The organism is Flavobacterium sp. W1B (assembly GCF_047344965.1).
Taxonomy (GTDB): domain Bacteria; phylum Bacteroidota; class Bacteroidia; order Flavobacteriales; family Flavobacteriaceae; genus Flavobacterium.
Map to the genome: position 1 here is coordinate 1,211,103 of NZ_CP178845.1, position 115,343 is coordinate 1,326,445.

Consider the following 115,343-nt stretch of genomic DNA (forward strand, 5'->3'; position numbering starts at 1 on the left):
ATGAAAAAGATTGGTTTAATAGACGCTATTATCCCAAGATACAGAAGCACGTATTTTAATCATGTTTTCGCTGGAGGATATTCTTCTGGTTATTACAGCTACATTTGGTCTGGAGTTTTAGATACGGATGCTTTTGAAGCGTTTAAAACCACCACTTTGTTCAATCCTGAAAAAGCAAAATTATTCCGTAAGAATATTTTGGAAAAAGGTGGGACTGAAGATCCGATGGTTTTGTACAAACGTTTCCGCGGTGCTGAGCCAAGTATTGAGCCTTTGTTGAGAAAACGAGGATTGGACAAAAAAGAAGCGCCAATTAAAAAATTGAGAGGTTAATAAAAGCCTTTTGAATCAAAAAAGCCTACAACAGAAATATTCTTGTTGTAGGCTTTTTTTTATTTAATGCTAAAATGTTATCCGTGATATACGCGCGAAGCGATAATTTTATCTTCTCTTACGTCTAATACTTCGGCTACAAGGATGTTTTCTTCTCCTTCTACGGATCTGACGTATTCCATGAAAACACGGTCTCCATTTGCGGTTAGCGAAGTGACTTTGTAATTTAAGCTTGGCAATCTATTAAATGCATCCTGCCACCATTCGCGCATTGCTTGTTTTCCGATTACAAAACCATTAGTTTCTGGTTTTATAATTTTTAATTTCGGACTAAAATGTTGTGCATCATCGTCATAAAGAGAGAGTAATTGTTCTAAATTATGCGTGTTAAAAGCTTCAAACCATTTGAAAGCAATAGATTGTAATTTTTCAGGGGTCATATATAGTTGTGTTTGTCTTTAAAAAAAAATCCCATTTCGTTTGTCACGAAAGGGATTTTAATTTTAATGATTTCAATGAATTTATTTTAAATTCTTCAAATTGATGATTTCTTGTTCTGTAAGTAATCTCCAATTTCCTCTTGGTAAATTTTTCTTGGTCAAACCAGCAAATGAAACGCGGTCAATTCTTAAAACATCATATTTAAAGTGTTCAAAAATTGAACGAACCACTTTTACATTTGAAGATCTTAATTTAAGTCCAATCTCACTTTTTGCTTCTCCTTCAATATAGCTCACATCTTCAACAAAAACGCGGTGTCCGTCAAGAACAAGCCCCTTATTTATTTTTTCTAAATCTTCAAATTTTAGATTTTTGTCTAAAGAAACTTGGTAGATTTTAGATGATTTTTGACTCGGTAATGAGAATTTACGAATCATATCAGTATCATTCGTAAACAATAATAGACCAGTGGTGTTCTTGTCCATTCTTCCTACTGCAGCAATTTTTGAAGTTGTAGATCCTTTTACCAATTCTAATACATTACGAAATTCTTGACCTTCGTCAAGGGCTGTTGTAAAGTTTTTAGGTTTGTTTAATAGGATGTATACTTTTTTCTCAGGAGTTAACATCACTCCATCAAAATTTACAGTATCTCCAGGTTTTACCATATATCCCATTTCGGTAACCGGAATTCCGTTTACTTTTACGTTACCGGATTGAATGTAAATATCCGCATCACGACGGGAACAAGCGCCAGAATTGGCGATATATTTATTCAAACGAATTTCGTCTTTTACTTTAGGTCTTTTAGGCGCCTGATTTGGTTTTTTCTCCACTTTATCAGTAACGACTTCGGCTACTTTAGTATTTATTTTTGCTTTTTTAGGTCCTTGAGCCCTTTTTTGCATCGCAGGTTTTGGCTTATTTGAGCTAGGTCTAGAACTTGTTGGTCTAGCGCCACTTCTTTTATTATTGCCTTCCTTATTATTCATAATATTCCATAATTTGTGCAAAGATAGTATTTTCTTGTTGAGAATCGATAAATGCAAAATATAAAACGCTAACTGTCTATTTGATAGGTTTGTTGGTCAAATGGGAGAATGGGTTTAAGTGTGGTTTAACTTCACTGAATGTTTGATTTTTTAATGATAGAATTTAGAACGCTAAATTTATACTTTAAAGAAGACAAAGTAAGTTCAAAATCATTGCTATAATTGAATTTAAATTCGAAATAAAAAAAAGCCCCAATTAAAATTGGAGCTTTTAAGTTATTTTGATTGGGTGTTTTATCGTACTATAAGTTTTCGGGTAGCCGATGCGTTTTGTTCGTTAATCTTTATGATGTAAACACCAGGAGAAAGATTCGAAACATTCAGTTCCCTAGAGCTGATCATTGTTTGGAGTACTTTTTTTCCTAAAAGATCAAAAATAATTATTTCTTTTTCTAAATCATTTTTGGTCGAAATATAAACTTTGCCATTACTCACAGGATTGGGGTACAAGTTCAGACCTTCGATAACTGAAGTTTCTTGTGGTTTTGGTACTTGTTTAAGGTCTTGTGCGCTGAGGCTCAAGGAAAAGAAAAGTACCATTAAGATTGCACTATAAAAGTAATTTTTTTTCATCAGCAGAATTTTGATTAGTAAAGGTATGAAAAAATATTCAAATAGTATGCCAAAAAAAAGAGGCTGTTGATTTAACAACAGCCTCTTTTAATACATTTTTATGTTTCTTATAGACCTGCAGTCCATCCAGCAGCCCATGTAGGAGCAGCTGCACCATTACCGGCACCAGTATTGTTACCAGTTGTAAAGTAGGTAGTGTTTGTTCCTGTGTAATCAGAAGTTATGAATCCAACTCCAGAATTAGCAAATTGAATAGGATTGAATTTGATGTTTCCATCAGTTACATTCTTGTTTGCTGCAGCATCAGTAGATAAGATTTTAATTCCTTTACCTGAGAAAGCACCATCAATGTAGATGTTAGAAGCAGTCCATTTTCCAGCACCCTCTTTTAGGTAGATTGCATTTTCAGTGTTTGCTAAAGTTCCCATTACAATCGAAATGTTTTTTAAAGTAGCGTTTGTTGTAGGAGTAGCATATCCGTTAGTACCATTGTTTGATCCTTCGATACCGGCTTTAGCTGTATTTTTGATATACCAATTTTCACCTGTTCCAGCCCATCCGTCAGCAAAGTCAATAGAATCATCATCACTGTCAGTTGATACTAAATATTTACCGTTTACTGTTCCTCCGAAGAATTCGATACCGTCATCTCCATTGTGATTAGCTTGTACATATTCTAAAGTTGTTCCAGCACCTACACCAAACAATGATAAACCATTAAATTCTTTTGAAGAAGTATAAGCATATCCAGTGTATTCTATTCTTAAGTATCTAATTACTCCAGAGTTGTCATTTAAATCTGAACCACCATAAGTTAAGTCAGAAACTTCAGCTGAGGCAGTACCTCCAGCAGTTGCAGAAGTATTTATCGGAGCTTTTCCGCAAATTACTAAACCTCCCCAGTCACTTTTAGCAGGACTAGCTTTAGCAGAAGTCATCACTACAGGGTTTGTAGCTGTACCATTGATGAAGATTTGTGCGCCTTGAGAAACAGCAATGTATCTAACAGTACTATCAGTGTTTTCAGTTGCTTTGATTACTGTTCCTGCAGGAATAGTTAATTTAGCTCCGTTTTGTACTATAAACGCTCCTGTCAAATAATATACTTTTGAAGGGTCTAATGTAGCTTCTTTTCCACTTTCTAAAACTCCTTTTAAATTAGCAGGATCTAGAGAAACTTCATTTGGATTCGTTTCAGTATCACTACCGTTATCACATGAAGTGAAAGCTAATGTTACTACTAATGACAGCATTGATAAAAATACTTTTTTCATTTTAATTGTTTTAATTTGATTAGTTTTTTTGTTTTATAACTATGAAGCAAACTTATAGCCGATTTTTTGAAGTTTGATTTTTTAAAGTTTATGAGTTTGTTAAATAAACGTAAACTATTTTAGAAACTGTAAGTCATTGATAACTTGAAGTTAACACCCTTTTTGTAGGATTGCACCAATACGTTTTGTTTGTCTTGGAATCTTTCAATTGTAGGGTCTAAAATATTCTTTGCAGAAAAGCCAATACCGATGTTTTTAGTAAGCTTAGATTTTAATATTACATCTAGAGTACCAACAGCTTTGTCTACTAAATCACCACGTTCGCTAGTTCCAAGTGCGTAGATTCTATCTGAGAAGTAACTGTAAGTCAATGTGGCTAAAATGTTTTTCTCTTTTGAGAATTCTTTGAAATAGCTGACATCCCCATTTAATAATAGATCAGAAGCCCCAGTTAATTTACCTTCCGTTTTAGAGAAGAAAACGGTTAGGTCTGTTTCATCTTCTACTTTTTTACCGTTAAAATCTTGCTTGTTGTACATGTAAGAAGCATTAAAACCAGCGCTTAGGTTTTCTTTGTTTTCAGATTCTTTTTCAAATATGTTTTTTCTGATTTCAAATTCCGCACCTAATGCTACTGCTTTGTCTCCCGTATTTACATAGGAAATATCATTGGTTGCCGATGCAATTGTGATTTCATTGATTGGATTTTGGATTAATTTACCAAATGCCGTCAACGAAATAATCTCGTTTGATTTTGGGAAATATTCCCATTTTATATCTGCATTGTAGTTTGATGAAGAATATAATTTTGGATTACCAATAATTACTTCGGTTACATCTTCAAACTGAAAAGGAGCTCTTTCTTTAAACTGAGGTAGTGTATAAGATTTGCTGGCGGCAAATTTCAAGTTTTGCTTATCAGTTAATTCATATTTGATGCTGGTTGTAGGTAGGATCTCAACCTTATCAAATTTATTTGATCCTTTACTGATGTTTGTAAACCAGTCAATATTTTGAATAATGTATTCCCCTCTTGTCCCCACTACAACAGTAAGTTTAGGCGTGAATTTATATTCTAATCCAATAAATCCTGTTTGAATATTTTGTTCTCCATTATAAGTTTGAGGTTTTAAGCCTCCATTAAATGTCTTGATTGAAAACAAATTGTTGCTGAAATTAGCTTGATTAAAGTAGCCGTCAATATTGTTTTTATCTACTATAGGCTGTGTGATGGCTGTGTTGATATCGAAGTTGAATTGTCTTGCTTCGAAATCTACTTTTTTAGTGTAGCCGCTATATCCTAAAGTGAATTTTCCTTTATAACCATCTTCGCTTTCGTTGAATTTGTAATCAACGGCAAAGTTTGCAGCTAATTGATTGTCTTTTAGGTTTTGATAAAATCTGTGGTTTTCCGAATCATTATTATCAGAGACCTGCTTAATGTTAGGGTCTGATTGACCGTTTAAAGGGATTAAAGTATTTTGCATTCTGTCTGGAATGCTATTTTTTAAGGAGTTATATGAAACACCCCATTTTATTTTTGTTCGTTCACTTAAAGTGTGGTTTCCTAATAACTGATTGATGTACATAGTAGTTTGGTCAAAGTTTGATCTTCTGATAAAACCACCTCCATTAGATGCAATGTCATATCGGTCAATTATTCCGTCATATTCACTGTGGTCTTGTGAAGATGAATTGACAAATAAGGAGTTGTACTGTAATGAGTTCGAAGAGTTAATTTTGTAATTAACATTACCCATTAATGTAGTATTAGTGTTGTAAGTGAATGATTGAAAAGCTAAGTTTCTTCTTGGGATACCATCTGTTCCAATAGATCCATTTGAGATTCCGTTTTTATAATTATATTCATTGTCAAAGGAAGCCGTTCCAAAAAAACCTATTTTACCATTTTCGCCAACTTGGAAAGAATCTCCACCTCTTATGAAATAGGCATTGTTAAGTGGCGTTGCTGTTTTTGTGTTCCAATTTGTTTTGAAATTGTATCCAGAAAAGGGATTGCTTGGGTAGTTCGTGTTAGAAAAACCAAATTTAGGTGTTCCGTCTTGTATGCGGAATTTGCTTTGTCCGATTGCTAGGGTATTTATTCCTAGATCTAAACCAAATTCCAGCATTCCTTTTCCATTATAAGATTTAGAAACGATATCGATGTTTGCTCCTCCAAAGTCTCCAAAGTTTCTAAAGTTATACGTTTTGTCAATTCCAATTGATTCAACAATATCGGTATTAAATATGCCTAATTTGATGTTCTTTTTTGATGGATCATTTGATGGCAATGGTAAGCCATTCATGGTGGTCGAATTGTAGCGGTCGCCTAAACCTCTTACAAAAATGTTTCCGGAACCTTCTTGTTTTGTAATTCCAGTAGTTTTAGTAACGGCAGTTGCTACGTCACTTACTCCTTTACGGGACAATTCCTGTGCTCCAATAGACTGCTTGATTTCTACCGCATTTTTTTGGTCTAGTAATAAGGCAGATTCTTTCTGTCGGTTTACTTTTGTTTTTATGACAACCGCATCTAAGTTGTAACTTGCAGAAACTAAAGTTTCATTGATGACGGTCGTTTCACCTTCTTTTACGTTTACTAAGACTTCAACAGTTTCATAACCTACTAGGCTAAACTGAACAACATATTTTCCGGGAGCAATTGTTAAAGAGTACTTTCCTTCTGCATCAGTATTAGTGCTTATGGTTGTGCCTTTTATTATCACATTTGCTGCTGGTAATCCTCTTTCATTTAGGTCTCTATCAGTCAAAATTCCGGTAATTGTACCTTGGCTTTTAGCAAAAGCCAAAGTTGTAATTAATAGGGCAATAAATGCTAATCTAAGTTTCATTTTGTTTTGTTTTTATTTTTAATGCAAAGTAATGTGGCCTTTGTAAAGTTCACGTTAATGCTTTGTTACGATTGTGTTTCTCTAATATTATTAAAATGTTATGATGTCAAATTAAAGCAAGCGTTATTTTTTGGCCTTTGTTTTATTGTTACATTTACAACGCAATTAGAAATCATCGACCGCTGTAATACGGGAATATTTGATGGTAAGAAATATAATTTTGCATTGTATGAAAAAGAAAAGCACAAAGATTTTATTAGTAGATGACGAACCGGATATCTTAGAAATTGTAGGGTACAATCTCTCTCAAGAAGGATATCAAATTGTCACCGCCGCAAATGGGAAAGAGGCAATAATAAAAGCCAAAAAAGAATTACCGGATCTTATTATTATGGATGTGATGATGCCCGAAATGGATGGAATGGAAGCTTGTGAGAGCATCCGAAAAATCCCGGAATTAAGCAATGTGATTATTACTTTCCTTACCGCAAGAAGCGAAGACTATTCTCAAGTTGCCGGCTTTGATGTAGGAGCCGATGATTATATTACAAAACCAATTAAACCTAAATTATTGGTAAGTAAAGTAAAAGGATTGTTGCGCCGATTGAAGGAAAAGGAAGAAAACAGCGAAACACTTAATGTGGGCGGAATCGAAATAAATAGAGAAGAATATAAAATAATAAAGGATGACGTTGAAATATCTTTACCCAGAAAAGAGTTTGAATTATTCTATTTATTAGCTTCAAAACCGGGGAAAGTTTTTAAGAGAGATGAGATTTTGGATAAGGTTTGGGGCAATGAAGTAGTCGTTGGAGGAAGAACAATTGATGTTCACATTAGAAAACTTCGTGAAAAAATTGGAGAAGATCTTTTTAAAACTATAAAAGGAGTTGGGTATAAATTTGAAGTTTAATTTATACTATATTATAAGTAGCAATAAATTTAAATTTGTCGCCTAGTGTTTTGCTCTCGATTAATAAATAGTGTGTATACTACATGAAAATCAGTTTTAAGAAAACCTATAAGTTTGCCATAAAATCAGCTATATATATCAGTCTTTTCGCTACAGGATTTGGATTGTTATTGGTGAGTTCATTCTTTAAATCCAGCTTTCAGAGTCTACTGCTTTTTGGAGCTGTTTTTCTTTTTAGTGTTTATATTTTTTCCTTCATTGTTTTACAATACCGTGTAGAACGTTTTATCTATAGGCGAGTAAAAAAGATTTACGACGAAGTTTCCTTACTTGAATCTAGTAGTTTAATAAATCAGCCGATAACCACAGATATGGAAACATTGTCTAGGGAAGTAAAGAAATTTGCTACAGATAAAAAACTGGAAATCGAAATGCTGCAGATTCGGGAAGAATACCGAAGAGAATTTCTAGGGAATGTTTCCCATGAGCTAAAAACCCCTTTATTTACAGTTCAAGGTTATATCTCTACGCTTATTGATGGTGCGATGGAAGATAAAAACATTCGAAAAAAATATTTAAAACGTGCCGAAAAAGGTGTGGAGCGATTGATTTATATCGTAGAGGATTTGGATATGATAACCAAACTCGAAGCAGGCGATTTGAATTTGGAGTTTTCTGAATTTGATATTGTCGAGTTGATTCAGAATGTTTTTGATCTATTGGAAATGAAAGCCGAAAAAAGAAACATCAAATTGGGTTTCGAAAATGCCAATATTCAACCTTATCGGGTAAAAGGGGACAAGGATAGAATTCAACAGGTTGTCGAGAATTTGATTGTGAATTCAATTAAATATGGAAAAGAGAATGGAGTTACCGAAGTGACGGTGGTTAATTTGACCAAGAAAAAAATATTGATTCGTATAAGTGATGATGGAGAAGGAATTGAAAAGCAAAATATCCCGAGACTTTTTGAACGTTTTTATCGCGTTGATAAAAGTGGTTCCCGTACCGAAGGCGGTTCAGGATTAGGATTGGCAATTGTAAAGCATATTATAGAGGCGCACAAAGAAAAGATTTATGTAGAGAGTGAGTTTGGCATAGGTTCCGAGTTTTCTTTTACGTTACAAAAGGCGTTACGAAAAAAGAATGACAAATTCTGATTTTTTTTGATTGTTAAAAGAGTCTGTAGAACCAGAGAAAAAACCCACAGTTGTTATTCAACTGTGGGTTTTTTGTGATATTCTGAGAAATATTTGAGATAAAAGTATTATAAAAGTGTTTTTTTGAGTTATAGCAGTTACATTAAGTTATCGTAAACGTAACCTTATCTTAATATTAGACAGAAACATTAACATTAATTTTGCCGTTTTATAACACAACATTAATTTATTTTTAACATGAAGAAGATTTTAATTGCGGTTTTTATACTGAGTGTTTCGGTTGTAAATGCACAAGAAGCAGGTAAAGATGAAATTACAAAAGCTGTCGTTCGTATTTTGGATTCTATTAACAAAGCGAAGCTAGTTGAGGAAAAAGCAAAACCCAAAAAAGAGTCCTGGTACGATAATATTGGGATCAGAGGTTATGCTCAGGTAAGATATAATGGATTGTTGTCTACTAATGATAAAGTGTCATGCGACCAATGTGATAAGTCTTGGGGAACAACTTCAACGGAGGTGGGTGCTAAATCCAATAATGGGCTTTTTCTCAGAAGGGCACGCATCGTGTTTTCGGGTCAGATACATCCCAATGTCTATTTCTATATTCAGCCGGATTTTGCTAGTTCGCCGAGTACAGGAGTAAATAATTTTGTTCAATTAAGGGATGCTTATTTTGATTTGTCTTTTGATAAGGAAAGAGAATTTCGTGTAAGAGTAGGGCAAAGTAAAGTGCCTTTTGGATTCGAAAATATTCAGTCAAGCCAAAATAGACTGTCATTAGATCGTAATGATGCTTTGAATAGTGGTGTTTTGAATGAAAGAGATTTAGGGATATTTTTCTACTGGGCACCTTCAAAAATTAGAGAACGTTTTGCTATGTTGGTTAAAGACGGATATAAGGGTACCGGTGATTATGGTGTGTTTGCTTTTGGAGCCTACAACGGACAAACTGCAAATAAAATTGAGGCAAATAGAAACTTACATCTGGTTACAAGACTAAGCTATCCTTTTGTTGTAGGTGATCAGATTATTGAACCGGGGATTCAGGCTTATACCGGGAAGTGGGCTTTTGGTAATGAAATCTCTTCCGGAGTTTCTGTAAAAGACAAACAATATACCGTTGATCAGAGAGTAGCGGCAACTTTTGTTCTTTATCCAAAACCTTTTGGAGTGCAGGCAGAATATAATTTTGGTAAAGGACCAAGATATAATAAGCATACAAATGCGGTTGATGAAACGAGTTTAGAAGGTGGTTATGTTACATTGAATTACAAAATAGATTTGCCTAAAAATAGATTTATTTATCCTTTTGCTAAATTTCAGTATTATGACGGAGGTAAAAAATATGAAAAAGATGCTAGAAGTTATGTCGTAAGAGATTATGAATTAGGAATAGAATGGCAGCCTCTTAAAGCTCTTGAACTAACAGCCGAATGGGTTATTGCTGACAGAACTTTTGAAGACAGCGCTCTTGTTGATAATAGACAAAGAGGGAATTTGTTGAGATTGCAAGCGCAGTTTAATTTTTAGATTGATTAAAAGTTAATTTAATCAAAAGTTACAGTTAAAACTTACGTGGATTTATCCAATAATAAAGATTACATAATGTTCAATTAACACAGGCTTAATACTGTGGGTGTAAATTTGTAAAAAAAATAAAAACTTGAAAAAATGAATAAAGCTAAATTATTTTTAATCTTACCATTAATTGGAATGTTAAGTTGCGGTAAGGCAAAAACGGAAGATAAAGGAGAAGGTACTAAATCGGAAACTGTTTCTGTTACAATCAAAGGGAGTGATACTGTTTTGCCATTAGCGCAAAAAGAAGCGGAAGAGTTAATGAAGAAAAATTCAGATGTTAGTGTTACTGTTGTAGGAGGAGGAACAGGAGTTGGATTGACAGCATTAATTGACAAAACAACTGATATTGCAATGGCTTCTAGAGACATAAAAACGGAAGAGAAATTGAGATTTGCAGAATTAAAAAGAGAAATTGAGGAAGTGATTATTGCTTATGATGCGTTGACGGTTGTTGTCAATCCGGCAAATAAAATTTCTAAGTTGACACGCGAACAATTAGAGAAAATTTTTACCGGTGAGATCAAAAACTGGAAAGAAGTAGGTGGAGCTGACGAAAAGATAGTAGCTTACTCAAGAGAGTCTTCATCTGGTACCTATGAGTTCTTTAAGGATGAAGTTATGGATAAGAAAAATTATGCTACAGATGTTTTGAGTTTACCGGCAACCGGAGCAATTGTTCAGGCAGTAGGTCAAACTAAAGGTGCTATTGGTTACATTGGATTGGCGTACGAAACCAAAGAAGTAAAACAATTAGCAGTATCTTATGATCAAGGGAAGACTTTTGTAGAGCCATCAATAGCTTCTGCTAAAGATAAATCATACCCAATTTCCAGACCATTATTCTATATGTTCGATAAGACTAATGCTGCAAAAGTAAAAGTAATTATTGATTATGCACTTTCGGCAGAAGGACAAAAAAATGTTTCTGAAATAGGTTATATTCCATTGAATTAATAAAGATTGATTTTTATAATTGAGAAAGGCTGTCCGTTTTTAGACAGCCTTTTTTGTGTTAAAAAAAGTTGTAAATTTATAGTTAAAACATATTCCTTAACACTAAGGTAACTTAAGGATAACAACAGCAAAACATTGGTAACAAATACCTGACGTAGTTTTGCTAAAAATAAAAAAGACTGATTTGAAAACAAATTTGAAACAGATTAAAGAAAAGATAATCGAATCTATTTTAATGCTAAGTAGTGCTGCTACTAGTATTACGATAATACTTATTGTTTTTTTTCTATTTATTGAAGGCGCCGGAGTTTTTAATAAAAAGCCTATAGAAGAGGGGTTCTTGCTTGCTGTTGAAGCTAACAATCCGGTAAAAAAATTAGAGCCTTCACAAATTAAAGATATTTTTGATCAAAAAATAAAAAACTGGAGTGAAGTTGGAGGTAAGAATGAAGCTATCATTTTGTTCCGAACAAGTGATATTACGAAGTATTATACAGACGAAGAGCTAGGAGAAAATTTCGAGAATTTCCCGGCTAAGATAAATGAGCTTATCGCAAAGAATCCTGGTATAATTGCTTTTTTCTCCGATAAATACAAAGCCAAAGATTTTAAAGGAAAAGAACTTGATATTGATAAAATCAAAGTTTCTGAATTCTTATCCGGCGAAGAATGGTTTCCAACAGCCCAGCCTATTGCCCAGATGGGAGTTAAACCATTAATTTATGGAACATTGTGGGTGAGTTTTGGAGCAATTCTGTTAGCCTTGCCTATAGGTTTAGCAGCTGCGATTTATTTAAGTGAGATAGCTAAGAAAAGAACTCGCAGTTTGTTAAAACCGTTAATCGAATTGCTGGCAGGAATTCCATCTGTAGTATATGGTTTTTTTGGATTGGTAGTTATTGTGCCTTTAATTCAAAGCGTTTTTAATTTGCCTGTTGGAGAAACAGCTTTAGCGGGAAGTGTGGTATTAGCAATTATGGCATTACCAACTATTATCACTATCTCCGAAGATGCAATGCGTAACACGCCACGTGCGATGAAAGAAGCAAGTTTAGCTTTAGGCGCCAGCCATTGGCAGACTATTTATAAAGTGGTTATTCCATATTCCGCATCGGGAATAACTGCGGGAGCTATTTTAGGGATTGGTAGGGCTATTGGCGAGACCATGGCTGTTTTGATGGTTACCGGAAATGCAGCAGTTATACCGAATTCTTTTTTAGCTCCAGTGCGAACTATTCCTGCGACTATCGCTGCTGAATTAGGGGAAGCTCCAAACGGAGGCTTGCATTATGAGGCTTTGTTTGCACTAGGGTGTATTCTATTCATAATTACTTTTGGAATCAATATGTTAGTAGAAATGGTTACTAACAAACAATCTCATAAAAAACACTAAAATGAGCGCAGAAAGTCGTTTAGCAAACAGTAAAAGAAGAAGTCAGAAAATTGCTTTTGGAGTATTCAGTTTCATAAGTTATACTATTGTAGCACTTTTATTTGTAATATTAGCTTTTATTGTAATCAAAGGAATTGGAGTTATAAGCTGGGAATTTATCAGCGAAATGCCTAAAAACGGAATGACCGAAGGTGGGATTTTCCCCGCCATAGTAGGAACACTTTGTTTAATCTTGGTAAGTATGTTATTTGCATTTCCTGTAGGGGTTTTGGCTGCAATTTATATGAATGAATATGTTAAGGAAGGTTGGGCTAAAAAAATAATCAAACAAATGACAAATAACCTTGCTGGTGTTCCGTCTATTGTTTTTGGATTGTTCGGAATGTCTTTGTTTGTAAACAAGATGGGATTTGGTGATTCTATTTTAGCGGGCGGACTAACACTCGGATTATTAGTCTTGCCAATCGTAATTAGAACTACCGAGGAATCTCTAAAAGCGGTTGATGATACATTCAGGCAAGCTAGTTTTGGTTTAGGAGCCAGTAAATGGGAGACCACAAGTAAAATTGTATTTCCAATTGCTTTTCCAAATATAATTACCGGATTGATATTATCTATCGGAAGGGTTTCTGGAGAAACAGCTCCAATTTTATTTACGGTAGCGGCTTATTTTCTGCCTAAATTGCCTACATCAATCTTTGATCAGGCAATGGCTTTGCCTTATCATTTATATGTTATAGCAACAAGTGGCACAAATATAGAAGCATCAAGGGCAATGGCGTATGGTACGGCACTTATTTTAATTATTATTGTATTAATTTCTAATTTATTGGCGAATGCTCTTCGTAAATATTATGGAAAAAAAGTAAAAATGAATTAACATGCATAAAATAGAATCAAAGAACGTAAATTTTTACTACGGCGAAAATCAAGCTTTAAATGATATTTCGCTATCAATGAAGACAAATACTGTTACCGCATTAATAGGGCCTTCTGGTTGTGGTAAATCTACTTATTTGCGCTTGTTAAATAGAATGAATGACCTGATAGATAATACTCAAATGACAGGGAGTATTCTTATTGACGGAAACGATATTTATGCAAGAAACACCAATGTGGATGATTTGCGTAAAAATGTCGGTATGGTTTTTCAAAAACCAAATCCTTTTCCCAAAACTATATTTGAGAATGTCGCTTACGGTTTAAGAGTTAACGGAATTACCGATAAAAAACTGATCGAAGAGCGCGTAATTACTTCAATAGAGCAAGTGGCGCTTTGGGATGAGGTGAAAGACAAGCTTAAAAAATCGGCTTTTGAACTCTCCGGAGGACAACAACAAAGGTTGTGTATTGCACGTGCTTTGGCAATTAAACCATCGGTGTTATTGATGGATGAGCCAACATCTGCCTTAGATCCAATTTCAACTTCAAAAATCGAAGAATTAATTTATGAGTTGAAAAACAAATACACCATCGTTATTGTAACGCATAATATGCAACAGGCAGCACGTATAAGTGATACCACCGCTTTTTTCTATATGGGTGAGTTGATTGAGCACGATACGACAAAGACAATTTTTACAAAACCGACTATTAAACAAACGGAAGATTATATAACAGGAAGGTTTGGATAGTTTTAGTTATTGGGACTAAAATTAGGAGGCGCTATTTGTCAAATGTGACTTATGAATAAGTTCGTTTTAATTAAAGTAGTAGTTTTGTTTTAAGTTTCAAAATCTAAAATCTAAAATCTAAAATCTAAAATCTAAAATCAAATGGCATCATATTTAGAAACAGAACTTGGTAAGCTTAGAAATATCATAATAAAAATAGGGAATTTAGCCGAAGGTCAGGTTGCCGAGGCGGTTAAGGCATTGCTTTCGGAACCCGTTGCAGAAGGGAAAGAAGTAAAGAAAACTGAGAATAAGATTGATAAATTAGATGTTAAAATCGATGATATTTGTCAAAGTGTTTTTGCTTTGCAACAGCCGGTAGCTTCCGACTTGCGATTTATTATGTCGGCAATGCAGATTAGCAACGAGATAGAAAGAATTGGGGATTTAGCGGTCAGTGTTATTAAGGCTTCTAAAAACATCAAGGAAAAACACGAATTGATCTCAAAATTCAACATCGCCGAAATCGCAAGGGAAGTCGAGACAATTACAATAAAAACAAATGAGTGCTTTCAAGATATGGATGAAACTACTATCGAAGAAATTTTTGTTTTGAATGATAGTATAAAATCTAAGAGCGCAACTGCTATAGAAGAAATTATTGCCGAAATGAAAAGCCGTTCTAAAACGGTGGCTTCGGGTACCAATCTAATTATTGCCCTGAAACACATGGAAAGAATTGCAGATCACAATTCGAATATCGCAGAGTCGGTTTATTTTATGATAAATGCCAAAACAATTAAACACGAAAGATTGTTTGATAAGAAGTAATTTGCGGTTGAATTTTAACTGTAAATGTAAGGGATAGACCTGTCAGGTTTTCGAAACTTGACAGGTCTTGAAGTTCATACTTCAGCTTCTTAATCTTCCTCCGCGAGCATCTTGCTCCTGCAACAACCTATGTCACTCATAACTCAAAACTGATAACCCATATTATTGTTCAAATATTTCGAAAAGTTCTTTCCAATCTATGGGACTGTTGAATTTTTTTAATCCCAAATATGAGCTTACTTCCGATATTTTTTCAATAGTGAAATTATCTTGGGTCGAATAAGGTACAATTCCTTCTTTTTGTAGTTTTTTAGCTAAGTATTCTTGTTCATATTGGCCTGGAGTTGGAATGAAAAAAGCCTTTTTTTCTAGTTTTGCCAAATCCATAATGGTCGTATATCCCGAGCGACACAACACTAAATCACTTTCATTAAATATTTGTTCCAGCTGTCGCGTGTTCATGAAATTGTAATAAGTGGTGTTTCCTATTTGCTCCTTTTTTTGCTCTTTTTCGATAATGCCTTTTATAAAAATGACTATGCCGTCATACTTTGTAACTTCTGTTTTTAATTTATTTTCCAAATAAGTTCGTTGAGGTTCAGGACCGGAAAGAATAACCATTAGGTCGTATTTTTTTTCAGTTTCCTTTTTGTGAATCCGACTCAAAGGACCAATGTAATTGAGTTTTAAATTGCTTTTTGTCAGATGTCCCAACTCTCCGCTTAGATTTGGAGCAGTAGAAACATCAGGAATCCAGCAGGCATTATAATTTTTTATAATATTTTGATGTAATTTACTTGTCAACCATGTTGTGTTTCCTGTCATTACATTTAGTTGATGGGTGATAAATACCGAAGGTGTTTTTTTGCAAATAACCCCCAAACGATTGTCAGATATTATGCCGTCTATTTCGTATTTCTCAATCCATTTCTTTGTTGTTTTTTTCTCTTTCCGGATTGCGCGGATCATTTTTGGAAGACTTTTCAATAGTTTCCATTTAAAGTTTTTGCCGTTTTTGGCATACTCGATTTGGTAAGAAGGCAATTCGAGTGTTTTTATATAGGGAAATTCTTTTCGCAATAGTTCCAAGGCAACTCCATCTGAGGCTATTATGGGAATATAATTATTTTCTTGTAAAGCTTTTATGATCGGGATGCATCTTGTAGCATGTCCTAATCCCCAATTCAAAGGGGCAATCAAAATAGTTTTGTTGGTTGACTCTGTTTCCATTTGTAAGATGTATGTCCTTTTAGCTGTACGAAAGATACGTAAAGGGAAGCTGTTTTGTGTTTTTAGGGCATTATCGAATTATTAAGATGTTGTTATGCCAATAATTTTTATGTTCAGACAATAATTCGAGTTGTGAAACCGGCTATTTAAATTTCTAAATAAGGTTTTTCTAATATTTTCGACGGTTTTTTAAAAGTAGGTTTAGTCTTATGTTGATTTATTTCTTAAAGTAGTTAAATTTGGGATTTTACACGAAGTCTTTTGTGTGTAAAAATGTGTTTTTTGTAGTAAAATAGATAGTTTAAATGCGTCTTTAATGTAGTTCATCTATAGAAAAATGCTGTTTACCGATAATTAGAAATAAAACATCTTTATTGTTTTGTGTTATATTTAATTAGTGTATTTTCGCACACCTAAATATCTGATTGTTAAACTTAAGGGTAATATTTATCCTTTGAAATAAATAGTATGAAACCTACTGAATTACATAGAGATCAATTGTTTCTGCAATTATTCTCAGTCGCAAATTCTTCAGGCGACAATTTATTTGTTAAATCATTCATTGTTAACGGTTTTGGGTTTTTGTCGGAATTTGATTCCTAGTTTGTTGCTGGGCTAGAGGAGTTTTAAGAAAGGGAGACAGCTAAAACTGGATTCTTTCTTTTGATTTCAACTCGCGCTACAATACTGTTTTAATCCCCAAGATTTCCGGATTGAATTGCGCAAAAATAGTGCTACGGACATATTTGGTATGACCATTCAATCCTTAGCATTTTTAAAAATTAAACATCATTGCTTATATGCAAAATTTCACTCCTTTAAAAAATAAGATCTTATTTCACTTTATTTTTTTCTTATTCTCACTTCCTATTTTTGCGAAAGTGTTTGGCAGTATTGTTTCATCGAGAACGTATAAAAGCAATTGCGAAACTCTTATTTCAGGATATGCATTGTCGGTTTTGACTTATTCGGCTGATAGGATCACTTGGGTTGATGATCTTTTGTTGGACACCAGACTTAACCGTGTTCTTTAGTAAATGATGATTTAAAATGAGCTGATTGCTCTCTGTTTTTTGTTGGTGTTTTTGATGAAAATTGTTTGTGAAACGCCCCAAAGGATTAAAAAATAATACAATATGAAAAAAAAATACGCTGATACTAGAATAAATTTATTGTCCTTTCCAAAAGTATTAAACCAATTTTGTTTATCGTTGATGGTTTTGTTTTTTGTTTCGTTTGCTAATGCCGCAACGATTACAAGCACAGCAGCCGGAGGAAATTGGAATGCTACAACAACATGGGTTGACGGGGTAGTACCACTTGCTACAGATGATGTTGTTATAGCAAATGGTTCAACAGTAACACTTGATGTGGATATTTCTGTTAATAGCTTGTCTATTTCCGGGACATTGAAGCTGAAGACTCTTAGTATTATAAATACGCAATTGGTTGTTGTCACCTCTGGTGGAACAATTTATTTTGATAAATCTGTACTTAAACTACCTTTAAATGCAAGCCTGTATTTACAAAATGGTCAAAATAGTTTGACAGGGTCTTGTAATAATAATGACGAAATAAAGGTAGGGGATAAATTATATGCTGTTTGTAAAGGTACTGGGAATAGTGAGGCAGACTTATTTTATACAATTGAGGTTGCTGGAGGTATCAATGTTGTTACGGCAGGAGTAATAGGGACATCACAAACGATTTGTAATGGAGGCATTCCAGCTACTTTGACATCTACTACAGCGGGTACAGGTCCAGGAACAAATACATACGAATGGCAAACAAATGCAAGTGGTAGTTATGTTACTATTCCGAGCGCAACTAGTGAAACTTATTCTCCACCAGCTTTAACATCGACAACAAGTTACCAGAGACGAACGGTTTCGGTTGCTGGGGAGCATTTTTTTTATTCGGGATATACTACTCCTGTGACTATAACGGTAGTAGCCAAACCAACAACAGCCAATGCTGGTGCTGATCAAATATTGTGTAATGCACCGTCTTATGGATTTATTTTAAACGGGAATCAGCCAACAGTTGGTACAGGTGCATGGTCTACACCAGATGGTTCGGTTGCGTTTTATAATGTAACGGCTTATAATTCAGCTGCAGATGTTGCTCCTGGCGTGACTGGAAGGGCAGTCTGGACAATAACTAACGGACCCTGTGCCTCTTCAGACGAAGTCATAATACAAAGGGGGTCGGCAACTGTGCCAACGGCAACATCTCCTCAAACTTTTTGCTCAGGCGCTACAGTGGCTAGTTTAGTTGCCACAGGAACTGCTTTAAAATGGTACGCAGCTTCAACTGGTGGTACAGCTTTGCCAGGCACTGATGTATTGACAACAAAAAACTACTATGTTTCACAAAACTCTGGCAGTTGCGAGAGTGCTAGAACATTGGTAGCTGTAACGGTTAATGCCTCGCCTACGATTTCAGCACCTAATGTAGGTTCTGTTTGTAGTGGAAACACATATTCTAGCGGTACAATAACCTTAACAGGCACCACATTTGACTGGGTTCGTGCGGGTGTTGCAAATGTTAATGGTGCTGCTGCTGGAGCAGGAGGAACAGGTATTGCGAAGGCTACAGGATTCTCTGAAACCTTGACAAATTCAACTTCATCAGCTATTAATGTTATCTATGTTTTAACTCCAAAATCGGCTTCTGGATGTTCAGGGACTCCGTTCAATTTAGTTGTTACTGTAACTCCGAAACCGACTAAAGTATCCACACCAGTTACAATCTGTTCAGGAGCAACTTATACTTGGTTAGTAAACGGAACAGCATACACAACAGCGGGAACTTATTTGGTAAGCAACGACGGCTGTACGGCAGACCAAGAATTGGTATTGACTGTAACTCCGAAACCGGCTAAAGTATCCACACCAGTTACAATCTGTTCAGGAGCAACTTATACTTGGTTAGTAAACGGAACAGCATACACAACAGCGGGAACTTATTTGGTAAGCAACGACGGCTGTACGGCAGACCAAGAATTGGTATTGACTGTAACTCCGAAACCGACTAAAGTATCCACACCAGTTACAATCTGTTCAGGAGCAACTTATACTTGGTTAGTAAACGGAACAGCATACACAGCAGCGGGAACTTATTTGGTAAGCAACGACGGCTGTACGGCAGACCAAGAATTGGTATTGACTGTAACTCCGAAACCGGCTAAAGTATCCACACCAGTTACAATCTGTTCAGGAGCAACTTATACTTGGTTAGTAAACGGAACAGCATACACAGCAGCGGGAACTTATTTGGTAAGCAACGACGGCTGTACGGCAGACCAAGAATTGGTATTGACTGTAACTCCGAAACCGGCTAAAGTATCCACACCAGTTACAATCTGTTCAGGAGCAACTTATACTTGGTTAGTAAACGGAACAGCATACACAGCAGCGGGAACTTATTTGGTAAGCAACGACGGCTGTACAGCAGACCAAGAATTGGTATTGACTGTAACTCCGAAACCGACTAAAGTATCCACACCAGTTACAATCTGTTCAGGAGCAACTTATACTTGGTTAGTAAACGGAACAGCATACACAACAGCGGGAACTTATTTGGTAAGCAACGACGGCTGTACGGCAGACCAAGAATTGGTATTGACTGTAACTCCGAAACCGACTAAAGTATCCACACCAGTTACAATCTGTTCAGGAGCAACTTATACTTGGTTAGTAAACGGAACAGCATACACAGCAGCGGGAACTTATTTGGTAAGCAACGACGGCTGTACGGCAGACCAAGAATTGGTATTGACTGTAACTCCGAAACCGACTAAAGTATCCACACCAGTTACAATCTGTTCAGGAGCAACTTATACTTGGTTAGTAAACGGAACAGCATACACAGCAGCGGGAACTTATTTGGTAAGCAACGACGGCTGTACGGCAGACCAAGAATTGGTATTGACTGTAACTCCGAAACCGGCTAAAGTATCCACACCAGTTACAATCTGTTCAGGAGCAACTTATACTTGGTTAGTAAACGGAACAGCATACACAACAGCGGGAACTTATTTGGTAAGCAACGACGGCTGTACGGCAGACCAAGAATTGGTATTGACTGTAACTCCGAAACCGGCTAAAGTATCCACACCAGTTACAATCTGTTCAGGAGCAACTTATACTTGGTTAGTAAACGGAACAGCATACACAACAGCGGGAACTTATTTGGTAAGCAACGACGGCTGTACGGCAGACCAAGAATTGGTATTGACTGTAACTCCGAAACCGACTAAAGTATCCACACCAGTTACAATCTGTTCAGGAGCAACTTATACTTGGTTAGTAAACGGAACAGCATACACAGCAGCGGGAACTTATTTGGTAAGCAACGACGGCTGTACGGCAGACCAAGAATTGGTATTGACTGTAACTCCGAAACCGGCTAAAGTATCCACACCAGTTACAATCTGTTCAGGAGCAACTTATACTTGGTTAGTAAACGGAACAGCATACACAGCAGCGGGAACTTATTTGGTAAGCAACGACGGCTGTACGGCAGACCAAGAATTGGTATTGACTGTAACTCCGAAACCGGCTAAAGTATCCACACCAGTTACAATCTGTTCAGGAGCAACTTATACTTGGTTAGTAAACGGAACAGCATACACAGCAGCGGGAACTTATTTGGTAAGCAACGACGGCTGTACAGCAGACCAAGAATTGGTATTGACTGTAACTCCGAAACCGACTAAAGTATCCACACCAGTTACAATCTGTTCAGGAGCAACTTATACTTGGTTAGTAAACGGAACAGCATACACAACAGCGGGAACTTATTTGGTAAGCAACGACGGCTGTACGGCAGACCAAGAATTGGTATTGACTGTAACTCCGAAACCGACTAAAGTATCCACACCAGTTACAATCTGTTCAGGAGCAACTTATACTTGGTTAGTAAACGGAACAGCATACACAGCAGCGGGAACTTATTTGGTAAGCAACGACGGCTGTACGGCAGACCAAGAATTGGTATTGACTGTAACTCCGAAACCGACTAAAGTATCCACACCAGTTACAATCTGTTCAGGAGCAACTTATACTTGGTTAGTAAACGGAACAGCATACACAGCAGCGGGAACTTATTTGGTAAGCAACGACGGCTGTACGGCAGACCAAGAATTGGTATTGACTGTAACTCCGAAACCGGCTAAAGTATCCACACCAGTTACAATCTGTTCAGGAGCAACTTATACTTGGTTAGTAAACGGAACAGCATACACAACAGCGGGAACTTATTTGGTAAGCAACGACGGCTGTACGGCAGACCAAGAATTGGTATTGACTGTAACTCCGAAACCGACTAAAGTATCCACACCAGTTACAATCTGTTCAGGAGCAACTTATACTTGGTTAGTAAACGGAACAGCATACACAGCAGCGGGAACTTATTTGGTAAGCAACGACGGCTGTACAGCAGACCAAGAATTGGTATTGACTGTAACTCCGAAACCGGCTAAAGTATCCACACCAGTTACAATCTGTTCAGGAGCAACTTATACTTGGTTAGTAAACGGAACAGCATACACAGCAGCGGGAACTTATTTGGTAAGCAACGACGGCTGTACGGCAGACCAAGAATTGGTATTGACTGTAACTCCGAAACCGACTAAAGTATCCACACCAGTTACAATCTGTTCAGGAGCAACTTATACTTGGTTAGTAAACGGAACAGCATACACAGCAGCGGGAACTTATTTGGTAAGCAACGACGGCTGTACAGCAGACCAAGAATTGGTATTGACTGTAACTCCGAAACCGACTAAAGTATCCACACCAGTTACAATCTGTTCAGGAGCAACTTATACTTGGTTAGTAAACGGAACAGCATACACAGCAGCGGGAACTTATTTGGTAAGCAACGACGGCTGTACAGCAGACCAAGAATTGGTATTGACTGTAACTCCGAAACCGACTAAAGTATCCACACCAGTTACAATCTGTTCAGGAGCAACTTATACTTGGTTAGTAAACGGAACAGCATACACAACAGCGGGAACTTATTTGGTAAGCAACGACGGCTGTACAGCAGACCAAGAATTGGTATTGACTGTAACTCCGAAACCGACTAAAGTATCCACACCAGTTACAATCTGTTCAGGAGCAACTTATACTTGGTTAGTAAACGGAACAGCATACACAGCAGCGGGAACTTATTTGGTAAGCAACGACGGCTGTACAGCAGACCAAGAATTGGTATTGACTGTAACTCCGAAACCGACTAAAGTATCCACACCAGTTACAATCTGTTCAGGAGCAACTTATACTTGGTTAGTAAACGGAACAGCATACACAGCAGCGGGAACTTATTTGGTAAGCAACGACGGCTGTACGGCAGACCAAGAATTGGTATTGACTGTAACTCCGAAACCGGCTAAAGTATCCACACCAGTTACAATCTGTTCAGGAGCAACTTATACTTGGTTAGTAAACGGAACAGCATACACAGCAGCGGGAACTTATTTGGTAAGCAACGACGGCTGTACGGCAGACCAAGAATTGGTATTGACTGTAACTCCGAAACCGACTAAAGTATCCACACCAGTTACAATCTGTTCAGGAGCAACTTATACTTGGTTAGTAAACGGAACAGCATACACAACAGCGGGAACTTATTTGGTAAGCAACGACGGCTGTACGGCAGACCAAGAATTGGTATTGACTGTAACTCCGAAACCGGCTAAAGTATCCACACCAGTTACAATCTGTTCAGGAGCAACTTATACTTGGTTAGTAAACGGAACAGCATACACAGCAGCGGGAACTTATTTGGTAAGCAACGACGGCTGTACGGCAGACCAAGAATTGGTATTGACTGTAACTCCGAAACCGACTAAAGTATCCACACCAGTTACAATCTGTTCAGGAGCAACTTATACTTGGTTAGTAAACGGAACAGCATACACAACAGCGGGAACTTATTTGGTAAGCAACGACGGCTGTACAGCAGACCAAGAATTGGTATTGACTGTAACTCCGAAACCGACTAAAGTATCCACACCAGTTACAATCTGTTCAGGAGCAACTTATACTTGGTTAGTAAACGGAACAGCATACACAGCAGCGGGAACTTATTTGGTAAGCAACGACGGCTGTACGGCAGACCAAGAATTGGTATTGACTGTAACTCCGAAACCGGCTAAAGTATCCACACCAGTTACAATCTGTTCAGGAGCAACTTATACTTGGTTAGTAAACGGAACAGCATACACAACAGCGGGAACTTATTTGGTAAGCAACGACGGCTGTACGGCAGACCAAGAATTGGTATTGACTGTAACTCCGAAACCGGCTAAAGTATCCATACCAGTTACAATCTGTTCAGGAGCAACTTATACTTGGTTAGTAAACGGAACAGCATACACAGCAGCGGGAACTTATTTGGTAAGCAACGACGGCTGTACGGCAGACCAAGAATTGGTATTGACTGTAACTCCGAAACCGACTAAAGTATCCACACCAGTTACAATCTGTTCAGGAGCAACTTATACTTGGTTAGTAAACGGAACAGCATACACAGCAGCGGGAACTTATTTGGTAAGCAACGACGGCTGTACAGCAGACCAAGAATTGGTATTGACTGTAACTCCGAAACCGACTAAAGTATCCACACCAGTTACAATCTGTTCAGGAGCAACTTATACTTGGTTAGTAAACGGAACAGCATACACAACAGCGGGAACTTATTTGGTAAGCAACGACGGCTGTACGGCAGACCAAGAATTGGTATTGACTGTAACTCCGAAACCGGCTAAAGTATCCACACCAGTTACAATCTGTTCAGGAGCAACTTATACTTGGTTAGTAAACGGAACAGCATACACAACAGCGGGAACTTATTTGGTAAGCAACGACGGCTGTACGGCAGACCAAGAATTGGTATTGACTGTAACTCCGAAACCGACTAAAGTATCCACACCAGTTACAATCTGTTCAGGAGCAACTTATACTTGGTTAGTAAACGGAACAGCATACACAGCAGCGGGAACTTATTTGGTAAGCAACGACGGCTGTACGGCAGACCAAGAATTGGTATTGACTGTAACTCCGAAACCGGCTAAAGTATCCACACCAGTTACAATCTGTTCAGGAGCAACTTATACTTGGTTAGTAAACGGAACAGCATACACAGCAGCGGGAACTTATTTGGTAAGCAACGACGGCTGTACGGCAGACCAAGAATTGGTATTGACTGTAACTCCGAAACCGGCTAAAGTATCCACACCAGTTACAATCTGTTCAGGAGCAACTTATACTTGGTTAGTAAACGGAACAGCATACACAGCAGCGGGAACTTATTTGGTAAGCAACGACGGCTGTACAGCAGACCAAGAATTGGTATTGACTGTAACTCCGAAACCGACTAAAGTATCCACACCAGTTACAATCTGTTCAGGAGCAACTTATACTTGGTTAGTAAACGGAACAGCATACACAACAGCGGGAACTTATTTGGTAAGCAACGACGGCTGTACGGCAGACCAAGAATTGGTATTGACTGTAACTCCGAAACCGACTAAAGTATCCACACCAGTTACAATCTGTTCAGGAGCAACTTATACTTGGTTAGTAAACGGAACAGCATACACAGCAGCGGGAACTTATTTGGTAAGCAACGACGGCTGTACGGCAGACCAAGAATTGGTATTGACTGTAACTCCGAAACCGACTAAAGTATCCACACCAGTTACAATCTGTTCAGGAGCAACTTATACTTGGTTAGTAAACGGAACAGCATACACAGCAGCGGGAACTTATTTGGTAAGCAACGACGGCTGTACGGCAGACCAAGAATTGGTATTGACTGTAACTCCGAAACCGGCTAAAGTATCCACACCAGTTACAATCTGTTCAGGAGCAACTTATACTTGGTTAGTAAACGGAACAGCATACACAGCAGCGGGAACTTATTTGGTAAGCAACGACGGCTGTACAGCAGACCAAGAATTGGTATTGACTGTAACTCCGAAACCGGCTAAAGTATCCACACCAGTTACAATCTGTTCAGGAGCAACTTATACTTGGTTAGTAAACGGAACAGCATACACAGCAGCGGGAACTTATTTGGTAAGCAACGACGGCTGTACAGCAGACCAAGAATTGGTATTGACTGTAACTCCGAAACCGACTAAAGTATCCACACCAGTTACAATCTGTTCAGGAGCAACTTATACTTGGTTAGTAAACGGAACAGCATACACAACAGCGGGAACTTATTTGGTAAGCAACGACGGCTGTACGGCAGACCAAGAATTGGTATTGACTGTAACTCCGAAACCGACTAAAGTATCCACACCAGTTACAATCTGTTCAGGAGCAACTTATACTTGGTTAGTAAACGGAACAGCATACACAACAGCGGGAACTTATTTGGTAAGCAACGACGGCTGTACGGCAGACCAAGAATTGGTATTGACTGTAACTCCGAAACCGGCTAAAGTATCCACACCAGTTACAATCTGTTCAGGAGCAACTTATACTTGGTTAGTAAACGGAACAGCATACACAACAGCGGGAACTTATTTGGTAAGCAACGACGGCTGTACGGCAGACCAAGAATTGGTATTGACTGTAACTCCGAAACCGACTAAAGTATCCACACCAGTTACAATCTGTTCAGGAGCAACTTATACTTGGTTAGTAAACGGAACAGCATACACAGCAGCGGGAACTTATTTGGTAAGCAACGACGGCTGTACAGCAGACCAAGAATTGGTATTGACTGTAACTCCGAAACCGACTAAAGTATCCACACCAGTTACAATCTGTTCAGGAGCAACTTATACTTGGTTAGTAAACGGAACAGCATACACAGCAGCGGGAACTTATTTGGTAAGCAACGACGGCTGTACGGCAGACCAAGAATTGGTATTGACTGTAACTCCGAAACCGGCTAAAGTATCCACACCAGTTACAATCTGTTCAGGAGCAACTTATACTTGGTTAGTAAACGGAACAGCATACACAGCAGCGGGAACTTATTTGGTAAGCAACGACGGCTGTACGGCAGACCAAGAATTGGTATTGACTGTAACTCCGAAACCGACTAAAGTATCCACACCAGTTACAATCTGTTCAGGAGCAACTTATACTTGGTTAGTAAACGGAACAGCATACACAACAGCGGGAACTTATTTGGTAAGCAACGACGGCTGTACGGCAGACCAAGAATTGGTATTGACTGTAACTCCGAAACCGGCTAAAGTATCCACACCAGTTACAATCTGTTCAGGAGCAACTTATACTTGGTTAGTAAACGGAACAGCATACACAGCAGCGGGAACTTATTTGGTAAGCAACGACGGCTGTACAGCAGACCAAGAATTGGTATTGACTGTAACTCCGAAACCGACTAAAGTATCCACACCAGTTACAATCTGTTCAGGAGCAACTTATACTTGGTTAGTAAACGGAACAGCATACACAGCAGCGGGAACTTATTTGGTAAGCAACGACGGCTGTACGGCAGACCAAGAATTGGTATTGACTGTAACTCCGAAACCGGCTAAAGTATCCACACCAGTTACAATCTGTTCAGGAGCAACTTATACTTGGTTAGTAAACGGAACAGCATACACAACAGCGGGAACTTATTTGGTAAGCAACGACGGCTGTACGGCAGACCAAGAATTGGTATTGACTGTAACTCCGAAACCGACTAAAGTATCCACACCAGTTACAATCTGTTCAGGAGCAACTTATACTTGGTTAGTAAACGGAACAGCATACACAGCAGCGGGAACTTATTTGGTAAGCAACGACGGCTGTACGGCAGACCAAGAATTGGTATTGACTGTAACTCCGAAACCGACTAAAGTATCCACACCAGTTACAATCTGTTCAGGAGCAACTTATACTTGGTTAGTAAACGGAACAGCATACACAGCAGCGGGAACTTATTTGGTAAGCAACGACGGCTGTACGGCAGACCAAGAATTGGTATTGACTGTAACTCCGAAACCGGCTAAAGTATCCACACCAGTTACAATCTGTTCAGGAGCAACTTATACTTGGTTAGTAAACGGAACAGCATACACAGCAGCGGGAACTTATTTGGTAAGCAACGACGGCTGTACAGCAGACCAAGAATTGGTATTGACTGTAACTCCGAAACCGGCTAAAGTATCCACACCAGTTACAATCTGTTCAGGAGCAACTTATACTTGGTTAGTAAACGGAACAGCATACACAGCAGCGGGAACTTATTTGGTAAGCAACGACGGCTGTACGGCAGACCAAGAATTGGTATTGACTGTAACTCCGAAACCGACTAAAGTATCCACACCAGTTACAATCTGTTCAGGAGCAACTTATACTTGGTTAGTAAACGGAACAGCATACACAGCAGCGGGAACTTATTTGGTAAGCAACGACGGCTGTACGGCAGACCAAGAATTGGTATTGACTGTAACTCCGAAACCGACTAAAGTATCCACACCAGTTACAATCTGTTCAGGAGCAACTTATACTTGGTTAGTAAACGGAACAGCATACACAGCAGCGGGAACTTATTTGGTAAGCAACGACGGCTGTACAGCAGACCAAGAATTGGTATTGACTGTAACTCCGAAACCGACTAAAGTATCCACACCAGTTACAATCTGTTCAGGAGCAACTTATACTTGGTTAGTAAACGGAACAGCATACACAGCAGCGGGAACTTATTTGGTAAGCAACGACGGCTGTACGGCAGACCAAGAATTGGTATTGACTGTAACTCCGAAACCGGCTAAAGTATCCACACCAGTTACAATCTGTTCAGGAGCAACTTATACTTGGTTAGTAAACGGAACAGCATACACAACAGCGGGAACTTATTTGGTAAGCAACGACGGCTGTACGGCAGACCAAGAATTGGTATTGACTGTAACTCCGAAACCGACTAAAGTATCCACACCAGTTACAATCTGTTCAGGAGCAACTTATACTTGGTTAGTAAACGGAACAGCATACACAGCAGCGGGAACTTATTTGGTAAGCAACGACGGCTGTACGGCAGACCAAGAATTGGTATTGACTGTAACTCCGAAACCGACTAAAGTATCCACACCAGTTACAATCTGTTCAGGAGCAACTTATACTTGGTTAGTAAACGGAACAGCATACACAGCAGCGGGAACTTATTTGGTAAGCAACGACGGCTGTACGGCAGACCAAGAATTGGTATTGACTGTAACTCCGAAACCGACTAAAGTATCCACACCAGTTACAATCTGTTCAGGAGCAACTTATACTTGGTTAGTAAACGGAACAGCATACACAGCAGCGGGAACTTATTTGGTAAGCAACGACGGCTGTACGGCAGACCAAGAATTGGTATTGACTGTAACTCCGAAACCGGCTAAAGTATCCACACCAGTTACAATCTGTTCAGGAGCAACTTATACTTGGTTAGTAAACGGAACAGCATACACAACAGCGGGAACTTATTTGGTAAGCAACGACGGCTGTACGGCAGACCAAGAATTGGTATTGACTGTAACTCCGAAACCGGCTAAAGTATCCACACCAGTTACAATCTGTTCAGGAGCAACTTATACTTGGTTAGTAAACGGAACAGCATACACAACAGCGGGAACTTATTTGGTAAGCAACGACGGCTGTACGGCAGACCAAGAATTGGTATTGACTGTAACTCCGAAACCGACTAAAGTATCCACACCAGTTACAATCTGTTCAGGAGCAACTTATACTTGGTTAGTAAACGGAACAGCATACACAGCAGCGGGAACTTATTTGGTAAGCAACGACGGCTGTACGGCAGACCAAGAATTGGTATTGACTGTAACTCCGAAACCGGCTAAAGTATCCACACCAGTTACAATCTGTTCAGGAGCAACTTATACTTGGTTAGTAAACGGAACAGCATACACAGCAGCGGGAACTTATTTGGTAAGCAACGACGGCTGTACGGCAGACCAAGAATTGGTATTGACTGTAACTCCGAAACCGGCTAAAGTATCCACACCAGTTACAATCTGTTCAGGAGCAACTTATACTTGGTTAGTAAACGGAACAGCATACACAGCAGCGGGAACTTATTTGGTAAGCAACGACGGCTGTACAGCAGACCAAGAATTGGTATTGACTGTAACTCCGAAACCGACTAAAGTATCCACACCAGTTACAATCTGTTCAGGAGCAACTTATACTTGGTTAGTAAACGGAACAGCATACACAACAGCGGGAACTTATTTGGTAAGCAACGACGGCTGTACGGCAGACCAAGAATTGGTATTGACTGTAACTCCGAAACCGACTAAAGTATCCACACCAGTTACAATCTGTTCAGGAGCAACTTATACTTGGTTAGTAAACGGAACAGCATACACAGCAGCGGGAACTTATTTGGTAAGCAACGACGGCTGTACGGCAGACCAAGAATTGGTATTGACTGTAACTCCGAAACCGACTAAAGTATCCACACCAGTTACAATCTGTTCAGGAGCAACTTATACTTGGTTAGTAAACGGAACAGCATACACAGCAGCGGGAACTTATTTGGTAAGCAACGACGGCTGTACAGCAGACCAAGAATTGGTATTGACTGTAACTCCGAAACCGACTAAAGTATCCACACCAGTTACAATCTGTTCAGGAGCAACTTATACTTGGTTAGTAAACGGAACAGCATACACAACAGCGGGAACTTATTTGGTAAGCAACGACGGCTGTACGGCAGACCAAGAATTGGTATTGACTGTAACTCCGAAACCAGTAGCTGGTGTTAATGGAAGCTTAGCAGTAGCTGCAGGAGCGATACCAAGTGATTCGCAATTATTTGCACAATTGGGCGGAACACCTGATGGAGGTGGAATCTGGACAAATGTTGGAAATATCTATACCTACACAGTAAAGGCTACTTCACCATGTACAGTTGATGCGACAGCTACAATAACGGTAACGGCAGTAAACACGCCGCCAACGATGAATGATTTTACAAATCCTGCCTTAATTAAAAACAATACGGCTCAAGCTATTTTGCCATTAATAGTAACGGATGCTGAGGGCGGACCGCTTACTTATGTGATTAAATCACTACCGGATCCGGCATCAGGGGTTTTAACCTTAAATGGTCTTCCTTTGATTATAGGTCAGGAATTAACCCAAGCCCAAGCAGCCTTGCTGCAATTTACGCCAAAGTCAACTTATGCTGGCAATAAAGCAAGTTTCAAGGTGACCGCTAAGGGCAATGGAGGATTAGAGAGTGCTGTGGCAACAATCACTATTCCATTGGTGGAGGCAGAATCTCCAAGTATTGCGTTGAAGAAATCAGCGGTATTGAACGATGAAAATGGGGATGCCTCAACACAAGTGGGTGAGACGATAACCTATACTTTAGTGGTAACCAATGCGGGTAATGTAGCTTTGACTAATGTAATTGTAAAGGATGCGATGCTCGGTTTTGACACAACAGCTGCTTCAATAGTATTAGCTGTTGGAGAAAAGAAAGAGTACGAGCTGACGTATGCAATAACCCAAGCGGATATAGACAGAGTTGAAGTTGTCAATAAAGCTACGGCAACAGGGAATAGTCCAAAAGGATTCTTGGTATCTGCTGAGGATATTGTTAATACAGGTCTTAAGTTAGTATTGCCTGAAAATGTAGTGAAAGTCTATAATGCAGTATCTCCAAACGGGGATGGATTAAATGATATCTTTAGGATAGAAGGACTGCAATCTTATCCGGTAAATACAGTTGAAATTTACAATCGCTGGGGAGTATTGGTATTCGAACGCGAAAATTACAATAATGATGACAGGGCTTTCAAGGGAATATCAGAAGGGCGTGTGACGGTAAAACAATCAGAAGAATTACCAACAGGAACTTATTTCTATATTCTTAAATACATGGATAATGGTTCTAATACGGTCAGTCAATCAGGTTATTTGTATATAAACCGATAAAAACTAATAGCCGGGGGAGGACAATCCCTCGGTATTATAAAAATATTATGAGAGAGAAGTTTACACTACTATTTTTATTTTTTTTAACCACTGTTGGTTATGCTCAACAAGATTCGCAGTTTACACAATATATGTACAACACGATCAATGTCAATCCAGCTTATGCGGGATCGCGGGAAGCTATGAGTGTTTTTGTCTTGCATCGAGCCCAATGGGTGGGACTTGGCGGGGCTCCGGTGACCAATACAGCCTCAATTCACACTCCCATAAATGGCAGCGATGTGGGACTTGGTGTTTCTATTGTCAATGATAAAATAGGTCCTTCGGATGAGAATAGTATCTCTGCCGATTTTTCTTACACGATACCAACTTCTGATGATTTCAAATTGTCTTTTGGATTGAAAGCAACTGCTAATTTACTCAATATCGATTTCAGTAAATTGAATCAATATGATTTGAATGATTATCAATTTGAAACCAATATTGATAATAGATTTTCTCCTAATATTGGTGCGGGTGTCTATTTGCATTCGGAGAATAGTTATATCGGACTGTCAGTTCCTAATTTTTTAGAAACCAAACATTTCGATAGATATGCAGCCAAGGGAGCTAATAGTCATGTCGCCGTTGAGAACATGCACCTTTACTTAATTGCAGGACATGTTTTTGATTTAAGTTATGATGTAAGATTCAAGCCTTCGGTACTTGCAAAGATGGTGCAAGGTGCTCCAGTTCAGTTAGATTTGTCAGGAAATTTTTTGTTTAATGAAAAATTTATGGCTGGTTTATCCTACCGATGGAGTGCTGCCCTTAGCGGTTTGGTTGGTTTTTATGCAAGTGATTCTTGGTTCATTGGCTATAGTTATGATATGGAAACCACTCGATTAGAAAATTACAACTCAGGTTCTCATGAGATCTTTTTAAGATTTGAGTTATTTAATAGGTACACTAGAATGGCTTGTCCTAGGTTTTTTTAATACTAAAGGGATATGAGAATACAGAATTTATTTTACAGCCTTCTTATAAGCGTGTTTTTTTTTCAAGCCTGTAGCCAAAAATCTCGCATTGTCGCTGCCGACAAGCTGTACGATCGCTATGCTTATGTAGATGCAATAGCCACCTATGAGCGTCTGGCTGACAAGTGCTATAAAGACGAGAAGATGTTTCAAAAATTAGGGAATTCCTATTATTTTATTGCTGATTTGACTCGGGCAGCTAAATGGTATTCGGAACTTTTTGCTATGAATCAGGAGCAAGAGCCAGAATATTATTATCGGTATTCACAAGCACTCAAATCGATTGGGGATTATGTCAAAGCCGATAAAATGCTGGAACAATTCAATAAAAAATCAGGGAATGACCAAAGAGCAAAACTCTTTATAGAAAATAAAAATTATCTAAAGGAAATTAAAGCCAATTCGGGGCGTTATACTATTGCTGATGCAGGAATCAATTCGGAGTATTCAGATTATGGAAGTTCTTTTTTTGACAATAAGTTAGTATTTACTTCTTCTCGTGATACAGGTGGAGTTTCCAAAAAAATAGCTCGATGGAACAATCAAACCTTTACTAATTTGTACAGTTCCGAAATCAATGCAAGTGGTGAACTGTCTGCGCCAGTTTTATTTGGTAAAAGGCTAAATTCTAAATTTCATGAAGCTACGCCTGTGTTTACAAAAGATGGCACAGCCATGTATTTTACCCGTAATAATTTCTTAGATGGCAAAAAAGGGAAAAATGATAATAAGATAAATCTTTTGAAGATATATAAGGCCACAAGAAATAGCAAAGGAAAATGGGTGAATGTAACCGCCTTGCCTTTTAATAGTGATCAATTTAGCACTGCGCATCCAGCTTTGAGTTCGGATAATAAAACCCTTTATTTCGCTTCGGATAGACCTGGTACTTATGGTCAGTCGGATTTGTTTAAGGTTGCTATAAACAAAGATGGAACTTATGGTAAGCCCGTAAACTTGGGACCTAAAGTCAATACCGAAGGCAGGGAAACCTTCCCATTTGTATCCGATGATAATGAGCTGTATTTTGCTACCGATGGACGTCCCGGCTTAGGAGGATTGGATCTGTTTGTAAGCCAAATGACAAAAGAAGGCGGCTTTGACGAAGTTCAAAATTTGGGCGCGCCTGTAAACGGCCCTTCGGATGATTTTGCCTTTTTGATAGACAGTAAAACGCGTCATGGTTTTTTTACGTCAAACAGAGCGGGAGGTAAAGGTTTTGACGATATCTATAAGTTTACTGAAATCAAAAAAATTAAATGTGAGCAGTCTTTGTCCGGTCTTATAACCGATCAGGAAACAGCTTTGGTTTTGGCTAATGCTGTTGTAAGTCTATTTGATGAAAATTTTGTTCTTTTAAAGGAGACTAAGACAGATAAAAAAGGGCACTATGATTTTGGTGTATTTTGCGGAAAAACATATTATGTAAGGGCAGCGCAACATAACTATGAGACTAAGGAAATGCTTGTTTCTGTGGCCAAGACAAGTGGGAAAACAATATTTTCGTTGGCCTTGATAAAAACGCTTTGTAAAGTTGTCGTTGGGGATGACTTAGGGAAGTGTTTTGGCATAAAAATGATTTATTTCGATTTCGATAAATCAGTTGTGCGCAAAGAAGCAGCGTTTGAGTTAGAGAAAATATTGGATGTGATGAAACAATACCCAAAAATGAAAATCGAAGTTCGTTCGCATACGGATAGCCGTCAAACGGCCCAATACAATTTGGCTTTATCAGATAGAAGAGCTAAATCTACCGTGGCTTGGTTGATCAAAAACGGTATTTCGGCTGATAGACTTAGCGGTAAGGGTTATGGTGAGAGTCAATTGCTAAATAAATGCAGCGATGGTGTCAAGTGTTCTGAACAAGAACATCAAGCCAATAGGCGTAGCGAGTTTATTATTGTTTCAATGCATTAAAGAAACACATTACTATAACAAAAAACGAGCCTTTCCTTATTTGGAGAGGCTCTTTTTTGTAATTTAAAAAAAATCTATTATTCCTGAATATACGTTTTATTCCCATTTGAATTAATATAATATTTCCCTCCTCTTGGACCGGTATATACTTTTTTACCGTTATACTCGCCCGTGATTTTATCCGCTACTTTTGGAGCTTTTTCATTACTGGAAACCTCTTTCACTTTCTTAGTGGTTTTGTTTTTTTCGTTTTTAATTTTGGAGTCTATTTTATTAACATCTGCATTTGCTTTTCCTGTCGCCGATTTCATTGCTCCTTTTGTAGTAGCCTCCTTAGCTGTGGCCTCCTTTTTGGCTGCTATAGTTACTTTTCTTTTTTCATTCGTAGCTTCTTTTTTTGCGGTTTCAGCGGCTTCTTTTTTAGAAGCTATTGTAGCCTTTCTTTTTTCGTTTGCAGCCTGTTTTTTGGCTTCTTTTTCAGCTTCTTTTTTTGCGGTTTCAGCAGCCTCTTTTTTGGCAGCTATAGTTGCTTTTCTTTTTTCATTTGCCGCCTGTTTTTTGGCTTCTTTCTCAGCTGCAGCTTTTTCAGTTTTTGCTTTGGTTGTTTTCTTTTTTGTGGCAGTTTCTTGAGCATAAAAGTTGCTGGAAAAAGCGAAGAGCATAAATAATATTAATAATTTTTTCATAGTGGTTTGATTTTAAGGTTTCTATGTTAAAAATAGTAAATTATTAAATAGCTTCTTATAATTTCCTGAACATTCTATAAAAGAATAAATTAGAATTGCTTGTTTTGTCTTAAAAACAGTTTTTTATGAAGGGCTTGAAGGAATTCGTTTTTAGAATTGCGATGCTTACTTATTATTCAATTCGATTTGTAAGTTGGAACGCCTTTATATTCGGATGAGGCAACTTGAAGTTTTGTTTTCAATAAGTTGGCCTGATAGAGGAGTGTTTTATTTATTTACAGCAAAAAAAAATCCCTGGAAAGTGAAATCCAGGGAAATTATGTGGTTTTAAATAAATGAGATTATTGGAAAAGCTTTTTAATTTCCGCTGGTCACAATCTGCATGGTTTCGGTGCTTATTTGTTTTAAAAGTACCGTTTTGCCGTTTTCAACTGTTTGCGCAGCCTCTTCATTAAAATGTCTGATAGTGTAAAGTGTCACATTTTCAGTAAAATCAACCTTGAAGTTTTTTGATAAAATGCTGTTCAACTGACTAAAGTTGTCAAATTTGTCTTCCACACATACCGAGAAACTAATGGCAGAGTTCTGAATTAAATTTACCTTAATTTTGAATTGGTGAAATAGTGAAAAGATACTACTGATGTTTTCTTCCATGATGAAAGAAAAATCTATCGATGAAAGAGAAATCAGTAATTGATTTTTTTTAACGATAAAACAAGGTAAATACGGCTCTAGAGCAGCGCCTTTTGATACCTCTGTTCCTTCTAATAATGGATTGATAAAAGATTTTACATACAAAGGAATTTCTTTTTTCTGTAAAGGCTGTAATGTTTTTGGGTGAATTACGGTTGCGCCGTAAAAAGCTAATTCAATGGCTTCTCTATAGGAAATGTGATTCAGCAAACGTGCATTTTCAAAATATCGTGGATCGGCATTCATAACTCCGGGTACATCTTTCCAGATTGTCACACTATCTGCATTTAGGCAATAGGCAAAAATAGCGGCTGTATAATCAGAACCTTCACGACCTAAAGTGGTGGTAAAATTATTATCGTCTGAACCTAGGAACCCTTGTGTAATATTTAAGTTTTTTCTTTTTACATTTTTAGAAATGTTCTTTTGGGTTGCTTCCCAATCGACTTCGGCATCTCTGTAATTCGAATTTGTTTTTATGAAACTACGTACATCAATCCATTGCGTTTTGATACCCATGTAATTCATGAAGTGACTAAGTATTGTTGTCGAAATCAATTCTCCGTAACTCACAATTTGATCGTAAACGAAATTGTAATTTGGAGATTTGTTATGTGCTAAAAAATATTCTAATTCAGAGAACAAAGTGCTCACTGCTAAAAAAACTCCATTTTTATCATCTTCAAATAAATCCAATAGGATCTGATTGTGGTATTTTTTTACTTCTTGCACTGATGATTGTAATGCAGCCGATTTATCGAAATAGTCTTTTATAACTGTTTCAAGAGCATTTGTGGTTTTTCCCATGGCCGAAACCACCAAAAGCACATCTTCATAACCTACTTTTTGTAAAAGCTCATAAACGTTTTTAACCCCATCTGCATCTTTGACGGAAGCGCCACCAAATTTGAATACTCTCATATTATTAGAAATATAATTTAATTTTGTTTATTTTAATTTGTTCTCTATGAATTCATTAATACCTGCTTCATCCATTTGGACAACCGACCAGTCTTTTAGGTATTTGGCACCGGTTTTTTCGTAAAACTCTATTGCAGGAGTATTCCAGTCCAGGACATGCCAGTCTATTCTTCGAACCTGATCTTTTTTTGCCTGTTTTATAATTTCAGAATATAAGGCGTAGCCTACGCCACTTCCTCTCATTTCTTGCTTTACAACTAAATCCTCAAGATGGAGTATTTTTCCTTTCCAAGTTGAGTAACGGTAGTAATACAAGGCTATTCCAACAATCTGTTTCCCCTGTTCATTTCTATAATTATCGGGATTCTGCACCGAATCAACTTCGGCTACAAAAACATAGAAAAGAGGTGTAGATCCAAAACCATCGCGGATTAAATCTTCAGCAGTTATTAAAACGGCATCTGGCTCTTTTTCAAAATCAGCTAGTTCTTGAATCAGTCCCAAAACGGCGTTCATGTCCTCAGGATTTCCTCTTCGAATGTTCATAAGTGCTATTTTTTGGGATTAAAAGATGGTTTTTTTATAGTCTACCACGCTGTTTTAACAGCAAATATACAATACTGGCAAACTAAGTAAATATTATTGAATCCATTTTCACAAAAAAAACGATATTTGTGACTTCAAATTAACTACAACGATTTCGTAATGAAAGAACGCAATAAGACCTTAGGGGAATTTATTATTGAAAACCAGAATGCTTTTCAATATTCATCGGGTGAATTATCCAGAATTATCAATTCCATCCGATTGGCGGCCAAGGTGGTCAATTATAAAGTAAATAAAGCAGGATTGGTTGACATAGTCGGAGCAGCCGGAGAGCAAAATATTCAGGGAGAAGACCAACAAAAACTGGATGTTTATGCAAATGAAGTTTTTATCCAGACTTTAATAAATAGAGAGATTGTATGCGGGATTGCTTCCGAAGAGAATGATGATTTTATTACCGTAGAAGGCAGTGATCAAAGTCATAACAATAAGTATGTGGTTTTGATGGATCCGCTCGACGGTTCTTCGAATATTGATGTTAATGTTTCCGTAGGGACTATTTTTTCGGTTTATAGAAGAATTACACCAATAGGGACGCCGGTAACATTAGAAGATTTTTTGCAACCGGGAATTAATCAAGTTGCGGCAGGATATGTTATTTATGGCACTTCGACGATGATTGTTTATACCACAGGTCATGGAGTAAACGGATTTACATTAAATCCAGCTATTGGGACATTTTATTTATCGCATCCTAATATGCAATTTTCTAAGGATGGGAATATTTATTCGATAAATGAAGGGAATTATATTCATTTTCCGCAAGGGGTGAAAAACTACATTAAGTATTGTCAAACGGAAGAAGGTGACAGACCTTATACATCTCGTTATATAGGAAGTCTGGTTTCGGATATTCACAGAAATATGATAAAAGGCGGAATTTATATTTATCCAACAAGTTCTAAGGCGCCAAAGGGAAAATTGCGTTTATTGTATGAATGCAATCCGATGGCTTTTATAGCTGAACAAGCCGGAGGTAAAGCTTCAGATGGTTTTGGAAGAATAATGGAAATAGAACCGAGTGAACTGCATGAAAGAGTTCCGTTTTTCTGCGGTAGCTATAATATGGTAGAAAAGGCGGAGGAATTTATGAACGAAGCGAGATTAAGCAAATACTAAAAATACATAAAAAAAGCTTCCGTTTTGTTGAGCGCACTTAAAAGCTCATTCGATGAATTAAAGATTTAAAAAAGGAGTAGAAATCATCGTTTTTCTACTCCTTTTTCGTTTATAACTATAACCGGAATTACTTTTTTTAAAGACAAATCGAAGATTCAGCAAGCACCACTTAAAATAAAGTTAACTGAGCTTAAAAAGTAAAAATTTAATAAAATAGCAACAGCATACAAAGGTAAAACTCAGAGAACAGAATGTTGACAAGCTCCCAATAGTTATTATTAACAATCTTTACCTCGCCCTACTATTTTTATCTCTAAAATCACGGAGCAGATTTCTGCGTTGGCCGGCGGGAGTGACCCCCGAGTCGAGGAGGAACGACGAGCGGCTGGGGTCGCGATAGGGGAAATTTGTTCGACGATTTTGAGATAAAAATAGTCAGGCAGTGATTTTTTTGTTTCTTTTTTGATCAAGCAAAAAAGAAAAGTCACAGGACGGGTCAAGGACAGATCAAAGGCATGGATAAAGCATGGATAGTGTATGAAAACAACTAAGTATTTGCGAAGCAGTTCAAAAAGAAAAAGCGATTAAGAAAAAAATACTTTTAACTTAATCGCTTTTTTATGAATTATTGAAAAAGAGTAGCTTTTTCAGAGCCCTCAATTTTTAAGAGCTTTTTACTATCTATTCATGTTTTGCATCTCAAAGACGAAAGTGTCTAAATCTACTTTTTTATCTACTAGAGAAAGTGCTTTAGCGATAATGTGCTTAACGTTTCCTGGTGTGAAACCTAAAGCCAAACCAATTCTGTTCAAAAGAGTTTCTTGTTTGTCTCCTAATTGATGATCAATATGAACCATTCTGGCTAAGTCGAACAAACGCTCTAAACGTTGTGTATATAAATACGGAGGATTGATTGGATATTTTAGTGGGTTTTCTAAAATTTCTTCATACTCTTCGGGAGTAATTTCTAGTTTAGTAGCCAATTTGTTCAAAAAGGCTTGTTCTTCTGGGGCACAAACTCCATCCGCTAGAGCTACGCGGACAATTGCAGAAAAATGACCTTTATTTCTTTGTTTAAATTCGCTATCAAATAAATCTGAAAATGACATAATTAATTGTTTTTTGTCTTACAAAGATAATTCAATTTTTAAATTATAAAATTCAAAACCCTTTTAATTTCCTATTAATTTTCTTTTTTTCAAAGTAAAATTTAATTTCCGGATTTGGAGATTCAAATCCAAGATTTTCAAAATAAATCGTAAGTTTACATCCCCGATAATAAAAATTAATTAAATCAACCTATGTCGCAATTTTGGATTTACTTTCAAATAGGATTACAACACGTTTTGGATATAAAAGCCTATGATCATGTTTTGTTTTTAATAGCTCTTGCAATTCCTTTTTCTTTTAAAGACTGGAAACGAATCGTTCTATTAGTAACACTTTTTACAGTGGGGCATACGATGGCTTTGTTGCTTTCGGTTATGGGAATCATTACCATTAAAGTAAATGTGGTTGAGCTGTTAATTCCTATTACGATATTAATAACGGCATTTTTTAATCTTTTTACAGCCGGTAAATCAAATAAAAAGGAAAGTATCAATTTGATTTTCTTTGTAACGCTCTTCTTTGGTATAATACATGGTCTTGGGTTTTCAAATTATTTCAAATCGATCCTTGGCGGAAGCACGGCTTCTAAATTATTGCCATTATCAGAATTTGCTTTAGGAATTGAAGCGGCTCAAATTATTGTCGTTTTTATAGTTCTGATTTTGTCGTATATTGTTCAAACGGTTTTCAGATTCTCAAAAAGGGATTGGACTTTAGTTATGTCGGCATTTGTGATTGGGGTGGTTTTGCCAATGATTATTGAGAACGAAATCTGGACAAGATAATAAATGGAAAAGAAAAAATTAAATAAATACGATAAGGCCTATCTCCGAATAGCAACCGAATGGGGACTTTTGTCCTATTGCAACCGTAAAAAAGTAGGTGCAATCATTGTTAGAGATCGAATGATTATTTCGGATGGTTATAATGGAACTCCAACAGGATTTGAAAACTGCTGTGAAGATGATCTAGGCTTGACCCGTTGGGATGTTTTACATGCTGAGGCTAATGCGATCCTTAAAGTAGCTAGGTCGACTCAGTCCTGCGAAGGAGCCACTTTGTATATTACTTTGTCTCCTTGTAAGGAATGTAGTAAATTAATACATCAATCCGGAATAAAAAGAGTAGTGTACCATAACGGCTATCGTGATGATTCCGGAATCCAGTTTTTAATCAAAGCTGGTATAGAAGTCGAACATATTCCAATATTAGAAGAATAAATGAAAACCAATCCTAAATACTTCCCAGTCCTAATTTTTGCTACTCTGGCATTTGGAGTGGTTCTTGGTGGGTGGTTAGGTTCTTCTGGTGAAAATCAATTTTTGGCAAAAAACAATTCCAAAGCCAAACTCAATAAGCTGATTGACTTTATTGATAACGAATATGTAGATGACGTAAATACAGATTCTATTGTAGATAAAACCGTTGATAATATTTTGGGTCAATTAGATCCGCATTCCGTTTATGTGCCGCCAAGCGAACAGCTGCAGATTGCTGAGAACATGAAGGGGGACTTTGTGGGTATTGGGGTGAATTTTTATATGTATAATGATTCTGTGGCGGTTATAAAACCGGTCGAAGGCGGTCCTTCTGCAAAAGCCGGAATAAAAGCGGGTGATAGGATTCTTTATGCTGGTAAAACAAAATTATTTGGGCGTAAGTTGCCAAGCGATAGTTTGTTTTCTAAATTAAAAGGTGCGCAAGGTTCCGTGGTGGAACTTACGGTTTTTAGAAAATCGGAGCGAAAAAAAATCAAATTAAAGATTACTCGAGATATTGTTCCTTTAAAAAGTGTTGATGCGGTTTTGCTTTTAAATGAAAGTACAGGCTATATTAAAATCAATCGATTTGCCGAAACAACTTTTGCGGAATTTAAAAGTGGATTGGCTAAATTGAAAAAAGAAGGTGCGAAATCATTGGTTATTGACCTTCGGGATAATGGCGGAGGATATATGGAAGAAGCGATAGCAATCGCCGATGAATTGCTGAAGGATAAGCAATTAATAGTCTTTACCAAAAATAAAAAAGGCAAAATACAAAAAACTTTTGCCACTAAAAAAGGAGATTTTGAAACCGGAAAAGTTTTTGTTTTAATCAATGAAAATAGCGCTTCGGCAAGTGAAATTCTAGCAGGTGCTGTTCAGGATAATGACAGAGGGATTGTTGTTGGTCGCCGTTCTTTTGGCAAGGGCTTGGTGCAGCGCGAAATGGATTTTGAAGACGGATCAGCAGTACGGTTAACGGTTGCTAGATATTATACGCCAACGGGACGTTCCATACAAAAAACCTATTCTAAAGGAAACGAAGCTTATCTTAAAGAGTCGGAATCTCGATTTTTAAATGGGGAATTGCTTAGTAAAGATAGTATAAAAGTGGCGGACAGTTTGAAATTCAAAACGCCAAAAGGGAAAATTGTTTATGGAGGCGGAGGTATTGTTCCGGATTTATTTGTTGCTGTTGAAGCAGAACATGGCGATATAAATGTCTCTTATTTGATGCAATCGGGAATTGTTGGCAGATTTGTGTTTGAGCAATTGGATAGCAACAGAAATGTTTTTAAAGGCTTGACTTTCGAAAAGTTTATTGCCAAAATGAATTCAGATGATTTGTATTTCAACTCCTTCCAAAAATACCTTTCTAATACTGGGTTGAATATAAGATTAAAAAACAGCAAAGGTTTAGTGAAACGCTATCTTGAGGCCGAATTTGCCCGACAATTGTTTGGAGAAAGTTATTATTATAAGATTGTTTTAAAAGAAGATGCGATGATAAAAGCAGTCTTGAAATAAAGAAACAATCACAGTTTAAGAAAGCAATCGGATTTAAGTTAGAACGATAGTTTACCTAATACTATCGTGTGCATGGGTTTGAATACCGTTATTCCATAAAGTAAGGATGTCAGTTGCTACGGCAGCTCCACTTCCTGCAGCAATAGCCAGTTGACTTCTCCAGCCGGCAAGTGTTCCCGCTACATAAATTCCTTCGGTAACTTTATGATCTGTATTTCGCAACTGAATGCGTTGTTTTTCGGGTAGTGATTTTTTGTGAGCTTCTATGTACTGCATCAATCCTTCGATTGCAAATGTGTTTGCGGCACCAATAGCAACTACAATTATTTTGGTTTTATAGTTGTTCTTGTTAGTCGTGATGGTAAATTCAGGAAATTGACCTTCGATTTTGATGACTTTTTCGCCAGGAATTTGAGCTATGTGCGGATAAGTATCGGATAGATGTTTTGTACTTTCAAGGAGTAAATCCGAGCCTAATTTGCCAGGAGGAATTCCGTAAGCATTATTAAAAACAGCTTCTTGGAGTGAAGATGTCTTCTGGTGGGTAAAAACCCCTATTTTTTTATTGTTGGCAAAGGCTTTGTTTTTTGCGGAGCCTAAGACGAGTGCGCAAGACATTCCCGAAACGCCACCGCCAATAATTAGGACGTCAAACATGATTACAGCTTGTCTTTCATTTTTTCTTCTATTTTTTTAGACATTCTAAAAATTAAAAGAATTAATACTGCGCAGAATGATGCTGCAATTCCAATAAAAGCGACAATGCTGTCTCCTTGGAACGGGTTTTGGAAATCAAGTAATGTAATATTGAATACAATAAGAGCTAATGCTAGAAATACTAAAATGTTAGTAAATATTTTCATGAGTTGATTTTTTATCTCTGTTTTAAACCCAAAATGGTTTTGACTATTTTGAGATTAAAGGATAGTTCTTAAGAGTAAGACTATTTTTACAGCGATCATTAGAGGGTAAATTTATAAAAAAAAATATTAGAGAAACAAACCTTTAACATTCGCAGCGAATAATTTAACAGCAATTGCTAGAAGTACCACTCCAAAAGTCTTCCGGATAACTCCAAGGCCGTTCTTTCCTAGCATTCTTTCGATCTTAGAAGAAGATTTTAAAACAATATAAACCAAAATAATATTTAGTAAAATGGCTATAATAATGTTTGCAGTATGGAATTGAGATCGCAATGAAAGCAAGGTTGTCATGGTTCCTGCTCCTGCAATCAGAGGAAAGGCGAGAGGTACTATTGAGGCCGAGCTGGCTTCTTCGTCGCGGTAAATGCGGATGCCTAAAATCATTTCGAGAGCTAAAAAGAATAAAACAAAAGAACCCGCTACAGCAAATGAATTGACATCAATGCCTATTAAGTTTAACAGTTCTTCACCTATGAAAAGGAAAGTAATCATAATAAAACCGGAGGCCAAAGAGGCTTTTTCGGATTCAATATGACCAAATTTAGTTCTTAAATCGATGATGATCGGAACAGAACCGATGATGTCAATTACGGCAAAGAGAACCATTCCTACGGTTATAATTTCTTTTATGTCTAATCCTAACATGGCTTTTTTTGATAGCAAAGTTAAACTTTTTGACTTATTATTTATTAATGTAAAATATAAGTGAGTTATTTTAGGTTTTTTGGCTAAGGTTGTGAAAATAGTTTTGTTTCTGGGTCTTTTATAGCTGTGTTTACTAGAGGTTAATTTACTGCTAAATCTGAGTCTAAAGGTTAAAATTGGGTTTTATCCGGTAAATTATTGGATACTTTAATTACCTTTGCAGTTAATTATTTAAGGACTACAGAATAATGTTTCAATTAGGAAAAACCATCGTTTCAGAAGATATATTAGAAAAAGATTTTGTGTGTAATTTATCAGCCTGCAAAGGGGCTTGTTGCGTTGACGGTGATGCCGGAGCGCCATTAAGTCTTGATGAAACCAAAATCTTGGAAGAGATCTATCCTAAAGTGAAGCCTTTTCTTCGCAAACAAGGAATTGAGGCAATCGAGGCTCAAGGAACTTGGATAAAAGGAGTAGATGGGGATTTTGAAACACCACTAATTGACAATAAAGATTGTGCTTATGTAATTTTTGACGGCAAAACCGCTCTTTGCGGTATCGAGCAAGCCTACAATCAAGGAATAATCGATTGGAAAAAACCTGTTTCCTGTCATTTGTATCCTATCCGAGTGAAAGATTTTTCCGAATTTGCAGCAGTAAATTACGACAAATGGGATATATGCGATGCTGCCTGTTCTTTAGGTCAGGAGCTTGAAGTTCCTGTATATAAATTTGTCAAAGAAGCACTAGTTCGAAAGTTTGGAGAAGACTGGTATGCAGAGCTTGAGCAAGTGGCTCAAGAGTTAAAAAAATAAAAATAGAAATATAGTTTCTCTTTGTTTTTTAGGTTTTTTTAATCCTATATTTTACGGTACTTTAGACGTTATTGGTTATTTTAAATAACTAATAATCAATACTTTGTAAAAAAACATGAAAATTTTTATATTTCGGTTGTTTGTTAAAAACTAGGACAGATTGTGAATAAGTTTGGCTTTTAATTGCCGCAATATTTTACAATCTTTGTAATCCACAGAAAGCACAAAAAATCATTAAAATTTCAAAAAATAAATAATTTATAATGGCGCAAGTTGAACCAATTTTACAAGAAAACAAAAATCGTTTCGTGATTTTCCCAATCAAACATAATGATATTTGGGAGTTTTATAAATCAATGGAGGCTAGTTTCTGGACTGCTGAGGAAATTGATTTGTCTCAAGATTTAAATGACTGGAATAATAAACTAAACGAGGACGAAAGATATTTTATCAAGCATATCCTCGCTTTTTTTGCAGCTTCGGATGGAATTGTGAATGAGAATTTAGCGGAAAACTTTGTGAATGAAGTGCAATATGCAGAAGCTAAATTTTTCTATGGTTTCCAAATCATGATGGAAAACATTCATAGTGAAACGTATTCTCTTTTGATTGATACGTATGTGAAAGATGAAGCGGAGAAAGATGATTTATTCAATGCTTTAGAAGTTTTTCCAGCAATTAAGAAAAAAGCGGACTGGGCTTTGAAATGGATCGAATCAGATTCGTTTGCGGAGCGTTTGATTGCTTTTGCAGCTGTGGAAGGCATTTTCTTTTCGGGAGCATTTTGTTCTATTTATTGGTTGAAAAAACGCGGTTTGATGCCGGGATTAACATTTTCTAACGAATTGATTTCTCGTGACGAAGGTGTTCACTGTGATTTTGCGGTGCATTTGCACAATCACCACTTGGTAAATAAGGTACCAAAAGAGAGAATCAGAAGTATTATTGTGGATGCTTTGAATATAGAAAGAGAATTTATCACAGAGTCACTTCCGGTGAGTTTGATTGGGATGAATGCTACTTTGATGACGCAATATTTAGAATTTGTAGCCGATAGATTATTAGTAGAATTGGGTTGCGACAGAGAATACAATACTACAAATCCATTTGATTTCATGGATATGATTTCGCTTCAAGGGAAAACAAATTTCTTTGAAAAGAAAGTAGCCGAATATCAAAAATCAGGAGTTATGAATACCGATTCTGACGCTCAAAAAATATCTTTTGACGCTGATTTTTAAAAATTAAATTTTTATTGAGCCAATAGCTGGGCGCGAGTGTAGCGAACTGACGAAGTAAATGTTTTAAAAAAAGAGTAAACGATTCAATAAATGATATTGTTTCGTTGCTCGCAATGATTAACAAATAACGAAAAACAGGGAAGGGATTTTCTGTTTTAAACACACACTAAAATTATGTACGTAGTAAAAAGAGACGGTCGCAAAGAACCGGTAATGTTCGACAAAATCACAGATAGAATTAAAAAACTATGCTATGGCTTGAATGATTTGGTAGATGCCGTGAAAGTGGCGATGCGAGTAATTGAAGGGCTTTATGATGGAGTTTCTACGTCAGAATTAGATAATTTAGCAGCCGAAACCGCGGCTTCAATGACCATTGCGCATCCGGATTATGCACAATTGGCGGCGAGAATTGCGATTTCGAATTTGCATTCCAATACAAAAAAATCATTTTCGGAAACGATGAACGATATGTTTCATTACGTAAACCCGAGAAATGGACAAGACGCTCCTTTGTTGTCAGAGGAAGTACATAAAGTGATTATGGAAAATGCTGAATTCTTGGATTCGCATGTCATATATAATAGAGATTTCAACTACGATTATTTTGGTTTCAAAACATTGGAACGTTCGTATTTGCTTAAAATAAACGGTAAAATTGTAGAACGTCCGCAACATATGTTGATGCGTGTTTCGGTTGGAATCCACTTGGATGATTTAGAATCGGTGATTGAAACTTACGAATTAATGTCGAAAAAATTCTTCACTCACGCCACTCCAACATTGTTTAATGCAGGAACTCCAAAACCTCAAATGTCTTCTTGTTTCCTTTTGGCGATGCAGGACGACAGTATTGATGGGATTTACGACACCTTGAAACAAACGGCCAAAATCTCGCAATCAGCGGGAGGAATCGGACTTTCAATTCACAACGTTCGTGCTACAGGAAGTTATATTCGTGGTACCAACGGAACTTCAAACGGGATTGTTCCTATGTTGAGAGTTTTTAACGATACGGCAAGATATGTTGATCAAGGTGGTGGAAAGCGTAAAGGAAGTTTTGCAATTTACATCGAAACTTGGCATGCTGATATTTTTGACTTTTTGGATCTAAAAAAGAATACCGGAAAAGAAGAAATGCGTGCTAGAGATTTATTCTTTGCGATGTGGACTTCTGATTTATTCATGAAACGCGTGCAGGAAGATAGTTATTGGACTTTGATGTGTCCTAATGAATGTCCGGGCTTGTATGATGTTTATGGCGAAGAATTTGAAGCTTTGTACGTAAGTTACGAGAAACAAGGAAAAGGTAGGAAAACCATCAAAGCGCATGAATTGTGGGAGAAAATTCTGGAATCGCAAATCGAGACCGGAACACCTTACATGTTGTATAAAGATGCTGTTAATAGAAAATCAAACCAGAAAAATTTGGGTACAATTCGTTCTTCGAATTTGTGTACGGAGATCATGGAATTCACTTCGAAAGATGAGATTGCGGTTTGTAATCTGGCTTCTCTTTCGTTGCCAATGTTTGTGGAGAACAATGAATTCAACCACGAATTGTTGTTTGCCGTTACAAAACGCGTAACTAGAAACTTGAACAGAGTTATTGATAGAAACTATTATCCGGTAAAAGAAGGAGAAAATTCTAATAAACGCCACAGGCCAATTGGTCTTGGGGTACAAGGATTGGCTGATGCTTTCATTATGTTACGTTTGCCTTTTACTAGCGATGGTGCTAAAAAACTGAACCAGGAAATTTTTGAAACCCTTTATTTTGCTGCTGTAACCGCTTCGATGGAAATGGCAAAAGAAGAAGGTCCATATTCTACTTTTGAAGGATCGCCGATGTCTCAAGGAGAATTTCAACACAATATGTGGGGAATGAAAGATGAGGAATTGTCAGGTCGTTGGGATTGGGCTTCGTTGAGAAAAGAAGTTATGGAGCATGGAGTTCGTAACTCATTATTGGTTGCGCCAATGCCGACTGCTTCTACTTCTCAGATTTTAGGAAACAACGAGGCATTCGAGCCTTATACTTCTAACATTTACACACGTCGCGTATTGTCTGGAGAATTTATTGTGGTAAACAAGCATTTATTGCATGATTTGGTAGAGCGTGGTTTGTGGAACGAAACCTTGAAACAAGAATTAATGCGAAATAACGGTTCTGTTCAGGATCTAAACATTCCGCAAGATTTGAAAGAATTGTACAAAACGGTTTGGGAAATGTCTATGAAAGACATTATCGATATGTCGCGCCAACGTGGTTATTTTGTAGATCAATCACAATCGTTGAACCTGTTTATGCAGAACGCTAATTATTCTAAATTGACCTCAATGCATTTTTACGCTTGGCAATCTGGATTGAAAACAGGAATGTATTATTTGAGAACAAAAGCTGCGGTGGATGCAATTAAATTTACATTGAACAATGATAAAAAAGCAGAGCCAATTGAGGTGTTGTCTAAGCCAACTCCGGTTGCTGTAGCTGCTCCAGTAGAGTTGAGCGCAGATGAATACAGAGCAATGATAGAATTGGCCAAAAATGCCGATCCAGATGATTGTGAAATGTGTGGGTCTTAAGGATTTTAGATTAACGATTTTTGACTTTTGATTGAAATAGAATAAATATAATGCTTTTGTCATTTCGACGAAAGAGAAATCACAAGCAGTTATTGTAATGATAACTGCTTTTTTTTGGCTGTTTATTTCGTCAGTTCACTGTGCTCCTTTCCTGCTTTCTGTTTCAATCTTTTTATCTCGATTCTGATGGAAATAAAAAATATTTTCACTTTTGTCTGGGTTAAAATGTCAAGAGTTTATAGTTTTAATTTGTTAATAATTGACTATATTTGAGATAGTTATTGGTGTTAAAGGTTTTTTTTGATAACCTAAAAAATTAAAAATGGAAAGTAAAGAATTTACCGTTACAGATGATTTATTAGCTTCCAAAAGCCAGCGTTTCCTCAATCTTATTATCGATTTGTTGATTATTTATGTCATCCAAATTACTATTGGAACAACCATCAATATCATTGGAGATTTGACCCAAAGTTATGCTGCGTCAAATTGGTTGAAATCGTTGTCACTAATTGAAAATTTCTTTTTTGGACTTTTAATCCTGTTTTTTTATTACGGACTAACCGAAATGTATTTCTCCAGAACCTTTGCCAAATATTTCACTAAAACAATAGTTGTAAAGCACAATGGTTCAAGACCCAATATGAAAAGCATTGTCATAAGAACTTTATCTCGGTTGATTCCTTTTGAGGCTTTTTCCTTTTTATTGGGCAATTCAAGAGGATGGCATGATACCTTATCGGTTACGTATGTGGTCAAAAAGCATGAGTTTCTTGAAAAGATGAAATTATTGTAATTCTTTTTTTGAACTTTAAATATAAAAGCTGTCATTTTTGGCAGCTTTTTTTAATTCAACGGGGTTCTTTTTCTTTATATTCGCTCATTAAAAATTCAGAAAAATACAGATGGCAAAAATGAACTGGGAACAACTTTTATCTTTAAAAAGACAAGGTGACAAAGGCAAAAGATTACGTGTAGAGCAAGACGATACCCGTTTGGGGTTTGAAGTTGATTATGATCGTATTATTTTCTCGTCGGCTTTTAGAAGTTTGCAAGATAAAACTCAGGTTATTCCGTTATCAAAAACCGATTTTGTTCATACCCGATTGACACATAGTTTAGAGGTTTCAGTTGTGGGACGTTCTTTGGGAAGATTAGTCGGCAAAAAAATTATTGAAAAATACCCGTACTTGAAAGAAGTTCACGGCTATCATATGAACGATTTTGGCGCTATCGTTGCTGCTGCTTCTTTGGCGCATGATATCGGGAATCCACCTTTTGGACATTCAGGGGAAAAGGCAATTGGAGAGTATTTTTCGATCGGAAATGGTAAACAATATAAAGATCAGATGTCTGAAAAAGAATGGCAGGATTTGATCGATTTTGAAGGAAATGCCAATGGTTTTTCGGTTTTGACGGCAAGTCGTCCCGGAATAGAAGGCGGACTCCGAATTTCGTATGCCACCTTGGGTGCTTTTATGAAATATCCAAAAGAAAGCCTGCCAAAAAAACCAACTAAGAATATTGCCGATAAAAAGTATGGTTTTTTCCAAACCGATAAATCTTTTTTTCAGGAAGTGGCTTCGGATATGGGGTTGATCCCAAATAAATCGGGAAATGATGTTGGATTTGAAAGACATCCTCTGGCATATTTAGTTGAAGCTGCCGATGATATTTGTTATACAATTATCGATTTTGAGGATGGAATCAATTTGGGATTGGTTTCCGAGGATTTTGCATTAGAGTATCTGATAAAATTGGTAAAAGACAGTATTGATACTTCAAAATATAAGACATTAGAGACGAAAGAGGACAGAATAAGTTATTTGCGCGCTTTGGCGATTGGAAGTTTGATCAATGATGCCGTAAAAGTTTTCATTGATAATGAAGAAGCTATTTTAAACGGGAATTTTCCTTATGCTTTGACTGATAAGAGTAAGTATAAAGTTCAAATGGATGATATTATAAAGATCAGTGTAAATAATATTTATCAAAGCCGTGAGGTCATCGAAAAAGAAATTGTGGGCTATCAAATCATACAAACACTGTTGGATAAATTCATAACGGCTTATAATAATAAATTTAATGGCAATGCTTCCAATTATGATTCGTTAATTTTGAAATTATTACCTGAGAAACATCATTTGGAAAAGGAAAATGTATATGAACGATTACTTCATATTTGTCATTTTATTTCTTTGCTTACAGATGGAAATGCATTAGAATTATACGAAACAATTAATGGACGAAAGAAAGATTAATTGCTAAAATACATACTCTAAGCCTATGCCTAAAATTTGTTTTAATTGCAGTTTTGGGCCTAGGGTTTGTTGAACTCCATTAATTTCTTCTTTAGTTTTAATGTCGTCATCATAAACAAAATGTGCTCCAATATTTGCTCTTACATATTGGTTTACAACGAGATTAAGTTGTGTGTTGCAATCTATATCGACATTCCCAAAATTATTGATGTAATCAGAATACAAGCTCAGTCGGTTTTCTATGATTATATTTTTAACGATTTCTTTTTTCAAATAGCTTGTTATCAAAAAGCCAAGTTCGGTTTTTGATCTTTTACCTTCATAGATCAAATTACCTTCAAGATCATAAGCAGCTTTGGTAACACCAAAAGCTCCTTGATTAGCTAAGGTTTGGTCTAAAACTAAAGTGTTTTTCATCGTTACAGGAGAAATGTAAAGATTCTCATCTTTTTTCTTATTGGAATATTCAGCTCCGGCTCCTAGAAAAGTGTAGGCTGGAGCAAAAAGTCTTGAAATAGCAATTTCTCTATTCGGATATTTGTAACCGTTTGTAAACTGGGTGTTGAAAGTAAACTTTGCCGAATGGTACCAGTTCGAAGTACTATCTCTTCGATAGCCTATAGTAGAGTTGTAACGAAGGGCATCATCTGTTTTTCTAAGTTCAAGGCCATCTTGTTTGTTAACACCATAGCGAACAACCAATTCTTCTACCCATTTTAAATTATTATTGGAATAAGTCAGAACAAAGGTTCCTTTTAATAATCCTGAGATCGAGCTTTCTCCTCCCGAGCTCCAGTTCATAAATGCGATTTCGCTAAAATCGAAACCAACCGTATTTTTACCTTTCCAATTTGAACCCGCACTTAGGGGTTTAGGGCTTACAATATCTTGTGCGAAACTGTTTGTGGAAAAAATTAAAAAAAGTAATAATAAGGCGTTGCGTGCTGACTTTATCATGAATATCAATATTTTTTAGATTGGCAATATAATTATTTTATGTAATTTTTGAAAATTTGTACAAGACTGTTAACGTCTAGCTTGCAATATTGTTGTAACTCTTCTACGGTTCCATGTTCGATAAATTCATCGGGAATTCCCAATGTCTTTATTTCGTGGGAATATTTATGGTGTGATGCAAATTCGAGAACACCATTTCCAAAGCCTCCAATAATTGTGCCATCCTCTATTGTAAGTATTGTTTTAAATTTTTTGAAAATAGAATGCAGTTGTTTTTCATCTAAGGGCTTGACAAATGCAAAGTCGTAATGCGCAATCTTTTCTTGATTTTGTATTTGGGCTATAGCCAAAGAAACATTGTTTCCGATGGGACCATTGGATAAAACGGCTATTTCTGTTCCGTTTTTTAAACAATTGGCTTGACCAATTTCAATTTTGTTATAGTTACCAAAATTTTGGGATTTCCAATCCGTGATTTGTCCTCGACCGCGTGGATAGCGAATGGCAATAGGGTTTTTTAATTCCAGTTGCGCTGTGTATAGGATATTTTGCAGTTCAATTTCATTCAAAGGAGAGTAGATGATCATATTTGGGATACAACGCAAATAAGCCAAGTCAAAAATGCCGTGGTGTGTAGCTCCATCTTCGCCTACTAAGCCAGCTCTGTCCAAACAGAAAATTACCGGTAAATTTTGTAAAGCCACATCGTGAATAACTTGGTCGTAGGCTCTTTGTAAAAAAGTGGAGTAAATATTGCAAAAAACCACCATTCCTTGAGTTGCCATTCCGGCGGAAAGAGTTACAGCATGCTGTTCGGCAATTCCCACGTCAAAAGCGCGATTCGGTAAGGCTTCCATCATGAATTTTAAAGAACTTCCTGAAGGCATTGCAGGGGTGATTCCAATAATTTTTTCGTTTTTTAGAGCTAAATCTAAAAGAGTTAATCCAAAAACATCCTGATATTTAGGAGGGAGATTCTCCTCGATTTTTTTAAGTATTTCACCCGTATTGGCATCGAATTTTCCCGGAGCATGGTATTTTACCTGATCTTCTTCAGCTTGTTTTAAGCCTTTTCCTTTAGTGGTTATAACGTGAAGGAATTTTGGGCCTTTTATTTTTTGCAATCGTTTTAATTCTTTGATTACTGCAAAAATATCGTGTCCGTCGATGGGGCCTGAATAATCAAAATTTAAGGATTTGATCATGTTATTTTGCCTCGGATTTTTTCCGTTCTTGACAGAGGTCAGGTATTTTTTTAAAGCTCCAACACTTGGGTCAATTCCGATAGCGTTGTCGTTCAGAATTACTAATAAATTAGCATCGGTAACTCCGGCATGATTTAATCCTTCAAAAGCCATTCCTGAGGCTATGGAGGCGTCACCAATCACCGCAATGTGCTGTTTGTTGTGAACGCCTTTTAAATTAGAAGCAATTGCCATTCCTAAGGCTGCCGAAATGGAAGTCGAGGAGTGGCCTACGCCAAAAGCATCATAAATGCTTTCAGTTCTTTTTGGAAAACCGGAAATACCATGTAATTGGCGGTTGGTATGAAAAAGCTCTCTTCTTCCGGTCAGTATTTTGTGTCCATAAGCTTGATGGCCCACGTCCCAAACCAATAAATCATTTGGCGTATTAAATACATAATGCAATGCAATGGTCAATTCGATTACGCCCAAACTAGCGCCCAAATGTCCTTCTTTTACCGAAACAATATCAATGATAAAATTGCGTAATTCTTGAGCTAGCTGAGGAAGTTGTTCTTCGTCGAGTCGGCGCAAATCCTCGGGATTGTTTATGTTTAAAAGTAAATTTTTTGGCATAAAGCAAATGTACGAATTGAATTCTTATTTTTGTATCAATAATAATTCAATCAAGGTATGTGCTTTTAAAAATTAAAAAAATGATTTTAAAAGTGTTTACTCTCTTTAATTTTTCCGCTGAAGTGGGATAGTAAATTTATGGAAAACATTTTCACCGACGAATATTTCATGAAAAAGGCTTTACAAGAAGCTGAATTGGCTTTTGAACAAGGTGAAATTCCTGTGGGAGCTGTAATCGTAGTTGCCGACAAAGTTATTGCGAGAAGTCATAATTTAACCGAATTACTGAATGATGTCACAGCACATGCCGAAATGCAAGCCATAACCGCCGCCGCTAATTTTTTGGGTGGGAAATATTTAAAAGATTGTACGCTTTATGTCACGCTAGAGCCTTGTCAGATGTGTGCAGGCGCTTTGTATTGGAGCCAGATTTCTAAAATTGTTTTTGGAGCTGGCGATGAACAGCGTGGTTTTATGACCATGGGAACAAAATTACATCCTAAAACCAAAGTAGTTCAAGGCGTTTTGGCAAATGAAGCTTCGGAGTTAATGAAGCGGTTTTTTGCTCAGAAGAGAAAATAAGAATAATTCCTTCAAAAAAGCCACAAAAAAACCGCCAATCTTTCGAAAGGCGGTTTTGTTTTATTCTTTTATAACATTCCCTTTTTTATCGTAGAAATGATATTCTAAATACGTGTAAGCGTCACGAGGTATAATTTTCACCCATTTTTTATGTTCAAAAAACCATTTTGAACGTAATGATGGAAAACCTTTGGTAAGGTATGCGGCCACAAAAGGATGTACGTTAAGCACAACATCTTGGTGGGTTTTTAAAACTCTGTCTAAATCGGAAGCAATTTTATCAATGATTAAAATAGGCGCTTCAATTTCGCCATTCTCATTGTTAGGATCTTCTTCTCTAGTTTTAATGTTTCTTTCCGGTCTTACTCTTTGTCTGGTAATCTGGACTAATCCAAATTTACTAGGAGGTAAGATTTTATGTTTCGCTTTATCGTCGCTCATTTCTTCCCTCAGGAAGTCGAACAGAACTTTACGATTTTCGGGATTAGACATATCAATAAAATCAACTACAATAATTCCGCCCATATCACGAAGACGCAATTGTCTGGCGATTTCGGCAGCGGCGATCATGTTGACTTCCATAGCGGTGTCTTCCTGATTGGTGGCTTTATTAGAACGGTTTCCGCTGTTTACGTCTATGACGTGCAATGCTTCAGTATGTTCGATAATAAGATAAGCCCCTTTACTCATGGAAACAGTTTTTCCGAATGAAGTCTTGATTTGTCTCTCTATGTTGTATTTCTCGAAAATAGGCGTGTCGTTTGATTGATAAAACTTAACAATGGATTGTTTGGATGGTGCAATTTCTTGCAGATAATCCTTTGTTTGGTTGTACAACTCTTCATCATCAATTTGAATACTGGTGAAAGTATCGTTGAAAACGTCTCTTAATATCGAAGAAGCTCTGTTGAGTTCTCCTAATATCTTTGACGGGTGATGAGCAGTCGGTAATTTTTTACACATTGCAGTCCATCTGCCAAGCAGGTTCTGCAAATCTTTTTCTAATTCGGCTGTATTTTTGCCTTCGGCTACTGTGCGAACAATAACGCCAAATCCTTTTGGTTTGATGGATTGTACTAATCGTTTTAAACGATCCTTTTCTTTTTTGTCTTCTATTTTTTGTGAAATAGAAACGCGATCCGAAAAAGGAACTAGAACAATAAAACGTCCGGCAAGAGAAAGCTCAGCGCTAATTCTTGGTCCTTTGGTTGATATTGGTTCTTTGACGACTTGTACTAAAATAGATTGATTGGCGTTGATCACATCTGTAATGGTGCCATCTTTGTCTATTTCTTTTTCAAACTGAAAGTTTTTTAGGGAGAAATCTTTTATTTTACCTGCGCTTACAAGTTTTATGAATTTCAGTTGGGAAGCGAGATTTGGACCTAAATCATGATAATGCAAAAAGGCGTCTTTTTCGAAGCCTACATTCACAAAAGCAGCGTTTAGTCCGGCAACGGGTTTTCGTATTTTGGCGATAAAAATATCACCAACCTGAAAGTTGCTTTTCTCTTCTTCTTTGTGTAATTCAATTAGTTTTCCATCTTTTAATAAGGCAAAATCTACGAAATCAGAACTAGATCTAATGATTAATTCTTTATTCACGTTGTAAATTTTTATCCGAACTTTTTAGTTTTCAGTTTTCAGTTTATGGTTTTCAGTTTTACAACTCATAACTCATAACTTATAACTCGTAACTGAATTGTAAGGATGGATTAAACAATAATTTTAACAGGTATTGAACCCGGGAGGAATTGTAGTTTGCAGATGCAAGAGTTTAGATCGCAGATTTAGACTGCTATCTGAAAACTGAATTCTGCGTACTGTTTTTCCAAATTTCAATGAACGGTTAAAAAAGAAAAAGTAGTTTAAAACTACTTTTTCTTCTTGTGACGGTTAGCTCTCGCTCTTTTTTTACGTTTGTGCGTTGCTACCTTATGTCTCTTTCTTTTTTTACCACTTGGCATATCTTGTCGATTTTATGATTAGTTAATATTATTATTTTGCTTCGTTATTTATTTTTACTCCTTCTACAAAAACTTTCGCAGGTTTGAAAGCAGGGATGTTGTGTGCAGGAATTTTTATTGTAGTATTTTTAGAGATATTTCTACCTGTTTTTTCTGCTCTAGTTTTTACTATAAAACTACCAAAACCTCTTAAATAAACGTTATCTCCAGTCTCTAATGAATTTTTTACTTCATTCATAAAGGTTTCAACTGTTGCTTGAACATCACCTTTTTCAAGGCCTAATTTTTCTGAAATTTTCGCTACGATATCTGCTTTCGTCATTTTCTTTCCTTATTTATTATTTAATAATAATTTTTTTGAGTTTGCAAATATAAGAATTTAAAAAACAAATATTCAAGCTAATTCATTAAATTTTAATCACATAAACTTTTACTTTTGTCAACAAATATTTAATAATGATTTTTTCTAACTCACTAATTCAATGGTATTTACAAAACAAGCGTGATTTGCCTTGGAGAAATACTACAAATCCGTATGCTATTTGGCTCTCTGAAATCATGCTTCAACAGACGCGTGTTGCGCAAGGAACACCTTATTTTTTGTCTTTTATTGAGGCTTTTCCAACCGTTTTTGATTTGGCCAAAGCCGATGAAGAAGAAGTGTTAAAGCTTTGGCAAGGCTTGGGCTATTATTCCCGAGCAAGGAATTTGCATAAAACAGCACAATATGTGGCTTTTGAATTAAATGGCATTTTTCCGGCTACTTATAATGATTTGCTAAAGTTGAAAGGAGTTGGTGAATATACTGCAGCAGCAATTGCTTCTTTTTCTTATAAGGAGGTAGTTCCGGTTGTAGATGGAAATGTGTTTCGGGTTTTGTCTCGTTATTTTGATGTGGAAACCGATATTGCCTTGGCTTCGACCAAAAAAGAATTTGCGGCTCTGGCTTTCGAGTTAATGCCAAAAGACAATCCTGATATTTTCAATCAGGCAATAATGGAGTTTGGTGCTTTGCAATGTGTTCCTAAAAGTCCAGATTGCTCGATTTGTGTTTTTAACCAAAGTTGTGCCGCTTTGCAGAAAAAGAAAGTAGATCAATTGCCGGTAAAGTCAAAGAAGGTGAAAGTGAGGAATCGATACTTTAATTATTTAGTAGTTTCGGATGATGATGAAAACACTTTAATCCAAAAACGAACTTCTAAGGGGATTTGGCAAAATCTATATGAGTTTCCTTTGATTGAAACGGAAAAAGAAGAGGGTTTTGATTCTATCGCGAGTCAGGTGCAAAAGAATCATTTTGCTTCTAATACTATTATAGGTATGATGGAGGATAATGAAAAAAGCATTGTACATAAATTATCGCATCAGCATTTGCATATTAAATTTTGGAAGATAAAGGTAAAGGGCAGGGTTGAAAATGGAATTGATAAAGAAAATCTAAAAACTTTCCCGTTCCCGATTGTGATTTATAATTTTATTGAAAAGGAATAAAATTAAATTCCAAAAAAATGTACCTTTGGTAGAAATAGAATAACAAAAGCATGAATGGAACATTAAATAAGGTGATGCTAATAGGTCATCTGGGCGATGAAGTGAAAATGCATTATTTTGATGGGGGCAATTGTATTGGCCGTTTTCAATTGGCAACAAATGAAATCTACATCAATAAAACCACAAACGAAAAGATTACTTCTACAGAGTGGCATAATTTAGTGGTGCGTAATAAAGCGGCCGAAATTTGTGAAAAATATTTATCAAAAGGAGATAAAATATATGTAGAAGGGCGTATTAAATCCCGTCAATGGCAAACTGAGGAGGGAGTTGTGAAGTATACTTCTGAAATTCAGGTGACTGAGTTTACCTTTTTGTCGACTAAGAAGGGGAATGAAAACGCGAAGCAAATTCCTGATCAGGATTCCGTAAAAAATACTAACTTTGACCCACAAAATAACGGCTTGCCAATCAATGATTTGCCGTTTTGATTTGTTTAACTAATCCTTTTTAATTTGGACCCAGAGCCCAGTTTAAGCCTTATAAGTTCACTAGATACTGAACTAGTGTTTGATTTTATCGGAATATGTGCGTTGCTTTTTTGCTCTGCAATAGTTTCCGGCGCCGAAGTGGCATTATTTTCCTTGTCTCAAAAAGACATTGATGATACAATTCAAGAAAACCCTTCAAAAGGGAAAATCCTATCGGATCTTTTACAGAAACCCAAAAAACTATTAGCGACACTTTTAGTAGCGAATAATTTCATCAATATTGGCGTGGTAATTTTGTTTTCGTTTGTTGGCAGGAATCTGTTTTCGGCGATAACTTCTCCCGCTTTGAAATTTGTTTTGGAAGTAATTGTGGTTACTTTCTTATTGTTGTTGTTTGGAGAAGTTTTGCCTAAGGTATATGCCAGCAGGAATAATATCAAGTTTGCTAAATTAATTGCATTTCCTATTGTTGTACTTGATAAAATGCTTTCGCCTATTAGTGTGCCAATGCGCAATACGACCGTTTATTTGCATAATAAACTGGGAAAACAAAAAACAAATTTTTCGGTAGACCAATTATCGCAAGCGTTAGAGTTGACTTCTTCGGAAGATACTTCTACCGAAGAACAAAAAATATTGGAAGGCATTGTGTCTTTTGGAAATACCGATACAAAACAGGTGATGAGCCCTCGAATTGATATTTTTGCTTTAGAAATAACAGAATCTTTTGTTGAGATATATTCTAAAATTATAGAAAAAGGTTATTCCAGAATTCCGGTTTATCGTGATAATATTGATCAAATTGAAGGTGTTTTGTTTGTGAAGGATTTACTTCCACATATTGATAAAAAGAATTTTGATTGGGTTTCATTGGTTCGAGAGCCATTTTTTGTACCGGAGAATAAAAAACTAGATAACTTGTTGAAAGATTTTCAAAGTTTAAAGAGTCATTTGGCTATCGTGGTTGATGAATATGGAGGAACTTCAGGATTAGTTTCGCTTGAAGATGTGATTGAGGAAATCGTAGGTGATATCAGTGATGAATTTGACAATGACAATGTTGCTTATTCTGTGATAGATGAGCATAACTATCTTTTTGAAGGGAAAATAAATCTTAAAGATTTTTATAGAATTATAGATGTCGATGAAGATCTTTTTGAGGTCAAAAAAGGAGAAGCAGAGACTTTGGCTGGATTTATTTTGGAGATTTTGGGGAACTTCCCCAAAAAAGGTCAGAAGATTTCATACGAGAATTGCTTGTTTACCGTTGAAGCTGTAGATAAAAAAAGAATAAAACAGATAAAAGTTACCATCGATGTTTAATTTAAAGAATTACCGCCAAAAGTCAAACCGAAATAGAACTGCAATAACGCTGTTTGCGATTTTTGGATTGTTTTTGTTTTCGGCTTGTAAAGACGATGTGCTTCCTAAGCCTTCGGGTTATTTGCGCTTGGATTATCCTATTGCAAAATATGCCAATTTTGAAAACGAATGTCCATTTACTTTCGAAATGAATTCGGATGCCGTTATAAAGGGAGAAAAGAATTGTGGATTTGCTATTTCATATCCAAAAATGAAAGCAACTATTTATTTGACTTATAAACCGGTCAATAATGATATCAATAAACTCTTGCGAGATGCTCAAAAATTGACTTTTGAACATGTGATTAAGGCTGATGATATTTTGGAGCAACCTTTTTTGAATCCTGATAGCAAAGTGTACGGAATGTTTTATCAGGTGGATGGGAATGCGGCTACCAATTCCCAGTTTTATGTAACGGATAGTGTCAAGCATTTTATTAGAGGTTCCGTTTATTTCTATGCTAAACCTAACTTTGATTCCGTTATGCCGGCTGCAAGTTATATCAAAAATGATATGCAGCGAATTATGGAAACTTTGAAGTGGAAGTAGTAATTGTTTAAGAAGTGTGTTTGAAGATTCCTTTTTATAAATTGGACTCTTAAAAAATAATAAAGCATAAAAAAAGCATTCGTTACTTACGAATGCTTTTTTTATGAAATCAAAATAGTTTGATTATGATTTTGTGCTGCTTACGGTGTATGTTTTTCCGTCACCTGTTGCTTGAACCACTTTGGTTAGACTTTCCGGAGTTTGAGCTGTTTTGTCAAAAGTTACGGTAGCTATTTTTGTGTCAAAATCTACTGTGGCTGTTTGTACTCCATCTAGAACAGTTAGTTCTTCTTGAATAGTTTTGGCACAACCCATGGCGCATGTCATTCCTTCGATAGCGAAATTGGCGGTTTGTAAATTCTCTGCAGCAATTTCTTTTTTAACTTTTGGAGCAGTTGTTTCTGTTTCCGCTTTTGCGGTTTCAGTTTCAGGAGTGTTTTTTTTGCAGCTAACAAATAAAAGGCTAGAAAGAGCTATCGCTGCTATTGATTTTGTGATATTCATTTTAATTGATTTTGAGTGTTTTAACAAGCGTTTTGTTTCATTGCAAAATTAATAAAAAAAGGAGTGCTAATTCATAAAATTATTACAATTTTGGGGCAAAATAGCGATTATGGAATCAAAACAATTAAAATGGGCTTATCTGACGGTTCTTGCCTTGGTTTGGGGGAGTTCTTTTATATTAATTAAAAAAGGATTAATAGGTTTAACGGCTTTGCAGGTTGGTTCGTTGCGGATCATCTTTGCAGCAATTTTTTTGTTGCTGATTGGTTTTAAAAGTCTTTCTAAAATCCCGAAACAGAAATGGAAATATATTGCATTGACTTCTCTGTTTGGTACCTTTATTCCGGCTTTCCTTTTTGCAATTGCCGAAACCGAATTAGATAGTTCGGTTACAGCGATTCTTAATTCATTGACTCCTTTGAATACTTTAATATTAGGGGCTACGGTTTTCAGTGTCGGTTTTCATAAAAAACAGCTTTTGGGTGTTTTTATTGGATTGCTGGGGAGTTTGCTTTTGGTTTTTAATGGAGCAATGAATCATCCGGAACAAAATTATTATTATGCTATTTTGGTAATTATTGCTTCTGTTTGTTATGCTTTGAATGTGAATCTGATCAAAAGGTTTTTGTCTGATTTGAGTCCGGTAAGTATCACTACCGGGAATTTTTTGGTTTTGCTTTTACCATCTTTAGCTATTTTGTATTTAACGGATTTTTCATCAGTAATACATGTCGAAAAAGTGCAACATTCAATCCTGTTTATAATGATTTTGGGAGTTGTGGGAACTGGTATTGCTAATATTTTGTTTTTTAAATTGATACAAATGTCGTCGCCTGTTTTTGCGACTTCGGTGACCTATTTGATTCCTGTTGTGGCTTTCTTCTGGGGGTTGTTAGACAACGAAATACTTACTCCGGTTCAGTTTTTTGGAGCTTTTGTTATTTTGATAGGAGTTTATTTATCTGCCAAAAAGTAGTTGTTGAATAAAAAAATAAGAGTATTTATAAAATAACAAAGGCTATCATTGCGATAGCCTTTGTTGGTTGGTTGCGTTTTTTTGATTATTTAAAGTCAGCGTCAGTAACACCTTCGTTTATTGTAACTTCAGACATTTTGATGTCTAATTCGAAACCTGCATTTTGGATGATATTAAAAGGTACTTTTACTCCTTTTACATCTCTGTAATCTCCAAAATTAGTTGTTTGGGTCATTGTTTTCCCTCCTTGCTCCATTGTTTTGGATTCAGCAAGTTTTAATCCAGAATTAACATCAAAATAAAGAGTAGTTTTTCCGTTTTTGATAGCGTAAGCTTCTTTTCCGTTCAGGTTTTCGATTCCGTCAAGGCTTATGTCTGCTTTTTTAGAAAGTTGTAATTCATCAAATAAAACGGCGCTATTTTTCATTTCGGCTAACTCGCTTCCTTCGAAATTTTTGCGCTGTCCTTGTTGAAGAACATAAGCACTAGTCTCGTTGATAACTTGTTTCATTAAGCTCATGGTTCCCATTGCTAATTCTACGTTCAGTTTTCCTTTGCTATCCGCTTTTGAGGTGAAGCTTAAAGGAGATGGAGCTTGCGGAATTGTAGTAGAACCTTTCATTGAGATCGTTTTTACGGCTTTTACGGCCTTTTCTCCACCAATAGCTAGAATGTATTTATCCAAGATGCTTTTGGTTGTTATTCCTGCCGGTATTTCTTTTTTGAAAACGGGTTTGGCTACTGGATTGCCAAATTTGTCAAAATAGAACATTGGTATTTTTAGTTTTTCTAATGCGGGAGCAACTTCAGATCCTTTACCTACAACTACAATTCTTGTGTTGTCGGCTAAGAAATATTTATTAGCTACATCTTTAATGTCTTCTACCGTTACAGCGTTTATGCTTCGTATGTAATTTTCGTAAAAATCAGCAGGCAAGTTTTGTGTTTCGGTGTTTAAGGCATAACGGGCAACTGTTGCAGGTTTTTGAATTTGCATTACAAAATTACCGATGTATTTTGCTTTGGCATTTTTCAGATCGTCGGCAGATACTAATTCAGTTCTTATTTTTTTTAATTCGTTTAGAATTTCGACCACAGAACTGTCCGTTACTGCATTTCTTACTGATGTTGATGAGCGGAATTTTTCAACATATTTTCCATATCCTATAGAAGAATAGGCTCCGTAAGTCCAGCCGTGTTTTTCACGTAAGTTTAAAAACAGTCTTCCTTCGCCACCGCCGCCAAGAATTTGATTTGCCAAAATGGCTGCAAAATATTGTTTGTCGGTAATTTTTAAATTGACTGTATTTACAACTGAAATTTCGGATTGTACAGCGTTTGGCATGTCTACAAAATTAATTTGAGATTGTTGCACGTTTTTAGGATCCGGATAAGTTATCTGTGGTGCTTTTGCTTTAGTCCAAGAGCCGAATAGTTTTTCAACTACTTTTTTTATTTCTTTTGTTTTTACATCACCAATAATAATCAGGTAAGCATTTCCGGGAACAAAATTAGTTTTGTAGTTTGAAATCACATCTTCTAGTGTGACTTTGTTAATGCTTTCGTTGCTTAAATATTCACCTGAAGGGTGATTTGCGCCAAAAGTCAAAACATTTTCAACTCTTCCGGCAACAGCGGTGATGCTTTTTTCTTGTGATTTTATACCCTCTAAAAGTTTTGCTTTTATCTTATCAAATTCCACTTGAGTAAAAACGGTATTGAGTGCGCCATCAGCCATTAGCTCTAATATTCTGCCTGAATATTTAGATAATCCGCTTGCCGAAGCACCGTTAGAATCAAAATTTATATTTGCGCCTAAGAAATCAACTTCTTCGTTGAAAGCATCTTTTGGAGTTTTTGAGGTTCCGCTTCCAATAAGTTGGCTTGTAATGTCAGCAACGCCTTTTTTGTCGCCTTCGGCATAAGGCATGTTGTCTAAGCTAAGACGGAATGAAACTCTTGGTAATTTGTGGTTTTCTACCACCATTACTTTTAGGCCGTTTTTAAGTTCGAAATTATTGGATTTTCCAATTTTGATTATCGGAGAAGCGGTAGCTTTTGGCTGTGGAATTATTTGTCCTTGCATAACTAGAGTCAAAAACAGACTAGATATTATATATATTGTTTTTTTCATGGTGGTTCTTGTTAATTATTGGATTTGTCAGTTGGAACATAATCTAATACTAATCTTTGGTTTGGATTTAGGTATTTTTTGGCAACAGCTCTAATCTCTTCCGGTGTGATAGTGTGGTACATTTCAATTTCGGTGTTAATTAGGTTTACATCTTTGTATAGCAAGTGGAAAGTAGCCAAGTTTTCGGCAATTCCTTCAATGGTTGAATTGCTGTTTACGTACTGATTGTCGTATTTGTTTTGCAGTTTTTTTAATTCTTTTTCAGAAATTAATTCGGTTTGCAGTTTTACGATTTCAGAATCAATTTCTGCAAGGATGTTTTCGGCTGTGCTTGGAGCCTGAGGCAATCCGTAAAGAATGTAAGTTCCGTAATCTTCTTGGCTGTAGCTAAATGCGCCAATTTGCAAGGCCATTTTTTTGTCGTCAACAATTTTTTTGTATAATCTAGAGCTTTTTCCATCGCTTAAGATTGTTGAGATAAAGTCTAAAACTCTGGCATCGCGAGTTTTCATTGATGGCGTTCTGTACGATGCAACAACCATTGGGATTTGAATGTTTGGATCTTCAAATTTTGATTTAATGGTTTGTGTAATTGGCTCCTCTGTAAAGGTTTCTCTGTCAATGGTAGCTCCTTTTTTTATGACACCAAAGTATTTTTGGATCCATTCTTTAGCTTGATTTTTGTTGAAGTCACCTGCAACTACCAATACAGCGTTGTTTGGAACGTAAAATTTATTGTTGAACTCTTTGAATTCGTCTAGTTTGGCAGCATCCAAGTGATCCATTGATCCAATAGTTGTCCAGCGATAAGGGTGATTTTTGAACATTTTTTTCTTTACTTCCGGAATCAACTGACCGTAAGGGCTGTTGTCATAACGCAGTCTTTTTTCTTCTTTGACAACTTCATTTTGAGTGTCAACACCAATTTGGTTGATAACCGGATGCAACATTCTTTCTGCTTCCATCCATAATCCTAGTTCAAGATTGTTTGATGGAAATACTTCGTAATAATAGGTTCTGTCTTCGGTAGTATTGGCGTTATTCGTTCCTCCGTTTCCGGTTACTATTTTAAACCATTCGCCACGTTTGATGTTTTCGGTTCCTTCGAATAATAAATGTTCAAAAAAGTGTGCAAAACCTGTTCTTTCCGGGTTTTCGTTTTTGGCACCTACATGGTACATTACAGATGTTATCACAACTGGAGCCGAAGGGTCATTTTGCAAAATAACATGTAATCCATTGTCTAAAGTGTATTCTTCGAAGACTACTTTTTGAGCAGAAACGGCTCCTCCAAGTAAAAGTGTGGCGCTTAATGCCATTATTGATTTTTTCATAAGAATTAATAATTTTATATAGTAAGTAGTAAAAGAAAAGTTATTGTTACTTCGAAAGTAGCTTTTTTAGGATAAAACTAGTGATTTTTTTGTATTCATCAGCTAAAGACTAGTTTTAATGGGCTATTTTTGTGGTTGCAAATGGCTTTTAAATCAGGTGAAAAATAAGATGGGATATTTTTTTGACACAACTGATTGCTTAGTAAATATTTAATTGTATATTTGCAACCTTAAAAATTAATAAAACAATTTGTTATGTACGCAATCGTAGAGATAGCAGGGCAACAATTCAAAGTAAGCAAAGACTTAAAGGTTTATGTTAACCGTTTGGCTAATGAAGAAGGATCAAAAATTTCTTTTGATAAAGTTCTTTTATTAGACGATAATGGAAACGTTACTTTAGGCGCCCCAGCTATAGAAGGTGCTTCTGTAGAAGCTAAAGTGTTACAACACTTAAAAGGAGATAAAGTTATCATTTTCAAAAAGAAAAGAAGAAAAGGATACAAAAAGAGAAACGGTCACAGACAGTATCTTACTCAAATTGTAATTGAAGGTATAACTTCAACTGGTGCTAAAAAAGCTGCTCCTAAGAAAGCCGCGGCAGAAGCAACAGCAGATGCAGTAGCTCCTAAAGTGAAAAAAGCTCCAAAAGCAAAAAAAGAAGATACTCAAGAATAATAACAAAATAAAACTAATACGTCATGGCTCACAAGAAAGGTGTCGGTAGTTCCAAGAATGGTAGAGAATCAGAATCAAAACGTTTAGGTGTTAAGATTTTTGGTGGACAAGCTGCTATTGCAGGGAACATCATCGTAAGACAAAGAGGTTCAAAACACAACCCAGGTGCAAATGTTTACATCAGTAAAGATCACACCCTACACGCAAGAGTAGATGGAGTTGTACACTTCCAAAAGAAAAGAGATAACAAATCATACGTTTCAATCCTTCCATTCGAAGTTGAAGCTTAATTGATTTCTCAATTTATTAAAAACCCGTTTCGAAAGAAACGGGTTTTTTTATGGAAAAAAGATTTATTAGTTGCTGATTTTAATCGCTGAGTTTATTTGAAAACGCAACTATGATTTCACGGATTAAAATAAAATTGACAAGCTGTGGTTGCTTGTTTTAGATTTTTGATTAGGCTTTGTTGATTGATTTGAAGCCATTTTTGGTTGAAAACAAACAAACCCCTTGCTATGGAAGCAAGGGGTTTGTTTTGGAATTATCTGAATCAATAATGATCTTTTTATTCGTCTCTAGGCATTTCTCTGCGCTCCATATTTCTATTGTTTCTACTCCCTGGAGGGTTTTTCATTCCTGAGAAGTCTTGAATCTTATATGTCAAAGAAAACATAGCATACCGTTTTAAAACGGTATTTTCGTTATCGCTAACCGATGTAGTCGAAATATTTCTGGTGATGCTCTGGTTTTGATTTAAAACATCATATACTTTTACTTTGGCAACAAATGTCTTGTTTAAGAAAGCATAGGATAAGCTTGTGTTCCATAGATAATAATCTTGATTGATAGAATTGTAAGTATATCCAAAATCATTACCCCAAATCCAATCTGTGGGCCAATAGCTTGTGGTTTGAAGGTTTATTCGATGTACTACATTTGATCTAGGGTTGAGTGTGCTAATATCGTATTTGGTTTGGTTATAAGAGAAATTATAAGAAGGAGCAATGGTAAAAAATTTCCCATAATCATAATTAAGGTAAATTCTAGGAGAAATTCCCATGGTTTTAGCGCCATACAAAATATCATCAGTGAATCCTTTGGAGAATGAATGATTAGCGTTTAAGGCTAGACCGTAACGCAATAAATTAGATTCTTGCTTGATGGTTTTATTCCAATTTCCACCTCCTGAAAAGGAATAAGTTCCTGATACGTTTTCGTATGTGGTTGTTCTTTTTCTGTCGGCATCATAAACAGAAGAAGAAATTACATCATTGTTGTAAAAATTAGTATTAACGTAAAGATTGTAGCCTGAACGGGTACGGAAATCAAAATTTCTATAGTTAATGTTTGCGCTGTGTGTTTCGGTAGCATCCAAATTAGGATTTCCTATGATGGTATTCAGCGGATTTGATAGGTTTTCTATGGGTAATAATTCAGATGCTGACGGTAAGGAAAGGCTGTAGTTGTATCTTGCTGTTAAAGAGTTAGAACGGTCCATTTTGTACCTAATTTGTGCGTTTCCATAAGGCAAGATGTATTTCTTGTTTAAATCAGTTGATTGATTTAGATAGTTTGAATGATTGTTGTATTGTACAATTGTGGTCGAAGAATTGATGTCAAATGTAAATTTATTTTTTTCAAATCGAATACCTGCTTTTGGAGCAATGCTATTTTGTTTTGAGGTAATGTAATTAGAAAGAGATTCGTTTAAATCGGTATAGATATCATTTCCATTATTATCATAGGTTTTTTTGTCGTTGATAGAGTTTTGGAAATTGTATTCCATACCAATTTTGAACCTGATAGAATCAGTTATAGGTTCCGTGTACTCAATTTCAGCTGAATAAGAATCGTTAATGCCTTTGCCAAGGCTGTTTTGATCTCTAGTTATTTTTTCATTTTTTGAGTAAAGATTTGTTTCTGATTGTACAATTCCATTCGAATTCGAGTTAGAATTGCTGTTGTTTATTACTACGCTAAGATTACGTGCTTTTTTCTCAAAAGATTTGTTGAAATTAATGGAGTTGCTAAAATTGTTTGATTCACTTCTATTTGTTGATTCTGATTGTGAGTCATTTGTTAGTGTTTCGTCTAACAATCTAGACTCGCTTTTTGATTCTGAATTACTATAAGAATTAGACGTATTGAATTTTGGAGCCACAAATAATCGCATAGTAGGCGAAATTTTGTACTCTAATTCTATATTAGCTTTATTGCTGGTGTTATTGTTTTGAGATTCTGAATTAGACTTAGTGGTGAAATCACCCGTTGGGCGGAAATTTGTAGAGAAAGAACTATTTGAGTTTTCAGTTGAGGTATCCGAAAAATTGTAATTGGCATTTACCTGAAAACCTTTAGTTAATTGGTCAGAATAATTAAAACCTAATAAATTTGATTGAGTAATTCCACTAGCTTGCCCTCTGCCAACGGTAGTGCCTCTACTATTGCGACCGCCTCCCATATTGTCAAAGACTTCGTCCATAGAGAAACCCGGAGCGTTTATGTTATTGGATGATCCTAAAAGGCTAATTTTTCTATTGTTGTTAAATAAATTCATGATAAAACTGGATTCGTAACGATCATCAGATCCGTATCCGCCTAAGAATTTACCGAAATATCCTTTGTTTTTTTCTTTGTCAATAGTCAGGTTGATACTCGAATTTTCGGAACTCGATTCTGCTTTAGAGTATTCTTCTTTTTTCGTTTTGAAATCAGAAACTTGAACTTTGTTGATGATTTCGGCAGGTAAATTTTTCAAAGCCATAGCGCCATCTCGATCAAAAAAGGGTTTTCCGTTTACTAATACTTGGGTTACTTCTTTTCCGTTTACGGTGATCTTTCCATCATTATCAACTTCAAAACCGGGTAATTCTTTTAATAAAGTTTCTACGTTTGAATCGGGGCGCACTTTAAACAAGGACGCTTTAAATTCAATAGTGTCTTTTTTGATTTTGATAGGAGGCTCTTCTCCTTTTATGATAACACCTTCAAGTGCGTTTGTTGATTCTAAAAGATAAATTGTTTTGAAATCTTTATTAGAATTGATCTCTTTTAACTCTTCAGAAAAAGTTTGAAATCCCATATAGGTCACTTTGAGAGATACAGGTTTGTCTTGCTTTTTTGCAGAGAAGATAAAGTCTCCATTTTTATCTGTTAATGTATATTCTAGCATGGTTGAATCTTTCACGGTTGTAAAATAAACCGTAGCTGACTCTAATGGAAGCTTATCATTACTGCCTAATACTTTTCCTTTTATGGTATAGTTTTCTTGGGCATTGGTTAAAAAAGGACAGATTAAAAAGAATAGAATGGAGTAGTATCTTAGCATATTGAAATTATTTGACTGCTTTTTAGATGTCAAATAATTAGAAAGGTTTAATTAGAAATGTAAAATATACCCAAACAAAAAACCCTTGCTCCCGAAACTTCGGTATGGCAAGGGTTTTTAAATCTGAAATCGTAAATTAAAAATCTACAATCTTAAATCATTTAGTATCTGTAATATTCCGGTTTAAATGGTCCTTCAACAGCAACACCGATATAAGCAGCTTGATCGTCACGTAAAACTTCCAATTCAACTCCTAATTTAGCTAAGTGCAAAGCAGCAACTTTTTCATCTAAATGTTTTGGCAACATATAGACGTCATTGTTGTAAGCAGCGCTGTTTTTCCATAATTCGATTTGAGCCAAAGTCTGGTTTGTAAATGAGTTACTCATTACAAAACTTGGGTGACCTGTAGCACAACCAAGGTTTACCAAACGACCTTCAGCAAGGATAAGGATATCTTTTCCAGCGATAGTATATTTGTCAACCTGTGGTTTGATTTCGATTTTTGAAGCACCGTGGTTTTTGTTTAACCAAGCCATATCAATTTCGTTATCAAAGTGTCCGATGTTACAAACGATAGTTTTATCTTTCATTTGTTCGAAGTGACTTCCAAGAACGATATCTTTATTTCCTGTAGTTGTAATGATAATATCAGCATTGGCAACAACAGTGTTTAATTTTTTAACTTCAAAACCGTCCATTGCAGCTTGTAAAGCACAAATTGGGTCAATTTCAGTAACCGTTACAATAGAACCAGCACCTCTAAAAGAAGCTGCAGTTCCTTTTCCTACGTCTCCGTATCCGCAAACAACAACTCTTTTTCCAGCAAGCATAATATCAGTTGCACGACGAACTGCATCAACTGCAGATTCTTTACAACCGTATTTGTTGTCGAATTTCGATTTAGTAACCGAGTCATTCACGTTAATTGCAGGCATTGGCAATGTTCCTGCTTTTACTCTTTCGTACAAACGGTGAACACCAGTTGTAGTTTCTTCAGATAAACCTTTAATTCCTTCAACTAAATGAGGGTAACGGTCAATAACCATATTGGTCAAATCTCCACCGTCATCAAGAATCATGTTCAATGGTTTTCTGTCTTCGCCAAAGAACAAAGTTTGCTCAATACACCAGTCAAAATCCACTTCGTTCAAACCTTTCCAAGCATAAACCTGGATTCCTGCAGCAGCAATCGCTGCAGCAGCTTGATCTTGAGTAGAAAAAATGTTACAAGAAGACCAAGTAACTTCTGCACCAAGAGCGATTAAAGTTTCAATCAAAACCGCAGTCTGAATTGTCATGTGCAAACATCCAGCAATACGAGCACCAGCAAGAGGTTGTTCGTCTTTGTATTCCGCACGAAGCGCCATTAAACCTGGCATTTCAGCTTCAGCTAGTTCAATTTCTTTTCTTCCCCAAGCCGCTAGAGAAATGTCTTTTACTTTGAAAGCCACAAAAGGCATAGTCGTTGTACTCATTTATAGTATATTTGTAATTACTTCGTCCGTTCGCCTTTCAGGCTCGGGTGAAAATTTTTTTTGCAAATTTACGTAATAACTTTAGAATTTAACTGTTTTCTAAAAGATTTATGAATTGTTTAATTCGCTAATCTTAGGAACATTAACTAAATAATTTTTTAAACGGAACTTGTTTCTGTTTCTGGAGCTATTTCCCGTTATTCGCTGTATCTTTTTCCACGCCAAAAAAGCGTGAAAAAAGGATGCCGCTACTACCGGGGCTAAAAATCAAGACCATAACACGATGCCACTTTACAAAACCATACATATCTCCCGAAGCATTGGGAATACTACCCAAATTCTAGTTTGGAAAGTAACAGAAACCTTTGCGGAATTACTGGAACAAGTGGTTTTAAACGATAGCAATCGCAACCGGCTGAACGGAATGAAATCAGAAATGCACCAACGTGCTTTTCTTAGTGTTCGTAAGTTATTACAGGAGACAGGACATACCGATTTGGATTTGTATTATGACGAATTCGGGAAACCGCATCTCCATGGTGAGAAACACATTTCGATAACGCATTCCCATAATTTTTCGGCCATAATCATCAGTGACGAAACCGTAGGCATCGACATCGAATTGCAAAGAGACAAAATCATCCGTATCGCCGATAAATTCTGTGACTCCGAATTTCAATTCTTGGATACAGACAGTGAAGAATACATCAGGAAACTGACCGTGATTTGGGGCGCCAAAGAAGCCATTTTCAAAATCCGAAACGAAAAAGGAATCAGTTTCAAAAATCACATCAAAGTTGGCACTTTCGAATTAGAAAATAAAGAAGCCACGGCCGAACTGCATTTTAACAATCTAATCAAAGACTTTAAGATCCATTTTGAAGAAATCGAAGGATTTACTTTGGTTTATGCTTTTCAGGAAAACGAATCTTAACCCCGACTTTCAAAAATATTCATATAAAGAAATGTTCCCATTTTTCGAGCTCTCCGTTTTAGAATTTCCACATTTTCGCCTTCAAAAAGTTCGTCCAAAGTGGCAAACCACAAATTCAGCCAAATACCGAATTCGTTTGGTGTGATGCGCTGATCAAAACGTTTGTCGACCGCATTATGTGCCAAAATCGGATTTCCTTTGTACTTTTTTACGGCAAATAAATTGGTTTCCCAAAAATCTGTCAACTTCTCCAAGTGCTCATCCCAATCGGTGATGGTTTCATTAAAGAAAAAACCGATTTCCTCGTCTGCTCTTATTTTATCGTAAAAAGTGGTGACTAAAAGTTTTAGATCGTCTCGGTTTTCAATTTGTTTTCTCATTTAGATGATAATGGAATTAATTAGAATAAATAAAATGCTGAAAAATACACTAATAATAGTAAGATTAAGTATGACTTTATGTTTCATTTGTGCCAAAATCGAAGTGTTTACAAGCATACAACTTAGTACAATAACGGCCAATTGAAGCATTTGTACAAGAGTTGTTCCGTTTTTAAGAACATTCATGGCTGCAGCTGAACCTAAACAACTTTGTCCAATAACGATTAATGTTGCAGAACCAATAAAATTGTTGTCAAAACCTTCGAGTGTTTTTTTGTAAAGTGTCATGATAATTTGTTTTTGTTGGTACAAATTTACGACCGCTTGGATTCGATTATTTATGACATAGGTCATAAAGCCTTTATTACCGATATACCTTTCGATTGACGATTTTCAACTCTCCTTTTTTTTCCAATGTTTTAATGGTTCTGATAACGGTTTCTACCCGAAGACCTGTTAAATCTCCCATTTGTTGCCGTGTCAAATCGATATGGTATCCGTTCTTGTCTTTTTTGAAATTAAAATAAGTAATGGAATAATCAAATAACTGCAAGAGTCGGTGCTCAGAATCCTGGGTCGAAATTTCGGCAGCCATAACCGATTTGTAATGCAGACGCTGCGCTAAATTTTCGATTATTTTGATAGAAACAGCAGGGTTTTCGGCGATTAATTTTCGGAAATTGTCTTTAGAAATAGAAAGCAATTCCACGTCTTCGATGGCTTCGGCGTTGGCGGGATAGGTTCGGTCCAGGAATAATGGAGGTTCGCCAAAACTCTGGTCTGCGTAAAAAAATCCTTGAATAAACTCCCGGCCTTCATCATTGAAATTATTCATTTTTACCGCTCCCGAAATAATTTGGTAATACTGCGTCGCCAAATTGTCTTTCTCAAAAATGATTTCCGACTTTTTGTATCGCTTTCGTACCGCCCCATATTTTTCCAGTAATTCTATTTCAATCATGGTTTTTTCGGTTGCATTTTATAATTCTGAGACAAAGATAAATTTTTTAAAAGCTACGCCCGTTTTCAAAAAACGCATACTTTTACGTTGATTATGAAGTAGCCCTGTTTCCGAAAACACAAAAAGGAATGAAGATATGTCTCAAACTGGCGTATTGCATATGACCGATAAAAAACAATAAATATCTGCATATGAAAAATAAAGATAGGAATATATATAGTGAAATGCTTCAGGCGAAGTCAGAAAACCGCAAGTTATTGGCCATTTTGTTGGATCCCGACAAAATTGTCTGGGAAAATTTAGATATTTTAATTTCAAAAATCGATCAATCGCCGGCCAGCCATATTTTCATTGGCGGAAGCCTGGTTATAAACAATATTTTGGATGATTTAATTCTGAAAATCAAACAGAATTGTGTTTTGCCGATTGTTCTTTTCCCAGGAAATCCTTCGCAAATTTCGGACAAAGCCGACGGGATTTTGTTTCTTTCGCTGATCTCGGGAAGAAATCCAGATTATTTAATAGGACATCAGGTAAAAGCGGCGCCCATTTTGAAGCAAACGAATCTTGAAATAATTCCTACCGGATATATGCTCATCGAAAGCGGAGGAGAAACTGCCGTTGAAAGGATTAGTAAAACAAAACCATTAGACAGAAACAATCCGGATTTGGTTTTGGCAACGGCTCAGGCAGGAGAAATGCTTGGCAATAAACTCCTTTATCTCGAAGCGGGAAGCGGAGCAAAACAGGCAGTTCCTTTGGAAATAATTCGATTAATCTCAAAAAATATAGAAATACCACTGATTGTTGGCGGCGGAATTATAGATTTGCAGGGGATTCAAAATGCCTATGATTCCGGAGCTGATTTGGTGGTTATTGGGACGGCTTTTGAGAATGATATGAGTTTTTTTGATTTTAGATTTGAGAATGCAGAAACATTCAACAATCGTTAATCAATAATCGTTAATCTTAAATAAAAATGATAGATTTTTTTCTAGATGCTTACAAGAATGCCTCGGTTACTCAAATTGTATTAGAGTTTATTGTTTTTGTATTCGGGATTTTGAGCGTTTGGTTTGCCAAAAAAGAAAATATTTGGGTTTATCCTACAGGATTAATCGCGACAATTATTTCGGTTTATTTGCTTTTTCTTGCGGGCTATCTGGGCGATATGATGATTAATGGCTATTTCTCTATTATGAGTATTTATGGCTGGTATAAGTGGGGTCACAAAGTAAATGATACAGAAGAACTACCTATAACAAGGACTAATGCCAAAGAAAAAACCATCGGGATTCTATTGTTTTTGATTACAATTTTGGTGGTTTTTGGAATATATAAATGGTTTGATTATGAGATTCACAAGGAAAATTATTTAGACATTATTGCTTCCGGAATATTTTTTACCGGAATGTGGTTTATGGCGAATAAAAAAATCGAAAATTGGACACTTTGGATAATAGGTGATATAATTGTAACTCCTTTGTATGCTTATCGCGGACTGGGAATGTTATCTTTGCAATATTTAATTTTTACAATAATGGCTATTTCAGCCTATTTAGAATGGAGGAAAATCTTAAACAAAAGCAATCCGCAATAATAAAAATCGCTCTGTTCGGTCCTGAAAGTACCGGAAAAACGACATTGGCAAAACAACTCGCCGAACATTATAAAACGGTCTGGGCTCCTGAATTTGCAAGGGAATATCTTCAAGATAAATGGGATAAGAGCCAGCTTATATGTGATGTCAATGATATGCTGCCTATTGCTTATGGTCAGACACAACTGGAAAACGAAAAGCTGTCTATTGCTAATAAATATCTTTTTTGTGACACTAATTTATTGGTGACAAAGGTGTTTTCAGAAGTGTATTATAACTATTGCGACCCTTTGCTGGACAAAGCGGCTCAGGAACATGAATACGATTTGTTTTTTCTGACTGATATTGATGTGCCTTGGGAAAAAGATGATTTAAGGGATAAGGCTGAAGGTCGAGAAAGTGTTTTTGAAGTTTTTAAACAATCATTGATTGCTAATGGAAAACCTTTTATTACCCTTTCGGGAGATAAAAATATGCGATTGAATAAAGCAATTAACATCATTGATGATTTAACTAAAGCCAATGAACTGGGGTTTTCGTCCTTGGACTTTGTGCAGATTTATGAACGTGGAATTTTGCTAGAGAATATTCAAAAGCAATTGGAATTTCTCCGAAACGGAATTTCTAAAACGGCATTGGTTGAACCTGCAACCTTGTATAATGGAATTTTGAAGCTTTCTGAGGTAGATTTCGTCGAAAAAGCCTCTTTTTTTGAAGCCAATAAAAAAACATTAAAATTATTGAAATTTGTTCCGGCTTCGGGTGCAGCAACCAGAATGTTTAAGTTCTTGAGTACTTTTTTGAGTGAATTTGATATTAAAAATGAAAGTATCAATGCTTATATCAACCGAAAAAAAGACAGCGAATTGTCAATTTTTATTGTTGCAATGGAGAAGTTTCCGTTTTTCGAGACAATTGATAAAAAGCTAAGGGAAGAGTTTCCGAGTTTTGATGCCTTGGAGAATGATTATAAGAATTATTATTTTATAAAATTTTTGTTGTCATCTGACTATTTTGATTTTGCCAATAAACCAAAGGGGATTTTGCCTTTTCACAAATACGCAGCCAATATTGCTACGCCTATTGAAGAGCATTTGTATGAATGTGGTTGTTATTCGAGTTCAAATGGGAGTTCTCATTTGCACTTTACGGTTTCTGAAGCCCATCAGAAGCAATTTGAAGATATAATCAATTCGATAAAAATTAAGGTTGAGAATGAATCCAAAACCAAAATAGCTGTTACTTATTCTTATCAAAACCAAAGCACCGATACAGTAGCTGTTGATGCAGAAAATAAGCCTTTTAGGGACGAAAATGGACAATTGGTTTTTAGACCAGGAGGGCATGGTGCGCTCATTGAAAATTTGAATCAATTAGATGCCGATGTTATTTTCATAAAAAATATTGATAATGTCATTCACGATAACAACGAGAAAATTGCGCTGTACAAAAACGCTTTGGCTGGAATATTGGTCGAATTACAGCGGCAGATTTTTAGTTATTTGAGGCTATTGGATGCAAATTCGATAAATGAAGAGCAAGTTGAAGAGATTAGAGTTTTCCTAGAAACGAAATTAAATGTGGAAACAGCAGTAGATTTCGAGACTTTACCTTTGGAAAATAAAATTGAGTTTACCAAAAATGCCTTAAACAGACCCATACGAGTATGTGGAATGGTGAAAAATGAAGGAGAACCGGGAGGAGGCCCATTTTGGGTTAGAAATGAGAATAATACGGTTTCATTGCAAATAGTAGAATCTTCACAAGTAGATTTGAAGGATGAAAATCAAGCTAAGATTCTTGCCAATGCTACTCATTTTAATCCTGTTGATTTAGTTTGCGGAATTAAAAATTATAAAAACGAAAAATTTGATTTATTGCAGTTTGTAAATCATAATAGCGGTTTTATTGTAGAGAAAAATAGCTCAGGGAAGTATATTAAAGCGTATGAATTACCGGGTTTATGGAATGGTGCTATGGCAAATTGGCTGACCGTTTTTGTTGAAGTTCCATTGATCACTTTTAATCCTGTAAAAACGGTAAACGATTTATTAAAACCGGCACATCAATCACAATAGCTTAACTGAAATAAATTCAGTCTCAATGGAAGCATATAAAATTATATCCGAGCTACAGTACAAGGCTGTCCGAAGCAGTGGAGCGGGAGGGCAAAATGTAAATAAAGTTTCATCAAAGGTAGTCTTGAGTTTTGATTTGAAACAATCTCAAGCATTGTCCGAAGAAGAAAAGTTGCTGTTGCAGACAAATTTGGCTTCAAGATTAACTTCCGATTTGGTTTTAATCCTAAACTGCGATGAAGATAGAAGTCAGCTTAAAAATAAAGAAATTGTTACGAAGCGTTTTTTGGAACTTATAAAAAAAGGATTGTTCGTTCCTAAAGAAAGGAAAGCAACCAAGATTCCAAAATCGGCAATCAGAAAGCGAATTAAGGATAAAAAAAATGTTTCTCAAACCAAGCTAAATCGCAGAAAGCCAGATTTAAATTAATTTATTTTTTTGAGGATAATTATTTTTTTAGAAATCTAATGGTTAAACAATCTGAATATCTAAAAATCTTTTCTAAATTTGCCGCGTCTCAAAGGGGTGCTCTAAATAACGAGCTGAGATTATACCCAACGAACCTGAACAGGTAATGCTGTTAAGGGAAAAAATGACAAAAAAATAGCGTGCACACTATCTATTTGTCATAGGAAACAATCATTTATTAATTTAACAAAAGAATAATTCCCCCTTTTATTCGTAATTTTTTTACGGATGAATACTTTATTTTATTTTAAAAGTACAAAGACAATATCGTCTTGTTTTTTCTCTATTTTCTTTTCTCTATTTTCTTTTTTCGCATTTGCGCAAGTCAAAGACACAACCAAAGTCAATCAACTTGACGAGGTATTGGTTTCGGCAGTCCGCGCCACTACAAAAACGCCGGTTAGTTTTAGTAATCTAGACAAGAAAGATATCAAATCTCGTAATCTTGGACAAGATATTCCAATTTTGATGAATTATTTGCCATCTGTTGTAACCACTACTGATGCCGGAAACGGAATAGGTTACACAGGCATTCGAGTTCGCGGTAGCGATGCAACGCGTGTGAATGTAACTATTAACGGGATTCCTTACAATGATTCCGAAAGTCACGGAACCTTTTGGGTGAATATGCCTGATTTTGCTTCTTCGATAGAGAGCTTGCAATTGCAACGTGGCGTGGGAACATCTACCAATGGAGCAGGAGCTTTTGGTGCGAGTTTGAATATGTTGACCGACACTTATTCGAAAGCAAGTTCAGGAGAAATCTCTAATTCTTTTGGAAGTTTCAATACCAGAAAACACACCGTCAAGTTTAGTACGGGATTGCTAAATGATCATTTTGAATTAGCAGGTCGTGTATCGGCCCTTAAGTCGGATGGATATATTGACAGAGCTTTTTCGGATCTAAAATCTTATTTTTTGCAAGGAACTTATGTGGGTAAAACTACTTTGATAAAGGCTTTGGCTTTTGGAGGGACCGAAAAAACATACCAATCCTGGAACGGTTTAGAAGATTTGGATAAACTAAAAAATGACCGAACATTCAATACTGCGGGAATGTATACCGATGAATTTGGGAATATCCGATTTTATGAAAACGAAACCGATAATTACCAGCAAGATCATTATCAGTTGCATTGGAACGAAAAAGTAGCTGAAAATTGGAGTACGAATCTGGCTTTTCATTATACCAAAGGGAAAGGTTATTACGAGAATTATAAAGAGAATGCAAAATTCTCGGCTTATGGTTTAACCCCAATTGACATTAACGGAACTACAATTAACAGGACTGATTTAATTCGTCAAAAATGGTTAGACAATGATTTTTATGGAACTACGTTTTCGGCTAATTATAAGACCGATAAACTGAATGTAATTTTTGGTGGTGGTTATAATAAGTATGAAGGAGATCATTTTGGAAAAATAATCTGGGCACGTTTTGCTTCACAAAGCGAATTAGATGATCATTATTACGATGATTCTGCTTTAAAAACGGACGGAAATATTTTTGCAAAAGCCAATTATCAAATTACAGAAAAGATTAGTTTATTTGGAGATTTGCAGCTTAGAAATGTACATTATAAAGCAAATAGTGCGGAAGCTGGTTTGGTTAATGCTAATTTTAATTTCTTTAATCCAAAAGCGGGTTTGAATTTCGAAATTAATTCAAATAATGCCTTGTATTTTTCTTATGCCAGAGCGAATCGCGAACCTAACAGAACCGATTATGAAAACGGTAGCCCAAGACCGGAAAAACTAAACGATTTTGAGTTAGGATTACGTCACGATGGAGAAAAAGTAAAGTTTAATGCCAATGTTTATTATATGGCATACAAAGATCAATTGATTCTTACCGGAGCGTTAGATGATATTGGTGCTCCTGTTCGTGAAAATAGCGGAGACAGTTACCGTTTAGGACTTGAGATTGATGCAACTATTGCGGTTTTGGATAATTTATTCATTAGACCAAATGTTACTATAAGTACAAATAAAAATAGAGACTTTTTCTTCAAAAGAGATGGTGTTTTAGCCGCTTTAGGGAATACAAATATTGCGTATTCTCCTGATTTCATTGCTGGGAATATGGTGAGTTTTTTGCCTGTGAAGAACCTTCAAATTTCGTTTTTGTCTAAATTCGTAGGAGAGCAGTACATGGGAAATATAGATTCTGAAGGATCCAAGTTAAAATCTTATTTTGTAAATGATTTGAACCTTTCGTATGAATTTAATCCAAAATCGATTTTTAAATCGGTATTGTTGTCTGCTTTGGTAAACAATATTTTTGATTATAAATACATATCTAATGGTTTTTTCTATACCTATGACGATGATTATTCTAATCCGCCTGCGGTTACCACAATTGAAGGTGCTGGTTATTATCCGCAAGCCGGAATCAATTTCTTAGCTGGATTAACGTTGAAGTTTTAATACTGCGATTTGGATATTTTTAAAAAAGGCTGAAAGTTTTAAACTTTCAGCCTTTTTAGTTTTAGTTATAAATTCTAAGCATATCTCCATTAACATCTACTCGATATTGTTTTAGGGGATATTGCAGTTTCCCTTGGCCAGTAAATAAACTGTATTCTTCATTATCGCAGGGACAAACTACATTGATTCCTTTTAAGGTCATAGTAGAGCAATTACTCAAAGCTTGGTTGGGACAGGCGGCGTCAAAAGCATTATAGCCGCTACCTGTATTGAATATATAAATGCCCTTAACTCCCACGCCCGAATAATACACAGCATTGCTTACGAATTTTAGTTTTGAATAAGCCGCTAGATTCATGTTGATGTCAACAGCAAAAGAATAGTTTGGTAAATAGGGGTTTTTGTTGTTAAAACCATTGTCGCTACAACCTGAAAAAATGACAAAAAGAGAGAATATAAGTAGGAATTTTTTCATTATCTAAAATAAATTGAAAGTATTAGTTAAACAAATTTAATTTATTTAACTTTGACTTATATATGATTAACATATAATTATCGACAAACGAAAATAAAAGTATCTTTGTGGAAAGAAATCCCGTCCCGATGGGATTTTTTCTATTTAAATAAATGACTAAACTATGAGCGCAATATCTTATTATACCGCAGAAGGATTAAAAAAATTAAGAGAAGAATTGGATTATTTGAAAAGTGTGATGCGTCCAAAAGCATCTGCTGATATAGCAGAAGCAAGAGATAAAGGGGATTTGTCTGAAAATGCAGAATATGATGCGGCAAAAGAGGCGCAAGGAATGTTGGAAATGCGTATCGCTAAATTAGAAGAAGTACATTCTAATGCTCGATTGATTGACGAAACGCATTTGGATCTTTCTAAAGTTTTGGTTTTGTCTAATGTGAAGATAAAAAACCAATCCAATGGTATGGAAATGAAATATACTTTGGTTGCCGAAAGTGAAGCCGACTTGAAAACCGGAAAGATATCCGTGACTTCCCCAATTGGGAAAGGTTTACTGGGGAAATCGGTTGGTGAAGTTGCCGAAATCACGGTTCCAAATGGCGTTTTGAAATTCGAAATTTTAGAAATAACAAGAGATTAAAGATGAGTTCAATATTCACCAAAATAGTAAATGGGGAAATTCCTTGTTACAAAATTACAGAAGACGAAAACTATTTGGCTTTTCTAGATGTAAATCCAAATGCAAAAGGACATACGCTTTGTATTCCAAAATTGGAAGTTGATAAAATATTTGACATGGATGAAGCGCATTATTTGGGCTTGATGCATTTTTCAAGAAATATTGCCATAGCCTTAGAAAAAACAGTTCCTTGCAAAAGAGTTGGTATGGCGGTTGTGGGACTAGAAGTTCCTCATGCCCATGTTCATCTGATTCCTTTGAATGAAATGGACGAAATGCGATTTCAAAACAAAGTTTCTTTGACGAAAGAAGAATTTGAAGCTTTGGCTAAAAGCATTCAATCTAATTTGTAAATAATTTAATTTTAGATAAAAAAAACACGATTCTTGTCGTGTTTTTTTATGCGTAAACCGAAACGATATGAAGAAATATTTTTCTTTTTTAATCTTGTTTTTATCTGTTTTAAGTTTTGCTCAAACTAAAATAGTATTTAATGTAATTGACAATAAGGTTGCTAAGATTCCCAATGATTTGAGTAATTCAACAACTGGAATAGCAAAATTCATTAGTTCCAATTTTAAAACAGATACAGAAAAAATCCGTGCCGTTTTTTACTGGACGGCTTCGAATATCAGTTACGATGTGCCTAGTATGTTTGCGCCAAATCAAAATGAAACTTCTCAAGAAAAAATTGAAAACACTCTAAAATCGAAGAAAGGAGTATGTATTCATTATGCTGAAGTTTTTAATGATATTTCAAATAAAATTGGAATAGAATGTCGTATAATCGAAGGTTATACTAAGCAGAATGGAGTAGTAGACAAATTAGCACATGCTTGGTGTGTTGCTAAAGTTAACGGCGAATGGTTTGTGTTTGATCCTACCTGGGGTTCCGGAGGTGTTAACAACGGGAAGTTTCTGAAAAAAATAAATAATGCTTATTTTAAGGTAGAACCTGCTAAAATAATTGCTTCTCACATGCCATTTGATTATTTATGGCAATTCTTGAATTATCCTATCACCAATGGGGAATTTTATAACGGTAAAACCCAAATGGATAAATCAAAGAAGTATTTTGATTTTGAGAAAGAAATTGCCAGATACAATTCCTTGCCAGAAACCGATCAGTTGTTTGAGTCGGCTGAACGAATAGGGAAAAACGACTTGAAAAATGCAATGATTTTAGAGCGTTATGAAGGCAAAAAGAAGCAACTAAATTATTTAAGGCAAAATACAAACATTGAGAAATTGAACTCCGTTGTGAATGAGATGAATGAAGCGGTTGTCTTATTGAATGATTTTATAAATTACAGGAATAATAAGTTCAAACCCGCTTTTCCGGATGATGAGATTAATAGGATGATTCAAACGCCAAGGGAAAAGCTGCTCAAGTGTCAGAGCGATATTTATAATGTTGGCTCAGTTGGCAGTGAGAATACAGCAAATGTGGCTTCGATTAAAAAATCAATCGCGTTGGCTTTGGCACAAGCCGATGAGCATGCTTTGTTTGTGAAAAACTATTTGAGTAAATCTAAAATAGTTCGAAAAACAATGTTCTCGAAAGTGTCTTGGTTTGGAGTTCCGTTAAACTAAATTGCTTTTTTTATAATTTACTTGCATAGTTGTTCCTTTTCCGATCTCGGAATTCAGCACTTTTATGTTTCCTTTATGGTATTCTTCTACGATTCTTTTGGTTAATGAGAGGCCTAATCCCCAGCCTCTTTTTTTAGTGGTGAAGCCAGGTTCAAAGATGGTTTTGAATTGGTTTTTTGGAATTCCGTTTCCACTGTCGGATACGTTTATTTTTACAAAATCGTGGTCTTGTTCTATTCTTAAAGAGAGCTTGCCTTTTCCTTTCATTGCGTCAATGGCATTTTTCACTAGATTTTCAATAGTCCAACTGTGTAAAGTGGGATTAAGTAGGATGAAAATCGGTGTTTTTGGAGCTTCAAAGGAGAATTCAATTTGTTTAGAAAATCGGGATTGCAGGTAGTTGTAGGATTGTAATGTTTCTTCTACAATGTCTTTTTTTTCTAATATGGGTTCGGAACCTATTTTTGAGAAACGATCCGTTATTGTTTGCAGGCGTTCTATGTCTCTTTCAATTTCGGATGTGGTGCTTTTGTCGACATTGTCGGCTTTCAATATTTCGACCCATCCTATCAATGAAGAAAGCGGAGTTCCTATCTGATGTGCAGTTTCTTTTGCCATTCCAGCCCAAAGCTTGTTTTGGGTCGCCATTCTGGTGCTTTTGTAAAAGTTGTAAACCAAGGCGCCAAACAGGAAAATAATGAGCAATAAGGCTACTGGATAATATTTTAGTTTGTTGAGCAATGCCGAATTACCGTAGTATAGTTTTTGAAATTTACCTGGGACATATTCAATAACAATGGGCTCGTTTTCGTTTTTTAAATCGGATAGAAAATCCGAAGCTTTGCTTTTGTTTTTTATAATTTCATCGTCAATGTTGACTGTGTTTATGATGCGGTTGTTTTCGGTAAGAATTATAGGAATGGAAGTGTTGTTGCTAAAAATCTGTAACGGAAGTTCAACATCGGTATTTTCACCGGCGGTTATAAGCGTTTTTTGAGCTTTTGCCCAAAGGTTCATTTTTAAACGCTCTTCGTTTTTAAATATTTGAAAAAAAGTATAGGTATTCCAAAGGATTAATGAAATGATCAAAAAGGAAGCTAAAATTATAATCCAGCGAGTGGTGTTTTTTCTTTTGGAAAACTGCATAAATGAGATTTTGAAGTATAAATATAACGAAATATAAATAGGATTATTTCAGTTCTCTGACAAAGTAATTGTTTGTTGAAAGTATTTTTTAGTATTAAATAGGATTAGGTACTTTTTTTAATAAACGATTTACTTACTTTTGTCAATTAAAAGAAAAACATAACAAAAACAAGTATGATTAGCATTGATCCAAAAAGTATAGCTACAGCTAAACTACAAGGATATTTGCAAGGTTCTGTTGGGCCGAGGCCTATAGCATTTGCAAGTACAGTTGATGAAAAGGGTAATCCAAATTTGTCGCCATTTAGTTTTTTTAATGTTTTTAGTGCAAATCCACCTATTCTTGTTTTTTCTCCGTCAAGGCGCGTGCGCGATAATTCAATTAAGCATACTCTGATTAATTGCGAAGCGACAAAAGAAGTAGTGATTAATGTGGTAAATTTTGATATTGTGCAACAAACTTCTCTTGCAAGTACCGAATATGCCGATGGTGTAAATGAGTTTTTGAAGGCGGGTTTAACCGCTATTCCTTCGGATATCGTGAAGCCGTTTAGAGTAAAAGAATCACCGGTACAATTTGAATGCAAAGTAACTCAAATTATACCATTAGGAACTGAAGGCGGAGCTGGAAATTTAATCCTTTGTGAGGTTATCCGTATTCATATCGACGAATCTATTTTGGATGAAGACGGCGTGATTGATCAATATAAAATTGATTTGGTTTCCAGATTAGGCGGCAATTGGTATTCCAGATCCAATCAGGGTTTGTTTGAAGTGCCTAAACCATTGGTGACTTTAGGGATTGGTGTAGATGCTATTCCGCATCATGTGAAACAAAGTAGTGTTCTTGACGGGAATGATCTTGGAAAATTAGGGAATATAGAAGTCTTGCCTACAATAGAAGAAGTTAGTATATTTGTAAAACAGAATTTTTCTGTAAAAGGGGTGTTGAGCTCAGATGACAAGGAAAAAGTGCATTTGGAAGCTAAAAAATACCTAGATAATAATGATGTTCTTTCTGCTTGGAAAGTACTTCTGGCCAAAAAATAATCTTAAATAACAATTAAAATAACGAAGATGGAAGTTACAGGGAAAATTAAAGTTGTTAATCCAGAACAACAAGTTAGTGCATCATTTAAAAAGAGAGAATTAGTTGTTACGACAGATGAGCAGTATCCTCAGCATATTATGATTGAGTTTACTCAAGACAAATGTGATTTGTTAAGCAATTATAATGCGGGTGAAGCTGTAAAAGTTTCAATCAATTTAAGAGGAAGAGAATGGGTTAATCCACAAGGTGACACAAAATACTTTAATAGCATACAAGGTTGGAGAATAGAGAAATTAGTTGCTGAATCAGGAGCTCCTTCGGCTCCAATGCCAGCGGCTCAAGCATTTGCACCAGCTACAAGTTTAAACGAAGACGAACCAGACGATTTGCCTTTTTAATAAAGAAATAATTCATTGAAAGCCTTGATAAATTCGAGGCTTTTTTTGTGCCTTTTTTTTAAAGTGAAGATTATTCCTGTTTTATAAGTAAGCCAATTCCGATTTGATTTCCGATTTGTGGATAAATCAAGGTTGAAGTTTTCTTGTTTTTACCGAATTTTATCGATTGAAAAGGATTGTAGTAGGAAACTAATATTCCGCTGGCCAATCCTATACCGGCTCCGGTTAACACATCAGAGCTGTAATGTTTGTTGTTGGCGATTCTGAAGATACCAGTGGCGGTTGCAAACAAATAACTGCTACTGGCATACCATATGTTTGAATCTTTGTATTCCTGAAAGAGAAGTGCGGCATTGGTAAAAGCAATGGCGGTATGACCGGAAGGGAAGCTTAAGTTATCTGATTGATCTGGCCTTTGTTGTTTTGTTGAATGTTTTGTTATCTGGATAATTGCATAGGTAAGGGTGTTTGCAACAGCGATATCTAAGGTTTGGTGTAAAACGGTGTTTTTGGGTTGAAAGCCTAAATATTTTCCGGTGTATATTTGAGCTATCGGAACAAGAGGAAACAAGTAATCGGCTTTTGAATGGAAATTTGTGCCTAAAAGACTTCTAGATCTTTCTTGTAAATCATCATTAAGCTCTGAGTTTAGAAGAAGTGATCCTCCGGTTATTAGAACAGTTGGGAGGATAAAGGATTTGTACGATATCCTTTTATTTGTAATTAAAGTATCTGTCTTTTGCCCATAGCTTTGTATAAATTGAAGCATAAAAAGGACTAAGAGTGATATTTTTTTCATTAGAATTGTTTTTAACTAAATTTGTGTTGCCAAATGTAATAGTATAGATTTATATATAAGTTCAAAGAATGTTTTATTTATCCTCTGATTTATTTTTTCCTCCCGTATCGCAAGCTGATCATGATGGTATTCTTGCCATTGGTGGTGATTTGTCTGCTGAGCGTCTTCAATTGGCCTATAAAAGCGGTGTTTTTCCTTGGTTTGAAGAGGGTGATCCAATTATCTGGTGGTCGCCGGATCCCAGAATGGTTTTGTTTTTGGATGAGTTGATTGTTTCCAAAAGTATGCGAAACATTCTGAATAGAAAGTCGTTTACGGTTACTTTCAATAAGAACTTTAAAGATGTTATTTCAAATTGTCAAAATGTTAAAAGAGATGGGCAAAACGGAACTTGGATAACAAACGAAATGATTGATGCTTATTGTAAATTGCATGAGTTGGGAATTGCAAAATCAGTTGAGGTTTGGCAAGATGAAGAATTAGTTGGCGGTTTGTATGGCATCGATTTGGGGCATGTTTTCTGTGGGGAAAGTATGTTTTCTAAGGTTTCAAATGCTTCGAAAGTGGCTTTTATTTCTTTGGTAAATGAATTAAAAAGAGAGAATTACAAACTTTTGGATTGTCAAGTATATAATCCTCATTTGGAAAGTTTGGGTTGTAGGGAAATTGATCGTGAAGAGTTTATCAAAATATTGAAAACAGAATAGTTTGATTGGTAGTTTCGATTGTGAAACCGAGACTGGTCACTGAATGCTGTTTACTTCTCTCTTGTCCAGCAATCTTCTACGTGGTCATTGACCATGCCGGTGGCTTGCATGTGGGCATAGATTACGGTTGAGCCTACAAACTTAAATCCGCGCTTTTTTAAATCTTTGCTAATTGTGTCTGAAAGTGGGGTAGTAGCAGGAACATCTTTCATTGTTTTCGGATGGTTGATAAGAGGTTTTCCGTCTGTGAATTCCCAGATATATTTAGAAAAACTCCCAAATTCGTCCTGGATTTTCATAAATGCTTGTGCATTAGTAACCGCAGAGCGTACCTTGAGTTTGTTGCGGATGATTCCGGCGTCTTGCAAGAGCTCTTCTATTTTATCTTCGGGATATTGCGCTATTTTTTTGTAATCGAATTGGTCGAAAGCTTTTCTGAAATTTTCTCTTTTGTTTAAAATGGTAATCCAACTTAATCCTGCCTGAAAAGTTTCTAGGATTAAGAACTCAAATAAGGTGGTATCATCATAAACCGGAATTCCCCATTCTAGGTCATGGTATTCTTTGTATAAGTCGCTTGATAGACACCAGCCGCATCTTGTTTTAGTTTTCATTTATTTTAGTTTAAAATTCAAATATAAAAGAAAAATCCCATTTCAAATTGCTTCGAAATGGGATTTAATATGAAGTTTAAAATAAATTATCCTAAAGCAGCTCTTTTGAAACCTGTAATAATTAGGTTTGCATCAATAGATTTTGCATAAGCAGCAACGCTTAATTTGTTGTCTTTGATGTAATCTTGGTTCACTAAAGTGTTATCTTTAAAGAAACGACCTAGTTTACCTTTAGCGATATTTTCAATCATTGCTTCTGGTTTTCCTTCTTGACGTAGGATATCTTTAGCGATTTCAATTTCTTTAGCAATTGTATCAGCATCAACACCAGCTTCGTCTAAAGCGATTGGCGCCATAGCAGCAGCTTGCATTGCGATGTTTCTTGCAGCTTCGTCAGCTCCTGCAACATTAGCAGAAAGTGCAACTAAAGTAGCGATTTTGTTTCCAGAGTGAATATAAGATCCGATGAAAGCACCTTCTAATTTCTCAAAAGTTCTGATTTCAAGTTTTTCACCAATAACACCTGTTTGTTCGATCAATTTTTCAGCAACAGAGATTCCGTTGAAATCAGCTGCCAAAAACTCTTCTTTAGTGTTGAAGTTTAATGCTAAATTAGCCATTTCAGTAGCCATTTTAACGAAGCTTTCGTTCATACCTACGAAGTCAGTCTCACAGTTTAATGTGATAACAACACCTGCAGTTTTATCAGCGTTTACAACAGCAATTGCAGCACCTTCAGTAGATTCTCTATCTGAACGGTTTGCAGCTACTTTTTGTCCTTTTTTGCGTAGGTTTTCGATTGCTAAATCAAAATCTCCATCTGCTTCAACTAATGCTTTTTTGCAGTCCATCATCCCTGCACCAGTTGCTGTTCTTAATTTATTTACGTCTGCAGCTGTTATTGTTGCCATGTTGTATTATTTTTTAAGGTTAAAAGTAAAAATTCCAACCCTTAAATCCCAAATTCCAATTTTATTAAATTATCAACTTATTGTTTCTAATTTTTTATGGGGAATTTGGAATTTAAAATTTGGAATTTAAAAAATATTTTTTTTATTCTTCAGTTGCTGGAGCAGCTGTTTCAGTTGCTGGAGCAGCTTCTTTTTCAGTTGCATCAGCTTCTTTTTCAGAACCTCTATCAGAAAGTCCTTCGATAACTGCAGCAGTTACTAAAGATAAAATTTTATCGATTGATTTAGAAGCATCATCATTTGCAGGAATTACATACTCTACTTCACGTGGATCAGAGTTAGTATCAACCATTGCGAAAACTGGAATGTTTAATTTTTGAGCTTCTTTTATTGCGATGTGTTCAGCTTTGATGTCTACTACAAATAATGCAGCTGGTAATCTTGACATATCAGAAATTGAACCTAAATTTTTCTCTAATTTAGCACGAAGACGATCAACTTGTAAACGCTCTTTTTTAGAAAGGGTCATGAATGTACCATCTTTCTTCATTTTATCAATAGTAGCCATTTTTTTAACAGCTTTACGGATAGTTACGAAGTTAGTTAGCATTCCACCAGGCCATCTTTCAGTGATGTAAGGCATGTTTGCAGCTTTTGCTTTTTCAGCAACGATGTCTTTTGCTTGTTTTTTGGTAGCTACGAATAGTATTTTTCTACCTGATGCAGCGATTTTTTTCAAAGCTTCATTAGCTTCTTCAATTTTAGCTGCAGTTTTATATAGATTGATAATGTGTATACCATTACGTTCCATATAAATGTATGGGGCCATGTTTGGATCCCATTTTCTAGTCATGTGTCCAAAGTGAACACCTGCTTCTAGTAATTCTTTTACTTCTACTTTGTTTGACATTTTTTGTACTAGTTTACGTTCTGTTGATTAGCAATGTATAAATGGCGATTTCTCGGCTAAATACATTTAGATGCTAAACTAATTCCTACCTCGGTAGGCAACAACAACATTGTTTAAATTCAATAATAAATTCAATGAGTCTTGAATAAATGTATTCAAGACAGGCAATATTAACGTTTCGAGAATTGGAATCTCTTACGAGCTTTCTTCTGACCGAATTTCTTACGTTCAACCATTCTTGGATCTCTTGTCAATAAACCTTCTGGTTTCAATACCAATCTGTTTTCAGCGTTTACTTCGCACATTGCGCGAGCTAATGCCATTCTTACAGCTTCTGCTTGACCAGTTGAACCACCTCCATAAACATTTACTTTTACGTCAAAGTTAGTTGCGTTCTCTGTCATAGACATTGGTTGCATTACTTTGTACTGTAAAGTAGCAGTTGGGAAGTAAGTTGCGAATTCTTTTTTGTTTACAGTGATTACTCCTGTTCCTTCTGAAACATAAACACGTGCAACAGCGGTTTTTCTTCTACCGATTTTGTGAATAACTCCCATTATTTAAGATCGTTAAGGTTAACTGTTCTCGGTTTTTGTGCACCTTGTTTGTGCTCAGAACCTACAACAACATTTAAATTTCTGAAAAGTTCAGCTCCTAATTTGTTTTTAGGTAACATTCCTTTTACCGCTTTTTCTACTAATGATGCAGGGTTTTTTGATTGCAACACTTTAGCAGTTAAAGTTCTTTGTCCTCCTGGGTAACCTGTGTGACGCATGTAAATCTTTTCGTCCATTTTGTTACCTGTAAGGTTAATTTTTTCTGAGTTGATAACAATTACGTTATCTCCACAGTCAACATGCGGTGTGTAACTTGGCTTGTACTTACCTCTCAAAATCATAGCGACTTTTGAAGCAAGACGACCTAAGTTATGACCATCAGCATCTACAACGATCCACTCCTTTTGTGAGTTGGCTTTTGTTGTAGATAGTGTTTTGTAGCTTAATGCGTCCATAATATTATTTTAATTAAACATTCCATCCCCAATAAAGGGGTTGCAAAAGTACAATTAATTATTTTAAATGCAAATACCTTAAAAGAATAATTTTCAGATGTTTTTAAGCTGATTATCAATTGTATATTTGTTTTGATATTCGTTGCTTCCCTTTTGGAATTATGCCCAATGTTTTTTTTCTATTTTTAGTTTACTTTTGTAGTCAAAAATATAATTTTTATATTGCGTTCTTGCCCCGTGATTTTTATGGAAAAGAATAGCTTTTTTTGATGTAAAAAAGCGTTTTGCTAAAAGATTTAAAAAAATCCCGGTATGTTTTTAATTTATTTAACAATGACAATAAATGCCCAATTATGAAAGTCAAAGCCACTTTAAAACAAATTGCAAAGGAACTTAATGTTTCTGTTTCTACAGTTTCAAAAGCACTTAATGATAGTCCGGAGATTAGTGAGTTGACGAAAATCAAGATAAAAGAATACGCTAAACTCAAAAATTATAAGCCAAATGTTATCGGGTTAAATCTGAAAAACAGAAAAACAAAAACTATTGGTGTGATTATTCCTAATATCCTGAATTCTTTTTTTGCGAAAGTATTTAGCGGTATCGAAAAAATTGCTGATGAAAAAGGCTATAATGTTATTATGTGTATATCAAATGAGTCATTAGAAAAAGAGGCTCATACTCTTGAAATGTTGAGCAACGGAACTATTGATGGTTTTATTTTGTCAATTTCTGAAGAAGCACAAGAGAATAATGAATACGGACATTTTAAAGACGCTATAAACGAAGGGACTCCTATTGTGATGTTTGACCGTATTGCCAATGATGTTGAATGTGATAAAGTAGTTGTTGATGATTTTGATTCGGCTGTGAATTCCACACAACATTTAATTGATCTAGGATGCAAGAACATTGCGTTGGTTTCCTCTGTCGATAATTTAAGCGTCGGGAAATTAAGAGTCGAAGGCTATTTGAAGGCATTAAGAGATAATAATATCGCTATTAACGAAAGAATAATCGTTCGCACAAATTCTGAAGAAGAGATGAAAAGCCAGGTCGAAGCTATTTTTGACAACAATATCATTGACGGTATTTTTGCTTTGGACGAAAATGATTCGGTTGCCGCTTTGAAAATGGGATTGAAAAGGCATTTCCGGATTCCTGAAGATTTGGCAATCATTGGTTTTGCGGATGGAATTTTAGCTTCTAGAAGATTGACGCCAAGTTTAACCACTGTAAGTCAGCATGGAGTGGAAATTGGAGAAGTTGCCGCCAAGTTGCTTATTGACAGATTAGAATCTAACGAGGAGAATAAACCTTATGAAACGGTTGTCATTAAAACGGTGTTGAAAGAAAGAGAAACTACCAGAAAATCGTAATTCTGATTAATATATTAAAAAAACCATCTGCGCTAACAGATGGTTTTTTTATATATAATTGTGTCTTTTTAATTGATTCTAATGCGCCTCAAGCCAGTCTTTACCTATTCCTAATTCTACTTCCAAAGGAACTTCAAGTACAAAGGCATTTTCCATTTCCTGTTTGATCATTGGTTGAATTTTTTCGAGTTCAGAATTGTGAACGTCAAATACAAGCTCATCATGTACTTGTAGCAACATTTTAGATTTCCAGTTTTCAGAAATTAGTTTTTTGTGAATATTGATCATCGCTATTTTGATGATATCAGCCGCGCTTCCTTGTATGGGTGCATTCACAGCATTACGTTCTGCGCCACCACGTACAATCGCATTTTGAGAATTAATATCTTTTAAATAACGGCGACGACCTAAAACGGTTTGAACATAGCCATTTTCGCGGGCAAATTCTACCTGTTCGTGAATGTAAGTCCTTAGTTTTGGATAGGTTTTGTAATAAGCTTCAATTAAGGTAGCGCTTTCGCTTCTAGATAATGAAGTTTGATTGCTTAATCCAAAAGCCGAAACGCCGTAAATAATTCCGAAGTTTACCGTTTTGGCATGGCTTCGTTGTTCGCGCGTAACTTCTTCCAATGGAACATTAAATACTTTTGAAGCTGTCGATTTATGAATGTCTTCGTGATTCTGAAATGCTTTTATCATGTTTTCCTCACCACTTAAAGCGGCAATGATACGCAATTCTATTTGAGAGTAATCGGCAGAAATTATCGAATAATTCTCGTCACGTGCTACAAAAGCTTTCCTGATTTGTCTTCCTCTTTCGGTACGAATAGGGATGTTTTGCAAGTTTGGATTGTTAGAACTCAAACGACCCGTTGCAGCAACGGTTTGCATGTAATCGGTATGAATACGATTTGTGATTTTGTCCACTTGGTTTGGCAAAGCATCTACATAGGTGTTTTGTAGTTTGATTAGCTGACGCCAATCCAAAATGTCTTTCACAATCGGATTGTCATTGGCTAGATAACTCAAGATTTCCTCTCCGGTGGCATATTGTCCCGTTTTGGTTTTCTTTTGTTTGGCTCCGCCTATTTTTAACTTGTCGAATAAAATATCACCAAGTTGTTTTGGAGATGCCAAATTGAATTGTTCTCCGGCAATTTCGTAAATGTTTGCTTCCAGTTTTTTGATGTCGTTGCTTAAATCTTGTGACAGGGATTTAAGGAAATCAATATCTACACGGATTCCTTCTCTTTCCATATTGGCCAAAACTTTTACCAATGGAATTTCAATTTCATCAAAAAGTTTCTTGGTCTCGGTTTTGTCCAATTCTACCGAAAAAAGTTCTTTTAGCTGAAAGGTTACATCGGCATCTTCAACGGCGTATTCTTTGATGTCTTCCAGTTCGACTTCGCGCATCGTTTTTTGATTCTTGCCTTTTTTTCCGATTAAATCTTCAATTGGTTTTGGAGTGTATTTTAAATAGGTTTCGGATAAAATATCCATATTATGGCGCATATCCGGATTAATCAGATAATGGGCAATCATGGTATCGAATAATTTGCCTTCTACATTAATATTATAATTAGAAAGAATCTTTAAATCGTATTTTAGATTTTGACCTATTTTTTCGATAGTTTCATTTTCGAAAAAAGGAATGAATTTCTCGGCCAAAGCTTTGGCTTCTGTTTGGTTTTCGGGAAAAGGTACATAGAATCCTTTGCCTTTCTCATGAGAAAAAGAAATTCCAACCAACTCCGCGTGCAAAGCGTCTAATCCGGTAGTTTCGGTATCAAAACAAACAGAGGATTGTTTTAGTAAGTTTTGCAATAATAGTTTTACTCCTAATTCTCCTTGAATAATTTGATAAGAATGGGTTGTGTCTTCTAAGGTGTTGAAGTATTTATGGTGGGTTTCGCTTGAACTTTCTTCGGTAATAGCGCTTCCAAAAAGGTCAAATTGATCTTCGTTTTTGGCTTGTGGTTTTTTGTATAATTTGGCTTCGTCAATCGTGTTGTCGGCTGTGGTTGTTCCGCCTTTTTTGAAAATGGTATCGAATTGTTCTGCCATTCTACGAAATTCCAATTCGTTGAATAAGGCATCTGTTTTCTCGACATCGGGAGTTGATAATTCATAGTCGTTTTCGTCAAAAACAACGGGGCAATCAAGGAGGATTGTTGCCAGTGTTTTGGATAATAATCCTTTTTCTTTATTGGCTTCAATGTTTTCTTTCATTTTTCCTTTCAGCTTGTCTGTATTGGCTAAAAGGTTTTCCATGCTTCCGAATTCTTTTAGGAATTTCTTGGCGGTAACTTCTCCTACGCCGGGTAATCCTGGAATATTGTCGGCTGCATCGCCCATCATTCCTAAAAAGTCAATTACCTGTTCGGGTCTCTCTACTTGGAATTTTTCTAAAACTTCGGGTACACCCCAAATTTCAATTCCATTCCCCATTCGGGCAGGTTTATACATGAAAATATTTTCCGAAACCAATTGAGCAAAATCCTTGTCAGGAGTAACCATGAATACTTTGTAGTTTTCTTTTTCGGCCTGTTTGGCGATGGTTCCAATTAGGTCGTCGGCCTCGTAGCCTTTGACTTCTATGATGGGAATATGCATCGCTTTCAGCAATTCTTGTATATAAGGAACGGCAATTTTTATAGCTTCGGGAGTAGCGTCTCTGTGGGCTTTGTATTCTGGATAAATTTCATTTCTTAGTTGGCTTCCACCATTGTCAAAAGCAACGGCTAAATGATCCGGTTTTTCACGTTTTATAACATCCATCAAGGAATTCATGAATCCCATAATTGCCGAGGTATCCATTCCTTTAGAATTGATTCTTGGGTTTTTTATAAAGGCATAATAACCACGAAAAATTAAAGCGTAGGCATCGAGTAGGAAAAGGCGTTTTTGTTGCGACATGATTGTGATTTTGTAAAGAATTCAAAAGTACAAAACTTAAGAGATAAAGGAGTGGCAGATTTTAATATTTGTAAAAATCATTTTTCAAAATTGATTCAAAGGTTTTAATAGTATGAAAAAGCAAAATGATTTTAGTTAAATATTGATTAATAAAAGTGTGTAGTACTTTCTTAATTTGTTATTTTGTCAATAAAAAAGAATTATAATGGTTTTTCGAATATTATTACTAAGTCTATTCCTTCTTACAATAGATCTTTATGCTTTTCAGGCTTTAAAGACTTTGGTGAAGAAAAGAGGGGTGTTGGTTTTTTGCCAAATTCTTAGTTTTTTGCTTTTTATATTTATTATTTATTCTTTCACGCAATTTGACCGTTCTGTGGGGCAAACTAGACAAACTATGTTTACCATGGGGTTGGTTCTTGTAGTTTATGTTCCTAAATTGGTATTGGCTTTAGTGTTGCTTGGTGAGGATATCTTTAGAATGGGGGCTGGAACGATAAATTACTTTGTTGATAATAATGATAAAGTAGGTTTTTTGGCCTCAAGGAGAAAATTCGTTAGTCAAATAGGATTGGGTTTGGCGGCAATTCCCTTTGCTTCGTTGATTTATGGAATAACTGTTGGTCGATATAATTTTAAGGTAATAAAACAGCGCATCTTTTTTCCGGATTTGCCAGATGCTTTTGATGGTTTTAAAATTACACATATATCGGATGTACATAGTGGGAGTTTTGATAATCCGGATAAAATAAATTATGCGATTGATTTGGTTAATGAACAGGATTCGGATATGATTTTGTTTACCGGAGATATTGTAAATACCGATGCTAAAGAAATGCATCCCTGGATTGACACTTTTAATAGGATTAAGAAATATGAATTTGGTAAATACTCTGTTCTAGGGAATCATGATTATGGAGAGTATGTAACCTGGCCAACAGAAAAAGCGAAAGATGAAAATTTTCAAGCGATTAAAGATCTTTATGGTCAGATTGGTTTTAAATTAATGCTAAATGAGCATACTTACATTCAAAAAGGAGATGATAAAATAGCTTTGGTTGGTGTTGAGAACTGGGGACATAATTTTAAAAAGGCTGGTGATATTAATAAGGCTTCTCATGATGTCAGTAAAGAGGATTTTAAAATTCTGATGAGTCACGATCCTAGTCATTGGGATTACGAAGTTAAAAATCACGATAAAAATTTTCAGCTAACTTTGTCTGGGCATACACATGGAATGCAGTTTGGTATAGAGATTCCAGGCTATTTTAAATGGAGTTTGTCGCAGTATGTTTACGCTCAATGGGCAGGTTTGTATGAAAATTTAGGACGGTATGTATATGTGAATAGAGGATTTGGATTTCATGCTTATCCTGGTAGGGTAGGAATTATGCCCGAAATAACGGTTATCGAACTAAAAAAAGGGACGAATGTATCATAATTCGTTAAAAATGCTACATTTGTAAATTAATATCTATTCTTTTTAGTAGATTTAAAAATTAAATTCGTTGATTTTATGTCAAAATTTGGAGAACTAATAAGCGCACAAGTACCCGTGTTGATTGATTTTTACACAGATTGGAATGAATCATCCGTTTCGATGCATCCTGTTATAAGAGATGTGGCGGCTGCTCTTGGAGACAAGGCAAAAGTAATTAAAATCGATGTGGATAAAAATCAAGAACTGGCAGATGCTTTAAGGATTAAAGGCCTTCCTACATTGATGATTTATAAAGAGGGGCAAATGATCTGGAGACAATCCGGAGAACTTGATGCCAACACTATAATTGGACTTGTCCAAGGGCAATTGTAGGTTGTATAACTAAGATCTGGTTTTAGTTTATGATTTCGTAACGGAAATTATTTTTGTCTATAAAATCCAAGACTTTTGGTAGTGCATATTTGAGGTTTTTGGATGCCTTAAGGCTGTCATGAAAAACAATTATACTTCCTGATTTTATATTTGTAATTACATTTTCTAAGCATTTTTCTTTCGTGATGGTTTGATCAAAATCAGCGCTTAGCACATCCCACATTATAATTTTATATCCCTGTTTTTTTAGCATTTTGACTTGGGCAGATTTGATTTTGCCATAAGGTGGACGGAATATTTTAGATCCTGATTTGTGATTTAAAATAGAATGTTCGCAAAGAGCAATATTGTCATTGTATTCATCTGTTGTCGATTTCCATCCATTTAGATGATCAAAAGTGTGATTGCCTATTGCGTGTCCTTTGTTAATTATCTTTTTGAATATAGATGATTGTGCATCAATATTTTTCCCAATACAAAAAAAAGTGGCTTTGGCGTTGTGTTCGTCAAGCTTCTCTAAAACCCATTCGGTAATTTCAGAAGTGGGTCCGTCATCAAAAGTTAGGTAAATTTTATTTTCATTATTAGGAATGTCCCAAATGTAATTTGAAAATATTCTTTTGATAATTGGGTTTGTTTTAATCCAATAAAAGCTCATTTTTTTCTTTTTAAGAATTAAAGTTATAAAAAAATGCGGTAAAATCGTTAGACTTTACCGCATTTTCTAATTTATTCATTTTCGAATTAAATCTACTCTTTTTCGCGCCCAAAACGTTCAAATATTTCGATATAGGTGTTAAAAGTTTTTCTACTTTCATTATAGAACCCAAGGTCGTTGTTTTCTTTCATTACTTGCAATAAGCTTCTGTAGCGTTCAATGTCGGTCATAATGTCGTAAGCAACGCTTGATTGATCTGAAGACTTTAATTTGCTGTAATAATTAAGATTTTCTTGGTATTTGTTTATCAGTTTTTTCAAAAGATCTTCTGCTTTTGCTTTTTCGCCAATTTTATAATAACCATTAGCAAAAGGTTCCACTAAGGAATAGTAGCCAAATTTATCAAGAGGCATTTTTTTCAAGGCTAAATCGATTATCTTTTTTGCTTTGTCATTTTTACCTTCAATGATTAACTGATTCATCAAACGAGAAAGGGTGCTTCGGTAAGTTATGCTTTCTCTTCTTGTTTCAGGATCATGATATATTTTATCGCTATCGCTATTTCCCCATTCCCATTTCATAACGATGTTGTACATTTTATCGGTGTCAATTTGTCCCATTTCAAGAGGACTACCGTCTTTAGAAATAGTTGTTTTTATTGGTACTAATTTATAGACCATTCCGTCTAGTTGAAGGTAGTTCTTCATCCATAAGTAGTCTTCGTCATCAAATGCGCCAGGGCTGAAATAAATTGGTCTTTTCCAGTTATTATTGGCTATAATATCAAGCATCATCAGCCTGTTTTTGTACAATGCTCTTCCTTTGATGTCGATATCTATATAAGGAACAATAGAATCATGGTACTTTGTAGCAACTACATTGTTTTTAAGGATGCTGTTTTTGTCAACAGGAATTCTGATTTTATTTGTTGGGTAAAAATGAATTGTTTGTCCATTTTGCATCTCAACGGTAGATTTAGGGTTTTTGATAAAACTTAAAAAATCTTTTATTTCCCATCTGTTTTCTATTTTTGGAATATAGGCAACATAATCCAGTTTGTCTCCTACATATTGATCATGAACAAATGAGATAGGTAATGGATCAGATTCGTAGGTTTTGGTTTTCATTTGATCAATATACCAGTCTGTCATGAAAAGGCTAGTGTTGACGATTTTTACATCAGTTCTTACTTTTTCAATTTCTTGAGCGTACCACAATGGGAAGGTATCGTTGTCTCCTATTGTGAATAGAATAGCGTTAGGATCACAAGAGTTAAGGTAAGCTTTTGCCATTGCAGTTGCAGTATATTTTCCTGAACGATCATGATCATCCCAGTTTTGGGCTGCCATAAGAACCGGTGCGGCTAATAAGCTTGCTGCAATAATGATTGGGCCAGCTATTTTTGGTGCTAAATATTTCTTAGTGGTTTCGTATAATGCGTATACCCCGAATCCGACCCAAATTGCAAATACATAGAAAGAGCCCACTAAGGCGTAATCTCTTTCTCTAGGTTCAAAAGGTCTTTCGTTTAGGTAAATTTTTAATGCAATACCCATAAATAGGAATAATACCATTAAGACATAGAAGCTTTTGCGGTCTTTATTTGCATGATACATTAAACCGATTAAGCCAAGTAGGAACGGTAAGAAGTAATAAGTGTTGCGTCCTTTGTTGTTTAATACATCCGAAGGCAGATTGTCTTGTGAGCCGATATGTAGGTCGTCTATGAATTTAATTCCGCTTATCCAATTTCCATCTAGATAGTCGTATCTTCCTTGTACATCGTTTTGTCTTCCTACAAAGTTCCACATCAAATACCTCCAATACATGTAGCCAAATTGGTATTCGAACATATAACTTAAATTGTCAGCAGTTGTTGGTTTTTCAATTATTAAATAATCACCATAACTTTTAAGGAATTTTACATAGCCATCATTGTCAATCTGTTTTTGGGCATAAGCCTGTCTGAATTCGCTAACTATTTTTTCAGTTTCATGCTTTAGCTGAGCTATTGCTTTGTTGTAATCTTCTTCGCTAAGTTGACTTGCGTCAATCCCGTATTTTGCTAAATCATCTTCATAAGCGTAGTTTGGATTTAGGCTAAATTTAGGAGGATTTGTGAAATTCATGTAGTTAGCGATGTGGTCAGAACTCCACATTCTAGGTAAGAACGTTTTCTGATTGTCGTCACTATTTTGTTCTGCATTTTTGAAATTATTTACAATTTCGTATTTTTTTGTCGTATAGTTTCTTTCGTAATTTGGTTTTTTATCAAGATATGGTTTGTTTTTGTCTAAGCCGGCAAATGTCTCTGTATACTGAGGTCCGTAGAACAAAGGGTTGGATCCGTATTGCTCACGGTTGTAATAAGCCAAAACTTCTGCTGCATCGGATGGTTTGTTTTCGTTAATTACCGTGTTTGCGTTAGCTCTGATAGGTAGCATCATCCAGGTAGAGAAACCGATAAAAATAAATAAAACACAAAGTATAATGGTGTTGTAAAATACCAGCCCTTTTTGTTTGGTGTATTTTAAAGCGAAATAAAAGAAAGCAATCAAAAGTAAGGCGACAAAAATAGTTCCCGAATTGAATGAGAATCCTAGCTGGTTAACCATAAAAACTTCGGTCTTGGCAAAAAGACCCATTGTATAAGGTAGTAAAAACAAGAATATAACTAGTAATACGGCAACAACTGCAATATTGGCAATGATGAAATTTTTAACTGTAACGGTTTTGTATTTTTTGAAAAAATAAAGTAATCCAACAGAAGGAATGGTTAAGAGTGCCATAAAGTGAACTCCAAAAGATAATCCTATTACAAGAGAAATAATCAATAACCATCGGTTTCCTCTTGGAGTATCCATGTCTTGCTCCCAACGTAATCCGAGCCAGAAAAGTAAAGAAATAAATAAAGAAGCCATGGCATAGACTTCGGCTTCTACTGCATTGTACCAGAAGCTGTCTGAATAAGTGTAAGCTAAAGCTCCTACAAAGGAACTTCCTAAAATTACAATAGCATTGCTTTTATTTAGTTCTTCTGCTGAATTTGAATCTTTAGTTTTTGAAATTAGTTTTCTCAAAATTATTGATGAGGACCAAAACATAAATAATATGGTAAAGGCACTTGAGAATACTGACATCATATTTACCATTAAAGCAATATTTTGGTCGTTTGAAGCGAACATTGCAAAAAAGGCACCTATCATTTGGTATAATGGAGCTCCCGGTGGGTGTCCAACCTCAAGTTTTGCCGCGGTAGCGATGTATTCTCCGCAGTCCCAAAAACTCATTGTAGGTTCAACGGTGAGTGTATAGGTTATTAAAGCGATTCCAAATGTAAACCAACCTATGATCGTATTCCACTTATTGAAATTAAATGCTGCCATATTTACGTGTTAAATTTTAGTTTTTTTTGTAAGACACAAAGAAAATGTTTTTTTGTTGAATGCTATAGGTATTAACAAAATTTTTGTAAATCTGATTTGTGTTGTTAATTCTTTGGTTATGAGATATTTTTGAAAAATAATTTTTAGCATTGGATTTTTATTGAAATTTTTTTTGATAAAAATGCTCTAAAAGTTTGCGCAAACTAAAATTTGTTCTAAATTTGCACTCGCTAAGCAAAACAATAGTAGCGCTAAGCAATACGGTACTGGTCTATGGTGTAATGGTAACACAACTGTTTTTGGTGCAGTCTTTCAAGGTTCGAGTCCTTGTAGACCAACAATAAAAAGCCTCTCAATTTTGAGAGGCTTTTTTGTTTTAAAATATGTTGGAGCTAATTCAGAATGGATTTATTCTAGTTTATATTTTGAAAGTAATTACAGGTTTTGTGGCATGGTTTACTAAGTCTTCGCTAATGCTTCCTGTGAAAAAATGTGCCATTCCTGTTCTTCCGTGTGTGCATAATCCCATTAAGTCGGCATTTATTTTATTGGAAAAATTCAGGATTCCTTTTTCGATATTTACGTCGTTGTAGATGTGGGTGGAGTAGTTTTTGATGTTGAGATCGGCTGTGAAATCACTTATTATCTTTTCTGAAAGGGCTGTTGTTTTGAAGCTGTTGGGTGTGCAGATCATTGTTAGGTGTAATTTAGCGCCAAAAAGATTGGCAAATTCAACCATCTTTTTAAATGGTTTTTTTGTTTCTTTTGAAAAATCAGAAGCAAAAACAAAGTTTTCCGCTTTTAATTCAGGCGTATTTTTTTTAATAACTAGCACAGGGACTTCAGAAAGGCGAACTATTTTTTCGGTATTGGATCCGATAAGGATTTCTTCAATGCCGGAAACGCCGTGAGATCCCATAACGATTAAATCGATGTCGTTTTTTTTGCTAAATGAAAGAATTCCTTCGAAGGCTCTTTCAAAGTTTACTTGTGTGGTTATTTTGATGTCTTTTAGGTATTCTTTTTCTTTACTTTTTTCGAGTGTTTCTTTTGCTTTTTTTATGAATAACATTATTTCCGGAATGCCGGTTGCTCCAGTAACAGCATCGTTCATTTGGGTTGGAATTTCAAGCATGTGGAGAAGGAATATCTCGGAATTGCTTTTTTTTGCAATTTGCGCTGCTATTTTTAGTGCGTTTTCGGCATGTGGAGAAAAATCAGTTGGAACAAGAATTCGTTTCATAAATTTTGGGATTAGGGTATGAGAAAAATCTTTATTTTTTTACTTCAATAAAGATAAGAAATATTTTAACAGCAATCAATTATTATAGGTTTATAAAAAAAAACACTATATTTGCACCGTTATTTATTAAAATCTAGATAATGAGGGGACTAAGTGTCCCCTCTTTTTATAAAATTATGGTATTTAAAGAAAAAGTAAATAAATTGTTGTCAGAGGCGCTATCAGAAAGACCATCACTTTTTTTGATTGACGTAACTATTACTGATGCCTTTAAGATTATCGTGACTTTAGACGATGATAATGGAGTGGTTTTGCAGGATTGTATCGATATTAGTCGTGCAATAGAAAATAATTTAGACAGGGAAGAGCAGGATTTTTCTTTGGAAGTAGCTTCAGTGGGCGTTGGGTCACCGTTAAAAATTGTTCGTCAATACAAGAAAAATATTGGTAGAACGTTGATAGTGACTACAAATACCGAAAAAATTGAAGCTGAATTGGTTGATGCTAACGAAGATTTCATAATTTTGTCTTGGGAAGCAAGAGAACCTAAAAAAGTAGGAAAAGGAAAGGAAACAGTACAAAAAGAACAACAGATACCTTATACAGAGATTAAAGAGGCAATTGTTACAGTAACATTTTAATTAAAGAATTCGCATGGAAAATTTAGCATTAATCGATTCATTTTCAGAGTTTAAAGATGATAAACTTATTGATCGTGTAACGCTTATGGCAATTTTAGAAGATGTATTTAGAAATGCATTGAAGAAAAAATACGGTTCAGATGACAACTTCGATATCATTATAAATCCTGACAAAGGAGATATGGAGATATGGCAAAGAAGGGTAATCGTTGCGGATGAAGATTTAGATTTTGATCATCTTGAGATTACTTTAACTGAAGCTAGAAAAATTGAACCTGATTTTGAAATTGGCGAAGAGGTTTCTGAAGAGGTGAAATTGATTGATTTAGGAAGAAGAGCTATCTTGGCCTTGCGTCAAAACTTGATTTCTAAAATACATGAACATGATAACACGAATCTTTACAAACAATTTAAAGATTTAATTGGCGATATTTATACGGCTGAAGTACATCATGTTCGTCCAAGAGTTGTAATTTTGGTGGATGATGAAGGAAACGAAATCGTATTGCCAAAAGAAAAACAAATACCATCTGATTTTTTCCGTAAAGGAGACAATGTTCGTGGAATCATTGAAAGCGTTGAATTGAAAGGAAATAAACCTCAAATCATTATGTCTAGAACTTCTGAGAAGTTTTTGGAGAAATTGTTTGAACAAGAGATTCCTGAAGTCTTTGACGGTTTGATCATGGTGAAAAAAGTTGTGAGAATACCAGGTGAAAAAGCGAAAGTTGCTGTAGATTCTTATGATGATAGAATTGATCCTGTGGGAGCTTGTGTGGGTATGAAAGGATCTCGTATTCACGGTATTGTACGTGAATTAGGGAATGAAAATATAGATGTTATTAATTATACAAATAACATACAGTTATTTATTACAAGAGCATTAAGTCCTGCAAAAGTTTCTTCGATTAAAATCAATGAGGAAACAAAAAGGGCAGAGGTGTTTTTGAAATTGGAAGAAGTTTCTAAAGCAATTGGTAGAGGTGGTCATAATATTAAATTGGCTGGTTTATTGACAGGTTATGAGTTGGATGTCATCCGTGAAGGAGATGTTGCTGGAGCTACTGCTGATGAAGACGATGTTGAATTAACAGAGTTTTCAGATGAAATTGAAGACTGGGTTATCGAAGAATTTGCAAAAATTGGATTGGATACTGCAAAAAGTATTTTAAAACAAGATGTAGAAGATCTGGTTAGAAGAACGGATTTAGAAGAGGAAACGATTCTAGATGTAATGAGAATATTGAAAGAAGAATTTGACAGTTAGTCAATAGATCTTCAACGATAAACGTGCCACTTTACAAATAATTCTTGCTCGGTAGGTATCGAGTTGGAAGTAAAGTGAGGAATAACAAAAAAGGTAATAATAAAAAGGTTTTATGTCTGAAGAGAGAATTATTAGAATAAACAAAGTTTTGAGGGAATTGAATATTTCTTTAGAAAGAGCTGTGGATTATCTGAAAGATAAAGGAATCGCTATTGAAGCAAATCCAAACGCAAAAATTTCTGATGACGTATACAATGTCTTGTGCGGTCAGTTTGCAGGTGACAGAGGGAAGAAAGAGGCTTCAAAAGAAGTAGGCGAGGAGAAAAGGAAAGAGAAAGAGGCTTTGCGCGTGGAAAGAGAGAAAGAAATTGAAGATAAACGCAAGCAAGATGAAGAGCGACTAAAACAACAGCAAGAAGTTATTAAAGCAAAAGCGGTTGTAAGCGGACCTGTTCAAGTAGGAAAGATTGATCTTAATCCTAAAAAGACAATCATTACTCCAACTCCAAAAGTTGTAGCTGAAAAAATTGAAGAACCAAAAGCAGAGGTTGTCGCTGAAAAACCGGCTCAAAAAGAACAAGCTGTTCCGGAAAAACTTGTTTCAGACAAAAAAGAGATAAAACCTGTTGTTGAGATAAAAGAATCTGTGGTTGAGCCTGTAAAAGAAGTTCAAAAAGAGATTGTGGCTAAAGAGCCTAAAGTGGTTCTTCCTGAAACAAAAGCAACTCCAAAAACGGATGAAGCTCCAGTTGAAGAAGCAATTGCTACTCAATATCAAAAATTATCGGGTGCTAAATTAACAGGTCAAACTATTGACTTGTCTCAGTTTAACAAACCGAAAAAGAAGAAAGAAGAGCCTAAAATAACTCCAAACAAACCAGGTGCGCCTGGAGCTGCTGGAGCTGCAAATAAAAATAAACGCAAAAGGATTGCGCCTAAACCAGGTACAACACCTAGGCCTCCTGGAGTTCCAGGTGCACCAAATCCTAATAAGATTACGCCAAATACCGGTGGAGGTGGTTTTAATGCCAACAGAAGTGCTAGACCTGGTTTCGTAAAAGGAAACCGTCCTGCGATTGTTGCAAAAGTAGAGCCTACCGAAGAAGAAGTTAAAAATCAAATTCGTGAGACTTTAGAGAAACTTCAAGGTAAAAAAGGAGGTAAATCGAAAGCAGCGAAATACAGAAGAGACAAAAGAGATACGCACCGTCAGAAATCAGATGAAGAGCAAAGAGCGATAGACGAAGGAAGTAAAACTATTAAAGTTACTGAATTCGTTACTGTAGGTGAAGTTGCTATCATGATGGATGTGCCAATTACTAAGGTTATTGGAACTTGTATGTCACTTGGTATCATGGTTACGCAAAACCAACGTTTGGATGCGGAAACATTAACTATTGTAGCTGATGAATTTGGTTATGATGTTGAGTTTATTACTGTAGATATTGAAGAAGCTATTGAAATAGTTGAAGATAGAGAAGAGGATTTAGTTACTAGAGCGCCTATTGTTACAGTAATGGGTCACGTTGACCACGGTAAAACATCTTTACTGGATTATATTCGTAAAGAAAATGTTATCGCTGGTGAATCAGGAGGAATTACACAGCACATCGGTGCTTATGGAGTAACTTTAGATAACGGTCAAAAAATAGCTTTCTTAGATACACCAGGTCACGAAGCGTTTACAGCGATGCGTGCACGTGGAGCTCAAGTTACCGATATTGCTATTATTGTAATTGCTGCCGATGATGATATCATGCCACAAACCAAAGAGGCAATTAGTCATGCTCAAGCAGCTGGTGTGCCAATTATCTTTGCTATCAATAAAGTAGATAAGCCAAATGCGAATCCTGAAAAGATTAAAGAGAAATTAGCAGGTATGAATTTATTAGTAGAAGACTGGGGAGGAAAAATCCAATCTCATGATATCTCTGCTAAAAAAGGAACAGGTGTTAAAGAACTTTTGGAAAAAGTATTATTAGAGGCTGAAATTTTAGATTTGAAATCAAATCCAAATAAAGCGGCTCAAGGTACAGTTGTGGAAGCTTTCTTGGATAAAGGGAAAGGATATGTTTCTACTATATTAGTGCAACACGGAACTTTAAAGATTGGAGATTACATGTTAGCAGGTAAGCACCATGGTAAAGTTAAAGCAATGCATGATGAGCGTGGTAATATTGTTACTGTTGCTGGTCCTTCAACTCCGGTGTCTATTTTAGGTTTGGATGGTGCGGCTACTGCAGGTGATAAATTCAATGTTTTTGAAGATGAAAAAGAAGCTAAACAAATTGCTTCAAAACGTTCTCAATTAATGCGTGAACAATCTGTACGTACACAAAGACATATTACGTTAGATGAAATTGGACGTAGAATTGCATTGGGTCAATTTAAAGAATTAAATGTTATTCTTAAAGGTGACGTTGATGGTTCTGTTGAAGCCTTGTCAGATTCGTTCTCTAAATTATCAACTGAAGAAATTCAAATTAATATTATCCATAAAGGAGTTGGAGCAATTACTGAAACCGATGTTATGTTGGCTTCTGCTTCTGATGCGATTATTATCGGATTTAACGTTCGTCCTGCTGGAAACGCAAGACAAATTGCTGATAAAGAAGAAATCGATATCCGTTACTATTCTATTATCTATGCGGCAATCGATGACTTGAAAGATGCAATGGAAGGAATGCTAGCTCCGGAGATGAAAGAAGAAGTTCTTGGAACTGCTGAAATTAGAGAGATATTCAAAATTTCTAAAGTGGGATCTATTGCTGGTTGTATGGTTATGGATGGAAAAATTGCTAGAAATGCCAAAATCAGAATTATTAGAGACGGCGTAGTGGTTCATAGCGGTGAATTATTAGCATTGAAACGTTTCAAAGATGATGTTAGAGAAGTTGCTAAAGGATACGATTGTGGTATTCAGATCAAGAACTTCAACGACATTGAAGAAAGAGATGTTATTGAGGCTTACCATGAAGTGGCTATCAAGAAAAAATTGAAATAGTATTTTCGATAATTTCAAAATATAAAATCCCGATTCGTCGGGATTTTTTTATATTTATACTTTAATTGTAAACTTTTTGTATGAATAGGTTAATTTTATTAGTAGTACTTTCAGTGTCATCGGTTGCGTTTTCACAAAAGAATATATCGTACCATATTGTTTCTTTGGATAATAAAAAGGATGTTGCTCTTGACTATAATTTCTATGTTGAAAATGTTTACGATGGAAGGCAATTCAAGGAAAATATCGGTACGGTTCAAAAAGGGGCTTTTAATAAAAAAGTCTTGGCTAATTTTGGAAAATCTTTAGAGGTTGAATTATTAGATTATCTAAGCGTTATTTGTCCAAATCAAGAAGGGAAGCATAAAATTTCAATACGGATTATTGATGTATATGTTTCGGAACTTACAAGGGCAATGTCTGAAACGGGATATGCTACTTTGGTTTTGGATGTTATAAAAGAGAAAGATGGCGTGAATTATGTTGTTGGTACATTTTCTGCTTTTACAGAAAGTAATGGAATGGACGTTACAAATAAGCACGATGATAGATTGAAGAAAGTGCTACAAGACTGTTTGGCGGATTATGTAGAATCTGGTGATAATAACATGATTGCTTCTGTTTTTGATAAGGATCAGGTAGTAAGTGGTAGATTAGTGAATGTAATGCCGTTAAAGGGGATTTACCGGACTTATTCAGATGTTTTTAATAATAAGCCAATTGCGGATGATGATTTTGAAATTAGAAGCAAAAAAAACAGGTATTACTTGATTAATAAAAAGAGTAATATCGAAGAGGGTAACTTTTATGGTTTTAGTGATGGACAGGATTTTTACATTAATGTTTCGAAATATGCGAATGAAAAACATTATTTGAAAACGGAGATAATTGCCGATAAATATTATATTGAAGATGTACTGTATAATCCTAATAATACAATTGCTATGGGAGCAATGTTTGGATTGATTGGGGTTGCTGTGGCTTCGGCGACAAGTCAGGCATCGGTTCCTATGATGATAGATTGTTATTCGGGTCAACCTCTTTTTCTATCGAATGCGGAGTTAAAAACGATGCTTTCTACACATCCATCGCTTCTAAATGAATACAAAGATGGAAAGAAAACTAATGATGAAATTAAGAATATTTTGAAAAAGTATTACCAGCAGATTTAATAATTCGGTTATGGGGTTTTTTTAAGTGATTTATTATTTTTCTTGACTCAGTAGAATTTTTTTTAGAACGTTTATTTTGCTTTTTATGCTTTTGGGAGTTCAAAAAATGAGAAATAATTGATTGTAAGATCTCGTTTTTTGGTAAAAAAAATAAAAAAATCACTCAAATTGAGTGATTTTTTTTATTTATTATTTTTGAGGTTTTATTATAAACGCATTCGGGTACCTTTTTTTTATCAGGATTAAATAACGTTCTGCTTCTATTTTAGTTTTGAAATTTCCTGTCCAAACTTTGTAGTTTGGCGTATTAAAAACAATTGTTCCGTCAAGATCCTGAAAATCTTGTTTGCAGTCTTTTAGTGTTTTTTTTGCGGTTTCACTATTGCCACTAAATGTTTGAATCTTATAGTATTCATTTACAGCAGTCGAAGCGTTTAGTTTTCTTTTTTCATTTAATAATTGTTCAAACTTTGGATCTTGTTTTATGTTAATATTTCGGTCTTGGGCCTTTATATAGCTAGATGAAATACAAAGGATAAATGAATAAAAAATTTGTTTTTCAAGTCTTAAAATTCTCATAACGTGATTGTTTTTGTGCAAAAATACTATTTAATGGGTAAATGGGATTCAAAATTATTATTTAGAACAAGTATAAATTAGAATTAAGACTATTTTAAGGTTTTGAGAATAGTTCTTAAGTCGTATTTTTGTCGAAGTTTATAATAAAGGTACTGTGTTTTATATATTTCTTTATAGAAAATATTGTGCCAATTTTTATTAGATAATCATTATATAATATGAAAAAGGTGGGTAACCATAATTCGATCTCGAGGAAATTATTTTTTAGCTTAGCTTTATCGCTAACTTTTTCCTTAACTTCATTTGCTCAAGATGCTGCTCCAGCAGCTGCAACAGAAGTTCCAGTAGCTACTCAAGGGGGTGACCCGGTAAAGGGTAAAGAGCTTTTTAATTCCAATTGTGCGGCTTGTCATAAACTTGACGGTAAGTCTACAGGTCCTGAACTTAGAGGTGTTGCACAAAAACATGATAAAGCATGGCTTTATAAGTGGATTCATAATAGTTCTGCTTTGATAAAATCAGGCGATGCTGCTGCTGTAAAGATTTTTGAGGAGTATAATAAGGTTGCAATGACTGCTTTTCCTCAGTTATCAGAGGGTGATATTGATAATATTATCGCATATACTTCAGAGGTGAAAGCGGAAGCGCCTGCTCCTCTGCCTGGAGCTAGTACTGCTGTTGCTGCCGGTCAGGAAAGCGGTTTGTCTAATAATTTGATTTTAGGTGCGTTAGCTCTTGTGATGATAATGTTGGTTGTAATGTTGTTTTTGGTGAGCAATGTTTTGACTAAAGTTGCTAAGGCTAATGGTATTGAGGTTTCTCCTAAGGCTCCAAGAACATCAATTTGGAAGGCTTTTGTTAAGAATCAATTTTTAGTGTTAGTTGCTTCAATATTTTTATTATTGGCAAGTGGATATTTTGTTTATGGGTTTTTCATGCAGGTAGGTGTTGATCAGGAGTATGCTCCTATTCAGCCAATACATTTCTCTCATAAAATTCACGCTGGTGATAATGAAATTAATTGTAAGTATTGTCACTCTGCTGCTAGAGTAAGTAAGAATGCGGGTATTCCTTCTTTGAATGTTTGTATGAACTGTCATAAAAACATTGCAGAAGTTGCTGATGCTACTGCTACTCCAGAATATAGCAAGGCTTTTTATGATGAGCAAATAGAGAAATTATATACTGCTGTAGGTTGGGATAAATCTACTCAGTCTTATACTGGGAAAACAGAGCCTGTGAAATGGGTTCGTATTCATAACTTGCCTGACTTTGTTTATTTTAATCACTCTCAGCACGTAACTGTTGCTGGAATAGAATGTCAGACTTGTCACGGTCCGGTAGAGACATTTGAAATTCAAAAACAATTTGCTCCGTTGACAATGGGATGGTGTATTAGCTGTCATAGAAAAACGGATGTTAAAATGGAGGGTAATGAATATTATGCTAAAATTCATGCTGAACTTTCTAAGAAATACGGTGTAGATAAATTAACTGCAGCGCAAATGGGAGGTTTAGAATGTGGTAAGTGTCATTACTAGATTTCTTTAATTCGGTTAATTTTTTGACCGATTGATTAAATCACAATTGAACAAATAAAAAATAATTAAGATTCTAATATTTATATACAATGTCATCAAACAAAAAATACTGGAAAAGTGTTGAGGAACTAGAGAATAGTTCTATTGTTGAGACGCTTAGAAATAACGAATTTGTTGAAGAGATTCCTGCTGATGAATTCTTAGGGAATAATGATGCAATGTCATCTTCTTCAACATCACGTCGTGATTTTTTAAAGTACGTTGGGTTTAGTACTGCTGCAGCTACGCTGGTAGCGTGCGAAGGTCCTGTACACAAGTCGATTCCTTATGTATTACAACCAGAACAAATCATTCCTGGAGTAGCGGACTATTATGCAACTTCTGTTTTTGATGGTTTTGATTTTGCAAATCTACTTGTTAAAACACGTGAGGGGCGTCCTGTTAAAATAGATAACAATACTATTTCTGGAGCGAAATTTACTGCAAATGCTAGGGTTCATGCGTCGATATTGTCATTGTATGACAATATGCGTTTGAAAGAGCCTAAAATTGAAGGTAAAAGCGCAACTTGGGCTGCTGTAGATGCGAAAATTAAAGCTAGTCTTGTTGGAGCAAAATCTAAAGGTGGTCAAGTAGTGTTATTGACTAATACTTTGGCGAGTCCTTCGACTGAAAAGCTGATAGGAGAGTTTATTGCGAATAATCCAAATGCAAAGCATGTGGTTTATGATGCGGTTTCTTCATCTGCTGCTTTGGATGCTTTCGAAACAGTTTATGGTGAAAGAGCTTTGATTGATTATGATTTCTCAAAAGCTTCTCTTATAGTTTCTGTAGGTGCTGATTTTCTTGGAGATTGGCAAGGTGGTGGATATGATTCTGGTTATGCGCAAGGTAGAATTCCGAAAAACGGAAAAATGTCTCGCCATTTTCAGTTAGAATCAAATATGACTTTATCTGGTGCTGCTGCTGATAAGCGTTTGCCTATGTCAACTGCAAATCAAAAACAAGCATTAGTTCACATATATAATATTGTAACTGGTTCGTCAGTTTCGGTAAATTTAGATGCTAAATTTAAAGCCGAAGTAACTAAGGCGGGTCAGCAATTAAAAGCTGCTGGTTCAAAGGGTATGTTGGTTTCTGGTATTCAGGATAAAAACGCTCAATTATTGGTTTTGGCAATAAACCAAGTTTTGGCTAGTGAAGCTTATACTACTGTTGGTGCAAGACAAATACGTAAGGGATCAAATGAAAAAGTGGCTCAATTAATAAAGGATATGAATGCTGGTGGTGTTCATACTTTGATTATGAGCGGCGTTAATCCTGTTTATACTTTAGCGGATTCAACATCATTTGTTGAAGGACTTAAGAAAGTTGATACATCTGTTTCTTTTTCTTTGAAAGAAGATGAAACTGCTTTGGTTAGTACTGTTGCTGCTGCGGCTCCTCATTATTTAGAATCTTGGGGGGATTTAAGTCTTACAAAAGGAACTTATAGTTTGGTTCAGCCAGTAATTCGTCCATTGTTTGATACAAAACAATTTCAAGAGGTTTTGATGTCATTGAATGGAATGACTGGAAAATATTATGATTATGTTAAAGCAAATTCAGCTTCATTTATTTCGGGTAGTACTTGGAATAGTGTTTTACATGATGGTATTTTTGTAGGAACTTCTCAGGCATTGTCAGGTTCTGCTGATCATGCTACGGCTGCTGCAGAATTGGCAAAATCAAAAGCATCAAATGATTTCGAATTAGTATTGTATACTAAAACGGGAATGGGAGATGGTCAACAAGCTAATAACCCTTGGCTACAAGAGTTCCCGGATCCTATTACAAGAGTTTCATGGGATAACTATGTTACTGTTTCTAATGAAGATGCTAAGAAATTAGGTCTTTCTAATGAAATTGTTGCTAATGGAGGTTTGAACGGAAGTTATGCTACAATTACAGTGGCTGATGGAGTTAAGTTAGAGAAGGTTCCAGTAATTGTTCAGCCAGGTCAAGCGGTTGGAACTATTGGATTAGCATTAGGTTATGGTCGTAAAGCGGCTTTGAAAGAAGAAATGCAAGTAGGTGTAAATGCTTACGCTTTATATAAAGGCTTTAATGATGTGCAATCAGTTGCATTAGTTAAGGCAGATGGAGAACATGAATTTGCTTGTGTTCAAGGTCAAAAAACATTGATGGGTAGAGGGGATATTATCAAAGAAACATCTTTGGAGATCTTTAATACTAAAGATGCTAAGATTTGGAATCAAGTTCCGATGGTATCTTTGAATCATGAAGAAGTTGAGGCAACAACGGTAGATTTGTGGGATTCATTTGATCGTTCTGTTGGACATCACTTTAATCTTTCTATTGATTTGAATGCTTGTACCGGTTGTGGTGCTTGTGTTATTGCTTGTCACGCTGAAAACAATGTTCCTGTTGTAGGTAAGTCAGAAGTTAGAAGAAGTCGTGATATGCATTGGTTGCGTATCGATAGATATTATTCTTCTGAAAGTACTTTTGAAGGGGATAATGAAAGAAAAGCGAATATTGCAGGTTTGTCAAGTTCTTTGTCTACATTTAATGAAATGGAAAAACCAGGAGATAATCCTCAGGTTTCTTTCCAGCCAGTTATGTGTCAACATTGTAACCACGCACCTTGTGAAACTGTTTGTCCTGTTGCGGCAACATCACACGGTCGTCAAGGACAAAATCAAATGGCTTATAACAGATGTGTTGGTACACGTTACTGTGCAAACAACTGTCCTTATAAAGTGCGTCGTTTTAACTGGTTCTTGTATAACAAAAACAGTGAATTTGATTATCATATGAATGATGATTTAGGACGTATGGTTTTAAATCCTGATGTAAACGTTCGTTCTCGTGGAGTAATGGAGAAATGTTCTATGTGTATTCAAATGACACAGGCGACTATTTTGAAAGCAAAAAGAGAAGGAAGAGCAATTGTTGATGGAGAATTCCAAACTGCTTGTTCAAATGCTTGTTCTACTGGAGCAATGGTTTTTGGTGATATTAATGATAAGGAAAGTCAAGTTGCAGAGTTAGTTGCAGACGACAGAATGTATCACTTATTAGAGCATGTAGGAACAAAACCAAATGTGATTTATCACGTTAAAGTTAGAAACACTTAGAAATAAATTAAAAATCAATATAAAGGAATATGTCTCATATATACGACTCTAGTATTAGAAAGCCTTTAGTTATAGGTGATAGATCATATCACGACGTAACAGTAGATGTCGCTGCGCCTGTTGAAGGAAAAGCCAACAAACATTGGTGGATTGTATTTACAATCGCATTAATTGCCTTCCTTTGGGGGTTGGGCTGTATCATCTACACCGTATCTACAGGTATAGGAACTTGGGGATTAAATAAAACTGTTGGATGGGCCTGGGATATCACGAACTTCGTTTGGTGGGTTGGTATTGGTCACGCGGGAACTTTGATTTCTGCGGTGTTATTATTATTCCGTCAAAGATGGAGGATGGCAATTAACCGTTCTGCTGAAGCAATGACAATTTTCTCAGTAGTTCAAGCAGGTTTGTTTCCAATCATACACATGGGGCGTCCTTGGTTAGCTTATTGGGTATTACCAATTCCAAACCAATTTGGATCTTTATGGGTTAACTTTAACTCACCATTGCTTTGGGATGTATTTGCGATCTCTACTTATTTATCAGTATCATTAGTTTTCTGGTGGACTGGTTTGTTACCTGACTTTGCAATGCTTAGAGATAGAGCAATAACTCCATTTAACAAAAGAGTTTACTCTATATTGAGTTTTGGATGGAGCGGTAGAGCTAAAGATTGGCAACGTTTTGAAGAAGTATCTTTGGTTCTTGCAGGTTTAGCAACTCCTCTTGTGCTTTCTGTACACACAATTGTATCGATGGACTTTGCTACTTCTGTGATTCCAGGATGGCATACAACGATCTTCCCTCCATACTTCGTGGCAGGTGCTGTTTTCTCAGGATTTGCAATGGTAAATACCTTGCTTATCGTTATGAGAAAAGTATCTAACCTTGAAGCTTATATTACAGTTCAGCATATCGAATTAATGAATATCGTAATCATGATTACGGGTTCTATAGTAGGTGTTGCTTATATCACTGAGTTGTTTATCGCTTGGTATTCTGGAGTAGAGTATGAACAATATGCATTCTTGAATAGAGCTACTGGACCTTACTGGTGGGCTTATTGGTCAATGATGACTTGTAATGTGTTTTCTCCTCAGTTTATGTGGTTTAAGAAATTAAGAACAAGTATCATGTTTTCTTTTATAATTTCTATTGTGGTTAACATAGGAATGTGGTTTGAAAGATTCGTAATTATTGTTACTTCTTTACATAGAGATTATTTACCGTCTTCTTGGACAATGTTCTCTCCAACATTTGTTGATATTGGAATTTTCATCGGAACAATTGGTTTCTTCTTTGTATTGTTTTTATTGTATTCAAGAACTTTCCCTGTAATTGCTCAGGCAGAGGTTAAAACAATTTTGAAAGCAACAGGAGAAAATTATATAAGAGAAAGAGAAGCAAATAAAAATTCACATCATGAATAATAAAGTAATATACGCCATTTATAATGACGATGATATATTGATGGATGCGGTTAAAAAAACCAGAGCAGCTCATCATCATATTGAAGAAATTTTTACTCCATTTCCAGTTCACGGTTTGGATAAAGCTATGGGATTAGCGCCATCAAGATTAGCGATATGTGCATTTTTGTATGGTTGTGTAGGTCTCTCTTTTGCAACTTTCATGATGAGTTACATCATGATTCAGGACTGGCCTCAAGACATAGGTGGTAAGCCTAGTTTTAGCTTTATTCAAAATATGCCTGCTTTTGTACCGATTATGTTTGAAATGACAGTTTTCTTTGCAGCGCACTTAATGGTAATTACTTTTTATATGAGAAGTAAATTATGGCCTTTTAAACAGGCTGAAAACCCTGATGTTAGAACTACAGATGACCACTTTTTAATGGAAGTGTCTGTCAATGATAATGAAGAGGAATTAGTTTCTTTTTTCAAAAATACAGGAGCTGTAGAAGTTAAAGTAATAGAAAAGAATTAATTTAGATATGAAAAGGGTATATAAAATAACACTTTTATTTGGCATCACTATTTTAGTTGCATCTTGCCAAAATAAAAAAGCACCGAATTATCAGTATTTTCCAGATATGTATGAATCGGTAGCTTATGAGACTTACTCTGAGTCCAAAGCATTCAAAAACGGAAAAGAGGCACAACTTCCTGTAGAAGGAACTATCAATAGAGGTTTTGAATCTTTTGATTATGAGAATTCTACTGCGGGTTATGAATTAGCTAAAGCTAATCTTAAATCTCCTTTGGATTCATTGGACAGAAGTTCTGATAAAGGAAAAGCACTTTATGAAATTTATTGTATTAGTTGTCATAGTGCAACTGGAGACGGTAAAGGGAAATTAGTGGAAAGAGAAAAATTCCTAGGGGTACCTAGCTATAAAGATAGAGATATCACTGAAGGAAGTATTTTTCATGTTGAAACTTATGGTTTAAATGCAATGGGTTCTCATGCTAACCAATTAAGTAAACATGAGCGTTGGTTAGTTGCTGACTATGTTCTTAAACTAAAAAGCCAATTATAATTGTTGAACTAACTGATCGTAATAGATATGTATACATTTTCAAATAAATTAAAAACTTTTTCTTTCATCTTAATGGCCGTTGGTATATTAGGAATAGGTTATGGTTTTTTTAATGCGCCTAAAGATATTCAAGAAGTTGAAAGTCTTCTTGCCGCAGAAAGTCATGGTGGGCACGGTGCTGTGCATCATGAAGAAGCTAAATCTTCAGAAGAAGCCCATGCTGTTCATGATAAAACCGACGCGGTAAAAGAAGCAGCTGAACACAAAGAACATTTAACTCATGTTTTGCACCAATTGCAAAATAAACCTTGGGCAGCTTTATATGTTGCTTGTATCTTCTTTTTGCTACTTTCTATGGGTGTTTTAGCTTTTTATGCTATTCAACAAGTAGCGCAAGCAGGCTGGTCTCCAGTTTTGTTTAGAGTTATGCAAGGGATTACTGCTTATTTGCCTTATGGTTCGGTAATTTTCTTCGTGATTTTAATTTTATGTGGTCTTCATTTCAATCACCTATTTATTTGGTTAGATCCTGAAGTTGTTGCCCATGATAAGCTTATTGCAAACAAAGTAGGTTATTTAAATTTTCCTTTCTGGATTATTAGAGCTGCGATTTTCTTAATTGGATGGAATTTATATAGATATTATTCTGCCAAAAACTGTTTGGCTCAGGATCAATCTAATGATAATAGCTTCTATAAAAAGAATTTCAATATTTCAGCTGGATTTTTAGTTTTCTTTATAGTTTCTGAATCAATAATGTCTTGGGACTGGATTATGTCTATTGATACACACTGGTATAGTACATTGTTTGGATGGTATGTATTTGCAAGTTTCTTTG

General features: G+C 35.9%; 92 protein-coding genes, 1 tRNA gene and 1 riboswitch (2 of these 94 cut by a window edge). Of the genes, 55 read left to right on the forward strand and 38 right to left on the reverse strand.

Annotated features, from left to right (window positions below; all coding sequences use genetic code 11):
• A protein-coding gene (locus ACMDB5_RS05340; RefSeq protein ID WP_413999980.1) for a M3 family metallopeptidase crosses the window boundary here: on the forward strand, nucleotides 1–333 show its end. 1,815 nt of this gene lie to the left of the window's left edge; only the last 333 of its 2,148 coding nucleotides appear in the window; its start codon lies off the left edge, out of view; its stop codon occupies nucleotides 331–333.
• Between the two features lie 77 nt (nucleotides 334–410).
• Here ACMDB5_RS05340 and ACMDB5_RS05345 read toward each other — a convergent pair whose 3' ends face one another.
• The 5 genes from ACMDB5_RS05345 to ACMDB5_RS05365 all read right to left on the reverse strand — a co-directional run bounded on the left by ACMDB5_RS05345 (nucleotide 411) and on the right by ACMDB5_RS05365 (nucleotide 6,528).
• Nucleotides 411–773 carry a nuclear transport factor 2 family protein gene (locus ACMDB5_RS05345; RefSeq protein ID WP_413999981.1) on the reverse strand — a complete coding sequence of 121 codons (363 nt, stop codon included), beginning with the start codon at nucleotides 771–773 and terminating at the stop codon, nucleotides 411–413.
• Nucleotides 774–854: 81 nt separating this feature from the next.
• Complete coding sequence (locus ACMDB5_RS05350; RefSeq protein WP_413999982.1) at nucleotides 855–1,766, reverse strand: pseudouridine synthase; 912 nt, start codon at nucleotides 1,764–1,766, stop codon at nucleotides 855–857.
• A gap of 294 nt (nucleotides 1,767–2,060) precedes the next feature.
• Nucleotides 2,061–2,399 (reverse strand): T9SS type A sorting domain-containing protein, encoded by a 339-nt coding sequence (locus ACMDB5_RS05355; protein ID WP_413999983.1) that lies wholly within the window; start codon nucleotides 2,397–2,399, stop codon nucleotides 2,061–2,063.
• Nucleotides 2,400–2,506: 107 nt separating this feature from the next.
• The gene (locus ACMDB5_RS05360) at nucleotides 2,507–3,673 is read right to left on the reverse strand and encodes a hypothetical protein (protein ID WP_413999984.1); all 1,167 of its coding nucleotides are present in this window, start codon (nucleotides 3,671–3,673) and stop codon (nucleotides 2,507–2,509) included.
• 119 nt (nucleotides 3,674–3,792) lie between these two features.
• Nucleotides 3,793–6,528 carry a TonB-dependent receptor domain-containing protein gene (locus ACMDB5_RS05365; protein WP_413999985.1) on the reverse strand — a complete coding sequence of 912 codons (2,736 nt, stop codon included), beginning with the start codon at nucleotides 6,526–6,528 and terminating at the stop codon, nucleotides 3,793–3,795.
• Between the two features lie 229 nt (nucleotides 6,529–6,757).
• Here ACMDB5_RS05365 and ACMDB5_RS05370 point away from each other — a divergent pair, with 229 nt between their 5' ends.
• The 8 genes from ACMDB5_RS05370 (at nucleotide 6,758) to phoU (ending at nucleotide 14,973) form a co-directional block, all read left to right on the forward strand.
• Entirely contained in the window at nucleotides 6,758–7,441 is a 684-nt protein-coding gene (locus tag ACMDB5_RS05370) for a response regulator transcription factor (RefSeq protein WP_413999986.1), read from the forward strand.
• Between the two features lie 83 nt (nucleotides 7,442–7,524).
• Nucleotides 7,525–8,601 carry a sensor histidine kinase gene (locus ACMDB5_RS05375; RefSeq protein WP_413999987.1) on the forward strand — a complete coding sequence of 359 codons (1,077 nt, stop codon included), beginning with the start codon at nucleotides 7,525–7,527 and terminating at the stop codon, nucleotides 8,599–8,601.
• A 237-nt stretch (nucleotides 8,602–8,838) separates the two neighbouring features.
• Complete coding sequence (locus ACMDB5_RS05380) at nucleotides 8,839–10,131, forward strand: porin (protein WP_413999988.1); 1,293 nt, start codon at nucleotides 8,839–8,841, stop codon at nucleotides 10,129–10,131.
• 141 nt (nucleotides 10,132–10,272) lie between these two features.
• Nucleotides 10,273–11,136 (forward strand): phosphate ABC transporter substrate-binding protein, encoded by an 864-nt coding sequence (locus ACMDB5_RS05385; RefSeq protein ID WP_413999989.1) that lies wholly within the window; start codon nucleotides 10,273–10,275, stop codon nucleotides 11,134–11,136.
• Between the two features lie 184 nt (nucleotides 11,137–11,320).
• Nucleotides 11,321–12,529, forward strand: coding sequence for a phosphate ABC transporter permease subunit PstC (gene pstC, locus ACMDB5_RS05390; RefSeq protein WP_413999990.1), 1,209 nt, complete (start codon nucleotides 11,321–11,323; stop codon nucleotides 12,527–12,529).
• 1 nt (nucleotide 12,530) lies between these two features.
• On the forward strand, nucleotides 12,531–13,409 hold the full coding sequence (pstA, locus tag ACMDB5_RS05395) for a phosphate ABC transporter permease PstA (RefSeq protein WP_413999991.1): 879 nt from the start codon (nucleotides 12,531–12,533) through the stop codon (nucleotides 13,407–13,409).
• A gap of 1 nt (nucleotide 13,410) precedes the next feature.
• Entirely contained in the window at nucleotides 13,411–14,163 is a 753-nt protein-coding gene (gene pstB / locus ACMDB5_RS05400) for a phosphate ABC transporter ATP-binding protein PstB (protein WP_413999992.1), read from the forward strand.
• Between the two features lie 141 nt (nucleotides 14,164–14,304).
• Entirely contained in the window at nucleotides 14,305–14,973 is a 669-nt protein-coding gene (gene phoU / locus ACMDB5_RS05405; RefSeq protein WP_413999993.1) for a phosphate signaling complex protein PhoU, read from the forward strand.
• A 162-nt stretch (nucleotides 14,974–15,135) separates the two neighbouring features.
• Here phoU and ACMDB5_RS05410 read toward each other — a convergent pair whose 3' ends face one another.
• A complete protein-coding gene (locus ACMDB5_RS05410; RefSeq protein WP_413999994.1) occupies nucleotides 15,136–16,203 on the reverse strand; it encodes a glycosyltransferase in 1,068 nt (355 codons plus the stop codon).
• A 1,136-nt stretch (nucleotides 16,204–17,339) separates the two neighbouring features.
• On the opposite strand from ACMDB5_RS05410, the gene ACMDB5_RS05415 reads away from it, so the two are divergent.
• The 3 genes from ACMDB5_RS05415 to ACMDB5_RS05425 are packed head-to-tail and all read left to right on the forward strand — an operon-like array spanning nucleotide 17,340 to nucleotide 34,069.
• Entirely contained in the window at nucleotides 17,340–31,136 is a 13,797-nt protein-coding gene (locus tag ACMDB5_RS05415) for a gliding motility-associated C-terminal domain-containing protein (protein WP_413999995.1), read from the forward strand.
• 47 nt (nucleotides 31,137–31,183) lie between these two features.
• The gene (locus tag ACMDB5_RS05420) at nucleotides 31,184–32,113 is read left to right on the forward strand and encodes a type IX secretion system membrane protein PorP/SprF (RefSeq protein ID WP_413999996.1); all 930 of its coding nucleotides are present in this window, start codon (nucleotides 31,184–31,186) and stop codon (nucleotides 32,111–32,113) included.
• A 12-nt stretch (nucleotides 32,114–32,125) separates the two neighbouring features.
• Complete coding sequence (locus ACMDB5_RS05425; protein ID WP_413999997.1) at nucleotides 32,126–34,069, forward strand: OmpA family protein; 1,944 nt, start codon at nucleotides 32,126–32,128, stop codon at nucleotides 34,067–34,069.
• Between the two features lie 77 nt (nucleotides 34,070–34,146).
• Here ACMDB5_RS05425 and ACMDB5_RS05430 read toward each other — a convergent pair whose 3' ends face one another.
• The 3 genes from ACMDB5_RS05430 to ACMDB5_RS05440 form a co-directional block, all read right to left on the reverse strand.
• Nucleotides 34,147–34,755: a hypothetical protein gene (locus ACMDB5_RS05430; RefSeq protein WP_413999998.1), complete on the reverse strand. Its 609-nt coding sequence runs from the start codon at nucleotides 34,753–34,755 to the stop codon at nucleotides 34,147–34,149.
• Between the two features lie 357 nt (nucleotides 34,756–35,112).
• Complete coding sequence (locus tag ACMDB5_RS05435) at nucleotides 35,113–36,369, reverse strand: aspartate kinase (RefSeq protein WP_413999999.1); 1,257 nt, start codon at nucleotides 36,367–36,369, stop codon at nucleotides 35,113–35,115.
• A 27-nt stretch (nucleotides 36,370–36,396) separates the two neighbouring features.
• Nucleotides 36,397–36,915: an N-acetyltransferase family protein gene (locus ACMDB5_RS05440; RefSeq protein WP_414000000.1), complete on the reverse strand. Its 519-nt coding sequence runs from the start codon at nucleotides 36,913–36,915 to the stop codon at nucleotides 36,397–36,399.
• A gap of 159 nt (nucleotides 36,916–37,074) precedes the next feature.
• On the opposite strand from ACMDB5_RS05440, the gene fbp reads away from it, so the two are divergent.
• Nucleotides 37,075–38,094 (forward strand): class 1 fructose-bisphosphatase, encoded by a 1,020-nt coding sequence (fbp, locus tag ACMDB5_RS05445; RefSeq protein ID WP_414000001.1) that lies wholly within the window; start codon nucleotides 37,075–37,077, stop codon nucleotides 38,092–38,094.
• Nucleotides 38,095–38,771: 677 nt separating this feature from the next.
• Here fbp and ACMDB5_RS05450 read toward each other — a convergent pair.
• A complete protein-coding gene (locus ACMDB5_RS05450; RefSeq protein ID WP_414000002.1) occupies nucleotides 38,772–39,203 on the reverse strand; it encodes a TerB family tellurite resistance protein in 432 nt (143 codons plus the stop codon).
• 192 nt (nucleotides 39,204–39,395) lie between these two features.
• On the opposite strand from ACMDB5_RS05450, the gene ACMDB5_RS05455 reads away from it, so the two are divergent.
• The 3 genes from ACMDB5_RS05455 to ACMDB5_RS05465 are packed head-to-tail and all read left to right on the forward strand — an operon-like array spanning nucleotide 39,396 to nucleotide 41,993.
• The gene (locus ACMDB5_RS05455; RefSeq protein ID WP_414000003.1) at nucleotides 39,396–39,989 is read left to right on the forward strand and encodes a HupE/UreJ family protein; all 594 of its coding nucleotides are present in this window, start codon (nucleotides 39,396–39,398) and stop codon (nucleotides 39,987–39,989) included.
• Nucleotides 39,990–39,992: 3 nt separating this feature from the next.
• Entirely contained in the window at nucleotides 39,993–40,424 is a 432-nt protein-coding gene (locus ACMDB5_RS05460; protein ID WP_414000004.1) for a deoxycytidylate deaminase, read from the forward strand.
• Nucleotides 40,425–41,993, forward strand: a complete 1,569-nt coding sequence (locus ACMDB5_RS05465; RefSeq protein ID WP_414000005.1) for a S41 family peptidase — start codon at nucleotides 40,425–40,427, stop codon at nucleotides 41,991–41,993.
• A gap of 51 nt (nucleotides 41,994–42,044) precedes the next feature.
• Here ACMDB5_RS05465 and ACMDB5_RS05470 read toward each other — a convergent pair whose 3' ends face one another.
• The 3 genes from ACMDB5_RS05470 to ACMDB5_RS05480 form a co-directional block, all read right to left on the reverse strand.
• Nucleotides 42,045–42,650, reverse strand: a complete 606-nt coding sequence (locus ACMDB5_RS05470) for an FAD-dependent oxidoreductase (RefSeq protein ID WP_414000006.1) — start codon at nucleotides 42,648–42,650, stop codon at nucleotides 42,045–42,047.
• 2 nt (nucleotides 42,651–42,652) lie between these two features.
• Complete coding sequence (locus ACMDB5_RS05475) at nucleotides 42,653–42,856, reverse strand: hypothetical protein (RefSeq protein ID WP_414000007.1); 204 nt, start codon at nucleotides 42,854–42,856, stop codon at nucleotides 42,653–42,655.
• Between the two features lie 126 nt (nucleotides 42,857–42,982).
• Nucleotides 42,983–43,561, reverse strand: coding sequence for a MarC family protein (locus ACMDB5_RS05480; protein WP_414000008.1), 579 nt, complete (start codon nucleotides 43,559–43,561; stop codon nucleotides 42,983–42,985).
• Nucleotides 43,562–43,809: 248 nt separating this feature from the next.
• Here ACMDB5_RS05480 and ACMDB5_RS05485 point away from each other — a divergent pair, with 248 nt between their 5' ends.
• The 5 genes from ACMDB5_RS05485 (at nucleotide 43,810) to ACMDB5_RS05505 (ending at nucleotide 50,461) form a co-directional block, all read left to right on the forward strand.
• Nucleotides 43,810–44,376, forward strand: a complete 567-nt coding sequence (locus tag ACMDB5_RS05485; RefSeq protein WP_414000009.1) for a DUF3109 family protein — start codon at nucleotides 43,810–43,812, stop codon at nucleotides 44,374–44,376.
• A 263-nt stretch (nucleotides 44,377–44,639) separates the two neighbouring features.
• A complete protein-coding gene (locus ACMDB5_RS05490) occupies nucleotides 44,640–45,617 on the forward strand; it encodes a ribonucleotide-diphosphate reductase subunit beta (protein ID WP_414000010.1) in 978 nt (325 codons plus the stop codon).
• A 174-nt stretch (nucleotides 45,618–45,791) separates the two neighbouring features.
• A complete protein-coding gene (locus tag ACMDB5_RS05495; protein WP_414000011.1) occupies nucleotides 45,792–48,203 on the forward strand; it encodes a ribonucleoside-diphosphate reductase subunit alpha in 2,412 nt (803 codons plus the stop codon).
• A gap of 322 nt (nucleotides 48,204–48,525) precedes the next feature.
• Entirely contained in the window at nucleotides 48,526–48,996 is a 471-nt protein-coding gene (locus ACMDB5_RS05500; protein WP_414000012.1) for an RDD family protein, read from the forward strand.
• 118 nt (nucleotides 48,997–49,114) lie between these two features.
• Nucleotides 49,115–50,461 carry a deoxyguanosinetriphosphate triphosphohydrolase gene (locus ACMDB5_RS05505; RefSeq protein ID WP_414000362.1) on the forward strand — a complete coding sequence of 449 codons (1,347 nt, stop codon included), beginning with the start codon at nucleotides 49,115–49,117 and terminating at the stop codon, nucleotides 50,459–50,461.
• A 3-nt stretch (nucleotides 50,462–50,464) separates the two neighbouring features.
• Here ACMDB5_RS05505 and ACMDB5_RS05510 read toward each other — a convergent pair whose 3' ends face one another.
• Together ACMDB5_RS05510 and ACMDB5_RS05515 are read right to left on the reverse strand one after the other, a co-directional pair.
• Complete coding sequence (locus tag ACMDB5_RS05510) at nucleotides 50,465–51,415, reverse strand: DUF3078 domain-containing protein (RefSeq protein ID WP_414000363.1); 951 nt, start codon at nucleotides 51,413–51,415, stop codon at nucleotides 50,465–50,467.
• Nucleotides 51,416–51,450: 35 nt separating this feature from the next.
• Entirely contained in the window at nucleotides 51,451–53,238 is a 1,788-nt protein-coding gene (locus tag ACMDB5_RS05515; protein WP_414000013.1) for a 1-deoxy-D-xylulose-5-phosphate synthase, read from the reverse strand.
• A 138-nt stretch (nucleotides 53,239–53,376) separates the two neighbouring features.
• Between ACMDB5_RS05515 and ACMDB5_RS05520 the strand changes: the two genes are divergently transcribed.
• Nucleotides 53,377–53,820, forward strand: a complete 444-nt coding sequence (locus ACMDB5_RS05520; RefSeq protein ID WP_414000014.1) for a nucleoside deaminase — start codon at nucleotides 53,377–53,379, stop codon at nucleotides 53,818–53,820.
• Nucleotides 53,821–53,880: 60 nt separating this feature from the next.
• Here ACMDB5_RS05520 and ACMDB5_RS05525 read toward each other — a convergent pair whose 3' ends face one another.
• Together ACMDB5_RS05525 and ACMDB5_RS05530 are read right to left on the reverse strand one after the other, a co-directional pair.
• A complete protein-coding gene (locus tag ACMDB5_RS05525) occupies nucleotides 53,881–55,425 on the reverse strand; it encodes an Rne/Rng family ribonuclease (protein WP_414000015.1) in 1,545 nt (514 codons plus the stop codon).
• A gap of 393 nt (nucleotides 55,426–55,818) precedes the next feature.
• On the reverse strand, nucleotides 55,819–56,109 hold the full coding sequence (locus ACMDB5_RS05530) for an HU family DNA-binding protein (protein WP_016989051.1): 291 nt from the start codon (nucleotides 56,107–56,109) through the stop codon (nucleotides 55,819–55,821).
• A gap of 134 nt (nucleotides 56,110–56,243) precedes the next feature.
• On the opposite strand from ACMDB5_RS05530, the gene mutY reads away from it, so the two are divergent.
• The 4 genes from mutY to gldD are packed head-to-tail and all read left to right on the forward strand — an operon-like array spanning nucleotide 56,244 to nucleotide 59,681.
• Complete coding sequence (gene mutY / locus ACMDB5_RS05535; RefSeq protein ID WP_414000016.1) at nucleotides 56,244–57,278, forward strand: A/G-specific adenine glycosylase; 1,035 nt, start codon at nucleotides 56,244–56,246, stop codon at nucleotides 57,276–57,278.
• Between the two features lie 50 nt (nucleotides 57,279–57,328).
• On the forward strand, nucleotides 57,329–57,769 hold the full coding sequence (locus ACMDB5_RS05540; protein WP_414000017.1) for a single-stranded DNA-binding protein: 441 nt from the start codon (nucleotides 57,329–57,331) through the stop codon (nucleotides 57,767–57,769).
• A 24-nt stretch (nucleotides 57,770–57,793) separates the two neighbouring features.
• Nucleotides 57,794–59,092: a gliding motility-associated protein GldE gene (locus ACMDB5_RS05545; RefSeq protein WP_414000018.1), complete on the forward strand. Its 1,299-nt coding sequence runs from the start codon at nucleotides 57,794–57,796 to the stop codon at nucleotides 59,090–59,092.
• The gene (gene gldD / locus ACMDB5_RS05550; protein ID WP_414000019.1) at nucleotides 59,085–59,681 is read left to right on the forward strand and encodes a gliding motility lipoprotein GldD; all 597 of its coding nucleotides are present in this window, start codon (nucleotides 59,085–59,087) and stop codon (nucleotides 59,679–59,681) included. The genes ACMDB5_RS05545 and gldD overlap by 8 nt, the downstream gene beginning before the upstream one ends.
• A 123-nt stretch (nucleotides 59,682–59,804) precedes the next feature.
• On the opposite strand, the gene ACMDB5_RS05555 is transcribed toward gldD, so the two are convergent.
• A complete protein-coding gene (locus ACMDB5_RS05555) occupies nucleotides 59,805–60,185 on the reverse strand; it encodes a heavy-metal-associated domain-containing protein (RefSeq protein WP_414000020.1) in 381 nt (126 codons plus the stop codon).
• A 109-nt stretch (nucleotides 60,186–60,294) separates the two neighbouring features.
• Between ACMDB5_RS05555 and ACMDB5_RS05560 the strand changes: the two genes are divergently transcribed.
• Entirely contained in the window at nucleotides 60,295–61,161 is an 867-nt protein-coding gene (locus ACMDB5_RS05560; protein ID WP_414000021.1) for a DMT family transporter, read from the forward strand.
• 85 nt (nucleotides 61,162–61,246) lie between these two features.
• On the opposite strand, the gene ACMDB5_RS05565 is transcribed toward ACMDB5_RS05560, so the two are convergent.
• Complete coding sequence (locus ACMDB5_RS05565; RefSeq protein WP_414000022.1) at nucleotides 61,247–63,295, reverse strand: M16 family metallopeptidase; 2,049 nt, start codon at nucleotides 63,293–63,295, stop codon at nucleotides 61,247–61,249.
• Nucleotides 63,296–63,306: 11 nt separating this feature from the next.
• Complete coding sequence (locus tag ACMDB5_RS05570) at nucleotides 63,307–64,629, reverse strand: M16 family metallopeptidase (RefSeq protein WP_414000023.1); 1,323 nt, start codon at nucleotides 64,627–64,629, stop codon at nucleotides 63,307–63,309.
• 255 nt (nucleotides 64,630–64,884) lie between these two features.
• Between ACMDB5_RS05570 and rplU the strand changes: the two genes are divergently transcribed.
• Both rplU and rpmA read left to right on the forward strand, forming a co-directional pair.
• Nucleotides 64,885–65,307 (forward strand): 50S ribosomal protein L21, encoded by a 423-nt coding sequence (gene rplU / locus ACMDB5_RS05575; protein ID WP_414000024.1) that lies wholly within the window; start codon nucleotides 64,885–64,887, stop codon nucleotides 65,305–65,307.
• Between the two features lie 23 nt (nucleotides 65,308–65,330).
• The gene (gene rpmA / locus ACMDB5_RS05580) at nucleotides 65,331–65,597 is read left to right on the forward strand and encodes a 50S ribosomal protein L27 (RefSeq protein ID WP_091082981.1); all 267 of its coding nucleotides are present in this window, start codon (nucleotides 65,331–65,333) and stop codon (nucleotides 65,595–65,597) included.
• A 278-nt stretch (nucleotides 65,598–65,875) separates the two neighbouring features.
• On the opposite strand, the gene ACMDB5_RS05585 is transcribed toward rpmA, so the two are convergent.
• Together ACMDB5_RS05585 and ahcY are read right to left on the reverse strand one after the other, a co-directional pair.
• Nucleotides 65,876–68,638, reverse strand: a complete 2,763-nt coding sequence (locus ACMDB5_RS05585; protein WP_414000025.1) for an outer membrane beta-barrel protein — start codon at nucleotides 68,636–68,638, stop codon at nucleotides 65,876–65,878.
• A 161-nt stretch (nucleotides 68,639–68,799) separates the two neighbouring features.
• Nucleotides 68,800–70,116, reverse strand: coding sequence for an adenosylhomocysteinase (gene ahcY / locus ACMDB5_RS05590; protein ID WP_414000026.1), 1,317 nt, complete (start codon nucleotides 70,114–70,116; stop codon nucleotides 68,800–68,802).
• 283 nt (nucleotides 70,117–70,399) lie between these two features.
• Between ahcY and ACMDB5_RS05595 the strand changes: the two genes are divergently transcribed.
• The gene (locus tag ACMDB5_RS05595) at nucleotides 70,400–71,050 is read left to right on the forward strand and encodes a 4'-phosphopantetheinyl transferase family protein (protein ID WP_414000027.1); all 651 of its coding nucleotides are present in this window, start codon (nucleotides 70,400–70,402) and stop codon (nucleotides 71,048–71,050) included.
• On the opposite strand, the gene ACMDB5_RS05600 is transcribed toward ACMDB5_RS05595, so the two are convergent.
• The 3 genes from ACMDB5_RS05600 to ACMDB5_RS05610 all read right to left on the reverse strand — a co-directional run bounded on the left by ACMDB5_RS05600 (nucleotide 71,047) and on the right by ACMDB5_RS05610 (nucleotide 72,391).
• Nucleotides 71,047–71,430: a group III truncated hemoglobin gene (locus ACMDB5_RS05600; protein ID WP_414000028.1), complete on the reverse strand. Its 384-nt coding sequence runs from the start codon at nucleotides 71,428–71,430 to the stop codon at nucleotides 71,047–71,049. The genes ACMDB5_RS05595 and ACMDB5_RS05600 overlap by 4 nt on opposite strands.
• A complete protein-coding gene (locus ACMDB5_RS05605; protein WP_414000029.1) occupies nucleotides 71,431–71,718 on the reverse strand; it encodes a hypothetical protein in 288 nt (95 codons plus the stop codon). It abuts the gene before it with no gap.
• 76 nt (nucleotides 71,719–71,794) lie between these two features.
• Entirely contained in the window at nucleotides 71,795–72,391 is a 597-nt protein-coding gene (locus ACMDB5_RS05610) for a Crp/Fnr family transcriptional regulator (protein WP_414000030.1), read from the reverse strand.
• Between the two features lie 191 nt (nucleotides 72,392–72,582).
• On the opposite strand from ACMDB5_RS05610, the gene ACMDB5_RS05615 reads away from it, so the two are divergent.
• The 5 genes from ACMDB5_RS05615 to ACMDB5_RS05635 all read left to right on the forward strand — a co-directional run bounded on the left by ACMDB5_RS05615 (nucleotide 72,583) and on the right by ACMDB5_RS05635 (nucleotide 78,965).
• Nucleotides 72,583–73,344: a geranylgeranylglyceryl/heptaprenylglyceryl phosphate synthase gene (locus tag ACMDB5_RS05615; RefSeq protein ID WP_414000031.1), complete on the forward strand. Its 762-nt coding sequence runs from the start codon at nucleotides 72,583–72,585 to the stop codon at nucleotides 73,342–73,344.
• A 26-nt stretch (nucleotides 73,345–73,370) separates the two neighbouring features.
• Entirely contained in the window at nucleotides 73,371–73,991 is a 621-nt protein-coding gene (gene pnuC / locus ACMDB5_RS05620) for a nicotinamide riboside transporter PnuC (protein WP_414000032.1), read from the forward strand.
• A complete protein-coding gene (locus tag ACMDB5_RS05625; protein ID WP_414000033.1) occupies nucleotides 73,955–76,069 on the forward strand; it encodes a DUF4301 family protein in 2,115 nt (704 codons plus the stop codon). The genes pnuC and ACMDB5_RS05625 overlap by 37 nt, the downstream gene beginning before the upstream one ends.
• A gap of 25 nt (nucleotides 76,070–76,094) precedes the next feature.
• The gene (gene arfB / locus ACMDB5_RS05630) at nucleotides 76,095–76,499 is read left to right on the forward strand and encodes an alternative ribosome rescue aminoacyl-tRNA hydrolase ArfB (RefSeq protein WP_414000034.1); all 405 of its coding nucleotides are present in this window, start codon (nucleotides 76,095–76,097) and stop codon (nucleotides 76,497–76,499) included.
• 82 nt (nucleotides 76,500–76,581) lie between these two features.
• A riboswitch (TPP riboswitch) is annotated at nucleotides 76,582–76,675 on the forward strand.
• A gap of 91 nt (nucleotides 76,676–76,766) precedes the next feature.
• Complete coding sequence (locus ACMDB5_RS05635; protein ID WP_414000035.1) at nucleotides 76,767–78,965, forward strand: TonB-dependent receptor; 2,199 nt, start codon at nucleotides 76,767–76,769, stop codon at nucleotides 78,963–78,965.
• Between the two features lie 61 nt (nucleotides 78,966–79,026).
• On the opposite strand, the gene ACMDB5_RS05640 is transcribed toward ACMDB5_RS05635, so the two are convergent.
• Entirely contained in the window at nucleotides 79,027–79,440 is a 414-nt protein-coding gene (locus ACMDB5_RS05640; RefSeq protein ID WP_414000036.1) for a Rieske (2Fe-2S) protein, read from the reverse strand.
• A gap of 163 nt (nucleotides 79,441–79,603) precedes the next feature.
• On the opposite strand from ACMDB5_RS05640, the gene greA reads away from it, so the two are divergent.
• The 3 genes from greA to ACMDB5_RS05655 all read left to right on the forward strand — a co-directional run bounded on the left by greA (nucleotide 79,604) and on the right by ACMDB5_RS05655 (nucleotide 81,712).
• On the forward strand, nucleotides 79,604–80,080 hold the full coding sequence (gene greA, locus ACMDB5_RS05645) for a transcription elongation factor GreA (protein WP_414000037.1): 477 nt from the start codon (nucleotides 79,604–79,606) through the stop codon (nucleotides 80,078–80,080).
• Nucleotides 80,081–80,082: 2 nt separating this feature from the next.
• Nucleotides 80,083–80,472: an HIT family protein gene (locus ACMDB5_RS05650; RefSeq protein WP_414000038.1), complete on the forward strand. Its 390-nt coding sequence runs from the start codon at nucleotides 80,083–80,085 to the stop codon at nucleotides 80,470–80,472.
• 67 nt (nucleotides 80,473–80,539) lie between these two features.
• A complete protein-coding gene (locus ACMDB5_RS05655; protein WP_414000039.1) occupies nucleotides 80,540–81,712 on the forward strand; it encodes a transglutaminase domain-containing protein in 1,173 nt (390 codons plus the stop codon).
• Here ACMDB5_RS05655 and ACMDB5_RS05660 read toward each other — a convergent pair.
• Nucleotides 81,704–82,858, reverse strand: coding sequence for a sensor histidine kinase (locus tag ACMDB5_RS05660; protein WP_414000040.1), 1,155 nt, complete (start codon nucleotides 82,856–82,858; stop codon nucleotides 81,704–81,706). The two genes, ACMDB5_RS05655 and ACMDB5_RS05660, sit on opposite strands and share 9 nt — an antisense overlap.
• A 174-nt stretch (nucleotides 82,859–83,032) precedes the next feature.
• Here ACMDB5_RS05660 and ACMDB5_RS05665 point away from each other — a divergent pair, with 174 nt between their 5' ends.
• Nucleotides 83,033–83,908, forward strand: a complete 876-nt coding sequence (locus ACMDB5_RS05665) for a flavin reductase family protein (protein ID WP_414000041.1) — start codon at nucleotides 83,033–83,035, stop codon at nucleotides 83,906–83,908.
• 27 nt (nucleotides 83,909–83,935) lie between these two features.
• Nucleotides 83,936–84,307, forward strand: coding sequence for a DUF3127 domain-containing protein (locus tag ACMDB5_RS05670; RefSeq protein WP_414000042.1), 372 nt, complete (start codon nucleotides 83,936–83,938; stop codon nucleotides 84,305–84,307).
• A 70-nt stretch (nucleotides 84,308–84,377) separates the two neighbouring features.
• On the opposite strand, the gene ACMDB5_RS05675 is transcribed toward ACMDB5_RS05670, so the two are convergent.
• Nucleotides 84,378–85,106: a phosphatase PAP2 family protein gene (locus tag ACMDB5_RS05675; RefSeq protein ID WP_414000043.1), complete on the reverse strand. Its 729-nt coding sequence runs from the start codon at nucleotides 85,104–85,106 to the stop codon at nucleotides 84,378–84,380.
• Nucleotides 85,107–85,174: 68 nt separating this feature from the next.
• Here ACMDB5_RS05675 and aat point away from each other — a divergent pair, with 68 nt between their 5' ends.
• The gene (gene aat, locus ACMDB5_RS05680; protein ID WP_414000044.1) at nucleotides 85,175–85,813 is read left to right on the forward strand and encodes a leucyl/phenylalanyl-tRNA--protein transferase; all 639 of its coding nucleotides are present in this window, start codon (nucleotides 85,175–85,177) and stop codon (nucleotides 85,811–85,813) included.
• A gap of 50 nt (nucleotides 85,814–85,863) precedes the next feature.
• Here the strand turns inward: aat and ACMDB5_RS05685 are convergent, their stop codons facing one another.
• From ACMDB5_RS05685 to rplM, 5 genes are all read right to left on the reverse strand, one after another.
• Nucleotides 85,864–86,427 (reverse strand): DNA-3-methyladenine glycosylase I, encoded by a 564-nt coding sequence (locus tag ACMDB5_RS05685; protein ID WP_414000045.1) that lies wholly within the window; start codon nucleotides 86,425–86,427, stop codon nucleotides 85,864–85,866.
• An 86-nt stretch (nucleotides 86,428–86,513) separates the two neighbouring features.
• Nucleotides 86,514–87,338, reverse strand: coding sequence for a translation elongation factor Ts (tsf, locus tag ACMDB5_RS05690; protein WP_414000046.1), 825 nt, complete (start codon nucleotides 87,336–87,338; stop codon nucleotides 86,514–86,516).
• Nucleotides 87,339–87,480: 142 nt separating this feature from the next.
• Nucleotides 87,481–88,248 (reverse strand): 30S ribosomal protein S2, encoded by a 768-nt coding sequence (rpsB, locus tag ACMDB5_RS05695; RefSeq protein WP_414000047.1) that lies wholly within the window; start codon nucleotides 88,246–88,248, stop codon nucleotides 87,481–87,483.
• Between the two features lie 170 nt (nucleotides 88,249–88,418).
• Nucleotides 88,419–88,805: a 30S ribosomal protein S9 gene (gene rpsI, locus ACMDB5_RS05700; RefSeq protein WP_414000048.1), complete on the reverse strand. Its 387-nt coding sequence runs from the start codon at nucleotides 88,803–88,805 to the stop codon at nucleotides 88,419–88,421.
• Nucleotides 88,805–89,260 (reverse strand): 50S ribosomal protein L13, encoded by a 456-nt coding sequence (gene rplM / locus ACMDB5_RS05705; protein ID WP_414000049.1) that lies wholly within the window; start codon nucleotides 89,258–89,260, stop codon nucleotides 88,805–88,807. The genes rpsI and rplM overlap by 1 nt, the downstream gene beginning before the upstream one ends.
• 353 nt (nucleotides 89,261–89,613) lie before the next feature.
• On the opposite strand from rplM, the gene ACMDB5_RS05710 reads away from it, so the two are divergent.
• Nucleotides 89,614–90,639, forward strand: coding sequence for a LacI family DNA-binding transcriptional regulator (locus ACMDB5_RS05710; protein ID WP_414000050.1), 1,026 nt, complete (start codon nucleotides 89,614–89,616; stop codon nucleotides 90,637–90,639).
• A 78-nt stretch (nucleotides 90,640–90,717) separates the two neighbouring features.
• On the opposite strand, the gene polA is transcribed toward ACMDB5_RS05710, so the two are convergent.
• A complete protein-coding gene (polA, locus tag ACMDB5_RS05715; RefSeq protein WP_414000051.1) occupies nucleotides 90,718–93,558 on the reverse strand; it encodes a DNA polymerase I in 2,841 nt (946 codons plus the stop codon).
• 205 nt (nucleotides 93,559–93,763) lie between these two features.
• On the opposite strand from polA, the gene ACMDB5_RS05720 reads away from it, so the two are divergent.
• Both ACMDB5_RS05720 and ACMDB5_RS05725 read left to right on the forward strand, forming a co-directional pair.
• The gene (locus ACMDB5_RS05720; protein WP_414000052.1) at nucleotides 93,764–94,999 is read left to right on the forward strand and encodes a metallophosphoesterase; all 1,236 of its coding nucleotides are present in this window, start codon (nucleotides 93,764–93,766) and stop codon (nucleotides 94,997–94,999) included.
• Between the two features lie 75 nt (nucleotides 95,000–95,074).
• A complete protein-coding gene (locus ACMDB5_RS05725; RefSeq protein ID WP_414000053.1) occupies nucleotides 95,075–95,371 on the forward strand; it encodes a thioredoxin family protein in 297 nt (98 codons plus the stop codon).
• Nucleotides 95,372–95,393: 22 nt separating this feature from the next.
• Here ACMDB5_RS05725 and ACMDB5_RS05730 read toward each other — a convergent pair whose 3' ends face one another.
• A complete protein-coding gene (locus tag ACMDB5_RS05730) occupies nucleotides 95,394–96,029 on the reverse strand; it encodes a polysaccharide deacetylase family protein (RefSeq protein ID WP_414000054.1) in 636 nt (211 codons plus the stop codon).
• Between the two features lie 92 nt (nucleotides 96,030–96,121).
• A complete protein-coding gene (locus ACMDB5_RS05735; RefSeq protein ID WP_414000055.1) occupies nucleotides 96,122–99,415 on the reverse strand; it encodes a DUF2723 domain-containing protein in 3,294 nt (1,097 codons plus the stop codon).
• A 267-nt stretch (nucleotides 99,416–99,682) separates the two neighbouring features.
• Here ACMDB5_RS05735 and ACMDB5_RS05740 point away from each other — a divergent pair.
• Nucleotides 99,683–99,753 (forward strand) — tRNA-Gln (locus ACMDB5_RS05740).
• An 80-nt stretch (nucleotides 99,754–99,833) separates the two neighbouring features.
• Here ACMDB5_RS05740 and ACMDB5_RS05745 read toward each other — a convergent pair.
• Nucleotides 99,834–100,658 (reverse strand): universal stress protein, encoded by an 825-nt coding sequence (locus ACMDB5_RS05745; RefSeq protein ID WP_414000056.1) that lies wholly within the window; start codon nucleotides 100,656–100,658, stop codon nucleotides 99,834–99,836.
• A 176-nt stretch (nucleotides 100,659–100,834) separates the two neighbouring features.
• On the opposite strand from ACMDB5_RS05745, the gene rimP reads away from it, so the two are divergent.
• The 4 genes from rimP to ACMDB5_RS05765 all read left to right on the forward strand — a co-directional run bounded on the left by rimP (nucleotide 100,835) and on the right by ACMDB5_RS05765 (nucleotide 106,742).
• On the forward strand, nucleotides 100,835–101,299 hold the full coding sequence (rimP, locus tag ACMDB5_RS05750; protein WP_414000057.1) for a ribosome assembly cofactor RimP: 465 nt from the start codon (nucleotides 100,835–100,837) through the stop codon (nucleotides 101,297–101,299).
• A 13-nt stretch (nucleotides 101,300–101,312) separates the two neighbouring features.
• Nucleotides 101,313–102,566 (forward strand): transcription termination factor NusA, encoded by a 1,254-nt coding sequence (nusA, locus tag ACMDB5_RS05755; RefSeq protein ID WP_414000058.1) that lies wholly within the window; start codon nucleotides 101,313–101,315, stop codon nucleotides 102,564–102,566.
• 112 nt (nucleotides 102,567–102,678) lie between these two features.
• Complete coding sequence (infB, locus tag ACMDB5_RS05760) at nucleotides 102,679–105,570, forward strand: translation initiation factor IF-2 (protein ID WP_414000059.1); 2,892 nt, start codon at nucleotides 102,679–102,681, stop codon at nucleotides 105,568–105,570.
• 80 nt (nucleotides 105,571–105,650) lie between these two features.
• Complete coding sequence (locus ACMDB5_RS05765; RefSeq protein WP_414000060.1) at nucleotides 105,651–106,742, forward strand: DUF6563 family protein; 1,092 nt, start codon at nucleotides 105,651–105,653, stop codon at nucleotides 106,740–106,742.
• Between the two features lie 189 nt (nucleotides 106,743–106,931).
• On the opposite strand, the gene ACMDB5_RS05770 is transcribed toward ACMDB5_RS05765, so the two are convergent.
• Complete coding sequence (locus ACMDB5_RS05770; protein ID WP_414000061.1) at nucleotides 106,932–107,321, reverse strand: SPOR domain-containing protein; 390 nt, start codon at nucleotides 107,319–107,321, stop codon at nucleotides 106,932–106,934.
• Nucleotides 107,322–107,539: 218 nt separating this feature from the next.
• Between ACMDB5_RS05770 and ACMDB5_RS05775 the strand changes: the two genes are divergently transcribed.
• The 6 genes from ACMDB5_RS05775 to ACMDB5_RS05800 all read left to right on the forward strand — a co-directional run.
• Nucleotides 107,540–108,862, forward strand: a complete 1,323-nt coding sequence (locus ACMDB5_RS05775) for a c-type cytochrome (protein WP_414000062.1) — start codon at nucleotides 107,540–107,542, stop codon at nucleotides 108,860–108,862.
• 89 nt (nucleotides 108,863–108,951) lie between these two features.
• A complete protein-coding gene (locus ACMDB5_RS05780) occupies nucleotides 108,952–112,002 on the forward strand; it encodes a TAT-variant-translocated molybdopterin oxidoreductase (RefSeq protein ID WP_414000063.1) in 3,051 nt (1,016 codons plus the stop codon).
• 29 nt (nucleotides 112,003–112,031) lie between these two features.
• The gene (nrfD, locus tag ACMDB5_RS05785; protein ID WP_414000064.1) at nucleotides 112,032–113,435 is read left to right on the forward strand and encodes an NrfD/PsrC family molybdoenzyme membrane anchor subunit; all 1,404 of its coding nucleotides are present in this window, start codon (nucleotides 112,032–112,034) and stop codon (nucleotides 113,433–113,435) included.
• Nucleotides 113,428–113,952, forward strand: coding sequence for a DUF3341 domain-containing protein (locus ACMDB5_RS05790; protein WP_414000065.1), 525 nt, complete (start codon nucleotides 113,428–113,430; stop codon nucleotides 113,950–113,952). The genes nrfD and ACMDB5_RS05790 overlap by 8 nt, the downstream gene beginning before the upstream one ends.
• Before the next feature lie 7 nt (nucleotides 113,953–113,959).
• A complete protein-coding gene (locus ACMDB5_RS05795) occupies nucleotides 113,960–114,505 on the forward strand; it encodes a c-type cytochrome (RefSeq protein ID WP_414000066.1) in 546 nt (181 codons plus the stop codon).
• Between the two features lie 27 nt (nucleotides 114,506–114,532).
• Nucleotides 114,533–115,343 carry the 5' portion of a quinol:cytochrome C oxidoreductase gene (locus tag ACMDB5_RS05800; protein WP_414000067.1) on the forward strand. The gene runs 533 nt beyond the window's last position, so 811 of the gene's 1,344 nt are visible here — the first part of the coding sequence; its start codon is at nucleotides 114,533–114,535; its stop codon lies beyond the right edge, outside the window.

Bases quoted from the DNA above. Each gene is read 5' to 3' on its own strand.
- ACMDB5_RS05345 (WP_413999981.1), bottom strand. From the start codon at position 773: ATGACCCCTGAAAAATTACAATCTATTGCTTTCAAATGGTTTGAAGCT.
- ACMDB5_RS05350 (WP_413999982.1), bottom strand. From the start codon at position 1,766: ATGAATAATAAGGAAGGCAATAATAAAAGAAGTGGCGCTAGACCAACA.
- ACMDB5_RS05355 (WP_413999983.1), bottom strand. From the start codon at position 2,399: ATGAAAAAAAATTACTTTTATAGTGCAATCTTAATGGTACTTTTCTTT.
- ACMDB5_RS05360 (WP_413999984.1), bottom strand. From the start codon at position 3,673: ATGAAAAAAGTATTTTTATCAATGCTGTCATTAGTAGTAACATTAGCT.
- ACMDB5_RS05365 (WP_413999985.1), bottom strand. From the start codon at position 6,528: ATGAAACTTAGATTAGCATTTATTGCCCTATTAATTACAACTTTGGCT.
- ACMDB5_RS05370 (WP_413999986.1), top strand. From the start codon at position 6,758: ATGAAAAAGAAAAGCACAAAGATTTTATTAGTAGATGACGAACCGGAT.
- ACMDB5_RS05375 (WP_413999987.1), top strand. From the start codon at position 7,525: ATGAAAATCAGTTTTAAGAAAACCTATAAGTTTGCCATAAAATCAGCT.
- ACMDB5_RS05380 (WP_413999988.1), top strand. From the start codon at position 8,839: ATGAAGAAGATTTTAATTGCGGTTTTTATACTGAGTGTTTCGGTTGTA.
- ACMDB5_RS05385 (WP_413999989.1), top strand. From the start codon at position 10,273: ATGAATAAAGCTAAATTATTTTTAATCTTACCATTAATTGGAATGTTA.
- pstA (WP_413999991.1), top strand. From the start codon at position 12,531: ATGAGCGCAGAAAGTCGTTTAGCAAACAGTAAAAGAAGAAGTCAGAAA.
- pstB (WP_413999992.1), top strand. From the start codon at position 13,411: ATGCATAAAATAGAATCAAAGAACGTAAATTTTTACTACGGCGAAAAT.
- phoU (WP_413999993.1), top strand. From the start codon at position 14,305: ATGGCATCATATTTAGAAACAGAACTTGGTAAGCTTAGAAATATCATA.
- ACMDB5_RS05410 (WP_413999994.1), bottom strand. From the start codon at position 16,203: ATGGAAACAGAGTCAACCAACAAAACTATTTTGATTGCCCCTTTGAAT.
- ACMDB5_RS05415 (WP_413999995.1), top strand. From the start codon at position 17,340: ATGAAAAAAAAATACGCTGATACTAGAATAAATTTATTGTCCTTTCCA.
- ACMDB5_RS05420 (WP_413999996.1), top strand. From the start codon at position 31,184: ATGAGAGAGAAGTTTACACTACTATTTTTATTTTTTTTAACCACTGTT.
- ACMDB5_RS05425 (WP_413999997.1), top strand. From the start codon at position 32,126: ATGAGAATACAGAATTTATTTTACAGCCTTCTTATAAGCGTGTTTTTT.
- ACMDB5_RS05430 (WP_413999998.1), bottom strand. From the start codon at position 34,755: ATGAAAAAATTATTAATATTATTTATGCTCTTCGCTTTTTCCAGCAAC.
- ACMDB5_RS05435 (WP_413999999.1), bottom strand. From the start codon at position 36,369: ATGAGAGTATTCAAATTTGGTGGCGCTTCCGTCAAAGATGCAGATGGG.
- ACMDB5_RS05440 (WP_414000000.1), bottom strand. From the start codon at position 36,915: ATGAACATTCGAAGAGGAAATCCTGAGGACATGAACGCCGTTTTGGGA.
- fbp (WP_414000001.1), top strand. From the start codon at position 37,075: ATGAAAGAACGCAATAAGACCTTAGGGGAATTTATTATTGAAAACCAG.
- ACMDB5_RS05450 (WP_414000002.1), bottom strand. From the start codon at position 39,203: ATGTCATTTTCAGATTTATTTGATAGCGAATTTAAACAAAGAAATAAA.
- ACMDB5_RS05455 (WP_414000003.1), top strand. From the start codon at position 39,396: ATGTCGCAATTTTGGATTTACTTTCAAATAGGATTACAACACGTTTTG.
- ACMDB5_RS05460 (WP_414000004.1), top strand. From the start codon at position 39,993: ATGGAAAAGAAAAAATTAAATAAATACGATAAGGCCTATCTCCGAATA.
- ACMDB5_RS05465 (WP_414000005.1), top strand. From the start codon at position 40,425: ATGAAAACCAATCCTAAATACTTCCCAGTCCTAATTTTTGCTACTCTG.
- ACMDB5_RS05470 (WP_414000006.1), bottom strand. From the start codon at position 42,650: ATGTTTGACGTCCTAATTATTGGCGGTGGCGTTTCGGGAATGTCTTGC.
- ACMDB5_RS05475 (WP_414000007.1), bottom strand. From the start codon at position 42,856: ATGAAAATATTTACTAACATTTTAGTATTTCTAGCATTAGCTCTTATT.
- ACMDB5_RS05480 (WP_414000008.1), bottom strand. From the start codon at position 43,561: ATGTTAGGATTAGACATAAAAGAAATTATAACCGTAGGAATGGTTCTC.
- ACMDB5_RS05485 (WP_414000009.1), top strand. From the start codon at position 43,810: ATGTTTCAATTAGGAAAAACCATCGTTTCAGAAGATATATTAGAAAAA.
- ACMDB5_RS05490 (WP_414000010.1), top strand. From the start codon at position 44,640: ATGGCGCAAGTTGAACCAATTTTACAAGAAAACAAAAATCGTTTCGTG.
- ACMDB5_RS05495 (WP_414000011.1), top strand. From the start codon at position 45,792: ATGTACGTAGTAAAAAGAGACGGTCGCAAAGAACCGGTAATGTTCGAC.
- ACMDB5_RS05500 (WP_414000012.1), top strand. From the start codon at position 48,526: ATGGAAAGTAAAGAATTTACCGTTACAGATGATTTATTAGCTTCCAAA.
- ACMDB5_RS05505 (WP_414000362.1), top strand. From the start codon at position 49,115: ATGAACTGGGAACAACTTTTATCTTTAAAAAGACAAGGTGACAAAGGC.
- ACMDB5_RS05515 (WP_414000013.1), bottom strand. From the start codon at position 53,238: ATGCCAAAAAATTTACTTTTAAACATAAACAATCCCGAGGATTTGCGC.
- ACMDB5_RS05520 (WP_414000014.1), top strand. From the start codon at position 53,377: ATGGAAAACATTTTCACCGACGAATATTTCATGAAAAAGGCTTTACAA.
- ACMDB5_RS05530 (WP_016989051.1), bottom strand. From the start codon at position 56,109: ATGACGAAAGCAGATATCGTAGCGAAAATTTCAGAAAAATTAGGCCTT.
- mutY (WP_414000016.1), top strand. From the start codon at position 56,244: ATGATTTTTTCTAACTCACTAATTCAATGGTATTTACAAAACAAGCGT.
- ACMDB5_RS05540 (WP_414000017.1), top strand. From the start codon at position 57,329: ATGAATGGAACATTAAATAAGGTGATGCTAATAGGTCATCTGGGCGAT.
- gldD (WP_414000019.1), top strand. From the start codon at position 59,085: ATGTTTAATTTAAAGAATTACCGCCAAAAGTCAAACCGAAATAGAACT.
- ACMDB5_RS05555 (WP_414000020.1), bottom strand. From the start codon at position 60,185: ATGAATATCACAAAATCAATAGCAGCGATAGCTCTTTCTAGCCTTTTA.
- ACMDB5_RS05560 (WP_414000021.1), top strand. From the start codon at position 60,295: ATGGAATCAAAACAATTAAAATGGGCTTATCTGACGGTTCTTGCCTTG.
- ACMDB5_RS05565 (WP_414000022.1), bottom strand. From the start codon at position 63,295: ATGAAAAAAACAATATATATAATATCTAGTCTGTTTTTGACTCTAGTT.
- ACMDB5_RS05570 (WP_414000023.1), bottom strand. From the start codon at position 64,629: ATGAAAAAATCAATAATGGCATTAAGCGCCACACTTTTACTTGGAGGA.
- rplU (WP_414000024.1), top strand. From the start codon at position 64,885: ATGTACGCAATCGTAGAGATAGCAGGGCAACAATTCAAAGTAAGCAAA.
- rpmA (WP_091082981.1), top strand. From the start codon at position 65,331: ATGGCTCACAAGAAAGGTGTCGGTAGTTCCAAGAATGGTAGAGAATCA.
- ACMDB5_RS05585 (WP_414000025.1), bottom strand. From the start codon at position 68,638: ATGCTAAGATACTACTCCATTCTATTCTTTTTAATCTGTCCTTTTTTA.
- ahcY (WP_414000026.1), bottom strand. From the start codon at position 70,116: ATGAGTACAACGACTATGCCTTTTGTGGCTTTCAAAGTAAAAGACATT.
- ACMDB5_RS05595 (WP_414000027.1), top strand. From the start codon at position 70,400: ATGCCACTTTACAAAACCATACATATCTCCCGAAGCATTGGGAATACT.
- ACMDB5_RS05600 (WP_414000028.1), bottom strand. From the start codon at position 71,430: ATGAGAAAACAAATTGAAAACCGAGACGATCTAAAACTTTTAGTCACC.
- ACMDB5_RS05605 (WP_414000029.1), bottom strand. From the start codon at position 71,718: ATGACACTTTACAAAAAAACACTCGAAGGTTTTGACAACAATTTTATT.
- ACMDB5_RS05610 (WP_414000030.1), bottom strand. From the start codon at position 72,391: ATGATTGAAATAGAATTACTGGAAAAATATGGGGCGGTACGAAAGCGA.
- ACMDB5_RS05615 (WP_414000031.1), top strand. From the start codon at position 72,583: ATGAAAAATAAAGATAGGAATATATATAGTGAAATGCTTCAGGCGAAG.
- pnuC (WP_414000032.1), top strand. From the start codon at position 73,371: ATGATAGATTTTTTTCTAGATGCTTACAAGAATGCCTCGGTTACTCAA.
- ACMDB5_RS05625 (WP_414000033.1), top strand. From the start codon at position 73,955: ATGGAGGAAAATCTTAAACAAAAGCAATCCGCAATAATAAAAATCGCT.
- arfB (WP_414000034.1), top strand. From the start codon at position 76,095: ATGGAAGCATATAAAATTATATCCGAGCTACAGTACAAGGCTGTCCGA.
- ACMDB5_RS05635 (WP_414000035.1), top strand. From the start codon at position 76,767: ATGAATACTTTATTTTATTTTAAAAGTACAAAGACAATATCGTCTTGT.
- ACMDB5_RS05640 (WP_414000036.1), bottom strand. From the start codon at position 79,440: ATGAAAAAATTCCTACTTATATTCTCTCTTTTTGTCATTTTTTCAGGT.
- greA (WP_414000037.1), top strand. From the start codon at position 79,604: ATGAGCGCAATATCTTATTATACCGCAGAAGGATTAAAAAAATTAAGA.
- ACMDB5_RS05650 (WP_414000038.1), top strand. From the start codon at position 80,083: ATGAGTTCAATATTCACCAAAATAGTAAATGGGGAAATTCCTTGTTAC.
- ACMDB5_RS05655 (WP_414000039.1), top strand. From the start codon at position 80,540: ATGAAGAAATATTTTTCTTTTTTAATCTTGTTTTTATCTGTTTTAAGT.
- ACMDB5_RS05660 (WP_414000040.1), bottom strand. From the start codon at position 82,858: ATGCAGTTTTCCAAAAGAAAAAACACCACTCGCTGGATTATAATTTTA.
- ACMDB5_RS05665 (WP_414000041.1), top strand. From the start codon at position 83,033: ATGATTAGCATTGATCCAAAAAGTATAGCTACAGCTAAACTACAAGGA.
- ACMDB5_RS05670 (WP_414000042.1), top strand. From the start codon at position 83,936: ATGGAAGTTACAGGGAAAATTAAAGTTGTTAATCCAGAACAACAAGTT.
- ACMDB5_RS05675 (WP_414000043.1), bottom strand. From the start codon at position 85,106: ATGAAAAAAATATCACTCTTAGTCCTTTTTATGCTTCAATTTATACAA.
- aat (WP_414000044.1), top strand. From the start codon at position 85,175: ATGTTTTATTTATCCTCTGATTTATTTTTTCCTCCCGTATCGCAAGCT.
- ACMDB5_RS05685 (WP_414000045.1), bottom strand. From the start codon at position 86,427: ATGAAAACTAAAACAAGATGCGGCTGGTGTCTATCAAGCGACTTATAC.
- tsf (WP_414000046.1), bottom strand. From the start codon at position 87,338: ATGGCAACAATAACAGCTGCAGACGTAAATAAATTAAGAACAGCAACT.
- rpsB (WP_414000047.1), bottom strand. From the start codon at position 88,248: ATGTCAAACAAAGTAGAAGTAAAAGAATTACTAGAAGCAGGTGTTCAC.
- rpsI (WP_414000048.1), bottom strand. From the start codon at position 88,805: ATGGGAGTTATTCACAAAATCGGTAGAAGAAAAACCGCTGTTGCACGT.
- rplM (WP_414000049.1), bottom strand. From the start codon at position 89,260: ATGGACGCATTAAGCTACAAAACACTATCTACAACAAAAGCCAACTCA.
- ACMDB5_RS05710 (WP_414000050.1), top strand. From the start codon at position 89,614: ATGAAAGTCAAAGCCACTTTAAAACAAATTGCAAAGGAACTTAATGTT.
- polA (WP_414000051.1), bottom strand. From the start codon at position 93,558: ATGTCGCAACAAAAACGCCTTTTCCTACTCGATGCCTACGCTTTAATT.
- ACMDB5_RS05720 (WP_414000052.1), top strand. From the start codon at position 93,764: ATGGTTTTTCGAATATTATTACTAAGTCTATTCCTTCTTACAATAGAT.
- ACMDB5_RS05725 (WP_414000053.1), top strand. From the start codon at position 95,075: ATGTCAAAATTTGGAGAACTAATAAGCGCACAAGTACCCGTGTTGATT.
- ACMDB5_RS05730 (WP_414000054.1), bottom strand. From the start codon at position 96,029: ATGAGCTTTTATTGGATTAAAACAAACCCAATTATCAAAAGAATATTT.
- ACMDB5_RS05735 (WP_414000055.1), bottom strand. From the start codon at position 99,415: ATGGCAGCATTTAATTTCAATAAGTGGAATACGATCATAGGTTGGTTT.
- ACMDB5_RS05745 (WP_414000056.1), bottom strand. From the start codon at position 100,658: ATGAAACGAATTCTTGTTCCAACTGATTTTTCTCCACATGCCGAAAAC.
- rimP (WP_414000057.1), top strand. From the start codon at position 100,835: ATGGTATTTAAAGAAAAAGTAAATAAATTGTTGTCAGAGGCGCTATCA.
- nusA (WP_414000058.1), top strand. From the start codon at position 101,313: ATGGAAAATTTAGCATTAATCGATTCATTTTCAGAGTTTAAAGATGAT.
- infB (WP_414000059.1), top strand. From the start codon at position 102,679: ATGTCTGAAGAGAGAATTATTAGAATAAACAAAGTTTTGAGGGAATTG.
- ACMDB5_RS05765 (WP_414000060.1), top strand. From the start codon at position 105,651: ATGAATAGGTTAATTTTATTAGTAGTACTTTCAGTGTCATCGGTTGCG.
- ACMDB5_RS05770 (WP_414000061.1), bottom strand. From the start codon at position 107,321: ATGAGAATTTTAAGACTTGAAAAACAAATTTTTTATTCATTTATCCTT.
- ACMDB5_RS05775 (WP_414000062.1), top strand. From the start codon at position 107,540: ATGAAAAAGGTGGGTAACCATAATTCGATCTCGAGGAAATTATTTTTT.
- ACMDB5_RS05780 (WP_414000063.1), top strand. From the start codon at position 108,952: ATGTCATCAAACAAAAAATACTGGAAAAGTGTTGAGGAACTAGAGAAT.
- nrfD (WP_414000064.1), top strand. From the start codon at position 112,032: ATGTCTCATATATACGACTCTAGTATTAGAAAGCCTTTAGTTATAGGT.
- ACMDB5_RS05790 (WP_414000065.1), top strand. From the start codon at position 113,428: ATGAATAATAAAGTAATATACGCCATTTATAATGACGATGATATATTG.
- ACMDB5_RS05795 (WP_414000066.1), top strand. From the start codon at position 113,960: ATGAAAAGGGTATATAAAATAACACTTTTATTTGGCATCACTATTTTA.